The sequence below is a fragment of the Companilactobacillus pabuli genome, assembly GCF_014058425.1.
Lineage (GTDB): Bacteria > Bacillota > Bacilli > Lactobacillales > Lactobacillaceae > Companilactobacillus > Companilactobacillus pabuli.
Genome location: NZ_CP049366.1, coordinates 346,029 through 461,371, shown reverse-complemented (window position 1 = coordinate 461,371; position 115,343 = coordinate 346,029). Strand labels below are relative to the sequence as shown.

At 35.6% G+C, this 115,343-nt stretch carries 109 protein-coding genes and 1 other annotated feature (2 of these 110 cut by a window edge); of the genes, 36 read left to right on the top strand and 73 right to left on the bottom strand.

Features of this window, described 5'->3' with window-relative positions; all coding sequences use genetic code 11:
• The 3 genes in view from G6534_RS02165 to yjbM are tightly spaced (each overlapping or abutting the next) and all read right to left on the bottom strand, a layout consistent with a single transcriptional unit that may run on beyond the window.
• On the bottom strand, nt 1-275 hold the 5' portion of the coding sequence (locus G6534_RS02165) for an RluA family pseudouridine synthase (RefSeq protein WP_059074061.1). It extends 646 nt beyond the left edge of the window; only the first 275 of its 921 coding nucleotides appear in the window; it begins with the start codon at nt 273-275; its stop codon lies off the left edge, out of view.
• The gene (locus G6534_RS02160) at nt 262-1,074 is read right to left on the bottom strand and encodes an NAD kinase (protein WP_059074062.1); all 813 of its coding nucleotides are present in this window, start codon (nt 1,072-1,074) and stop codon (nt 262-264) included. Before G6534_RS02160 ends, G6534_RS02165 begins: the two co-directional genes overlap by 14 nt.
• Entirely contained in the window at nt 1,074-1,727 is a 654-nt protein-coding gene (yjbM, locus tag G6534_RS02155; protein WP_059074063.1) for a GTP diphosphokinase, read from the bottom strand. Before yjbM ends, G6534_RS02160 begins: the two co-directional genes overlap by 1 nt.
• Nucleotides 1,728-1,873: 146 nt before the next feature.
• Between yjbM and G6534_RS02150 the strand changes: the two genes are divergently transcribed.
• Nucleotides 1,874-2,521 carry a DsbA family protein gene (locus G6534_RS02150; RefSeq protein WP_059074064.1) on the top strand — a complete coding sequence of 216 codons (648 nt, stop codon included), beginning with the start codon at nt 1,874-1,876 and terminating at the stop codon, nt 2,519-2,521.
• 206 nt (nt 2,522-2,727) lie between these two features.
• Nucleotides 2,728-4,659: a hypothetical protein gene (locus G6534_RS02145; RefSeq protein ID WP_182083101.1), complete on the top strand. Its 1,932-nt coding sequence runs from the start codon at nt 2,728-2,730 to the stop codon at nt 4,657-4,659.
• 5 nt (nt 4,660-4,664) lie between these two features.
• Here G6534_RS02145 and G6534_RS02140 read toward each other — a convergent pair whose 3' ends face one another.
• From G6534_RS02140 to G6534_RS02120, 5 genes are all read right to left on the bottom strand, one after another.
• Nucleotides 4,665-5,537, bottom strand: a complete 873-nt coding sequence (locus tag G6534_RS02140; RefSeq protein WP_182083100.1) for a competence protein CoiA — start codon at nt 5,535-5,537, stop codon at nt 4,665-4,667.
• Between the two features lie 56 nt (nt 5,538-5,593).
• Nucleotides 5,594-6,262, bottom strand: coding sequence for an adaptor protein MecA (locus G6534_RS02135; protein WP_010020585.1), 669 nt, complete (start codon nt 6,260-6,262; stop codon nt 5,594-5,596).
• Nucleotides 6,263-6,393: 131 nt separating this feature from the next.
• On the bottom strand, nt 6,394-8,994 hold the full coding sequence (locus G6534_RS02130) for a BspA family leucine-rich repeat surface protein (protein WP_182083099.1): 2,601 nt from the start codon (nt 8,992-8,994) through the stop codon (nt 6,394-6,396).
• 275 nt (nt 8,995-9,269) lie between these two features.
• Nucleotides 9,270-9,668: a transcriptional regulator SpxA gene (gene spxA, locus G6534_RS02125; RefSeq protein WP_010020587.1), complete on the bottom strand. Its 399-nt coding sequence runs from the start codon at nt 9,666-9,668 to the stop codon at nt 9,270-9,272.
• A 258-nt stretch (nt 9,669-9,926) separates the two neighbouring features.
• Nucleotides 9,927-10,652, bottom strand: coding sequence for an MBL fold metallo-hydrolase (locus G6534_RS02120; RefSeq protein WP_059074071.1), 726 nt, complete (start codon nt 10,650-10,652; stop codon nt 9,927-9,929).
• 44 nt (nt 10,653-10,696) lie between these two features.
• On the opposite strand from G6534_RS02120, the gene G6534_RS02115 reads away from it, so the two are divergent.
• Nucleotides 10,697-11,161 (top strand): hypothetical protein, encoded by a 465-nt coding sequence (locus G6534_RS02115; protein WP_152999966.1) that lies wholly within the window; start codon nt 10,697-10,699, stop codon nt 11,159-11,161.
• Here G6534_RS02115 and G6534_RS02110 read toward each other — a convergent pair.
• Together G6534_RS02110 and G6534_RS02105 are read right to left on the bottom strand one after the other, a co-directional pair.
• Nucleotides 11,139-13,139, bottom strand: coding sequence for an FtsX-like permease family protein (locus G6534_RS02110; RefSeq protein WP_059074073.1), 2,001 nt, complete (start codon nt 13,137-13,139; stop codon nt 11,139-11,141). The two genes, G6534_RS02115 and G6534_RS02110, sit on opposite strands and share 23 nt — an antisense overlap.
• Nucleotides 13,120-13,890, bottom strand: a complete 771-nt coding sequence (locus G6534_RS02105) for an ABC transporter ATP-binding protein (protein WP_059074074.1) — start codon at nt 13,888-13,890, stop codon at nt 13,120-13,122. Before G6534_RS02105 ends, G6534_RS02110 begins: the two co-directional genes overlap by 20 nt.
• A gap of 78 nt (nt 13,891-13,968) precedes the next feature.
• On the opposite strand from G6534_RS02105, the gene G6534_RS02100 reads away from it, so the two are divergent.
• Nucleotides 13,969-14,643, top strand: coding sequence for a response regulator transcription factor (locus G6534_RS02100; protein ID WP_182083098.1), 675 nt, complete (start codon nt 13,969-13,971; stop codon nt 14,641-14,643).
• A 12-nt stretch (nt 14,644-14,655) separates the two neighbouring features.
• The gene (locus G6534_RS02095) at nt 14,656-15,648 is read left to right on the top strand and encodes a sensor histidine kinase (RefSeq protein ID WP_059074075.1); all 993 of its coding nucleotides are present in this window, start codon (nt 14,656-14,658) and stop codon (nt 15,646-15,648) included.
• A gap of 56 nt (nt 15,649-15,704) precedes the next feature.
• Here G6534_RS02095 and relB read toward each other — a convergent pair whose 3' ends face one another.
• From relB to G6534_RS02050, 9 genes are all read right to left on the bottom strand, one after another.
• Entirely contained in the window at nt 15,705-15,932 is a 228-nt protein-coding gene (relB, locus tag G6534_RS02090; protein WP_059074076.1) for a type II toxin-antitoxin system RelB family antitoxin, read from the bottom strand.
• 267 nt (nt 15,933-16,199) lie between these two features.
• Entirely contained in the window at nt 16,200-18,248 is a 2,049-nt protein-coding gene (locus tag G6534_RS02085) for a heavy metal translocating P-type ATPase (protein WP_059074077.1), read from the bottom strand.
• Nucleotides 18,241-18,666: a CopY/TcrY family copper transport repressor gene (locus tag G6534_RS02080; RefSeq protein WP_059074078.1), complete on the bottom strand. Its 426-nt coding sequence runs from the start codon at nt 18,664-18,666 to the stop codon at nt 18,241-18,243. The genes G6534_RS02085 and G6534_RS02080 overlap by 8 nt, the downstream gene beginning before the upstream one ends.
• A gap of 134 nt (nt 18,667-18,800) precedes the next feature.
• Entirely contained in the window at nt 18,801-21,041 is a 2,241-nt protein-coding gene (gene nrdJ / locus G6534_RS02075) for a ribonucleoside-triphosphate reductase, adenosylcobalamin-dependent (protein ID WP_182083097.1), read from the bottom strand.
• A 494-nt stretch (nt 21,042-21,535) separates the two neighbouring features.
• On the bottom strand, nt 21,536-21,835 hold the full coding sequence (locus G6534_RS02070) for a hypothetical protein (protein WP_059074080.1): 300 nt from the start codon (nt 21,833-21,835) through the stop codon (nt 21,536-21,538).
• A gap of 163 nt (nt 21,836-21,998) precedes the next feature.
• Nucleotides 21,999-23,294: an SLAP domain-containing protein gene (locus G6534_RS02065; protein WP_182083096.1), complete on the bottom strand. Its 1,296-nt coding sequence runs from the start codon at nt 23,292-23,294 to the stop codon at nt 21,999-22,001.
• Between the two features lie 117 nt (nt 23,295-23,411).
• The gene (locus G6534_RS02060; protein WP_059074082.1) at nt 23,412-24,164 is read right to left on the bottom strand and encodes a hypothetical protein; all 753 of its coding nucleotides are present in this window, start codon (nt 24,162-24,164) and stop codon (nt 23,412-23,414) included.
• Entirely contained in the window at nt 24,161-24,502 is a 342-nt protein-coding gene (locus G6534_RS02055; RefSeq protein WP_059074083.1) for a hypothetical protein, read from the bottom strand. The genes G6534_RS02060 and G6534_RS02055 overlap by 4 nt, the downstream gene beginning before the upstream one ends.
• 145 nt (nt 24,503-24,647) lie before the next feature.
• Nucleotides 24,648-27,671 carry an MMPL family transporter gene (locus tag G6534_RS02050; RefSeq protein WP_238788909.1) on the bottom strand — a complete coding sequence of 1,008 codons (3,024 nt, stop codon included), beginning with the start codon at nt 27,669-27,671 and terminating at the stop codon, nt 24,648-24,650.
• 419 nt (nt 27,672-28,090) lie between these two features.
• On the opposite strand from G6534_RS02050, the gene G6534_RS02045 reads away from it, so the two are divergent.
• Nucleotides 28,091-28,663, top strand: coding sequence for a TetR/AcrR family transcriptional regulator (locus G6534_RS02045; protein WP_059074386.1), 573 nt, complete (start codon nt 28,091-28,093; stop codon nt 28,661-28,663).
• Between the two features lie 165 nt (nt 28,664-28,828).
• Entirely contained in the window at nt 28,829-30,082 is a 1,254-nt protein-coding gene (locus G6534_RS02040; RefSeq protein ID WP_182082569.1) for an ISL3 family transposase, read from the top strand.
• 90 nt (nt 30,083-30,172) lie between these two features.
• Here the strand turns inward: G6534_RS02040 and ptsP are convergent, their stop codons facing one another.
• Nucleotides 30,173-31,897, bottom strand: coding sequence for a phosphoenolpyruvate--protein phosphotransferase (gene ptsP, locus G6534_RS02035; RefSeq protein ID WP_182083095.1), 1,725 nt, complete (start codon nt 31,895-31,897; stop codon nt 30,173-30,175).
• The gene (locus tag G6534_RS02030; protein WP_059074389.1) at nt 31,897-32,163 is read right to left on the bottom strand and encodes a phosphocarrier protein HPr; all 267 of its coding nucleotides are present in this window, start codon (nt 32,161-32,163) and stop codon (nt 31,897-31,899) included. The genes ptsP and G6534_RS02030 overlap by 1 nt, the downstream gene beginning before the upstream one ends.
• Nucleotides 32,164-32,489: 326 nt before the next feature.
• Between G6534_RS02030 and G6534_RS02025 the strand changes: the two genes are divergently transcribed.
• On the top strand, nt 32,490-34,688 hold the full coding sequence (locus G6534_RS02025) for an ATP-dependent Clp protease ATP-binding subunit (protein WP_182083094.1): 2,199 nt from the start codon (nt 32,490-32,492) through the stop codon (nt 34,686-34,688).
• Nucleotides 34,689-34,746: 58 nt separating this feature from the next.
• On the opposite strand, the gene G6534_RS02020 is transcribed toward G6534_RS02025, so the two are convergent.
• Nucleotides 34,747-35,301, bottom strand: a complete 555-nt coding sequence (locus tag G6534_RS02020) for a PepSY domain-containing protein (protein WP_182083093.1) — start codon at nt 35,299-35,301, stop codon at nt 34,747-34,749.
• A 98-nt stretch (nt 35,302-35,399) separates the two neighbouring features.
• A complete protein-coding gene (locus tag G6534_RS02015) occupies nt 35,400-37,370 on the bottom strand; it encodes a hypothetical protein (protein ID WP_059074391.1) in 1,971 nt (656 codons plus the stop codon).
• 340 nt (nt 37,371-37,710) lie between these two features.
• On the opposite strand from G6534_RS02015, the gene G6534_RS02010 reads away from it, so the two are divergent.
• A complete protein-coding gene (locus tag G6534_RS02010; protein ID WP_235586353.1) occupies nt 37,711-38,685 on the top strand; it encodes a MucBP domain-containing protein in 975 nt (324 codons plus the stop codon).
• A 53-nt stretch (nt 38,686-38,738) separates the two neighbouring features.
• Here G6534_RS02010 and G6534_RS02005 read toward each other — a convergent pair whose 3' ends face one another.
• The 13 genes from G6534_RS02005 to hisJ form a co-directional block, all read right to left on the bottom strand.
• Complete coding sequence (locus G6534_RS02005) at nt 38,739-39,368, bottom strand: DUF47 domain-containing protein (RefSeq protein WP_059074393.1); 630 nt, start codon at nt 39,366-39,368, stop codon at nt 38,739-38,741.
• A 12-nt stretch (nt 39,369-39,380) separates the two neighbouring features.
• Complete coding sequence (locus tag G6534_RS02000) at nt 39,381-40,394, bottom strand: inorganic phosphate transporter (protein WP_182083092.1); 1,014 nt, start codon at nt 40,392-40,394, stop codon at nt 39,381-39,383.
• A gap of 118 nt (nt 40,395-40,512) precedes the next feature.
• Nucleotides 40,513-41,595 (bottom strand): histidinol-phosphate transaminase, encoded by a 1,083-nt coding sequence (gene hisC, locus G6534_RS01995; RefSeq protein ID WP_182083091.1) that lies wholly within the window; start codon nt 41,593-41,595, stop codon nt 40,513-40,515.
• A 12-nt stretch (nt 41,596-41,607) separates the two neighbouring features.
• Nucleotides 41,608-41,940: a phosphoribosyl-ATP diphosphatase gene (gene hisE, locus G6534_RS01990; RefSeq protein ID WP_059074395.1), complete on the bottom strand. Its 333-nt coding sequence runs from the start codon at nt 41,938-41,940 to the stop codon at nt 41,608-41,610.
• 2 nt (nt 41,941-41,942) lie between these two features.
• On the bottom strand, nt 41,943-42,254 hold the full coding sequence (gene hisI / locus G6534_RS01985; RefSeq protein ID WP_059074428.1) for a phosphoribosyl-AMP cyclohydrolase: 312 nt from the start codon (nt 42,252-42,254) through the stop codon (nt 41,943-41,945).
• Complete coding sequence (gene hisF, locus G6534_RS01980; RefSeq protein WP_059074396.1) at nt 42,254-43,006, bottom strand: imidazole glycerol phosphate synthase subunit HisF; 753 nt, start codon at nt 43,004-43,006, stop codon at nt 42,254-42,256. Before hisF ends, hisI begins: the two co-directional genes overlap by 1 nt.
• Nucleotides 43,000-43,719 carry a 1-(5-phosphoribosyl)-5-[(5-phosphoribosylamino)methylideneamino]imidazole-4-carboxamide isomerase gene (gene hisA, locus G6534_RS01975; protein ID WP_059074397.1) on the bottom strand — a complete coding sequence of 240 codons (720 nt, stop codon included), beginning with the start codon at nt 43,717-43,719 and terminating at the stop codon, nt 43,000-43,002. The genes hisF and hisA overlap by 7 nt, the downstream gene beginning before the upstream one ends.
• On the bottom strand, nt 43,700-44,317 hold the full coding sequence (gene hisH / locus G6534_RS01970) for an imidazole glycerol phosphate synthase subunit HisH (RefSeq protein ID WP_182083090.1): 618 nt from the start codon (nt 44,315-44,317) through the stop codon (nt 43,700-43,702). Before hisH ends, hisA begins: the two co-directional genes overlap by 20 nt.
• Nucleotides 44,317-44,901, bottom strand: a complete 585-nt coding sequence (hisB, locus tag G6534_RS01965; RefSeq protein WP_059074398.1) for an imidazoleglycerol-phosphate dehydratase HisB — start codon at nt 44,899-44,901, stop codon at nt 44,317-44,319. Before hisB ends, hisH begins: the two co-directional genes overlap by 1 nt.
• A gap of 12 nt (nt 44,902-44,913) precedes the next feature.
• On the bottom strand, nt 44,914-46,200 hold the full coding sequence (hisD, locus tag G6534_RS01960) for a histidinol dehydrogenase (RefSeq protein WP_182083089.1): 1,287 nt from the start codon (nt 46,198-46,200) through the stop codon (nt 44,914-44,916).
• Nucleotides 46,172-46,843 (bottom strand): ATP phosphoribosyltransferase, encoded by a 672-nt coding sequence (gene hisG, locus G6534_RS01955; protein WP_182083088.1) that lies wholly within the window; start codon nt 46,841-46,843, stop codon nt 46,172-46,174. Before hisG ends, hisD begins: the two co-directional genes overlap by 29 nt.
• On the bottom strand, nt 46,818-47,984 hold the full coding sequence (locus G6534_RS01950; RefSeq protein WP_059074401.1) for an ATP phosphoribosyltransferase regulatory subunit: 1,167 nt from the start codon (nt 47,982-47,984) through the stop codon (nt 46,818-46,820). Before G6534_RS01950 ends, hisG begins: the two co-directional genes overlap by 26 nt.
• A gap of 62 nt (nt 47,985-48,046) precedes the next feature.
• Nucleotides 48,047-48,271 (bottom strand) — a binding site (T-box leader).
• Between the two features lie 83 nt (nt 48,272-48,354).
• Nucleotides 48,355-49,185, bottom strand: coding sequence for a histidinol-phosphatase HisJ (gene hisJ / locus G6534_RS01945; protein ID WP_059074402.1), 831 nt, complete (start codon nt 49,183-49,185; stop codon nt 48,355-48,357).
• Nucleotides 49,186-49,304: 119 nt separating this feature from the next.
• Between hisJ and G6534_RS01940 the strand changes: the two genes are divergently transcribed.
• Nucleotides 49,305-49,868, top strand: a complete 564-nt coding sequence (locus tag G6534_RS01940; RefSeq protein ID WP_059074403.1) for a cadmium resistance transporter — start codon at nt 49,305-49,307, stop codon at nt 49,866-49,868.
• A 31-nt stretch (nt 49,869-49,899) separates the two neighbouring features.
• Entirely contained in the window at nt 49,900-50,232 is a 333-nt protein-coding gene (locus G6534_RS01935; protein ID WP_182083087.1) for an ArsR/SmtB family transcription factor, read from the top strand.
• A 1-nt stretch (nt 50,233) separates the two neighbouring features.
• Here G6534_RS01935 and G6534_RS01930 read toward each other — a convergent pair whose 3' ends face one another.
• The 3 genes from G6534_RS01930 to G6534_RS01920 form a co-directional block, all read right to left on the bottom strand.
• Nucleotides 50,234-51,160 carry an AEC family transporter gene (locus G6534_RS01930; protein ID WP_182083086.1) on the bottom strand — a complete coding sequence of 309 codons (927 nt, stop codon included), beginning with the start codon at nt 51,158-51,160 and terminating at the stop codon, nt 50,234-50,236.
• 144 nt (nt 51,161-51,304) lie between these two features.
• Nucleotides 51,305-52,585: an RNA polymerase factor sigma-54 gene (gene rpoN / locus G6534_RS01925; RefSeq protein WP_059074404.1), complete on the bottom strand. Its 1,281-nt coding sequence runs from the start codon at nt 52,583-52,585 to the stop codon at nt 51,305-51,307.
• Nucleotides 52,586-52,674: 89 nt separating this feature from the next.
• Nucleotides 52,675-53,265: a TetR/AcrR family transcriptional regulator gene (locus G6534_RS01920; protein WP_182083085.1), complete on the bottom strand. Its 591-nt coding sequence runs from the start codon at nt 53,263-53,265 to the stop codon at nt 52,675-52,677.
• Nucleotides 53,266-53,591: 326 nt separating this feature from the next.
• On the opposite strand from G6534_RS01920, the gene G6534_RS01915 reads away from it, so the two are divergent.
• The 3 genes from G6534_RS01915 (at nt 53,592) to G6534_RS01905 (ending at nt 57,278) form a co-directional block, all read left to right on the top strand.
• On the top strand, nt 53,592-56,219 hold the full coding sequence (locus G6534_RS01915; protein ID WP_059074406.1) for an MSCRAMM family protein: 2,628 nt from the start codon (nt 53,592-53,594) through the stop codon (nt 56,217-56,219).
• 196 nt (nt 56,220-56,415) lie between these two features.
• Complete coding sequence (locus tag G6534_RS01910) at nt 56,416-56,850, top strand: hypothetical protein (RefSeq protein WP_059074407.1); 435 nt, start codon at nt 56,416-56,418, stop codon at nt 56,848-56,850.
• 116 nt (nt 56,851-56,966) lie between these two features.
• Nucleotides 56,967-57,278, top strand: a complete 312-nt coding sequence (locus G6534_RS01905; RefSeq protein WP_059074408.1) for an SLAP domain-containing protein — start codon at nt 56,967-56,969, stop codon at nt 57,276-57,278.
• Nucleotides 57,279-57,329: 51 nt separating this feature from the next.
• Here the strand turns inward: G6534_RS01905 and G6534_RS12265 are convergent, their stop codons facing one another.
• The 6 genes from G6534_RS12265 to G6534_RS01875 form a co-directional block, all read right to left on the bottom strand.
• Entirely contained in the window at nt 57,330-58,676 is a 1,347-nt protein-coding gene (locus tag G6534_RS12265) for a C40 family peptidase (protein WP_182083084.1), read from the bottom strand.
• Between the two features lie 613 nt (nt 58,677-59,289).
• The gene (gene brnQ, locus G6534_RS01895) at nt 59,290-60,624 is read right to left on the bottom strand and encodes a branched-chain amino acid transport system II carrier protein (RefSeq protein ID WP_182083083.1); all 1,335 of its coding nucleotides are present in this window, start codon (nt 60,622-60,624) and stop codon (nt 59,290-59,292) included.
• A 100-nt stretch (nt 60,625-60,724) separates the two neighbouring features.
• Complete coding sequence (locus G6534_RS01890; RefSeq protein WP_059074411.1) at nt 60,725-63,238, bottom strand: hypothetical protein; 2,514 nt, start codon at nt 63,236-63,238, stop codon at nt 60,725-60,727.
• 184 nt (nt 63,239-63,422) lie between these two features.
• Nucleotides 63,423-64,427 (bottom strand): glycoside hydrolase family 73 protein, encoded by a 1,005-nt coding sequence (locus G6534_RS12260; protein WP_059074412.1) that lies wholly within the window; start codon nt 64,425-64,427, stop codon nt 63,423-63,425.
• A 408-nt stretch (nt 64,428-64,835) separates the two neighbouring features.
• The gene (locus G6534_RS01880) at nt 64,836-66,413 is read right to left on the bottom strand and encodes a peptide chain release factor 3 (RefSeq protein ID WP_182083082.1); all 1,578 of its coding nucleotides are present in this window, start codon (nt 66,411-66,413) and stop codon (nt 64,836-64,838) included.
• A 115-nt stretch (nt 66,414-66,528) separates the two neighbouring features.
• On the bottom strand, nt 66,529-67,884 hold the full coding sequence (locus tag G6534_RS01875) for a hemolysin family protein (RefSeq protein ID WP_182083081.1): 1,356 nt from the start codon (nt 67,882-67,884) through the stop codon (nt 66,529-66,531).
• Between the two features lie 129 nt (nt 67,885-68,013).
• On the opposite strand from G6534_RS01875, the gene G6534_RS01870 reads away from it, so the two are divergent.
• The 6 genes from G6534_RS01870 (at nt 68,014) to G6534_RS01845 (ending at nt 72,802) form a co-directional block, all read left to right on the top strand.
• Nucleotides 68,014-68,475: a hypothetical protein gene (locus tag G6534_RS01870; RefSeq protein WP_182083080.1), complete on the top strand. Its 462-nt coding sequence runs from the start codon at nt 68,014-68,016 to the stop codon at nt 68,473-68,475.
• 253 nt (nt 68,476-68,728) lie between these two features.
• The gene (locus G6534_RS01865) at nt 68,729-69,523 is read left to right on the top strand and encodes a homoserine O-acetyltransferase/O-succinyltransferase family protein (protein ID WP_182083079.1); all 795 of its coding nucleotides are present in this window, start codon (nt 68,729-68,731) and stop codon (nt 69,521-69,523) included.
• Between the two features lie 13 nt (nt 69,524-69,536).
• Nucleotides 69,537-70,460, top strand: coding sequence for a cysteine synthase A (gene cysK, locus G6534_RS01860; protein WP_182083078.1), 924 nt, complete (start codon nt 69,537-69,539; stop codon nt 70,458-70,460).
• Between the two features lie 80 nt (nt 70,461-70,540).
• The gene (locus tag G6534_RS01855; protein WP_059074416.1) at nt 70,541-71,323 is read left to right on the top strand and encodes a transporter substrate-binding domain-containing protein; all 783 of its coding nucleotides are present in this window, start codon (nt 70,541-70,543) and stop codon (nt 71,321-71,323) included.
• A 28-nt stretch (nt 71,324-71,351) separates the two neighbouring features.
• Complete coding sequence (locus tag G6534_RS01850) at nt 71,352-72,047, top strand: amino acid ABC transporter permease (RefSeq protein ID WP_057811962.1); 696 nt, start codon at nt 71,352-71,354, stop codon at nt 72,045-72,047.
• A complete protein-coding gene (locus G6534_RS01845) occupies nt 72,047-72,802 on the top strand; it encodes an amino acid ABC transporter ATP-binding protein (RefSeq protein ID WP_059074417.1) in 756 nt (251 codons plus the stop codon). The genes G6534_RS01850 and G6534_RS01845 overlap by 1 nt, the downstream gene beginning before the upstream one ends.
• A gap of 47 nt (nt 72,803-72,849) precedes the next feature.
• Here G6534_RS01845 and G6534_RS01840 read toward each other — a convergent pair whose 3' ends face one another.
• Genes G6534_RS01840 through G6534_RS01830 form a run of 3 tightly spaced genes read right to left on the bottom strand, consistent with a single transcriptional unit; the run spans nt 72,850 to nt 74,710 of the window.
• Entirely contained in the window at nt 72,850-73,437 is a 588-nt protein-coding gene (locus tag G6534_RS01840) for a histidine phosphatase family protein (RefSeq protein ID WP_059074418.1), read from the bottom strand.
• Between the two features lie 2 nt (nt 73,438-73,439).
• The gene (locus G6534_RS01835; RefSeq protein WP_059074419.1) at nt 73,440-74,009 is read right to left on the bottom strand and encodes a histidine phosphatase family protein; all 570 of its coding nucleotides are present in this window, start codon (nt 74,007-74,009) and stop codon (nt 73,440-73,442) included.
• Between the two features lie 11 nt (nt 74,010-74,020).
• Complete coding sequence (locus G6534_RS01830) at nt 74,021-74,710, bottom strand: amidohydrolase family protein (RefSeq protein WP_182083077.1); 690 nt, start codon at nt 74,708-74,710, stop codon at nt 74,021-74,023.
• A gap of 133 nt (nt 74,711-74,843) precedes the next feature.
• On the opposite strand from G6534_RS01830, the gene G6534_RS12355 reads away from it, so the two are divergent.
• Together G6534_RS12355 and G6534_RS12350 are read left to right on the top strand one after the other, a co-directional pair.
• Complete coding sequence (locus G6534_RS12355) at nt 74,844-75,506, top strand: helix-turn-helix domain-containing protein (RefSeq protein WP_420826955.1); 663 nt, start codon at nt 74,844-74,846, stop codon at nt 75,504-75,506.
• Nucleotides 75,490-76,179, top strand: coding sequence for an RNA-guided endonuclease InsQ/TnpB family protein (locus G6534_RS12350; RefSeq protein WP_420826954.1), 690 nt, complete (start codon nt 75,490-75,492; stop codon nt 76,177-76,179). The genes G6534_RS12355 and G6534_RS12350 overlap by 17 nt, the downstream gene beginning before the upstream one ends.
• 178 nt (nt 76,180-76,357) lie before the next feature.
• Here the strand turns inward: G6534_RS12350 and G6534_RS01820 are convergent, their stop codons facing one another.
• From G6534_RS01820 to recX, 8 genes are all read right to left on the bottom strand, one after another.
• On the bottom strand, nt 76,358-76,624 hold the full coding sequence (locus G6534_RS01820) for a hypothetical protein (protein ID WP_059074421.1): 267 nt from the start codon (nt 76,622-76,624) through the stop codon (nt 76,358-76,360).
• Nucleotides 76,615-77,256 carry an SDR family oxidoreductase gene (locus tag G6534_RS01815; RefSeq protein ID WP_059074422.1) on the bottom strand — a complete coding sequence of 214 codons (642 nt, stop codon included), beginning with the start codon at nt 77,254-77,256 and terminating at the stop codon, nt 76,615-76,617. Before G6534_RS01815 ends, G6534_RS01820 begins: the two co-directional genes overlap by 10 nt.
• Nucleotides 77,257-77,265: 9 nt before the next feature.
• Nucleotides 77,266-78,276: an aldo/keto reductase gene (locus G6534_RS01810; protein WP_059074423.1), complete on the bottom strand. Its 1,011-nt coding sequence runs from the start codon at nt 78,274-78,276 to the stop codon at nt 77,266-77,268.
• A 17-nt stretch (nt 78,277-78,293) separates the two neighbouring features.
• Nucleotides 78,294-79,250, bottom strand: a complete 957-nt coding sequence (locus tag G6534_RS01805; protein ID WP_182083076.1) for an aldo/keto reductase — start codon at nt 79,248-79,250, stop codon at nt 78,294-78,296.
• A 3-nt stretch (nt 79,251-79,253) separates the two neighbouring features.
• A complete protein-coding gene (locus G6534_RS01800) occupies nt 79,254-79,607 on the bottom strand; it encodes a MerR family transcriptional regulator (protein WP_059074424.1) in 354 nt (117 codons plus the stop codon).
• An 86-nt stretch (nt 79,608-79,693) separates the two neighbouring features.
• The gene (locus tag G6534_RS01795) at nt 79,694-80,578 is read right to left on the bottom strand and encodes a LysR family transcriptional regulator (RefSeq protein WP_182083075.1); all 885 of its coding nucleotides are present in this window, start codon (nt 80,576-80,578) and stop codon (nt 79,694-79,696) included.
• Nucleotides 80,579-80,639: 61 nt separating this feature from the next.
• The gene (gene ntdP / locus G6534_RS01790; protein WP_059074425.1) at nt 80,640-81,173 is read right to left on the bottom strand and encodes a nucleoside tri-diphosphate phosphatase; all 534 of its coding nucleotides are present in this window, start codon (nt 81,171-81,173) and stop codon (nt 80,640-80,642) included.
• A gap of 624 nt (nt 81,174-81,797) precedes the next feature.
• Nucleotides 81,798-82,574 (bottom strand): recombination regulator RecX, encoded by a 777-nt coding sequence (gene recX / locus G6534_RS01785; RefSeq protein WP_059074426.1) that lies wholly within the window; start codon nt 82,572-82,574, stop codon nt 81,798-81,800.
• 66 nt (nt 82,575-82,640) lie between these two features.
• Between recX and rlmD the strand changes: the two genes are divergently transcribed.
• Nucleotides 82,641-84,023 carry a 23S rRNA (uracil(1939)-C(5))-methyltransferase RlmD gene (gene rlmD, locus G6534_RS01780; RefSeq protein ID WP_059074427.1) on the top strand — a complete coding sequence of 461 codons (1,383 nt, stop codon included), beginning with the start codon at nt 82,641-82,643 and terminating at the stop codon, nt 84,021-84,023.
• Between the two features lie 42 nt (nt 84,024-84,065).
• Here rlmD and G6534_RS01775 read toward each other — a convergent pair whose 3' ends face one another.
• The 4 genes from G6534_RS01775 to G6534_RS01760 form a co-directional block, all read right to left on the bottom strand.
• Entirely contained in the window at nt 84,066-84,932 is an 867-nt protein-coding gene (locus G6534_RS01775; RefSeq protein ID WP_238788920.1) for an IS3 family transposase, read from the bottom strand.
• Complete coding sequence (locus G6534_RS01770) at nt 84,932-85,423, bottom strand: helix-turn-helix domain-containing protein (protein ID WP_182083036.1); 492 nt, start codon at nt 85,421-85,423, stop codon at nt 84,932-84,934. The genes G6534_RS01775 and G6534_RS01770 overlap by 1 nt, the downstream gene beginning before the upstream one ends.
• Before the next feature lie 86 nt (nt 85,424-85,509).
• Nucleotides 85,510-86,493 (bottom strand): substrate-binding domain-containing protein, encoded by a 984-nt coding sequence (locus G6534_RS01765; RefSeq protein ID WP_182083262.1) that lies wholly within the window; start codon nt 86,491-86,493, stop codon nt 85,510-85,512.
• Between the two features lie 8 nt (nt 86,494-86,501).
• Nucleotides 86,502-87,929, bottom strand: coding sequence for a sucrose-6-phosphate hydrolase (locus G6534_RS01760; protein WP_059075206.1), 1,428 nt, complete (start codon nt 87,927-87,929; stop codon nt 86,502-86,504).
• A gap of 218 nt (nt 87,930-88,147) precedes the next feature.
• Here G6534_RS01760 and G6534_RS01755 point away from each other — a divergent pair, with 218 nt between their 5' ends.
• Nucleotides 88,148-90,094, top strand: a complete 1,947-nt coding sequence (locus G6534_RS01755; RefSeq protein ID WP_182083074.1) for a sucrose-specific PTS transporter subunit IIBC — start codon at nt 88,148-88,150, stop codon at nt 90,092-90,094.
• Nucleotides 90,095-90,152: 58 nt separating this feature from the next.
• Here G6534_RS01755 and G6534_RS01750 read toward each other — a convergent pair whose 3' ends face one another.
• The 3 genes from G6534_RS01750 to G6534_RS01740 form a co-directional block, all read right to left on the bottom strand.
• Nucleotides 90,153-90,860, bottom strand: a complete 708-nt coding sequence (locus G6534_RS01750; RefSeq protein ID WP_082667000.1) for a GntR family transcriptional regulator — start codon at nt 90,858-90,860, stop codon at nt 90,153-90,155.
• Nucleotides 90,861-90,982: 122 nt separating this feature from the next.
• Nucleotides 90,983-91,333 (bottom strand): VOC family protein, encoded by a 351-nt coding sequence (locus G6534_RS01745; RefSeq protein ID WP_059075204.1) that lies wholly within the window; start codon nt 91,331-91,333, stop codon nt 90,983-90,985.
• Nucleotides 91,323-92,189 carry a DegV family protein gene (locus G6534_RS01740; RefSeq protein WP_059075203.1) on the bottom strand — a complete coding sequence of 289 codons (867 nt, stop codon included), beginning with the start codon at nt 92,187-92,189 and terminating at the stop codon, nt 91,323-91,325. The genes G6534_RS01745 and G6534_RS01740 overlap by 11 nt, the downstream gene beginning before the upstream one ends.
• Nucleotides 92,190-92,337: 148 nt before the next feature.
• Between G6534_RS01740 and G6534_RS01735 the strand changes: the two genes are divergently transcribed.
• The 5 genes from G6534_RS01735 (at nt 92,338) to G6534_RS01715 (ending at nt 96,893) form a co-directional block, all read left to right on the top strand.
• Complete coding sequence (locus G6534_RS01735) at nt 92,338-93,522, top strand: galactokinase (RefSeq protein WP_059075202.1); 1,185 nt, start codon at nt 92,338-92,340, stop codon at nt 93,520-93,522.
• Nucleotides 93,522-94,967 carry a UDP-glucose--hexose-1-phosphate uridylyltransferase gene (locus G6534_RS01730; RefSeq protein ID WP_182083073.1) on the top strand — a complete coding sequence of 482 codons (1,446 nt, stop codon included), beginning with the start codon at nt 93,522-93,524 and terminating at the stop codon, nt 94,965-94,967. The genes G6534_RS01735 and G6534_RS01730 overlap by 1 nt, the downstream gene beginning before the upstream one ends.
• On the top strand, nt 94,964-95,956 hold the full coding sequence (locus G6534_RS01725; protein ID WP_161936677.1) for a LacI family DNA-binding transcriptional regulator: 993 nt from the start codon (nt 94,964-94,966) through the stop codon (nt 95,954-95,956). Before G6534_RS01730 ends, G6534_RS01725 begins: the two co-directional genes overlap by 4 nt.
• 70 nt (nt 95,957-96,026) lie before the next feature.
• The gene (locus tag G6534_RS01720; protein ID WP_082666999.1) at nt 96,027-96,254 is read left to right on the top strand and encodes an SHOCT domain-containing protein; all 228 of its coding nucleotides are present in this window, start codon (nt 96,027-96,029) and stop codon (nt 96,252-96,254) included.
• A 297-nt stretch (nt 96,255-96,551) separates the two neighbouring features.
• Entirely contained in the window at nt 96,552-96,893 is a 342-nt protein-coding gene (locus G6534_RS01715) for a DUF1516 family protein (protein ID WP_059075175.1), read from the top strand.
• A gap of 58 nt (nt 96,894-96,951) precedes the next feature.
• On the opposite strand, the gene G6534_RS01710 is transcribed toward G6534_RS01715, so the two are convergent.
• Entirely contained in the window at nt 96,952-97,803 is an 852-nt protein-coding gene (locus G6534_RS01710) for an alpha/beta hydrolase (protein ID WP_059075174.1), read from the bottom strand.
• Between the two features lie 188 nt (nt 97,804-97,991).
• Between G6534_RS01710 and G6534_RS01705 the strand changes: the two genes are divergently transcribed.
• The 3 genes from G6534_RS01705 (at nt 97,992) to G6534_RS01695 (ending at nt 101,037) form a co-directional block, all read left to right on the top strand.
• Nucleotides 97,992-99,023 (top strand): branched-chain amino acid aminotransferase, encoded by a 1,032-nt coding sequence (locus tag G6534_RS01705; protein ID WP_059075173.1) that lies wholly within the window; start codon nt 97,992-97,994, stop codon nt 99,021-99,023.
• A 562-nt stretch (nt 99,024-99,585) separates the two neighbouring features.
• The gene (locus tag G6534_RS01700; protein ID WP_082666997.1) at nt 99,586-100,065 is read left to right on the top strand and encodes a nucleoside 2-deoxyribosyltransferase; all 480 of its coding nucleotides are present in this window, start codon (nt 99,586-99,588) and stop codon (nt 100,063-100,065) included.
• Nucleotides 100,066-100,248: 183 nt separating this feature from the next.
• The gene (locus tag G6534_RS01695; RefSeq protein ID WP_059075172.1) at nt 100,249-101,037 is read left to right on the top strand and encodes an SLAP domain-containing protein; all 789 of its coding nucleotides are present in this window, start codon (nt 100,249-100,251) and stop codon (nt 101,035-101,037) included.
• A 1,154-nt stretch (nt 101,038-102,191) separates the two neighbouring features.
• Here G6534_RS01695 and G6534_RS01690 read toward each other — a convergent pair.
• Genes G6534_RS01690 through G6534_RS01680 form a run of 3 tightly spaced genes read right to left on the bottom strand, consistent with a single transcriptional unit; the run spans nt 102,192 to nt 105,737 of the window.
• Nucleotides 102,192-103,346: a hydroxymethylglutaryl-CoA synthase gene (locus G6534_RS01690; RefSeq protein ID WP_182083072.1), complete on the bottom strand. Its 1,155-nt coding sequence runs from the start codon at nt 103,344-103,346 to the stop codon at nt 102,192-102,194.
• Entirely contained in the window at nt 103,346-104,587 is a 1,242-nt protein-coding gene (locus G6534_RS01685) for a hydroxymethylglutaryl-CoA reductase, degradative (protein WP_182083071.1), read from the bottom strand. The genes G6534_RS01690 and G6534_RS01685 overlap by 1 nt, the downstream gene beginning before the upstream one ends.
• Entirely contained in the window at nt 104,574-105,737 is a 1,164-nt protein-coding gene (locus G6534_RS01680) for a thiolase family protein (protein ID WP_059075170.1), read from the bottom strand. Before G6534_RS01680 ends, G6534_RS01685 begins: the two co-directional genes overlap by 14 nt.
• A 94-nt stretch (nt 105,738-105,831) precedes the next feature.
• On the opposite strand from G6534_RS01680, the gene G6534_RS01675 reads away from it, so the two are divergent.
• The gene (locus tag G6534_RS01675) at nt 105,832-106,116 is read left to right on the top strand and encodes a hypothetical protein (protein ID WP_059075169.1); all 285 of its coding nucleotides are present in this window, start codon (nt 105,832-105,834) and stop codon (nt 106,114-106,116) included.
• Here G6534_RS01675 and galU read toward each other — a convergent pair whose 3' ends face one another.
• The 3 genes from galU to map are packed head-to-tail and all read right to left on the bottom strand — an operon-like array spanning nt 106,117 to nt 108,798.
• Nucleotides 106,117-107,031, bottom strand: coding sequence for a UTP--glucose-1-phosphate uridylyltransferase GalU (gene galU / locus G6534_RS01670; protein ID WP_059075168.1), 915 nt, complete (start codon nt 107,029-107,031; stop codon nt 106,117-106,119). It lies immediately after the preceding gene.
• A complete protein-coding gene (locus G6534_RS01665) occupies nt 107,031-107,990 on the bottom strand; it encodes a YihY/virulence factor BrkB family protein (protein WP_238788908.1) in 960 nt (319 codons plus the stop codon). The genes galU and G6534_RS01665 overlap by 1 nt, the downstream gene beginning before the upstream one ends.
• Nucleotides 107,991-108,003: 13 nt before the next feature.
• A complete protein-coding gene (map, locus tag G6534_RS01660; protein ID WP_057812912.1) occupies nt 108,004-108,798 on the bottom strand; it encodes a type I methionyl aminopeptidase in 795 nt (264 codons plus the stop codon).
• A gap of 130 nt (nt 108,799-108,928) precedes the next feature.
• On the opposite strand from map, the gene G6534_RS01655 reads away from it, so the two are divergent.
• Entirely contained in the window at nt 108,929-109,384 is a 456-nt protein-coding gene (locus tag G6534_RS01655; protein WP_119318151.1) for a flavodoxin, read from the top strand.
• Nucleotides 109,385-109,386: 2 nt separating this feature from the next.
• A complete protein-coding gene (locus tag G6534_RS01650; RefSeq protein WP_059075166.1) occupies nt 109,387-109,848 on the top strand; it encodes a GtrA family protein in 462 nt (153 codons plus the stop codon).
• A 400-nt stretch (nt 109,849-110,248) separates the two neighbouring features.
• Here G6534_RS01650 and wecB read toward each other — a convergent pair whose 3' ends face one another.
• Nucleotides 110,249-111,391, bottom strand: a complete 1,143-nt coding sequence (gene wecB, locus G6534_RS01645; protein ID WP_059075251.1) for a non-hydrolyzing UDP-N-acetylglucosamine 2-epimerase — start codon at nt 111,389-111,391, stop codon at nt 110,249-110,251.
• A gap of 391 nt (nt 111,392-111,782) precedes the next feature.
• On the opposite strand from wecB, the gene fba reads away from it, so the two are divergent.
• The gene (gene fba / locus G6534_RS01640; RefSeq protein WP_059075250.1) at nt 111,783-112,652 is read left to right on the top strand and encodes a class II fructose-1,6-bisphosphate aldolase; all 870 of its coding nucleotides are present in this window, start codon (nt 111,783-111,785) and stop codon (nt 112,650-112,652) included.
• A gap of 535 nt (nt 112,653-113,187) precedes the next feature.
• Here the strand turns inward: fba and G6534_RS01635 are convergent.
• Both G6534_RS01635 and G6534_RS01630 read right to left on the bottom strand, forming a co-directional pair.
• Nucleotides 113,188-114,393 carry a GGDEF domain-containing protein gene (locus tag G6534_RS01635; protein ID WP_059075249.1) on the bottom strand — a complete coding sequence of 402 codons (1,206 nt, stop codon included), beginning with the start codon at nt 114,391-114,393 and terminating at the stop codon, nt 113,188-113,190.
• 444 nt (nt 114,394-114,837) lie between these two features.
• A protein-coding gene (locus G6534_RS01630; protein ID WP_182083069.1) for an FAD-dependent oxidoreductase crosses the window boundary here: on the bottom strand, nt 114,838-115,343 show its end. The gene runs 847 nt beyond the window's last position; 506 of the gene's 1,353 nt are visible here — the last part of the coding sequence; the start codon falls outside the window, past its right edge — the gene reads right to left on this strand; the stop codon is at nt 114,838-114,840.

The following is a 115,343-nucleotide window of genomic DNA, read 5'->3' as shown; positions in this document are numbered from 1 at the left end:
AAATAACTATCTTCAAATACGACATCTACTTTACCCGGCATTGGTTCAATCAAATCAGAAGGCTCCTCTGAATTGAGGACTATTAAGATTTGATCACCTTTTTTTAGCGGATAATTAAAATGACGTTGCTTATGATTCACAAAAATTTGTCCACCCTTATTTTTTAAGTTGTGTAATTGACTAGAGGAAAATTTGTGTTGAACTAAAAATTTGCGAACTATTTTTTTATCATCGTCACCAATCGTAAATTTCAAAAAACGGTTATTTTGGTTCATCTTGTCCTAAGAAAGCTGTCTCTACTCTAGTCCAGAAGTGTCGATGTCGATATTGGGCAAATTGGGCTCGTTGATAATTTAGCTTAATCGTAATTCGACGTACATTTTTCAATTTAGTAGTAATTCCATCACAACTGATCACATAATCATCAGCTGTCTGAGGATAAAGATCAACTCTTTGATTATGCGGAATAATGATTGGTGAAGAGATTGTCCGATAAACTCGATTGTTGATTGAGGCAATTTCAATCATTTGAAAAACACTGATTTTGGGATGGATCAAGGCCCCACCGATTGATTTAGAATAAGCCGTTGAGCCTGTTGGTGTTGCAAAACATAAACCATCACCACGGAAATTTTCAAAAAATTCTTTATCCAAATCAACTCGTGTTTTCATTGTCAAGGAAGACAAACGTCTAACCACAATCTCATTGATAGCAATTCCGTGAAACAGTGAACCTTCTTTATTCTCAACCATAACGTCCAAAAGTGGATAACTAGTTGAAGGAATATTATCCTGACATTTAATAATTAAATCGGCTAATTCATCAATTTCTGTATCAGTCCAATCAGAATAAAAGCCTAAATGTCCTGTATGCAAGGCCAAAAATTTTACTCTATCTAAATGTGCAGCATAGGCATGAAAAGTACTCAATAGCGTACCATCGCCACCAACACTAATAACTAGTTGTGGGTCTCTTCGATCCAAAGTTAATCCAGCATCCAGTAATTTACTACGTAATTTGTTAGCCGCTGCAACTGATTGCTCTTTACTATTATTATTAATCCATAATTTCATTATTTATCGTGCTCCGTAGGGTTATTTAAATCTCGTTTTCGATCGGTAAAGTATTGTTGTGCATCTTGAATTTCTTCTCTAATTTTCGACATTTCCTCATCTAGCATAAATGAAGCTTCTGCCGCACGTTTGAGTCGTTCATTGATTTCTTCTGGGAAGTCGCCTTGATATTTGTAATTCAAAGAATGTTCAATCGTAGACCAAAAATTCATTGCCAAAGTTCTAATCTGAATCTCTGCCAAAATATTCTTTTGACCAGAAGCTGTTTGAATAGGATATTCAATCACAACGTGGTATGAACGATAACCACTAGGCTTACTATTAGCAATGTAGTCACGTTCCTCAATAACACGCATATCTTCACGAATATGTAACAACTTAGCCACATCGTAAATATCTTCTACAAATTGACATTGAATTCTAATTCCTGCAATATCTTGCATATCTTGTTCCAAAAGGTCTTCTTTGATAAAACGACGACGCATTTTTTCTTTAATACTATCAACAGTTTTAACACGTCCGGTCACAAACTCAATTGGAGAATGCTCATTTTTTTCTAAAAATTCTTTGCGAAGATTTCTAAATTTAATTTTTAACTCATCGACTGCCTGTGAATAAGGTATCAAAAATTCATTCCATTTGATTTCTGACATAATAACCTCGCTTTACTTACTTTAATATATCGTACATTTAAGAAAGATTCACTCAATTCCGAATATTAGTGCTTGAGTTTATAATTTTACCTTTTGAAAGATTGTTGGTAGAATGACTATGCAATAGAGAGATGGAGGGAATCACAATGTGGGAAGTATTCTTATATATTAATCCCTTATGTTCGTATTGTTTGAAAGTGGAACAAGCAATTATTGATTTCACTAGAAAGCATGACATAGACACACAATATCATTTCGTAACGAACTATAATATGGCAACAATTAATGATTATATGCAATTACAGGGCTGCAAAATTACCGATATTAAAGAACGTAACATTGCTTCACAACAAGTTGTTGAGGCAGCGAAACTTTACAAAGCTGCTTCTTGTCAAGGTAATAAAAAAGCTCGTAACTTTTTAATGAATCTTCAAGAACAAGTAAATATTTTAAACAATCCCTTTGATGATAACACTATCAAACGTGCAATTAATAATAGTGGGCTTGATTACAAAGCAATCATGGCTGACAAGGAAAGTACTTGTGTAACCCAAGGTTTGAAACGTGATCAACAATTATCAATGGAAATGAATGTTGTAAAGGCACCAACGGCAATTGTATTCGACTGTGAAGATGAAGAAAAACCTGGTGTTATGATCGATAATTTCGGGGATTCAACTTCTCAAGAAAGTATCAGTAATAATATCAATGCTATGTTGGAACGCGAACTTCCTCATACTCAAGATTTTGCTCGCAATGATACCGTCATTAGTCTGGATAAATTCAGAAGATAGCTAAACAATATGACAAGGATTAACCCTACACTAACAAAGTGCAGGGCTTTTTTATTTCTAAATTTATAACAAATTATTGATTTTTATATATTTTTATGCAATTTTATAAACAAATAATTTGACAAATTGACTATTTCTCTTTCTAAAAAATAATTTGTCCGTTATACTTGGAATTGGTTTAGACCAAACACTAAGGAGGACATTTTATGAAAACAATATTATTGCTATTGAAATTCATTTTGCCATTAGTCTTAGCATTATGCCTCTTTTTTATTGTACATCCCGAAGCTATCTTAGCGGACAATTCAATTGCCAGCGTTCAATACCACACCCCTACCCCTAATCCAACTGGAGGATTTGGCGTTTGGGCTACTGGTGGTTTCGATAAGCAACCTACGACTAGTTACTACACAACGGTCGGCGATCCTATCAAAATAACTACTCACACTGTACGTTCCACTTTGAGTTTCGGCCTTAATCCTTTTGAAACTGTCTATCACCGATGGTTTATCTCCAATGACGATGGAAAATTCAGTCAAATACCTAATGAAACAAGGAATTCTTTGATTTATACACCACAACAAACGGGAACCTATTATATTCAGCTTTATACTTATTACGAAGGACTATTTACTAAAGATAAATTCTATTCTGACGTTATTACAGTTCACGTTTTAAAAAAATCAATTGATGCCGATTTTTTAAATATCAGTATCGATAAAAATTATCTATATAACGTTAAAGATTCTTCCAATAACGGAATCGTTCCCAAAGATGCATATGCCACAGCAAATCCGGATCCCGAAGATGCTACTGGTGATATTAGCTGGAGTTTAGACAAACCTGATCTTGCCACTATTGATGAAAATGGACATATTGTGGCTAATTCTGACGGCAAATCAGGAATCGTTAAAATCACCGGTTCAATCAAAAATAACGATGGAAGTATCATAACTAGTAAACCTCAAATTATCAAAATTGGCGGAGGATTAGATAATCAAACAGTTCATGCCAATCAGCCCGCTACTTTTCATATTCAAACTGATACTGATAGTCAGCGAGATGATGACAAAGATATAAAAATCACTTGGTACAAACGCTCTACGAATGGTCAAGTAACACAGTTGCAAACGCAAACTGATCCAATGACTTATGTGACATCACCAACTACTAAAACCGAAAATGGTGATGAATTCTACGCTCAAATTTCTGTCAAAAAAAATACCATTAGAACTAACAGTGCCGTGTTAAATGTCTTGCCGCCTACTGATCCAAATATCAACATCAAAAGTTCTATCGAAGACACTACTTTTCATCCAGCAGAAAATACTGACTCAGTCATAAACAAAGTCAGTTCAAACGATAAATTAGTAATTAATTCCAAAATTTACAATTCTGGCTACAAAAATTTCCCTAATTCATCACTCTCAATCCCACTTTTCCCATTGGATGATAAAAATAATTTCAACATTGATGGCATAACGATAAATAAGCAACCATTAGCAACAGACGATTATCAAATCGTAAATAATAACTTTAATAATCAAAAAGAACTTATAATAAATTTAAAAGATTTAAAAATTAGTGATACCAAAAATGTCGAAATCGATTTGACTACACCTACAATCAATGCTGAGCAGACTATAAACTCTACACCTTATTTCTCTGGAACTACTGACGATAGTAGTGATTTTCAAAGTGAGAGTAATAAATTACAAATTAATTTAACGCCTAATCAAATTACACTCAATCCACATAGTATTCAATTCGATCCTATCGCTCAATTTCAAAAGGGTGCTATCAAGTATCGCACAGCAGCTACGAATGCTCCTCACGCAGTGGTTTCCGTTGAAGGAAGTCAAAGAAAAACCGGCAATAAATATCTCTTTGTAAAACAAGCTTATCCATTACAAGATAATAAAAGAGATATCCTCGGTGCTAATTTATTTTATAAAATAAATAATTCTATTCAATCTATTAACAATAAAGTTTTAGTTGAAGAAGCCGATGGTGATATGCCTTTGACTTCAGTAATTTGGAATAAAAAAGATGGTCTTTTATTAAAAGTAAATAGCAACCAAATTGAACCAGGACAATACTCAACCAAATTAAATTGGACTATCGAAAATTCTATCTAAGCTTCCTAATCAGGAGGCTTTTTCTTTGTCTTAAATTCTAATAAAGGCTGTCGTAACAATTTCTTCCTTTGTCCACAGGCCATTTGCCAAGCTGGATAAAAGTAAATTGGGGCAACGGGAACAAAGTAACGATTATTTAAATAATCCTCAACCGTTATTTGGTGGCGTTGAAAAAAATCCATTTTCACTTGTTGGGAATTTCTATCATTTTTTTGTCGCAGACGGTGAATAAAGTGTTGATTCATCAAAACTGGATTTAAGTGATAATCTAGTGGTTCAAATTCCAAAATATCATTCAATTTTGCATCTTGAAAAATTTGGCGTTGGAAAAAGATTTGATTAAAGGGTCCGATGAATTTAATGTGATGAAAAACTGTAAAAGCTTGTTTTATAGAGTCTAGCATAATGATGTAATAGCCTAATTTATCGCTAAAATTGATGAATTTAAGATGCTTTTTATGAACTCGATCATCTAAATAATCACCGCCTAATATCCAAATACTTTTGATTCCTAAACGGCGATAACCTAAAATTCGTTCTTCTAATAAATTAATTTTTAAAAGCGCACATTGATATTCAATCGCTATTTTCTGATCAACTAAAAAAATATCCGGTCGTTGTTGAATTTCCGGTAAGAAAAATTCTTCTTCAACATTAGAATGATTTTTTAACAAATCTAATATTATTTTTTTACCAACAGAATGAATATTTCGCTCATTGATATCATTATTAGTTTTATTCAAATGTCGAAAATATTTTCTAGCTTTCGTGGCAATCAACTTAACTGGTTTTTCACAACGACAACAAAAGTACTTATCCTTTTCTTTTGCGTTTTGCGCGTAAATCAAAATTCCCAATTCGTTCAAAGCAGCATACATTTTAATCACCTCGAACAAAATTACGCAAAAAAAAATCAACCCTAAGGTTGATCTACTTAATTACCAAAATAATATCTCGTCAATTCAAGTGCAGTCTTGGACATGATCTCTTGACCATATTCTGACAAGACTGCTGCTGTAACTTTCGTCTTGAAACTGTACTCACTAAGCAATGCCAAAACATCGCTATAAGTCATTTCGTGCATTTCATCAGTAAAGAGAATCAATTGTAAGTAGTACTTGTCGTTGTACTCGAACAAATTAGAAATTCCACTCTCCAGGTGTAACAAATTAGCCAATTGGACATAATCTTCAAAGTCTTTGAATTCAACAATAACCGTCTTAGTAGGTGTATCAGGATCGTTCAAATATGGCGCTGTATCGCTGTCATATTCTTCCGTTCCAACCTTATCCAAATTATTGTTTTCACTTGCGCCGACTGAATTTTGTAGCCCATTTAATGGCAATGAACCTGAACCTTCAGAATCATCGCTCTTACTAATCAATAATTCCAAACCTTCTTTGTTTGGCATTATTTGGAAAGTAACAGGCTCATTATTCGTGAAGACATGATTCTTATCAACCTCATCCAAAATACTATAAAAGAACGTCTCAATTTGTTTCTTGTTACCCAACAAGTCTAAAACTGTTACGCCTCGTTCTTGCAAATCCTCTGTACTAAGAATGACTCTGATCGTGTTCTCATTAAGTCGATCCATTTCCATCATAGTCACCTCAATTCTGTATCTACATTTTAACAGTCTGAAAAACTATTTCAACTATCATATATCGATATTTAAAGTCATTCGAATAATATACTAAATGTCGTAGATAACGTCAAAGAAAATGCATTTTTTTAGAGGCTATCGGCCAATTCCCAATTCAAAGTTGTGGAATAACTTCCATTAACTATATTTTTATCGTTTAATCTTAACATTATGCCGCGCTTTTTATCCCAAGTTAAATTTTTAGTCTCATTACCAATTGCTCCTGTATAAATTGCCACGCTGTTTTCGAGTGAAGTGTCATTTCCTTTATCATCGCGAAAAATTAGTGTTCCCGGTAAAATATTGTTACCATCTTCAGTCTGTAAAGGTCGAGCCATTGAAACTAACAGCTTGTAATTAACATCAGTAGTTGGATAAGAATACTTTGTTATCGTAACTGGATCATTATTCTTACGTTGATAAACTCCTTCAATACCACCAATAGTTCCAAAATCAATATCAGGTACATTTAATGACATTTGACGATATTCTTGTTGTTGCCAAACAAAAGTTTTCACTGGTTGTCCCTGAACTGAATAATCCTTTAATATTTCCTCGGAGTCATACAAATCACCTAACGGTTCGTGTTCTGTACCTCCAGTATCAGCACTGACTTCTTGCCATTTGGGACTTATTGCCGTGTAACCAGGATAGTCATCATCAATAATTACTGATCCTTGCTGATGGTCAGCAAAAGAATTATTCCCTTTAATAACACTATTAGGGCCCAAAGTTATACTCCAAAGTTGACTAGTTCCATTAAGAAAGTAATTTATACTGCTAGCTTTTCTAGTATCCCATTTAGACAAGTCCAGCTTAGCAACTTCACTATTATTAAAAGTATTACCAAAGTCGGTTACAGCGCTTGTATCCCAATTTTTAACGAAATCTAAATTCTGCATCTTACTGTTTGCAAACAACAAATTCATATTTGTCACTTTAGACGTATTCCAATTAGCAATATTCAAATCACTTAAATCTAAATTATCTGTGTTACTAAACATTGATCCCATATTTCCTACTTTAGAGGTATCAAAATTACCTATAATTTTAATAAGATTATTATTTACGGAAAACATTGAATTCATATTGGTTACCTTTGAAGTATCAAAACTACTTAAATCCAAAGTCTTAAAACCAACGTTATTGGAAAACATATATGACATATTAGTTACATTACTAGTATTAAAATTCTGCAATCCTTTTAAACCATCTTCGTCTAAGGCAAAATCGTAAGCAAACATACTACTCATATTTGTGACCTTAGAAGTATCCCATTTAGACAAATCTAATGTTTTTAATTTTGAACATCCCCAAAATAAACTGGCCATATCAGTTACACTTTTTGTATCCCAGTTACTGATTCCTGGGATAGAATCCATCTGTGTGTAATAAAACGTCGAATTCATATTAGTAACATTGCCTGTATCCCAGTCAGACAAACCATCGATTTGAGTAATAACTCGACAATCTTTAAACATGCTTCCAATATCAGTAATATTGTCCTTTTTCCATTTGGATATATCTAAACGTACTAGAGAACGGCAATTATTGAACATATTAGCAGTTGTCGTTACATTAGAAGTATCCCAATTAACCAATTCGTCTCCATTAACTAACCCAGAGGCATTAAAAACACCATTCAATGAAGTAACTTTACTAATATCCATATTTTTTAGTCCTACTATATTTGTACTACAATTAAAAAACATACTATCCATTTTAAGTAAAGATTCAGTGTCAAAACTAGAAACATCAAGCTGAGTCAATTTACTAATACTGCTGAACATATTCGACATATCAGTCACGTTAGAGGTATCAAAATTAGAAACATCTAATTCTGTAACACCAACTCCATTAAACATACTACTCATGGACGTAACCTTAGAAGTATCAAAATTGAAGACATCTAAGGCCGACACTTTAAGATCATTATTAAACATCTTATTCATTGATAAAACGTTAGAAGTATCAAAGTTTTCCAACCCTTTAATTGTCTGAAGTGAATTAGTTACTCCACTAGACGGTGGCATAGAAAACATCTGCGATAAATTAGTTACATTAGACGTATCAAAACTAGAAACATCAATCGTAGTTAATTTATAAGCATTACCAAACATATTACTCATATCAATTGCGCTGTTTGTATGCCAATTATTCAATCCAATTATTTCAGTAAGATTCGAAGTGTCTGGCATAAGAGCACCTTTATCTTGAAAAGAGAACATGGAATTAAAGCTTTTTACATTGCTGACATCTAAATTATTAATATCAATCGTTTGGACATAAACTAAGTTAGCAAATAAATTATTTGAATCAGTTGCAGCAATAACACCGGGCTCAACATAAATACTTTTAATAAGATCAACCGAATTTATCCAATTACCTTGACCAGTCGCTAAAGTTCCCGCATGTATCGTCAACTGACCATTATCGTCAATATCCCAATCACAAGTTCCAAAATTACCACTAGTAACCTTGATCAACGTTAAAGGAACAATACTTGAAGATTGCTTATTTTTTAATAGTCCAGTATTTTCATTTAACAGTGTTTGAATATTATCATTGGTTTCTGCCTTGACGACTATCGTATGAGCAAACAAAATTCTTAGGAAAATAATGATATTTACTAAGAATAAAAATTTAAATTGTTTTTTTCCTATACATTTCCAATCAATATTTACCATCATATTCGTTTCTCCTAATTAATTAGGGAAATTATATATGATTAAACAGGTAGTTATAATTTGAATTATATAAAAATATTTTACCAAATTTGATATTTTATTCACATGCCGTAATTCTTCGGAATACCAACGCTTCGCATTCCCATAACTCTCTCTAAGCGGCGTACATCGGAATACCAACGCTACGCGTTCCCATAACTCTCTCTAAGCGGCGTAGCCGCAAAGAGAGAGTAAAAAAAAGACCACCTTCCAAAAATGGAAAGTGATCTGGTAATTTTTTATAAGCCAGCCATAAGTTGAGCCTTTTGAAGTTCCATAGTTCTGACACTTCTAGGCAAGAATCTTCTGATTTCATCTTCATTGAAACCAACTTGAAGACGTTTGTCATCCATGATGATAGGACGCTTCAAGAGACCTGGATTTGTTTGAACTAGATCCAACAATTGATCAATTGTTAAATCATCCAAATTTACCTTAAGGTTTTGGAATGCCTTTGAACGAGTAGAAATAATTTCTTCTGTCCCGTTTTCAGTCATTTGAAGTACTTGTTTGATTTCTTGCTTATTTAAAGGTTCTGAGTAAATGTTTCTTTCTTTGTAAGGAATATCATGTTGTTCGAGCCAAGCCTTGGCTTTACGACATGAGGTGCAACTTGGAGATGTATAAATGGTAACCATATATAATCTCTCCTTTCCTGTGTAGTATCAAACTCTTTAAACACATTAATATTGTAACTTAAACGTATAATAAAATCTATAGGTTTTCACGAAAAAGTTGCGAATATTTGTTCTTAAATTATTTGTTTGTGAAAACATGTACCCGACAAATAGCCATCTATATAATCCTTTCACAAATTATATAGATATTAGTTTATTTATTCTATTAGTTATAATTAATACTGCTTTCATTGAAAATCTAAAGCCTATCCCTAAGCCTTATACTTCAACTTCCAATCCTTGGAATGCATGAATAACTGGAACATCTTCAGCATATTTTTGTGATTGCTTTAACATAGTGTCAGCATCGACCGTTTGTGGTAAGTGACTGATCATCAATCGCTTAACATTACTTTCTTTAGCTAACGTTCCTGCCTCTTTTGTATTAAGATGAGCTTTGCGACCAGTAACATCTTCTGGGAAGTTGGTATCTGCAATCAATAAATCAGCATCTTTTGCAAAATCAACTAAACCATCAAAATAAGTCGTATCAGCGGTATAAACAATCACCTTGCCATTTTTATCAGTAATACGCATTGCATATGCTGGAACTGGATGAACGGTTCTCATGAATTCAAACTTCAAATCATCAATTTGAGTTGGTTCATAATCGTTATAAGCAATTCCTTTAGTAGCATTATCGACTGACAATTGCGCAAAGTTGACAAAATCTTGAGTATGACCATAAATAGGTAGTAGATTTTCCTTTTTAGCTGCAAGCCATTCGTACTGCAAAACGCCAACATCTGCTGTATGATCGTGGTGATAATGTGATAAGATGACACCATCTAGATCAGTTGGTTTCATATAACTTGCTAGTGAGTTCAAAACACCACTACCGCAATCGATCAAGTAGCTCTTATCGCCATTTCTTAGTAGGTAACCAGATGTCCCGATTCCCTTGTAAGGATAACCACCATAAAAACCTAAAACTGTAACTAACATAGAAAACCTCCAAAAATTTTATAATTGAAAGGATTTCAATAACTATGAACATAACTTTAAAGCTAGGCACATATCTCTTTTTGAAGAGTCAGATGTCACCATCCGATACTTTATTAAAACCCTTATTTCATGCCAATGCAGACCATCTTTTGATAAAAAATTTATCAACATTTGCACAATATCGTGGTATCAGTGGGGTTTACGAACCTTTGAATAACCTTTATTCCTTGACATATTTAAAATTAAATCCTGATCAAGCTAAGTTATTCGAAGAAAAATTATTCAGTATCCACTCATACTCCTTTAATTCTACATCAACCGCCGTCTTGCAAAAAAGAGAAAGTCCAAGAGAATACTTAATTATTAAAACTTTCGAAACGACTTCTCAAATCAAAGTTTGGCAAATGTTGCTTCAAAAGGAAATTCAAAACCAAATCCAAGGCTCTAACGAAGAAGATTTTGGATTCTTCTCTAAAGCCTATGTAGTTACAGACGGAACTTCTGCTTAATACTACGCCAAGAAACTTGATAACTGATGAAACCGAATAATCCGTACAAGACGATATAACCGCCGAAAATCAAGATAATATTTTTGGAAATGTGTCGTCCACTATCAAACATTGCTATGGCTGTATATGACTGTATCAAAGCAAAAACAATTGGAATCAAGAATGTCCAAGTATTCTCTCGTAAAATAATCCGTTTAATTTCTTTTTCTTCAACACCAATTTTTTGCAACGTCCGCAATTGTCTGGATTGGTAATCATCTCGCAATAAAATTCTCAAAGTCAAAACACTGCCTAAAGCTATCAATAAAGCTACACTGAACAAAGCTACAATATATAGGTAAAAACCGCCGCCTTGTTTAAAGCGCTTTTTGACATTGCCCTCACGCAAATATCCTACCTGTGTATATACAGAGGCATCATATTGCTTGGGGGCTTTTTTGATGACTTCTACTGTAGAATCTTTCAATGATGACTTGAAATCTACTTTCATATAATAAGCATCCCGATAATGCTTCAGACGCTCAATTTGAGATTTCTGCAAACGATCTCCCTTTTTGAAATCCCAACCATAGAAAGTATCGCTGACTTCGGCCGGCATTTTTTGATAATACTTGTCTGGTACGATCATCATTGGACCAAAGTGCATTGACCCACCGTATGGAAAAGCACGACCAGCCTTGGCTTTAGCAATCATTGGTGCCCCTTTAACGTCAATGTTATATTCTGCTTCTTGATCGTGATACATAATTCCTGTGGGAGTATCAATTTTCATAAATTCATTGGCATTAATTTTACTATTACCCTTACGCATTCGTTTAGGTAACGATTTGTACGAAGAATAAGACATAAAGGTCATCGGTTGCTTCGTATAAGTAGAATTATTTTTGCTGTAATAAGAGGTCAAGTTTATTTTGACATTGGTCTTATAACTTCCCTTTACTTTCGCATCAGTCTGTTTAAGTTCCTTCTTGATAAATTGAACCGTATCTTTATTAGCAGCTAATTCAAATGGATAGGAACTATTATAACTTTCATGAACAGCTTGATATCCAAAGTAACAAAAAGTCAATAATGCCAATGCCAAAGCTGACAATTCGGTCACAAACCATAAGATGGAGATATTTTGAAAAAGCCGTTCTTTTAAATACTTAAATGAAAATAGATTCAACCCTGAATAAGAAATTGCATGGATTTTTTGTAATAAATTCAAAACAGTTGGTAAAAAGCCATAATAAACTAAATACGTCCCCAAAATATCAGCCAACATAATAAAAAGTATTTCATTGATTGGCTTAGAAGAATAAGTAATCATCCGAATATCAGTAAACAAAGCCCAAGTACAAACTTGCGCACTAAATAGAAGGATTATTCCAAAAACCCCTGCCGGTATTCGTAACCACCAACGCGTTTTAACACTGACTTTGCGCTGTTTTTTTTGTAAAATCCGAATAGTCTTGATTGCATTAACTGTACTCAAAATCAAAGTAGAGAAGAAAAAACTCTTAAATAACGTCAGTATCGTATAACCATCAAAATTAGTAGTGAAATTAACTCGGAGCTGCATTAAATAAAACAGCAACATCCCCATGAACTTTTGAAAAATTACCATTAACAACAAACCTATCGCCCAAGCGACAATTTGTACGATAGCTGTTTGAAAGAAACTTATCGTCACAATGACCCAACGCTGCATTCCTAATTTTTCAAATGTTAAAAACTCGTTTTTTTGCCGTTGAATAAAAAAGCCACCGACATAAATCATATAAATAAAAGCAAAGAAGGCAAATAACCCACTCATGAAACTCGAAAGTTCATAAATAAACGTATCCCACCAATGCATAGCTTCGTGAACTGAGGGATTGCCTCCCATTGACAACAGTATTCCAAAAACGCCAATAGCAAAACTGCATGCTAAAATATAAATCAAATAGCTGTCACGCATATTTGAAAGACTACGCTTAATAATTTTGCGATACATTGAAATAATTCCCTCCACCAATTGTCCGTTGCATATTAATTATTTGTTCGAAGAATTTATCTCGATCCCCAGGATTGACCACTTCTGAAAAGACCACTCCATCTTTGATAAAGACTACTCGGGTGCAGTAACTGGCTGTAAAAGCATCATGCGTTGCCATCAAAATCGTAGTTTTTTCCTTTTGGTTGATTAATTGCATGTAGTTCAGCAAAATAGTCGCTGATTTGGAATCCAAACTACCAGTTGGCTCATCCGCAAACAGAATTTCTGGTTTATTGATCAAAGCTCTGGCCGCTGCCACCATTTGACGTTGACCAAGTGATAATTCGTCAATTTCACGTTGGGCTAACTTCTCAATATTTAATAAATTCATCATATATTGAAATCTTTCCTCAATGACTTTTTTATTAGCACGGCTCAAAGCTAGCGGTAAAATAACATTTTCCTTGACGTTCAACGAATCGAGCAACTCAAAACTTTGATAAATAAAACCCATTTTATTGCGACGATACTTTGCCAAATCACGATCGTGTAATTGCGTTAAATCCAAACCATCAATGATAATTTGCCCGTGATCAGGACGCTCATTGGTAGAAATCATATTTAACAAAGTCGTTTTTCCAGCTCCGGAAGGTCCCATAATTCCTAACAATTCACCATGATCAACTTCCAAGCTGATATCTTTAATAGCGTGAACAGCATTTTTCTTCTTTCCAAAATCTTTTGAAATATTCTTTACAGCAATTTGCACAGTAAACTCTCCAAAATTAATTATTTATTGTTATCATACTATATAGTGTCTTTATTCTAGCACGGAGGATTTTTTTAAATGGTTAAAATTATGATTATTGAGGATGATTTCTCCATCGCCAAGCTGATCAGTGAAAATCTGGCAAAATGGCAAATGGATTCCTACATTACAAAAGATTTCGACAATATTATCGAACAATTCAAAGAATATCAACCCGATTTAGTGCTACTAGATATCAATTTGCCAGTCTATGACGGTTACTATTGGAATCAAGAGATCCGTAAAATCTCTAAATTACCTATTATTATCATTTCTTCGCGTAATTCTAACATGGACCAAATTATGGCTATGAATATGGGAGCCGATGATTTCGTTGAGAAACCTTTCTCAGTCGATATCCTAGTTGCTAAAATCAATGCTTTATTACGTCGGACTTATGATTTCTCAAAGAATTCCAGCGATACAATTGAACACAATGGTTTAAAACTCAATTTATCAAGCGGAACTGTTGAAATTGGAGACGAAAAAATTGACCTTTCAAAAAACGAATACAAATTATTGCAACGTTTATTAAAAGATCAAGGAAAAATCGTTACCCGTGAGCAATTGCTTAATTTCATGTGGGATGATGAAAGATTTGTTGATGACAACACTTTGACTGTCAACATCAATCGTCTACGTGGAAAAATCGAAAAATTTGGTTTAAAGAATTATATCGTTACTAAAGTGGGACAAGGATACATTATCCCTTAGTGAGGTTGAAGAATGACATTTCTCAAATATTTACGTGATCATATTTATTCAATTCTAATTGTCCTAGTGGGAATGACTTTTGTTGAATTAGTCTTGTTTTTAGATCCTAGAGTCCATTTTCATATGGGAACTCTAATTTATACTTGGATTTTGGCGGTAATTTTTTTAATTGTTAATTTATCACTTTCTTATTTACATAAAAAAAATTGGTACGAACAATTATCAAATTATCAAGATGATCTCTCAAAAGAATTATTTGGAGCTAGAAACAATGAACAACAATTCATCCAGGATAAAATCAATAATATTTCTCTCCAGTATCGTAATGAGTTAACAGAATTATATCAGAACCAAAAAGATCAACGAGAATATACTGAGTCTTGGGTTCACGATATCAAAGTTCCTTTAGCAGCTTTAAAACTATCCCAGGATAATAATTTAGACCGTGATTTAATTGCCGAAGAATTGGATCAAATTGATTATTTAGTCGACCAAGCGTTGTACTTTGCCCGTTTAAATAACTTTTCCAACGATTATTTGATTCAAGAGCAAGACTTAAATGACATCGTCAAAGCTTGTATCAGAACGAATAAACGGCTCTTTATCAGTAAAAGAATCGGCATTCATTTCGACATTACTGATAAAAAAGTCTTAACTGACGAAAAATGGCTGAGCTTTATTATCAATCAGATACTTTCCAACAGTTTAAAATATACTGAATCTGGTGGAAAAATCGAGATCTTCACGACTACTCACGATAACAATATTGAGTTACATCTCCAAGACAACGGAATCGGTATCAAAAATCAAGATATCAGTCGCGTTTTCAATAAAGGTTTTACTGGTACTAATGGTCGTAAAAGTGGCAGTAAATCTACTGGTATGGGATTGTATTTAGTTAAAAAAATGATTGATAAACTAGGTCACACTATTCAAATTAAATCACAAGAAAATCAAGGTACTGAAACCATCATTACTTTTTTAGATTTACCTTATTACAAATAAATGCGCGTAAGCTTATAAACTTACACGCATTTATTCTTTATCATTATTTCTCGGACTCAACAATAGCTGCTCATCTCTTTTTCTAAGTCATCCAAGGAAACATCTTGAGGATTATCCTTAAATTCTCGTTCAGCTTTTTCACAAAGCTCATTATCAATCTCATCTTCGATTTTTTCGACTGCAGCAGAACGAAGAAAGGCCGAAACGCTCATATTCTTAGATTTAGCGTAATTTTTGATCATCCGTTCGTCACGTCCGTCTATGTATACTGAAATAGTTGCCATTTTCGTCACCACCCCTATGTCGCCCTTAGTGTATATTGTTCGACCAAATTTTTCAATAGTTAAGTTATTCACAGCTTAATATTATATAAAAAATATTCTATTATTTGATTATTAAACATTCTTCATAAAAATGCCATGACTATATACAAAATACTGTAACTATGCTTGTAGACTAGCTTTACGAATCAGACCAATTCAAAAATAAAGAGCCAACTCATCAAATTGAGTTGGCTCTTTTCTATTAATTGTAAAGATTTGGACGTTTATTTACATTTTTAATGTCAAAGCATTCAATGCTACGACAACTGTTGACAATGACATTACCACCGCACCAACAGCAGGACTTAAAACAAAACCAACTCCTGCTAAAATACCGGCAGCTAATGGAATAGCTATGATATTGTAACCAGCACCCCACCAGAGGTTCTCAACAGTTTTCTTATAAGTATTGTGTGACAATTTCAAGAATTTAATGATGTCACTAGGATCACTATTATACAAAACTACATCCGCTGAATCGATAGCAACATCCGTTCCAGCTCCAATGGCAACACCAATGGTAGCTGAAGCTAAACTAGGAGCATCATTGATCCCATCACCAACCATCATGACATGATGACCACTAAGTTCCAATTGCTTGATAACTTGATGTTTATCTTCTGGCAATAATTCAGCTCGGAATTCATCGATTCCCATTTGTTTAGCCATAATGGCAGCAGCTTCTTTATTATCACCTGTTAACATGATTGGCGTAATATTTCTAGCTTTTAATTCTTTAATAAATTCAATGGTATTTTTCTTGATTCGATCACCTAAAGCAACGAAACCAAGTACTTTTTTATCAGCTACCAAATAACTGATTGTATTACCCTTATCCAAATAAGTTTGAACTAATTTCTTATCAAGTGAAATTTCATGCTCATTCAAATATTTCATATTAACTAAATAATATTGACGGTTATCAAAACTAGCACTCATTCCGTAACCCTTTAAGGCTTGGATATTGTCGATAGCAGCTGGTTGAACCTCTTTATCCTTCGCATAGCTGACGATGCTGCTTGCGATTGGATGACTAGAACCACCTTCGATACCGGCAATAATGGATAATAAGTTCTTACTATCGATTGATTTATCTAAACTTTGCAAACCGTTAACGGTAAATTTACCCTCAGTCAAAGTACCAGTTTTATCCATTGCTACATAATCGATTTTACGACTGTTTTCCATTGCTTGATTGTCACGAATGATTAAACCATTTGTAGCAGCAATCGAAGTACTACGTGACATAACCAAAGGAATTGCCAGACCTAAAGCATGTGGACAAGCGATAACTAAAACAGCCACTAATCTATTCAAAGCAGTATTCATATCACCAAAAATTAGCCAATAAACAAAAGCGATGATTCCAACCGTTAAAGCAGCATAGAAGAGCCAACTAGATACTCTATCAGCCAACATTTGCGTCTTAGAACGATTATTTTGTGCATCAGAGACTAGTTTACTAATCTGTGACAAGTAGCCTTCACCGGAAGATTTATCAACTTTTACACGAATCGTACCCTCACCGTTGATCGATCCTCCAACTACTTTACTACCAATTTCTTTTTTAATTGCTTTTGATTCACCTGTGATTAAAGACTCATTGATATAACTTGAACCACTAATAATATGTCCATCAAGTGGTACTGATTCACCGGCACGTACCTCAATAATATTGCCAGCTTTGACCATTGAAATATCATGATCCATCGTTTGATCATCATGAACCATATGTACCTTACTTGGTACTAATGATGCAATTTTTTGTAAAGCATTGCCGGCACTCATAGTCGACTTCATTTCGATCCAATGACCTAACAACATGATGACGATCAAGGATGCCAATTCCCAGAAGAAGTCCATGATGTGCGTTGAAGAATGTAATAAATTATTCTCAACAAAAGCATACAGACTATAAATATAGGCAACACTGATACCCATAGTGATCAATGTCATCATTGCTGGTTGTTTGGACATTAATTCTCCTTTAGCACCACTGATAAATGGTTTGCCGCCGTAGAAGAATAGAATTGTTGCTAGTACTAAAACTATCCAGTCAGATCCTGGAAATTGAACTTGAAATGGCAATTTCAATCCCATAAATGGTGAGAGGATAAATACTGGTATTGCTAAAACAAGTGAGATCCAAAATTTCTGTCTCAAGTCCCCCATATTCATCATATGACCACCGTGCATCATCATATGATTTCCCGACATGTCCATAGTTGAATGATCCATATCCATATTTTTCATATCGTGCATTTCTTCGTTATTCATTCAAATCACTCTCCAAACAATCACATTCGACAACTTCTGGAGCTGTCTTCTCCTTCTCAGTGAGAGTTTCAATAATTGTTGCAATATCACTTTTAGATATTTCTGAATTATTGATCAAATCTTTGATAGCATATCCTTTTCTCATACAACAAAGATTATCGAACAAGTCGTTAACGCTATCGTGAATAGCCTCATCCTCTGAAATCAATGGCTGATAAACATAAGGACGTTTAGTTTCATCGGCTTGTAAAAAATTCTTCTTTTGAAGACGACCAATCAAAGTTTTGATTGTGGCAGCTTTCCAGTCAGTTTTCTTCTCCAAAAAATCAATTACTTGCTTACTAGTGGCTTGACCCAAAGTCCAAATGATCCTCATTACCTGCCATTCAGCACGACTCATGGATTCAACTTCTTTCATGTCGATTCCTCCTTTTTGGTTTACAATTGTAATCTTTCTCAACAAAATACAGTTTACAACCGTAAACACTATAAGTAAAGTTAAACGCTCAACAAAAAAACTCACCGATCATTTAATCAGTGAGTTATTAATTATTATCTAATTGGACAAGCACCGCCAGCACAATCTGATTGATCGACTAGTTCGATGTCTTTCTTGTCATGATTATCATTTTGTTCAGCAAAAACTTTAGCGACATTTTCGTCAACTTCTGATTCACGTTCTTGATAAACTTCCTTGTTGATTGGTTCCTTAGGAGCTTGTTTGAAGCCTGAACCAGTGTATGGCAAGAGTGATGTTGATTTCGTTACATTTCTGTATTGATACATCAATGGAGCGATTTGATCGCCTTCCTCTGGTTGGAAAGTAATCGTACAACTTACGGCATTATCTGACCAATAAGTTTGTAAGAATGCTTGTGTAGCGAATTGTTCAGCGATAGAAACTGATCCAGCTGAAGCAAAGTTAGGATCATCAGCATTTTCAGCCTTAACTGGGAATTCAACACACATTGTATGTTTTGTATAGATATCAGGTTCAATCTTATATCCACAAGCTTTCAAAGCTGGTAGAAGTGGATCTGAGTCTTGGAATCTGATTCTTTGAATTAAGTAACCTGCATAGTGGAAATGCATACCTTCAGACACTCCGGCAAGCTTAGCAACTGTACCAGATGGTTTAACAGTTGTGTGCTTGATAGATGCCTTACATCCTAATGCGTTTGAGTACTCCTTGTCAGCTTTAACGACTGTCTTATACAAGTCATCAAACTTGTCAGCAACACGTTGATCATAAATAGGTTTTTGAACTGTTTCACCTGTTTCAGGATCTGTGGTAGGTTCAAAACCAGTTACAACACGATTACCAAACGTTGTCAAAATCCAGTCTTGAATACCAGACATTGAAACACCGATACGACGATTCTTTTGAATAACCTTACGAGAAACTTCCCAGTCATAATTACTGAATGTAACACGTTTTGTATAACGAGCAGCTAAAGAAAAGGCTTCTTCCAAATCCCAGCCTTGTTCGCCAGCAATCAATGGAAATACTTCAAATAAGTTACATGGTTCACCATTACTTAGAGAAATTTCACCACATGGGTTAGTTCCTTCAACGCCATCATCAATTCCAGGTTGATAACCATCGATAGCACGACCGTAATTACGTGATAATTCAAGGTTAACGATTCCTGGTTCACCATTATGAGTGATTGAATCAGCGATAGGTGCATACTTATTGAACTTACTGTCAACAGCGACACTGTTATTTGAAGCCCAACGGTGGTGATAAAGTTTCTTTTGATCTTGCTTCATAGTAATAAAGTCGTCATCAGTAGCGCCACCTAGAGCAAGTTCAGCAGAACGACGAACATTTCCAGCAACGACAGTCTTACCGATCATATTACCCATATCGGTACAGTCAACTGAAGTTAACTTTCTACCAACAGCTTCATTCATAACTTCATTAATATCAAAAAGCATTTCAATCAATGGTACAGGACCAGATGCAGTACCACCAAAGCCCTTGATTTTTTCGCCTTTAGCACGGATGTCAGTAATATCTAGCACTACATCGTCCAAGCCATCATTTGTATCGTTAAAGTGGGCATCGATCATATTGGCATTACCAATAACCCAACCTTCACGTGTATCTGGTAACTCATAGTGACGTTTGTTGTCATATGAATTATTAGCTAACCATTCGTCACGATCCACAGCACCAGCAGCGATTGAATCTTTGTAAGAAGCACTTTCTTTACCGATTAAAACTGTCAAATTGACTTTATTGTCAACAACTGGCATCAACTTCATATTTGATGGGACAACGGAAAAGCCAACACCGCCACCCTTCATCAATTGATCAAACATAAATGAAAATGGCATTGAAACAGCCAATTGATCTTTTTGTAGATATGAAGGAACAATATGACTGTCACCATATTTTTGTGGTCTAACAGCGATAAACCAACAATTATTCAAAGCATCTCCATTACGATGTTGATACTCTGTTCCAGAAATCCAAAGATTTCTACCTGAAGGAGTGGCAGCTAATCCATAGATCAATTTATATAATTCTTGAGCTTCTTTAACTAAGCCATTATATTGTTCATCAGTTAAATCATCATTTTGCAAACGAGGGTCCAAATTGATATTACCTTCAACCACACGTTTAACTGTTTCAGACCAATTTTCAGTCCGACCTAATTCATCAATAAAACGAGCATAGGTACGTTTATATGTAACCCAGCCTAATTCACCCCAGTGGGGTTTAATTGTCTTTTTTACTTCGTCAACGAAGTCATCCGATAAAATAATCTTATTAATAGTGTTCATTAACATTCACTCCACAACTTTTTGATAACACAATATATAGTACCCCGATTTGATTTGAATAACAATATCTTGTGTCTAAATTTATTTGGCGAATAAATTGGCACTAAATCTAGTAGTTGTTATTCCGGCATTTATAATCAAAAAAAGGATCACCATAATTTAACAAATTCCTAAGAATTTTAAGCGCGAAAAACTAAGGTCGCAATTACTATTCTAATATCGATTTGAAAGACTTAGCAATGATTATTTTAATTTAAACTCACGCTCAAAATTCAAGTGGATAACGGCAAATTTTCTTCTTGACACGAACATATGGTTGTCATGTCAGGTGTTCCACAAGAAAAATAATTTTAGACATTAAAAAGTCCAGCTGATTCATAACGTATCAACTGAACTTTTCTAATTCTTCTTTCTTAAATGCCATTTATAACGCTGGTTAGCTATGTATTTCAACACTTTACCTAATTTATAACGACGTCTTTATAACGTGACGTCTAAAAATTTACTTGGTTAATATGAGATGCAACTTGTGAATTATATTGTGAGAATAAACCGATTTTATGATCTTTTCGATAATGATCCCAATCCATCTTACGAACCCAAATTTTGTCACTGTTTGCTTTAGTTTCGGAGACAAGTACCTTCGAGTGACTGATGGGATAAACGACGATTAGCAATAGTGAAATCAAATATCCCTTTGTGAAAAAGAGAAAGCTAATCACCATCACGAACGTTATAACGTCCAAAACGGTTAACCTTCGATAATATAGTTTTGATTGATTCAAAGTTTGCATCTCAAATCCCTCCTATCATTTTTCATGCTCATTATAATATTGCCTACAAAATTTAATTTAAACTAGTTTGAAGCTTAAGAATATCTTATCTATTTTGGATGCTAACTATTTGAATGCAAAAAAAATCCTCACTAGAAATTTTTATTCTAGTGGGGATTTTTGATTAAACTAAACTGCTTGCTTTAACCCATTCGTTAGTAGCTACTTGATAATAAGTTTCACCTTTTAGATCCATCTTATTAGCTGTTTGCCACTTGCTGCTTGGTGCTAAAGCACGACTAGTAATTGCCTGACCGTCTTTAGAATACAATTGGGCAACTGAACTACCGATTGTTACAACGCCTTTAGCAGGTGTTACACCAGTAGTATCATCGTTAACTGTTACGTCATTTGCTTTGACCCATTCGTTAGTTGCTACTTGATAATAAGTTTCGTCATTTAGAACCAACTTATTGGCAGTCTTCCAACTTGAATTAGCACTCAAAGCACGACCTGTAACTTCTTGACCGTCTTTAGTATAAACGTGAGTAATAGCATCTTTAGTTGTTACTACATTTTCAAATGGTGTGACATTACTTGTCGTAGCTTCAGATGTTACATCGCTAGCTTTGACCCATTCGTCAGTAGCAACACGATAGTAAGTTTTGCCATTGATAGTCTTTGATTCATAGTATTTCCATGAACTATTGGCACTCAATGTTCGACCACTGATAGTATTGCCATAAACCGTATAAAGTTGAGCTGTTTGATCTTTAACTGTTACGACACCAGTTGGTTGTTCAGAATCAGCATTCTTTGTTACTGTAACGATTTGCGTATTATTATCACTTTGCAAAGTTACTGACTTAGTAGCTGCTGTGTAACCACTAGGAATTTGACTGTCAGTTAAATCAACGGTATCCCCAACATTTTGACTGTAAATTTCTGCACGGCCAACTTCTGTGTTGTCAGCTGTCTTGAAAATCAATGTGTTGAAGACTTGTTTGTTGACTTTGATATTGTATTCTTTGCCATCTTCCAAGGTAATTGTCTTGTCAGCATCGTTCAACAAAGTACTGCCAGCTGGAATATCAGTCAAAGTATATTTGTTGCCATCGCCCCCATTAACAACCTCAGAATTAACTAAGTTATTATTTTGGTCAACATAATTAACTTTGGCAGAAATCATCTTAGTTACATTGACCTTAACGTTAGCGCCATCTTCTTGGAAGTTAGCAATACTACCAGAATAAGTATATCCATCTGGATAATAACCTAATGGTTGACCTTGAGTTCCTTGTAAACTCTTTTGACCAACTTTTTGATTATTATAATAGTAAGTAACGTTATTAGTTACACTAGCAGCGGCTTGAGTAGTAACTTTATCAGCGGCTTGAACGGTCTGTGTCATTGGAAGTGTACCAAGAACCATACCAGAAACTAGCAATCCACTAAATAGTAATGATGTACTCTTTTTCAATATAAACCCCTCCATATTTTTAATATATATGAATTTATATCATATATACCTTAATTATAAAGGGATGACATAATTTATTCGGATTTCGCAAAATATTTAAAACTTACTTAAAGATTATTAAAAATTTTGATTCAAATATTTCGTAATTTTAAAAATATTTGAATATTTTGCTTTATTTTCAGTTTGATAAAAAGCTGGATTATTCAAACGATATTTATCATTTTCTTTAATCCAAAAAGTAACTTCTGGATTATTTACAATATAAAAATTATCAGTTAATCCCATTTTTTGATATATTTTCTTTTGATAATCATTATCAGGGTGGTATTTATTCAATCCTAAAACTATTGTTTGACCAATCTTCGGTATTGGTTTGGTTAAAGTTTGACCGTATACAATCGTTTGTGGATCTTTAATTCCAAGTTGTTTGCCCATATATTGGCCTTCAATATTCACTAAATAATTTTTAGCACGAATCAAGCCTCCAGAAAATTCAGTTTTAATCGTTGCATGAGCCAATGATTTATCACCTGAAATAACTTTATCAATATAAATCGATGCTTTAGTTTCTGGCGTTAAAACGCGCTTTAATTCCGGCTCTAAATTAACTACTCTCGCTTTGACTACTAATTGGCTGCCATTCTTAAAACGTGCCCATGACATGTCTTCATCTTTATATCCTGAAGGTACCGAAAAAATTTTCTCTCCTGGAAATTCTACCATTTGAACCCTTTTTAGTTTTTTATTCCAGATCTTTTTATTTTTTTGAATCAATTCAGTTGGTACTTTTGAAGCCCGCGGTTGGTTTTGAAAACTACAACCAGCTAAAACAAGACTTAATAACGTTACCAAACCAAGGATTTTCTTCATCGATGGTCTCCTTTTTTAAATTGATTTCCAATAAATAATGTAATGGCTGTAAAAAACAATGCCATAATTGCAAAAATCACTAATGAAGTCCAGTTAACGTATCCAAAATAACTGCTATTTATCATCGTATACAAAAAGAAAAATATGAAGTCTATAATTGAAATCACTTTTTTACTTAGGTTAGTTGTTAATTGAAGTAATGATAATAAGAAAATCAAATAGACTTCCCAAGGAAGATTAATCCAAAAATTTCTCCCTTGAAATAAATTTATTCCAATAACAATAATCGTCCAAAAAAATAAGAACACTACAAAGTTCTTAATAACTCGATTTTTCATAGATACCCCCTGTAAGTATGATTTAAGGTTAACATAATTGTTTGTTTCAAAAAAACATCAAAAAAAGAGAACGTAATCATAAAACGCAACTCAAAATTGCTGTTTTGATTATGTTCTCTATTATTTTTTACGTAAATGAATAATTCTATTCGGTTTTTGCATCCCCAGAATCATCTTTTTTAGCAGATTTCTTCTCGGGTTTCTTACGATGAATCATTCGATCATCATGCCACTTAGTCAAACTGATCAATGACGACAAAGTCAATGGCAAGATAATAACTAAGATAATCAAACCAAAGATTACGCCTAAGGCCACTTGAATCAAGGTTGTAACGCCTGAAGGAATCAAAGCAGCAAAGGTACCACTCAAAATAATTGCCGCCGAGATAACGACAGTTCCAATTGCAGTGGCCGCATTGAGCATCCGGTCCTTCAAATCAGGCATTGGTTCATCCTTAAATCTAACCATCAAGAAGATACTGTAATCAACACCCAAAGCCATTAACATAATGAATGTAAAGAACGGTGTGTTCCAACTCAATAAGTTATCACCAAGAACACTCTTTGAGAAGATTCTTGTGATACCTAGAGCTGCTTCATAAGCTAACAACAAGGTTCCAATAATTGTCATTGGTTGCAAAATTGATTCAGTTACAACAATCAAGGCAATTCCGATACCAATGGTCATGATTAAAGCAGTTCTTCCGAAGTCACCATTAGCTAAAGTTCTCAAATCATTATTTTGAGAAGTTTCACCACCGACAGCAACTTTAGCATTCTTCAATGAACTGTGCTTTAATTGCGCCTTCATATCAGTTTGAATAGTCTTCAATTGTTTAGAAGTTGTCTCACTATTAGGATCACCCTTGAAGACTAATGTAATTGTAGCAATCTTACGATTGTTATCCATATAAGCATCAAGTGCTGGTTTAAAGGTCTTACTCTTAATAGTTGCTTTAGGTAGATAGAAAGTATCACCAACATAAGACTTACGTAGACCATCCAAATAAGTCTTCATGGTTGTATTACCTTTGGCAATTGTCTCTAAGCCACTGTCAGCAGAAACTAGACCCTCTTCCAATTGTGTTACTTGAGAACTCATTTGTTGAAGTTGAGTATTCATTTGTTGAACACCACTATTAACGGTTGCTGAACCAGTAGCTAAGCTTTGTCCGCCACTAGTCAAAGTTGAATTAGATGCTACTAATGTATTCGTTCCACTGGCCAATTGTGACATTCCTGATGTTAAGGTTGGAATTTGTCCTTGTAATTGACTCATGCCGCTAGAAACAGCACTAGAGCCACTACTCAATTGACTAATAGCACTTTGCAATTGACTGATCTCACCAGCTGCGGCACTAGTATCTTGTCCAGAGCTTTGTAGTAAGGTCAATAATTGCGTAGCTTGTCCAGATAAGGCACTAACTTGTGATTGTAGTTGGCTTAATCCAGATGTTAATTGTTGTGAGCTACTTGTTAAAGTAGAAACGCCACTGCTCAATGTAGGCAACTGACTATTAGCGCTTTGTAAGCCGTTATTAACAGTTGAAACACCAGAAGTATACTGATCAATACCACTAGATAACTGTTGTGCTCCTGCTTGCAATTGACTAGTTCCATCTGCTAACTCTTGAACTTGAGAAACACTGCCACTAATATTGGCACTTTGCAATTGTGAACTAGCGGAATTCAAACCGGATTTAATCTTTTCTAGACCCTTAGTTGAAGTATTTAAACCATTAGTAATAGTTACCAATTGATTCTTCAAATACATACTCTTGATCTTAGATCCACCAGGTTGAGTAGCTGAAGTAACTGTTTTAACACCTGGTTCTTGTTTAAGATATTGAGTTAATTTATCAATATCTGCCAAATTTTCTTGCGATGTTAACTTAGATTTACTTTGAATATAAATCGTTGCTGGTGCTGACATTCCCTTGCTAAAGTGGCTTTGAATAACTTTATAACCATATTTAGCTTGATAACTATCAGGAACTTCATCAGCGTTATTAAAGTTTAATGTTGAACTGCTATTAACTAAGAAAGGCACTGCTGCTACAGCAATAATTCCCAAAATAACAACTGGATATGCTAAAGCTGCACGTGATAATCCATACCAAATGTGACTCTTACCACTACCAGCACTAACCTTACTTGGCCAGAACATTTTCTCACCAAGTGTCTGCATAAAGAACATGTTCAAAGTCAACAAGACAGCTAGTAAGACTAGAACACCAATAGCTACTCCGACAGCACTTTGATAGAAGGAGAACTTAGCTAGTGAAAGAACAGAGAATCCAATTAAAACAGAAATCCCACTATAAAGAATCGTTCGGCCACCATGCTTTTGTGCATCATGAGCTGCTTCTTTAGCCGACAGTCCCCTAGCCAACGCTCCTTTAAAGTAATTATAAAGTAAGATATTGTAGTCTGTTCCGATACCAAACAAAACTACGACCAAGAATACTTGAGTAAAGTTTGAAATTGGAAAGTTCACCTTTTCTGCAAGATTCATTACGATGCTTAACGATGTAATAAAGGCCACACCAACGTTTAGCAATGAAATCAATGGCACGATTGGTGAACGGAAAACTAAAATCAAAACGATAAAGATGAAAATTATCGCGATTACTTCAGTTTTCTGAATCCCCTTTTCTGTAACGGTTGAGAATTCATCATTCAATGCATCCGCACCAGTTACATACGTTTTAATACCAGAAATCTTTAATTGATTTTTTAATTTTTTGACTTGCGTCCCAACAGCATTATCATCTTTAACCGTGACTTGAGCTAATTGAGTCGTTTTGTCCTTAGCAATCAATTGTTTCTTTGTTTGAGCATTATCACTTGGACCCATAACTTTTTTGATTTTCAGTGATTTTTCATTGCTCAATTTATTTAATTGATTGTCAATTTTCGTCGATTGATTTGGAGTTAATTTAGCTCCACTGCCATTTTTAAAGACGACAGTATAAGTTATAACGGACTTATTTCCGTTAGCTTTCTTCTCAATCTTAGAAGCTTTTTGACTCTCAGTATAATTAGGCAAAGTAATATTACCCTTATTTCTCACTAATTGAGAAACATTAGGCATCATTACTAACGCCGCTATCACTACAATGATCCAGCCAATTAACGCTACAAGATATTTATTTTTAATCTTTCCCACAAGAATAGCTACTATATTAAACACAACCTATGTAAAATACAGTTTTTCCTTTCTCGAATCTATTAGTCATGATAATGCAAGCATTACTGTAATAAATTGATTGAAATCATTTAATTCAATCCGACATAATTAATCACATCCGTGTTCAGATTCCCCATGCGTATCATGCCATATTAATCATTTTATTACTAGAAATATGCAGTACATATCAAGATTATGAATATCGAATATATACTTTCTGAAAATTCATTTTCAATCATAAAATTGTTGCTTTATTTATACAAGAGACAATAATTTTATATTAGCTCATATTTTGACATTTTTTTAAAAACGCAAAATACTAGACACTAGTAAATCTAGAATCAAGGAATTTCTTATGTTAGGCTTAAATTAAGATTTTTTATTGGGAGAAATAATATATGAAAATAGATGTGACTAAGCACCTGACCTTAGGAGCCAAACGAACTTTAAAGGCCTTTCGTATTGCAATGTTTGAAGAATTAAGTGAAAAAGAATTCGATAAGATCACTGTAAATGATATTTGTCAACGCAGCGAGTATCCCCGTGCTACTTTTTATAATTACTTTGATGATAAATTGGACTTGTTACAATATCTCTGGTCTTATATCGCAAAAGATGTTTTCGAACGATTATCCATTACTTCTGAAAATAATACTTTGGTAGATGCTTTCAATTTATTATTAGGCTTTTTCCACAGTAACGAATCATTACTAAATAGCATTAAAGAAAATAATGGTGTTAATTCACATCTTTGGCACAATATGTCAGGATATCTAAAGCATGAGGTTAATAAAGTGGTTTATCAATATTGTGCTGACAATCATTCCAATCAGGTCCCTGCCAAAATGTTGTCACGTTTTTTCAGTGATCTATTAATTGGTATGTTAGAGTGGTGTTTATTCGATGAACCCGACATCGAAACTAAAACAGCTGATAGATATTTAATCGCCTTACTAAATGGAAAATTTTGACAAAAAAAGAGCTCGCAAAAATTGCGAACTCTTTTGGTTCTAAACTTTCTGGTATTGATGAACAATCAATACCAGTTTTTTTTATACTCTTTGAAATAAAAAAAGAACATCACTGTTCTCGTGTTAAGATTTAAGCGACCAAACCAAATCAAACAGGAGTGAACAATGGTGTCCCAAGACAATTCTATACTATGTGCGCTAGACATAAAAGACAATAATATAAAAAATGTTTCAGTAAAAGATTCCAAAATAAAAAAACATGGTGTTATAAAACACATCAAAGTGGTGAATGCTGAACTATCTTATTCTTTACATAGGTGCCCTCAATGTGGAATGAATACACTAGTTAAAAATGGTAAAAGAACCACTAATGCAAGATTAGCTAGCTTTAATGGTATCGAGTACCACCTAGTACTAAGAAAGCAACGATTCCTGTGTAGGAACTGTGGAAGCACCTGCGGTGCCCACAGTGATCTATTGATAAAAAATCATACTATGACCAAACAGATTAAGAATAGAATCTTTTCCATGGCTAAAGAATCATTTACTCTGTCATCAATAGCTAAAGTCATCGGTATTTCAGCCAATACTGTAAGTAGGATTTTATATAGTAATACCAAAATTCCTAATAGATGTGCGCATTTGCCAGAAAATCTTTGTTTTGATGAGTTTAGATCCGTAAAAAATATTTTTACATTTATCGCCATCGATGCGGATACGCATCGGTTGGTCGAATTGATACATGACAGACTGTCTAAAACAATAACTGAACACTTTATAAATAATTACAGCTTATCGGAACGACAAGCCGTAAAAACCGTATCAATCGACTTAAATGCCAACTATCAATTAGTCGTTCATCGTATATTCCCCAATGCTCGCATTGTCGTAGATAGATTTCATATAGTTCAACTTTGTAGTAGAGCCTTGGATCAAGTACGTATCAATTCTTTAAAAAAATTGCCTGATAAAAAATCTCGTATATATAAAGCGATGAAATCTGATTGGCGTCTATATCATCTTCCAGAGGAAGATGTAGACGATACTCATATAAAATTTATTGTCGGCATAAATGAATTTACGACTATTCAAAATGTCATCGATATAGCTACTGATGAAATACCAATTTTCAAGGAAGCTTATGGTACTTATCAGAGTATTCAAAGATCAATAAGATATCATGACATAAATCTACTTCAAGAAACTACTTCTGGATATAAAAGAAATGGGACTGCAATGGATACAGCCATTACAACGTTACGAAAAAACATAAATTATGTGAAAAATAGTTGCTTATTGCCATATTCCAATGGTCCTCTAGAGGGCACCATTGGAAAGATAAAGAAACTAAAAAGAAATTCTTATGGCTTTAGAAATCTTGAACACTTTATTAAAAGAATAAGACTGATTTGTGCATAGAAAAAGAGCATCCTCGATGAGGATGCTCAATGAGCTCAAAATCATTCATCAATACGATTTGACAAAGAGCCACTCTTTTTTAATACACAATTACTTGTTTAGATATTCTTCAACAAGCTTCTTGTTATCTTCATTAGTGATTGATTCATTAACAGCACGGTCAGCTAATGTAGCTAAGTCCTTTGTGCTCAACTTCTTCATCAAACTTCTTACACGAAGTACTGATGTTGCACTCATTGAGTATTCATCAAGACCCATGCTTAATAGTAGTGGAAGCATTGTGTTATCACCAGCGGCTTCACCACACATACCAGCCCACTTACCTTCTTTATGAGCTGATTCAATAACATGTTTGATCAATCTCAAGATTGAAGGGTTATATGGTTGGTATAGGTATGAAACGTGTTCATTACCACGATCAGCAGCCATAGTATATTGAATCAAATCGTTTGTTCCAATACTGAAGAAGTCAACTTCTTTAGCAAATTGGTCAGCAAGAACAGCAGCTGCAGGAACTTCCATCATCATTCCTAATTGAATGTCATCGGAAACCTTAACGCCGTCTTTAACTAATTTAGCCTTTTCTTCTTCAAAGACCTTCTTAGCATCTCTAAATTCTTGCAATGTACCAATCATAGGGAACATGATACGTAAGTTACCAAAAGCAGATGCACGTAGCAATGCTCTTAGTTGTGTTCTGAAGATTTCTTGTCTATCCAAACTGATACGGATAGCACGGTAACCTAGGAATGGGTTCATTTCTTCAGGAAGTGGTAAGTATGGCAAATGCTTGTCACCACCGATATCCATTGTACGGACAACGACTGGCTTACCTTTCATTCCTTCAAGAACCTTCTTGTAGGCCTCAAATTGATCATCTTCAGTTGGAAGTTTATCTGATTGCATGTACAAGAATTCTGTACGATACAAACCGACACCTTCGGCACCATTATCAATAACACCTTGTAAATCATCAGGAGTACCGATATTAGCAGCAATATCAAAGTGCTTGCCATCAGCTGTAACTGAAGGTTCGTCCTTTAATTTTTCCCATTCTGCTTTTTCTTCGGCAAACTTCTTGGCTAATTCAGCGTAATGTTTGATATCGTCATCAGTTGGTCCAACAATTGCAGCACCGTCTAAACCATCAACGATGACTGTATCGCCTTCTTTAACGTCTTTAGTGATTGTATCTGTACCAACAACAGCAGGTAGTTCCAAAGAACGAGCCATGATAGCTGAGTGGGCTGTACGACCACCAATATCAGTAACGAAACCTTTAACATACTTTTTGTTTAATTGAGCAGTATCACTTGGTGTCAAATCATGAGCAACGATAACAACTTCGTGGTCGATCAATGCTGGATTTGGTAATGCTACACCTAGTAAATGAGCCATAACACGCTTTGTGACATCGCGTACATCGGCTGCTCTTTCTTGCATGTATGGGTTGTCTGTCATTCCTTCAAAAATAGAAATGAAGTTTTCTGATACATCATGTAATGCTTGTTCAGCATTAACACTCTTATCTTTTACTTCTTGTTCAACGGCACCCGTAAATTCTGGATCAGCCAAAATCATCTTATGTGCATCAAAGACTTGAGCTTCTTCTTCACCTAGAGATTCCTTAGCGGTATCTCTGATTTTTGTTAGTTCATCATCTGATGTTGAAATAGCATCTTTAAGACGACTGATTTCTGCATCAGCATCTGAAATACTTTTCTTAGTGAAAGACAAATCTGGTTGAACTAAAAGGTATGCTTCTGCAGTTGCGATACCATCACTAGCTGCAATCCCTTTAATAGTTTTAACCATTATTCTGCCAAACCTTCCTTTGTCATTGTATCTGAAATAGCTACGATTGCGTCAGCAGCATCGTCACCATCGGCTGTAATTGTAACGTCAGCACCTTGGCCAACACCTAGTGACATAACACCCATGATTGACTTCAAGTTTACTGATTTACCTGAAAATTCGATGTTAATGTCTGAGCTAAACTTGCTAGCTGCTTGTACCAACATAGTAGCTGGACGTGCGTGGATTCCTGTTTCTGCAATAATGTGAAATTCTTTCTTTTCCATAATAAATACCTCACCATATAGTTATAAAATTCTGTAGGAATACTACAAATATTCACTAATTAATTTACCATTATCTTTCATTTTTCACAAGGGGCATGCTCAAAAAAAGTGAATATAAGCCAACTGCGATAAGACGTTTAACGCTTACAACGCTACTCCCTGAAAGCGTTTATATTATCAAACTTTTTCAAAGAAATTTGAAAAAATATTTTTATCTACTATTAATATAATAAAATTTTCCAATCTCAAGACTTAGCACTTGCATTCGTCGAGTGCTAATTATATACTACCGTTGTATCCTGTGATAGAGGAAAGGTGGGGTGCGTATGTTATGTCAGAATTGTCACAAGAATGAAGCAACAATTCATCTCTATACAAGTGTTAATGGTCAAAGGACAGAAATCAATCTCTGCCAAAACTGTTATCAAAAATTAAGAAATCAAGCTAACGAAGGTATGAATAATATGGCACAAAATCCGAACGGTGGATTTTCTAGTTTTGAAGACTTGTTCAACGCCTTAAACGGCGCACAACAACCTAATGCTTTCGAGCAACAAGGTCCCCAAACCCAAACTGGTGGCGGCAATGGAAATGGTCGCAGACCTAGAGGTAACGGAGTCTTAGATCAATATGGTGTCGATCTTACTGACCTTGCCAAAAAAGGACAGATCGATCCAGTTATTGGTCGTGACAAGGAAATTAATCGAGTAATTGAAATATTAAATAGAAGAACAAAGAACAATCCTGTTTTAATTGGTGAAGCAGGTGTTGGTAAAACTGCTGTTGTTGAAGGTCTTGCTCAAAAGATCGTTGACGGCGATGTACCAGAAAAACTACAAAACAAACACGTTGTACGTCTAGACGTCGTTTCTCTAGTTCAAGGTACCGGCGTTCGTGGTCAATTTGAACAAAGAATGCAACAACTTATCAACGAACTTCAAAAGAATCAAAATATCATCCTCTTTATCGATGAGATTCATGAAATTGTTGGTGCTGGTAATGCTGAAGGCGGCATGGATGCTGGGAACGTTTTGAAACCTGCCCTAGCCCGTGGCGACATTCAACTAGTCGGTGCAACAACTTTGAATGAATATCGGACAATTGAAAAGGACTCTGCTCTAGAACGTCGTCTCCAACCCGTTCAAGTCAATGAGCCAACTGTTGATGAAACTATTCAAATTCTTAAGGGTCTTCAACCTAAATATGAAGATTATCATCATGTTAAGTACTCTAGTGAAGCTATTACAGCTGCAGCTGAATTATCAGCTCGTTATATCCAAGATAGATTCTTGCCCGATAAGGCTATTGATTTGATCGATGAAGCTGGTTCAAAGAAGAACCTACAAATCAATCACGTCGACATGGCTGACTTAGACAACAAGATCTCCGATGCCGAAGTCCAAAAGCAAGCTGCCCTACGTAATGAAGATTACGAAAAAGCTGCTTATTATCGTGATCAAGTTACAAAATTCCAAGATATGAAGAATAGCAACAAGGATGAACCTGCTGGTCAAAATATCGTTACCGATAAAGAAATCGAAAAAATTATCGAAGAAAAGACCAACATCCCTGTCGGTGAATTACAATCTAATGAACAAGCTCAATTAAAGAACTTGGAACCAGATTTGAAGAAACACTTGATTGGTCAAGATAAGGCCGTCGGTGATGTAGCACGTGCAATCCGTCGTAACAGAGTTGGCTTTAACAAGTCTGGTCGTCCAATTGGTTCCTTCCTATTCGTTGGACCTACTGGTGTTGGTAAGACAGAGCTTGCTAAACAACTTGCTCGTGAACTATTCGGTTCCGAGGATTCAATGATTCGTTTCGACATGTCTGAGTACATGGAAAAGCATTCAATTTCTAAGTTGATCGGTTCACCTCCCGGGTATGTTGGTTACGAAGAAGCTGGTCAATTAACTGAAAAGGTTCGTCGTAATCCATACAGTCTAGTTCTACTAGATGAAATTGAAAAAGCTCACCCTGACGTTATGCACATGTTCTTGCAAATCCTCGATGATGGTCGTTTGACAGATTCTCAAGGTAGAACTGTTAGTTTCAAGGATACTATCATCATCATGACTTCAAATGCCGGACAAGGCATGCAAGAAGCTAACGTTGGATTCAGTGCTGAAGCAAATGGAACAACAAATTCAATCATGAATCGCTTGTCTGAATACTTCAAGCCAGAATTCTTGAATAGATTTGATGGTATCGTTGAATTCAACTCCTTGACTAAAGACAACCTCTTGAAAATTGTTGACTTGATGCTCGACGATACTAACAAGATGATTGCTGATCAAGGTCTAAGCATTCATGTAACTAAAGATGCTAAGGATAAATTAGTTGATTTAGGTTACAACCCTAAGATGGGTGCTCGTCCACTCCGTCGTGTAATCGAAGAACAAATTGAAGATAAAGTTGCCGACTACTTCCTAGATCATCCAAAGGATAAGCAATTAGAAGCACATGTCGACAAAGATGAAATTAAAATTTCTAAGTATAGTGCACCTGATACTGAAGAATAATTAGTGGTGCTAAACAAAAACACGAGGCCAACATGGCTTCGTGTTTTTTTGTCTATGATTAATCTTTTTCAGTTTTAAGAACTTTGCCTTTTTGAGCATCAATCTGAACTTCAGTCTCGGTATGTCCGTTGACTACTTTAACTTCCCAAAAAGTTACACCCAATTTTTGCTCTAATTTAAATTCAGTGGCTTTTCCACCTTTAGCAGCTTTTTTTGCAATCTGAGCCGCTTTATTGAGAGTAATTAAATTATCCAAATTCAATTTTTCCGTCTTAGCTTCAGAACGGTCTTCCTCATCTAAGGGTTCTTCTGATTTTTGTTTTATTTTTTTATTGATGGCATTAATGTTGAGCTGATATTCAGTTGTTTTATCAGCCCCTTCAATTGTATAGACTGGTTTCCCCAAATGTTTTTCCAGTTCAATTGAAATAATATCAGCTTTTGGAAAGTTCTTTTGATACAACTTGATGGCTTCATTGACGCTAACTTTAGTCTCGTCTTTTAACTCACTAGTCGTTGTTGAGTTATTGTCAGAACTATTAGATCCGTTAGAACAACCAACGATTACTCCTGTCATCAACAATAAAACAACTCCCAAAAAATACTTCTTCATTAATATCACCCACTTTTATTTTTACATTACTCTAATTATATTGGAATATAGTGATTTTTACCAAAGAAACGAAGCAGACATTTGCCCACTTCGTTTCTTTAAATACTATCCGTAAATACCCAGTTTAATTTGGTTTCATAATTTCCCGAGGCATTTAATTGCTTGTTGTCTAATTCTAAAAGAATTCCTTTATCCGCTTGCCAACTTAAAGAAGTCATTTCTTGACCCGATTTTGTTTGAGAAACGATAGCTGAACCAGTTAATAAGTCTTGTTCATAATCATCGTCGAAAAATTTCAAATGACCAGCCAAAGTATTCTTGCTATCTTCACTGACAAAATCACTATCTTGAGAAACTGACAATGTGATTGGTGTTTTATCTCTTCTCATATCGTCAACGTCCATAACATTATCCGGCCAATTACTTTCATCATTTTGGCGGAAAATTACTTTATCATTACCAATTGGTCTAATTGAACCATAATCAATATCTTTGATCGTATACTCCAGCCTATTAGTCGTTAAATTCAAGGAACGTGGCGTACCGATTTTTTGGACACTGTTACCGGAATCATCCGTTCCCGTCAAATAAGCAATTGAACGATAATTTTCACGCTTATTAACCGTCCCTACTGTAGTATCAACCACCAAATCAGCTGACTTCTGAATACCTAGATTGATATTCTTAACTATTAGTGTTAATTCGTTGGAATCAGAATCTTTTTTGATTTCATAATCCGTGTCACTTAATTCTTGATCATCCAAAGTAACCTTATTGATTGTCGTTCCAGCACGTAATGGCAAATTGTACGTTGCATCTTTTAACTGTCCGCTACTACTATTGTTAGTAATAGTGGTTTTAAAGACTACATTATCATCACTATTAACGTCATAGAGGTTGGTCGAATTATCGCTACTATTGTTAAAGGTCTTATTTTCCAAAGTATCTTCTAGAGAAATATCCGGTCCTCCATCAGGTAAGACGTGTAAAGTTGCTTCATTGGTCGTATATTCGTAAGTCTTCCCATTAGCTTTTACCGTGATATAAGCAAAGAACAACGTTCCATCATCATTTAAAGTCGTCTTCGGCGTTGTATGTGAAATTGCATTATTACCAACTTCAATTTCTGATTGTTGATGAGTGATTGGATCTTCTTTGAACCAACGAATCGAGTAATTCATATCTTCTTGTTCATCAAACTCACCAATATTACCCATCAATTCAAATTTAGCAGTTTCTCCGGCTTTGACAGTTTGATCTTCCAAACCACCACCAACAGTAACTTCAGCACTGCCGGAAACCTTGGTACCATCGTTATTGATAGCTGTAGCCGTTACTGTAACGACCCCGGATTTAGTTCTTGTATTAGCCGTAATCAATCCCGAATCTTCATCAATCGTTGCTAAATCAGTATTATCAATGCTCCACTTGATATCGCCAGTAAAGTTAGCAGGCATAACTTTAGCATGAGCATAAGTTGAAGTCGTAGTAATTTCGGAATCATAGTTATAAATATAATCATCATCGACCGAAACCTCAACATCAGTTGCTGAAACGTGCTTATCTAAGGCATGAACAGCCGCAACTTTTGAGTAGACTGTTGGTGCAAGTGGTGTTGAAATTGCCATGTACCACTGTACTTCCTGTTGATAATATTTCGTACCTATTTCTTTAGGGGTAACCGTTAAATTTTTCTTTGTTCCACCATTTTTCTTTGAAACTTCGCTCCATTTTGTTCCGTCAGTCGTTTCATACCATTGGTAGTGTGCCCATGATGTTAAAGTAAATATGGTCGTCCAAAAAGATCTACCTTGATCGGTTCTCAAAGTCGTTGAACTATCAACTACAGTATAGTTATTTGATTGTGGTTGGAGATTGTATCCTGACGTCATCCAAATACCTAAAAATTTTCTAACATCGCCAGTTGGTGTTTTATAAGGTGTGATATCTTCTACGGGAATCTCTTCATTAGCTGACACTTCACGTTGAATCTTATCCGAGAAAAGACAAGCAGCCATAAATGTTAACATGGCAATCAATAATGCCCATTTAACGTTTAATTTTTTCATGATGAAACCCCTTTCTTCATATTAGCCAAGAAATTATATCACGATACAATTAGTATATTAATTCACATTACGCAATATTAATTTTACAAAAGTGATATATTTTTTAAGATTATTTCATTGACTTCTGAAAAAAGCGTGTTCCATAGTTTTTAACTAAAATAAAATGTTAAAAAATTCTTTACAGTTTATTATTTTTCCTTTAAATATCCTTAAGATACCTACATAAAAGGAATTCTACTGATTTATTCATGTTAGAATGACAATAATTTAATGTTAGAAGGGAATTATTATGGGAAAGAAAACTCGCCAACACCACTTTTCCCATAACGGGGAAAAGACTATGGAAAATGATGTATTATCACCAAAAGTAAAAAAATTAACCCGCGATGATGTTGAGATCAAGGTCCACTATGTCAATTCTTTAGGTAAAGACATTGCCAAAACGGTCACAATCAAAGGTCACTATTTAGATAAATTAGACATTCCTTGGCAAGAAATACCTGGATATGTTTTGTCTTCAGTAACTAACTTCCAACAAACCTTCATCCCCAACTCTGACGGAATCTATCTAGTTTACGCCAACCAACTTTCCGCACCAGTCATTGTTTATCATCGTAATACTGAAGGTAAACTGATTGCCGACCCACAGTATTTAGTTGGTGATCTTAATCGAGAATTCGACACGGAACCTTTGGAAGAAGCCAATCATTTCTTGGTTCACTCGCCGAAAAAAGCTAATGGTCAATTCACATCTAAGGTTCAAGAACAAGAATACATTTACAACGTTCTTCCTATTAAAGAGTATCGAACTAACAAAGACTTATTTGTGGAAACTTCTGATAATGTCAAGGTCTTCAATCAACCGCTCAATAAAGTGCCTTTAGAAAAGACTTTGCCTTATGGAACATCCTGGAAAGTCTACCGTGCTGTTCAAGAAACTTATAATGGAACGATCTGGTACAACTTAGGTGGTAATACTTGGGTACCTAGTACTGAAAGTATTGCAACTAAAATCATCAAGCAAACATCTCCTCGTCAAGAAATGTTAAATAGTCCGCTTGCTCAATCTGCCGAAAACATTAGTTACACTTATTCAGTAATCGACAGTATGCCAATCAACAAATCCGTTAAAGTAATGTATTATCGTGACCAATACATCACAGCTTGGAAAACTCCTTATGGTGACATGGATAATCAACGTTATCAAGGTGGTCAAAACGTTTTTGTTAAACAATTAGTTCAACTTGATAATTACAGTGTTTGGGCCGAGTTAAAAGACGGTTACTATGTTGAAAGTAAATATTTAAATATTTAAAGAACAAAAAATCGTATCGAAAATGTAAATTATATTCGATACGATTTTTTATTTTAACTATTTTTAATAACCAATCCCGTAATAACATCAGCACAATCTTCACAAGCATCTAAAACTTTTTCGAAACCAGCATAGACTTTTTGCCAACGAATTATATCAATAGGATCAATATTTTCTTCCCTAAACAAACTACTTAATTCTTTCGTATAAAGATTATCGCCTAATGATTCAATATGATTGGCTTGATCAACATTTTTTTGCAAGGTCTTAGAATTCTTATAATGAGAAAATTCCTTAACTGATTGTTGAACAGCTTTAACTGCCTGACAAATTAAATCCATAAATTCTTCAGTATGTGGACGTAATTCTTGAACATTGAGATAGTGAAATTCATACGTCAATCCATTAATACCATCAATGATGTTATCTAATTTATCTACTAATTGAACGATATCCTCACGATCTATTGGTGTGATGAATGCTACATAGAGTTCTTGCATAATCTCCTTAACATCAGCATCGCCATCAGTTTCAATTTCATGAATTTTTTGACTCTGCTTCACTAATTTCTCTGAATCAAAATCATTTATGATTTCATTGAGCAATTCACTGGATTTTAATGCATCACTAGACATGTGCTCCATCGCAACAAAAAAATCAAACTTCTTCTTTTTAAAAACCATTTCGTTTGCCCCCTAGAAAATTGCCATAAATAATTTTGACATAAAGTAAGCTATCAAACCACAGCCGGGAAAAGTTAACACCCAAGCCCAAACCATATCTCTTACAATGCTCCAATCGACAGAAGACAATCTTTTGGCAGCACCCGCTCCCATAATGGCAGTTGTCTTCGTATGCGTAGTCGAGACAGGAATTCCAAATAATGACGAGAAGAATAAAGTTATCGCTGCACCTAAGTCAGCTGAAAATCCTTGAAATTTCTCCAATTTGACCATGTCCATCCCAACGGATTTGATGATACGCATCCCACCAACGGAAGTTCCAACTCCCATCGTAACTGAACACAAAATCATAACCCAAATGGGTATCGTAAAACCGCCAGCTGTTTTGTCGACTAAACCGTTATAGTAAAGTGTCAGCATGAAAACACCCATGAATTTTTGACCATCCTGAGCACCGTGTAGAAAAGCCATTGCCATCGCACTAATTGCCTGTCCAAAAGTAAAAAATTTATTAGCAATCAGACGATTAATTGGTCTAAATATCCAAATAACTATTTTAGTAATGACATACCCTCCGCCAAGACCAAAAACAGTTGAGACAATCAATCCAATAATAACTTTCCACCACTCATTTATATTGACAGCATCAAGACCACCCAGAGCCATTGCTGCTCCAGTTAACCCCGCGATCAAGGCATGCGATTCACTCGTTGGGATTCCAAACCACCAAGCAGCCACTGCCCAAGTAACGATGGCAAATAAAGAAGCCGCAAGAGCAATTTGACTAGTATTGCCTGCACCATCAAAACTGACAATATTACTGATTGTTTCTGCGACTTGAGCATTAAAAATAGTCATTACTAAAGCACCTAAAAAATTCATTACCACTGCAATATAGATTGCAACATTAGGTCGTAATACTCTAGTCGATACTGCCGTAGCAATAGCATTGGGCGCATCAGTCCAACCATTTACAAAAACTACTGCCATAACTAATACGATTGTTACGATCAAAGCAACATTCATAATGACACCCACTTCATTATTTTTATTCTATATATTTATGATAGCGTATTCTAAAAGTGATGTCTTTAACAAATCGAAATTAATTATAATTTCACAAAGAACAGCATCCAGCAGTAATCTAATTTAAAACAGAGTCAAAAAAGTCCGCCATGATTTTTTGTATTTTGAGATTATCCTTTGGAGTACCAATAGACAAGCGTAACCAGTTAGGACGTAAACCGGTCCTAATTAAATATCCATTTTCTAATAAAACTTGGGCTAATTCATGAGCTGCAGCTGTTTCAAAGAAAACAAAGTTTGCCTGACTGTGATAAAATTTCAAATCTAATTTCTGGAAAAAATCTTCATATTTTGTCCGTTCAAGTGCATTTTTAGCAACAACTTGATCAACAAAATTTTGATCCTTAAAGGCTGCAATCGCTGCTGTTTGGGCAATCGAACTAACATTATAAGGCAAACGAACTTTTTGTACTTCACCAGCAATTTGATTTGAAAAGACTGCATAACCTACTCGAAAGTTAGCTAGTCCATACGCCTTAGAAAAAGTACGCATAACAACGATATTAGGATATTTCTTCGTTAGATCCATGGCCGTAGCTGGTTCTTGTTCAGTCACAAAATCGATATAGGCTTCATCAACTAAAACCATCGTTTCTTTAGGTACTTGCTGAACAAATTTTTCGATTGATGCAACAGTTTCCAAAGTACCAGTTGGATTATTCGGATTGCACAACCAGATCAATTTCGTTTTATCGGTAATATTCTCTAACAAGGCCGTAAAATTTATTTGACCATTTTTCTTAGTAGCGACCTCTTTAATAACTGCTTCTTCAATTTCTGCATGTAAGGCATATTCAGAAAAATTTGGTACACTGACGAGTTCTTCATCGCCAGGTTGTAAAAAGACTCGTGACAACATGACGATGACCTCATCTAAACCGACTCCAAAAACAATTTGACTAGGATCTAGAGTAAATTTTTCAGCCACTAAATCACGTAATTCTTGAGCTGAACTATCAGGATAACGATTGCTTAAATCATAGTCCCAATCTAAAATAGCTCGTTTAACTTTAGGTGAAGTCCCATAAGGATTCTCATTAGCTGATAAGCGAACAATTTTTTTCAAACCTAATTCATCTTGTAATTGTTGCAACGGCTTTTCTGGAACATAGGGATTCAATTCTTGAATTATTTTCTTCATATTTATAACCTCTTACAAATCTTTGATTTCAGGACGGTCTTTAAATTGACTCATCAAGCCTTCTCTTTGAGCCAACTCTTTTTTTATTTGATCAAAAGTAATGCCTTGTTGTGCCCACAATACACACAGGTGATACAACAAATCAGCTGACTCATAGACGAGTTCTCCATCACCACGGGGCTTCCCCGGATTTTTGGCCGCAACGATTACTTCGGTTGATTCTTCTCCGACTTTTTTTAAAATTTTATCCAAACCTTCAGAAAATAAATAATCAGTATAAGAACCTTTCTTAGGATTTGTTTGACGTTCCTTTATTAAGTTATATAATTCATCTAAATTTTGCATAATTAGCCTTCTTTCACAGAATTGAAAAAACAAGTTCGATTACCGGTATGACAAGCTGGGCCATGTGGATTCACCGAAACTAATAATGTATCTAAATCACAATCCAACGTTAAACTGACAACATCTTGGGTATTGCCACTAGTTTCACCCTTATGCCATAAACATTTTCTAGAACGTGACCAAAACCACGTCTGACCACTAGTTAGAGTTTTTTGATAACTTTCTTGACTCATCCAAGCAACCATCAAAACATCTTTAGTCGTTGCATCTGTTACGACTGTTGTTAAAAGTCCTTTTGAAAAATCTGGTTGTATCATCTGACGACCACCCCTTTGGATTTAACGAATTGTTTCACGTCCGCAATTGTTAATTCACCAAAATGAAAAACTGAAGCTGCTAAAGCTCCATCGACATTTGCCTCTAAAAATGCCTGACTGAAATCACTGACATTACCTGCACCACCTGAAGCAATGATTGGCACATCGACTACTTGATTGATGCTTTGATACAATTTGATATCAAATCCATCCTTTGTACCATCTTGATCCATACTCGTAATCAACAATTCACCCGCTCCCAGTTCAACAACCTTTTTGGCCCAGGAGATGGCATCTAAATTAGTTTTTTTACGTCCACCGTTCACATAGACGAAATACTGACCGGCATCTTTTTTGACATCGATAGCTACAACAATACATTGATTGCCAAATTTTTGGGCTCCTTGACTGATCAACTCGGGATTAGCGACTGCGGCAGAATTAATAGCAATTTTGTCTGCTCCAGCCTTTAGTAGTCGGTCCATATCTGCTACTGACTTAATTCCTCCACCAATAGTTAAAGGCATGAAAACTTGACGAGAAACTTTTTCTACCATATTAATCGTTGTTTTTCTCCTTTGGTTCGTTGCCGAAATATCTAGAAAGACTAATTCATCTGCACCTTGCTTTTGATATTCAGCTGCAATTGCAACGGGATCACCAACATCAGTTAAATTGACAAAATTAACTCCTTTTTTGACACGACCATTATCGACATCAAGACAGGGAATAATTCTTTTAGCTAACATTCTTCCACCTCCAAAATTTGCGAAAGAGAAATTGTTTTTTCAAATAACGCCTTGCCAATAATGCTCTCTTCTATTCCCATTTTTTGCAAAGCCTTTAAATCTTCAACATTACGAATTCCTCCACTGGCAATTAAATTAACTTGCGGAATTTCTTCTCTCAAATTAGTTAATAAATCTAGATTAGGACCTTGCATGGCACCATCTCGGCTGACGTCAGTGACGATAAAATTTTCAGCGCCAAACTCATTCATTTTAGAAATTAGACTAGTCATCTTCACATCTGATTGCTCTAGCCAACCTTCGGTGGCAACTTGTCCATTTTTACCATCAATTCCGATAGCGATTTTTTGACTACCAAAGTCATCCAATAATTGTTTGACCAATTGTGGATTTTTCAAAGCGGCTGAACCGATTACGATACGATCAATACCTAAATTAAGATATTGTTGGGCAATTTGATAGGTTCTAATGCCACCGCCTAGTTCCAAAAAACCTCTAAAATTTTGGCGAATTTGTTTAATCATTGGCAAATTTTCTGGTTGGCCACTTTTTGCACCATCTAAGTCAACGAGATGTAATTGCTTGATGCCAGCTTTATTAATTTCAAGTGCTTGTTGGATTGGCTCTTCATTGATTGTTGTCACCGCTTGATAATCACCTTGATATAAGCGCACACTTTGACCATTCTTTAAATCAATTGCTGGAAAAATCATCTTCAATCACCATCCTTTGAAAATTTTTCAATAAATTTAGACCAACTCGACCACTCTTTTCAGGATGAAATTGCATCCCAATAACTCTATTATTTTGAACCAAGCTAGGGATCAATTGCCCATAATCCACCCCTGCAACAATATTTTCTAATGGACAGTCGGCGTAATAAGAATGCACAAAATACGTATATTGCTGATCAATCGGAAAACTAGTTTTAATGAAAGTCTGATTTTGATTCCAGCCCATTTGTGGTATTTTCAGTTGTCGCTTGGGAATTGCTTTGACATTTCCTTTGATTAAGCCCAAGCCCTTGGTATAACCGTATTCTTCACTTGATTCAAACAACAATTGCATCCCTAGACAAATTCCTAAAATAGGAATTTTATTTTTTTTAACTTGTTGCAAAACTGCTACTAAATTGCGATTTTCTAAGGCCTGCATAGCCGGTTTAAAGGCTCCAACACCAGGTAAAATAACTGCTTGTGCATCAAGAATGGTTTGTTCATCTGCAGTCAATTGATTTTCAATATTTAAATAATCTAAGGCTTTTTTTAGATTTCGGGTATTGCCAGTATCGTAATCGACAATTGCAAACATCAGATCACACCCTTCGTAGAATTGACGCCAATAATTTCTGGATTAATTGTTACAGCTTGACGTAATGCTCGGCCGAAGGCCTTAAATAAACTTTCAACCTTGTGGTGAGTATTTCGACCGTAAAGAATTCTTGCATGTAAGTTCATTTCGGCACTAAAAGCTACTGCTTGAAAGAAATCTTCCACAGTTTCGGTATCTAATCCACCCAAACGAGGATTTTCAAATAAAGCATCAAAGACTAAATATGAACGGCCACTGAGATCCAAACTGACTTGTCCTAAAGTTTCATCCATTGGTACGAATTGGGTTCCAAATCTTTCGATACCCACTTTTTTACCTAATGCCTGTTTGATACACTCGCCTAAAACAATTCCGGTATCTTCAGTCGTATGATGAGGGTCAACATCTAAATCACCGTTAACTTTCACTACCAATCCAAAACGACCGTGTTTAGCAAAGAGATTCAGCATGTGGTTCAAAAAACCGATTCCAGTATCGATATCGACTTGGCTCTGGTCATCCAAGTTTAAAGTCATCTTAATTTGTGTTTCCTTAGTATTGCGTTCAATTGTTGCTTGTCTCATCCTTATTCCCTCTTATTCGTAGTATTTATCAAATCTTGACTCAATAGCTCGAGCATGTGCTTCCAAACCCTCTACTCGCGCCAATGTCGTGATGGCTTTAGCTTCTTTGGCTAGAGCTGGTTTCGTATATTGAATAAATGAAGTTCGTTTAACAAAATCATAAACACCCAATGGCGATGAAAACCTAGCAGTACCACCTGTCGGTAAGATGTGGTTAGGACCAGCAACGTAATCCCCCAAGGGTTCAGATGCATATTTTCCTAAGAAAACTGATCCAGCATTTTTAATTTGATTTAGGTATTGAGTTGGATTTTCCAATTGGATTTCCAAGTGCTCCGGAGCGATCAAATTCATTAAGGTAAACATGTCATCTGGATTTTTAACGATAGCGATGAAACCTTTATTCAAAACTGAAGCTTGAGCTATTTCTTGACGTGGCAAAGTCTTTAATTGTAAATCTACATTTTGACTGACAGCTTGAGCCAATTTTTCACTGTCAGTAACTAAGATGGGGCGGGCTAACTTATCATGTTCTGCTTGAGATAATAAATCGGCTGCTAATTGTTTAGGGTCAGCCTGGTCGTCGGCGATAATGCCAATTTCTGAAGGTCCAGCTACCATATCAATAGCTACTTGACCAAAAACTTGTTTCTTAGCAGTAGCAACAAAAATATTTCCAGGACCAACAATCTTGTCAACGCGTGGAATCGTCTCTGTTCCAAAAGCCAAGGCAGCAATCGCTTGAGCACCACCAACTTGATAAATCGAATCGATTCCAGCAATCTTGGCAGCAGCCAAAACTGCCCTGGAAATACCATCTTTTTTTGGAGGTGTAACCATGACTATTTCTTTTACACCAGCAATCTTAGCAGGTAGAGCACTCATTAAAATTGTTGAAGGATAAGCAGCCGTACCACCAGGAACGTATAAGCCAACTTTTTCTAAAGGAAGTAATTTTTGTCCTCTCAAAACCCCAATTTGTTCAGCATCAATGAAACCTTTATTGATTTCTTTTTGGTGAAAACTTGTGATATTTTTCTTTGCCAGTAGTAGAGCTTTTTTGACATTTTCATCTAAATTTTCGTAAGCCTTATCAATAACTGCTTGATCCAATTTAAAATCTGTTAATTTCACCTGATCAAATTTTTCTTCATAATTACGCACTGCCGCATCACCATTTTCAGCAACCTGTTCAATAATCTGACTGACAGTTTGCTCAACTCTTGGATCAGTTAATTGACGTGTTTTGTTTTGAACGATTTGTTCTAATTCATTTAAGCTCTTTTGATAAATTTTCATTCTTACCTACCTCTTTTTCTTCAGTAACAACTTTTTTTAGTTGATCTATAAATTCAAAAATTTCTTGGGGACGTTGTTTCAAAGCCATTCGATTGACAACTACTCGTGTAGAAACTTTATTCAGATAATCAAAAACTTTTAAATTATTCTCACGAAGGGTCGTCCCTGTTTCGGTAATATCAACGATGGCATCGGTCAGACCAATCAAAGGTGCTAATTCAACCGATCCTTCAATCTTGATTATTTCAACATCTTGGCCAAGACTATCGAAATAATCTTTGGTGATATTAGGATATTTGGTTCCAATAATCTTTCTTTTAGGTTCATCTGGATCAAAATCCTCAGTTGAAGCTAAAACAAATTGACACTGACCTGTCCTTAAATCTAGTAATTCGTATTGGCTATTACGATGTTCCGTCAAAATATCACTACCGACGATACCAATATCAACGACTCCACGCTCCAAAAATGTTGTGACATCTGGACCTTTAGCCAAAATAAATTCAAATGGTTGAGAAGTAGATTTAAATATCAAACGTCTTTTCTTATTTCGTAGTTGCGTACAATCAATTCCGGCTTTTTCTAATAACGGAATAACTTGTTTTTCAACGCGACCTTTAGTTAAAGCTATCTTCAAATTCATTTTCATCCTCCTCAATATCGATTATTTTGGCTTGAGTTCTTTGAGCTTCTTTTATGGCATCAGCTTTTGTATCACTTAAAGACAAAGTTGCATTCGGCAATTTTTGGACTAATGCTTGTGCTTTTGACCAATTCTCAATCGAACTAAAAACTAAAATTTTTGGCAAACGATTGATTTTCTTTACACATAAATCTGTTAATAAATCGATGTCGATTCCCATACCGACCGCTGGTTCATTTTGAGCTTGAAAATTGGCTAATAAATTATCGTAACGGCCGCCGCTGAAAATATAATCTTCACCACTTTTGGCAAATCCTCGAAAGGTCAACCCGGTGTAATACTGTTGGGGAGCACGACTGCTCAAATCAATAACTAGTTGTTGATGGGGACGAACTTGTCTGACTAGGGAAACGACTTTTTTAATTTTTTCCAATCGTACAGTCACTGAATTAGGCAAATCATATCCATTCAATTCTTGAAAAATATCATCCGGTTCTCCGAAAAGTCGTGGCCATCTTTTTAACAAAGGATATAAATTTTGAGTTTTAAAAGGTATTATCAATCGTTCATATTCAGTTATCTTTTTATCAAAGAGTGCTTGGGCGATTTGTTTTCTCAATTCAGCATCATCAGTGAAAATATCGAGAAAAATTTTGGCAAAATCGGCATATCCTAATTCAATCGTTACTTGCTCATCTAAAATTTCTTGGCTTAAATCATAAATGTTACTCAAGCATTCCAATTCAGCTTTAGTTGACCGATAACCGACCAATTCAATCCCAGCTTGTGTCAGCTGATTGTAGGAACCGGAAAGACTGCGACTAAGACGAAATATATCTCCTACATAACAAAATTTTTGTGGCAAAGGAATACTTGTTGAACTGAGAAATCTCGCTATCGGCAAGGTCAAGTCGGACCTTAAAACAATCGTGTCACCTTCTTGATCCAGCAGACGATACATCTTCGAATCAATTAATTGATAAGGCTGAAAAACAGCTTGTTTCTCAATAATCGGTGTAGAAATTCTTGCAAAACCTAAGCTCTTAAAATGTCGTTGAATTATCCCAATAATGCGTTGCTTTTCTTCAGAACGAACCCCAAATTCATCTCGAGTTCCCAATGGTAATAAATTGTTTTTCATTTTCTTGACCTCCCCTAATATAAAAAAATAGATAAAAAAATCCCCTTAGCAAAATAAATTGCTAAGAGGACGTAATTTGCGCGGTTCCACCTCATTTCGTCTAACCCTTGCGGATTAAACCTCACGTTGGCTGAGTCAACTCGGATAACGAAACCGATCGGCAAAGCCTACTTAGTTCAGCCCTGCAATTCCTAGGTGTGGGTTCATCAATCACCATGTTCTTTTTCCACTATCAAGAACTCTCTGTGAAGGTTGGATCAATTACTTTTCCTAATCATTATTTTTATCATTAAATTAAATTTAAATTAGAATTATTAAATAATATTTAAATTGTTTTTAATGATATAAGCTGATTTTTAATTTGTCAAGCTTAATTTAACATTTTCACTAAATGATAACCCCGACCAACTGACAAAATATCGTGAGCATCGGAACCATAAATTAGCGGTATGTCTAACTTTTGGGCACGAGTTAAAATCGATTGCCCTGGATAAAAATCATTGCAAAAAGGTTTATATAATCCGGCCAAATTTAAATCCAATTGTCGATTTTGTTGTTTAATATCTTGTAAAATTTCGTCAATCAACAATAGATTCTTCTCGTCATATTGATTTGGTAAATGGAAATAGTCTTGATACTTTCTAACTAAGCTCATGTGACCGATTCTGATTGGACGATAAATCCCCAAATCTGCCTGAACAGAATTTCTAACTGTTTGAAAATAACGGGTAAAGACGTCTTGAGACTGCTCCAATAAGCTTTTGAATCCTTGTTGAAAATCATTTACGCCAAAATCAACGCACCACAATTTCTGGTCAGTTCCTCGCATAAAGTGAACTGACAAAATATTTTCTTGAGTTCTAGGGCCATATTCATCCAAAAAATCTTTGGTCCAGTCTTCAAAGCCCGGCAAATAATCCACTTCAAAACCAATCGTAATTTTAATTTCAGATTGGTATTTCTTTTGCAAACGAGTCATTTCTTGAAAATATTTTTCCAAGTCAGAGTTTGCCATTGAAGCTTCGGTCAGTCCCTCTTTAGTTCCTGCGTATTCGTTTTTAAAATCTGGTGGCAAAGGCGCATGCTCGGTAATACAATACTTTTTGAAACCTAATTTAATTGCCCGTTGGATCATCAATTCAGCATCTTGACCGCTACCATGAGGGCAGAATTGGGTGTGCGTATGTCCATCAGTTAACATTTTAATCACCTCATTTTTAATAATTGAATCACTTTTTCTAATTATTTACAATGTATCACGCACAATACATATGTTATTATTAACATATGTTATGAATAACATATGAAAGAAGCTAAATTATGAATTATTGGTTATTATTATTAACTTTTTTAAGTGTGAATCTCGATTTTTTCTTTATGCTAATTTTCTTACTAAAGAAATTTAAATTATCTAAAGTAATTCTCGGTTATCTCTTAGGAAACATAATTTTATTAAGCATCAGTTTCACTGTTGGCAAAACGCTCGCCACCTTTTTACCAGAGTGGATTTTGGGAATACTAGGAATTTTACCAATTTACTTAGCTTTACATGATGACGATGACGACAATGAACATTTAGAACATAAGTCCGACATTATGACAGTTTTGATCACTTATTTATCTGTTTGTGCCGGTTGTAATTTATCGATTTTCTTGCCAGTTTTGACCAGGGAAACTTTGGACAACTTTATGATTACATTGCTGTTTATCGGCTCTTTGACCATTTTAATCGTTTGCATCATCAAATTGATTTCTCAATCAAAATTGGTCGAATTCATCATGAAAAAATATGGCGAAATAGCTATGAAAATTTGTTATCTATCTATTGGTTTATACGTGTTTTGGGACAGTGGTCTAATTACCCATCTCCTAGATTTGCTATAATAACGTTATTATAGATAAAGGACCGAGTTAGATGAGTAAAGAAATTAGAGATCGTATCAATTCTGAACAGTTAGTTGAGTCAGAACGTATTTTCAAATTATTGAGTAATCCCAACCGTTTACAAATGTTGAAACTTTTGGAAAGAAAATCATTAAGCGTCAATGAAATCAGCCAAACATTAAACATTGAACAATCAGTTGTCTCCCATCAACTAGCAATTTTGAAACAACATCAACTCGTTAGTTCAAAAAAAGACGGCAAATATAATTATTACCGTCTTGATGATCCTCATATTCTCGATGTAATCAATGAAATGCTTCAACATGCAGATCACGTGATTCGTGGCAAAAAGCATGGTGAATAATTTACAAAATATTTCCTAAAGCAAAAACTAACGGAATCGTAATTAAACTCAAAATAGTCGATAAACTCATCAAAGAAATTGCTGGAGCGGCATCCCCCTGTGCTTGTAGGGTAAACAGAACTACTAAACCAGCAACTGGACAAGCTGCCATGACAATTGTCGTGTAAAAGGCAATTCCAGTCACTCCCAATATTTGCAAAATAAAAATGGCGATGATTGGGAATAGTAAATTACGTAAAAAAATCGTCAAACCAATTTCCTTGTTCAACATCTTTTTACTAAAAGTGATATTCCCCAAACTGTTACCAATAACAATCATCGACAAAGGAGTATTGACAGAACCAACGTATTTGATGATTTGATTAGGAACGCTAGGAATTTTGATTGAAAAAACAAACAAGATAACACCCAGAACAATTGCAATAATATTAGGATTCAATAAAACTTGTTGCCAATCAGTTTTCTCCTCATTGTCACTAGTTTTAAATAGAGAAACTCCTTGCGTCCAACTGAAAATATTAAATCCTGCTAAGGATACAACCGCAAAAAATACTCCGGGAGCACCGAACAAAGAACTTATTAGCGGTATTCCCATAAAGCCAGCATTTGAATAAATACTGCCATATTGGGCAATACGTCTGAGATTCTCATTTTTTAAACGGCCAAAAATCAGTTTTGCCACGATAATTTCTACAAAATACAAGATGACAACACCTAAAATGGCCAACAAAAATTGCTTGATCCGTGAATCAGAATAAGGTTGTTCAAAAGCATTGATAATTAAACATGGCGAAACAATATACAACAAAACGTTAGTTAAATCGCTTGAAGTTTGTGCATGCATAAATTTTAATTTGTTGATTAAAACCCCAATCAGCATTAGACCAAACATTAGAATAATTTGATTTATTAATTGTCCGATATTCATTAATGTCCCCCTTTGGTTAATACATTATACAAATATTTTATGCCAAAAGGCAGTTTTAAATACAAATAACGCAAAAAAATCCCATTGGAATGTCTAATAATGACATTTTAATGAGATTTTTTACTTCCTCAATTAAACTAGACTTCAAATACGACGACGGCTAGTTGATGGAAAACCTAATTGTTCACGATATTTAGCAACAGTCCGACGAGCAATTTTTAGTCCGTCCTCCTGCAACATATCAGCAATTTTTTGGTCACTTAAAGGTTTCTTTTTATCTTCATCATTAATGATATCTTTAATTTTAACTTTCACTTGATCAACTGACTTGTCTGCACCCATGGTCACCTTACTACGGCGAGAGAAGAAGCGTTTCAATTCGAAAATACCAAAATCAGTTTGAATGTATTTTCCGTTGATTGTCCGACTAACTGTTGATTCACTAATTTGCAACTTTTGAGCGACGTCCCGAATCAATAGTGGCTCTAATGCTTGAGTATTTTGCATGAAGAATTGATATTGAGCTCTGACGATACATCTACCAATGATCGAAATGGTATCGATTCGACGCTGTAAATTATATTCCAAAGTCTTATATTGATTGTACTTATCGTGAATATACTTTTGAACATCATCATCAGTTGATTTTACTAGACGATCATAAGTCTCTTCAGCAAAAACTAATTGTGGTTGACCATACTTAGTAATCGATAAGGTCAATTTATCTTGATTTTTTTTAACCTGTAATTCTGGAACGACGTACTGTTCATTTTGTGACGTATATCTTTGACCAGGATTAGCTGACAAAGACTGGATAAAACTAATGTCCTTTTGCAATTCCACATTTGAAATCTTCAAACTGCGCTTTAATTGTTTCCACTCATGCTTAGTAAATAATTCGAAATTATCACTCAACATGGACATAATTTCTTTATTAGCATTATCAGCTTGAGCTTGTAAATATAAGCACTCTTGCAAATTACGAGCCCCAATCCCTGGAGGATCTAGTTGTTGCAACAATGTCTTGGCATCAAGCAACATAATTGGCGTTATATCTTTTACTTCCTCAAAAATTTCTTTATCTGACAAAGTCAAATAACCATTTGGATCTAATTGTTCAATTAAATAAATGACTAAATCACGCAAAGGTGTTTTTCTCATCGTCAATTGAACTTGATCTAATAAGTACTCAAACAATGATTGTTGTTCATCTTTAATTTGATACGAAGCATTATTACTATTTTCGATAAATGGCATATCCAAATTGACATGAACGTCAAATAATGGATTTTCTAAACTCTGTTCATTCAAATAATCAGCCAAATCGATTGCATCAGATTGCAAAATTAAAATGGACTGACGCATACCTTGAGTCAAAGACAATCCCTGAACTTGCTTTTGATTCAAGTTTTGTTTTAATTCCATCAGATTCACTCCCTTCCTAACAGCGCTTTCATTCAATAACTAATATAATGATAGCGCTTTTTAAGTAATTTGTATTCTTATCCCAAAAATTAATTTTCCAAATTGCGTTTAATATCCAAAAAGCTCTTCAATCCTGATGAATTCAGACGAATCAAGCGATCTCTAAATTCATCTCTATCAAGTTGTACTCGTCCATCGTAATATATCCGAAATAACAGCAAAGTATTACGAATCAAAAAACTAGCACAAATATAAGCATCTAATTTACTAAGACTGAATTCCTTCAATATAGCATCAGCCAAGCCTTTTGAAACTTTTTCTTCAACTTGCTGACCAATAAAACGATAATCCACCGATGTCATCATAAAGGTATAAAATTCTCGTGATTGAGAAAAGAAGTCAAATACTTTATCAAAAATATAACCCGGAACTGATAATCCTTCTCTGAGAGGTTTTTCCAAAATCAATCGTAAAATTTTTTCAGAGATTTCATCTGCTATCATCGTTGAGAATTCATCAATTGAGTCATAATGCAAATAGAAGGTTTTTCGATTTATTTTGGCTGTTTTAGTCAATTGCTTAACTGTAATATCCCGATATTTGGTTGTCTTAGCCAGTTTTTTAAAAGCATCTTGTAAGGACCGATTAGTTTTCTGTACACGCCGATCAACTCTTTCCATTATCCTCACCGTCACTATTTTTGGCATCACTATAACATATTTTCGATGAAGTTTTTTTCCATTTTTTTATAGCTTTCAAGCAAAAACACTTCAAATTTGTAGATAAAGTGTCTACTGATTTGAAGTGTTTTTATTTGCATATTAAAAATTGGTACATATAAGAAATGTTATTTAATGGGTATAATTAATTAATTGGTCTATTTATTTTACTTGTTTTTTTGTAGGCCATATACTCTAGTTGTAACGAGAATATGTATGGGTTCGGCACCAATAATCAAGTTACTATTTTTTAATAACTTATCGTATTTTAAGGGAGATGCTTTTTAATGAACATGAAAAAATCATTGATTGTTACGTCCTTAATTGGATTGTTTTTAGCATTTCTAATCTTCTTCATCCCACAAATTTCAGTTCAAGCAGCTACGACAACTACTACTCCAACTGAAACGACGGCTTCTCCGCCTGGGAATACTACTACTGCGGCCACAACGACTACTCCGACAACTAGTACATCCAAAACTACTAGTTCGACTAATCAAACTACACAGCCAACAACTACCTCTGCAACGCCTAGAGCATTAACAATTACCGGCTTAGGTGCTGAAGATGCCACTTTGACCGACGTCAATGGTAATCCTGTCACTGCAAGTGATAATTTATATACTTGGTTAAATTACAAGGTAAATTATAACTGGAGTATTCCAGATGGCGTTCAAATCAATGCTGGTGACACTACTCAATTTACTTTACCTGAAGGTGTTGTCGCCAATGGCAATTTAAGTTTCCCAATTTACAATAGTAGCAACGTTGAAATTGGTACTGCTACGATTAAAAATGGTGAAACCGTTGGTACTTTAACATTCAATAACGTTTTGTCCAATACCAATGCTAACCGTAAAGGTACTTTGACCTTAGTTTCAAAGGGTACAAATACTGGCAATGGTACTGAAGGTGAAAATTGGATGTTTAATAAATTAGGCTGGGTCGCAGGATTCGATGCCAACAACGTTCCAAACGAATTAACTTGGAATATTGCTTTCAATCCTAACGAACACAACTTAAGCGGCGTTACTATTACTGATACCTTAGGTCCTAACCAAGAGTACATTCCTGGTTCTCTATCCGCTATCGGTGGATCTTATGGACCTGGTGGATTTGTAAGTAACGGTCAACAATTAAATCCAACAGTTACAACCGATGGTAACAAAGTTATCATTACTTTCCCTGGTAATGTTACAACTGCTGTAGATATTTACTACAGAGTTAAAGTAACTAATACTAATGCCAGTGGTTCAACAACTTGGACTAATAACGCAACCATGGCTTCAAGTGAAGGTACCAATGACATCAGTGCCTCAACATCTTGGGGTGGTTCCGGAACTGGTAATGGTGATCAACAAGTCGGTACTGTTTCATTGCAAAAATCCGATGCTACAACCGGTAAAGCTTTGAATGGTGCTGAATATCAATTAGCTGACGGAACTGGCTACGTTATCATTTCCAACGCTGAAACTGATGAAAATGGTCAAATCAACATTAAGAACTTACCTTATGGTTCTTATACTTTGACTGAAGTAAAAGCTCCAGATGGTTATTTGCTTAATCAAAATCCAATTGAATTCACAATTCCAGATAAAGATGGCAATGTCGATCTTAAAGTTAGTCAAACTGATAAAGCCATCCCTGGTTCAGTTATTTTAACTAAATCAAATGCTGCAACAAAGGATCCAATTGCTGGCGCTACTTTTGAATTATTAGATAGCACTGGTAAGGTCATCCAAAGTGGACTCGTAACTGACAGCACCGGTAAATTGGCTATCGACGACTTACCCGTCGGTGATTACTCCTTAGTTGAAACTGCTGCTGCACCCGGTTATGAATTGGATGCTACACCATTGAACTTTACAATTTCTTTGAATCAAACTACTCCATTAGCTCTTGAAAAATTCAACACTGCCCTTGATACAACACCAGATACTGGTAATGCTGTTTTGACAAAAGTTGATGCAAGCGATACTAATACTGTTTTGCCTGGCGCTGTTTATGATCTTGTAGACAGTACTGGCGCAATTCTTCAAACGGGTTTGACAACTGACGCTAATGGTAAAATCACTGTTTCTGATTTACCAACTGGTACTTACTCATTTGTCGAAACTAAAGCTCCTGAAGGCTATCAATCAAGTCTTCAACCAATCAGTTTTACCATTTCTAAAGGTGAAACTACTCAAGTAGAAGCTAAGGATACTTTGATCGAATCAGATATCCCAGTAACACCTGTAGAACCTGAAAATCCTGGCACTACTCCTGGTACTACACCTCCTACAACAAATCCAGAAAATCCTAGTCAACCTGGAAATCCTGGTACTACTGAATCTCCTGTAACTAATCCAGAAAATCCTAGCCAACCTGAATCTCCTGGTACTAACGAACCTTCTGTAACTAACCCAGAAAGTCCTAGTCAACCCGGAAATCCTGGCACTACTGAGCCTCCTGTAACTACTAACCCAGAAAGTCCTAGTCAACCTGAATCTCCTGGTACTAATGAACCTTCTGTAACTAACCCAGAAAGTCCTAGTCAACCTGAATCTCCTGGTACTAACGAACCTTCTGTAACTAGCCCAGAAAGTCCTAGTCAACCTGAATCTCCAAGTGCAACTGAACCTGTCTATCCAGAAATTCCTGGTACAGAAAATGCCGAAGAAGCTCCTAGTTCTTCCACACCTTATCCAGAAACTCCTGGTACACCTTCCAATACTACAAGTCCTAGTTTGAAACCATCTGTTTCAACTAGTGGAACAAGTAATTCAACAATCCCTATTTCTGGTCAATCATCATATGAAAAAGGCACATTCCCACAAACTGGTAATGAAAATGGCTTGTTCATGATGATTAGTGGATTGTTCATCGCTTTGTTCGTACTTCTCAAGTATTGGATCAAGAGATTAAGTTTCTAATTTTTCTGAAAAAGAAGACCTTGCAATCATGATTTTGCAAGGTCTTTTTTTATATACACAATGGCTACACATCAAATAACCTTTTTGAAAGTTAATAAGCTATTATATTTTTTGATAACAGGATATTAATAAAAACCTAGCTATCTTTTTCAGAAAATCAATTTATATAGTATGCGGTTCAAAGGAGATAAAAATCATGAAATTAGTTCAAAAGAGTCTTTTGTTCGCTTCATTATTTGCAGTCGGAATGGGTGCTACAACTATTCCCGTTGTTGCAAGTGGCAATGGTGCCGTTCAAGCTGCCACAGTCGTTAAAGGTACAACTGCCAACGACTACTTCTTCAAAATTGGTAAAGATAAATTTGTCAAAGGCGAAGATGTTAAGATTTTGACTAACGACAATCAAACCGATGAAGATATGGTTTCAACCATTGAAGCTAACGATTTTCGTTTGGAAATAAATGTCCCTAAAGCTCAACTTTACAATGAAAAAGGTGAAAAGACTGGTAAATGTTTAACTCAAGGAACTGTTTGTAAAATTGGTGATCAAAACGCCTTCTATGACAGCACCTATTATAAAGACTTCAAAGGCAATATCTCACAAATGAACAATAGTACTTTAGTTTCATAGACATTTCGACAACGTCTCAAAGTCACTACTGAATCATTTATGAGTTAAGATGTTTTTGATAACAAAATAATCGTTATCATATTATTACTGAAAGTTAATTCAAGGAGATAAAAATCATGAAATTAATTCAAAAAAGTCTTTTGTTTGCTTCATTACTATCTGCTGGTGCTTCAGTAACCACCATTATTCCGGCCGTTTCTAATGTAGCCATTGTTCAAGCCGCTACGAAATGCAGTTCTAGTTCAAAAATCAAAGTTAAAGTAGCTAAAGCTCAACTCTATAACGAAAAAGGTAAGAAATTATCTCGTTGTTTAACTAAAGGTAAAACTTGCACACCTAAAGAGAAGACCTCAATCAAAGGTCAAAAGTACTACAAAGTTGGCAAAGATGAATTTGTCAAAGCTAGCGACGTATCACTAGAAAAATAGGATTTCTCAAAAATAGTCCTGTTGAAAATTTCAACAGGACTATTTTTTTGACTAATAAAAAATTCTTACTCCAAATGATGGTTTGAAACTATTCGTTATTGAATCTATCTTGACGTTAGTACCAGGCTTCAAAGCATTGAGATACTGATTGTTTCCAAGATACAAGCCAACGTGATAAGTAGCTCCGGCGTTACCCCAAAAGACTAAATCACCACGTTCTAGTTGATTAAGAGAAACCTTCGTTCCAGCTGTTTCTTGAGGAACCGTCCAACCACCAATATTTTGACCGGTTACTTGACGAAAGACATATTGCATCAATCCCGAACAATCAAAATTGTTAGGACCTTTGCCATTCCAAACATAAGGCTTACCTAGTTGTTGCTTAGCGACATTGATTACTTCATCGAGCACTTCACTTCTAGTTTTACCATTCAAACTGACCGGACTTCTCTTAACAGATACTTCACTAACTGCGGTAGAAGGCAACCAGCCACCATCGCTCTTTTCATACCAAATCGTATTGCCGGTTAAAACGGTTGAAACTACTTGTTCAATTTGACCAGCATCGATACTATTCTTTGTTGCAGAATTGAAGTTACTATCCGAATAAACAGAGGTCTTCTTGTCTGCTTTCACTGCAGCATAGTTAGGATCCCACACTTGGGCTGAGCTTTGAGTAAATTTGTCATTACTGATCTTAGTGAATGCACCTGATATCCATTGATCACTACCAATTTCATACCAAGCATCTCCATTGAAATCAACTACCTTGTCAAAGAATTTCCAACTAGTTCCATTGGCTAGTTTTCTTCCGGTAGCAACTTTATCATTCCCAAAGCCTTGCCATAAATCAATCCCACTATCAGGAGCATAGGCAATCGTAGCTGTTCCAGTATTTTCAATTTCGATACCATTGTACTTTGCTGCATCATCGCTGTTGATCCACATGTCCGTGGCAATCTGATACCATGTTTTACCATTAATATTATCAACTCGGTTGTACTTCCACATACTACCTTTAGCCAATTTGTTATCGGCCGCATTATATTTACCACTGTCGTAGTTGTAAACTAAAGCTCCATTACTCCCGACTTTGACAGTCCCAGTACTAGCTTGTCCGTGTTGTAATTCAACGTCACTTGCTTTGACGAATTCATTAGTTGCAACACGATAAACCGAACCAACACTATTTAAATCAACTCTTTGATCGGTAACCCAAGGCGTATTAGCTGCTAAAGCACGATTACTGATCAATTTTCCATCATTATTATATAAACGTGCCATATTTTTAGTTGTAACGATACCCTTAATACTGTCAGCTTCAACTGGCTTAATAATTGCCATCGCCCCTAAGATACTGGCACTAATTAAAAATGTCGTGATAATTTTTTTCTTCATAAACGTTTTACCCCTATAAAACAAATTATAAATGTCATCATTAGTTTAGTATTTTCCTGAATCGAGTACAACCAAAAATGAATTATTACCTTTTCACTTGGCTTTTTAATTAAATTAGTATAGTAATATGCCGTCCTCCATAGCAAAGAAAATTTGGCTGGAATGTAGTGGGCACGATTTTGAGCTTTTGCATAAATCAAGTGTGCAAAATCTCAAAACTCGGCCTTATTCTAAGCAACGAGTTGCTTAGAATAACTTCACTACTGAGCCAATTTTCTTTGCTATTCCGGACTAAACAGTGATTTTTAATTTTTATAGAATCAAACAAATAAGCATCTATTCAGATATAGTCGATTGACTATAACTAAATAGATGCTATTTTTTTAGTTTGAATTACTTGAAATAAATAATAAATGTCGTTATTCAGTCGGTAGTGGCAGCTTTGTGGATGCTCAGTACTGAAATTTCACTTAGCAATTTATTGCTTAGTGAAAGGCCAAGCTTTAAGACTGTTCCCGGTTCTGGAATTGGCTTAAAGTTGCGCCCAGTACGTTCCAGCATCCACAAAGCAGAACGGATGACGACAGCCAGCAGTACCATAATACTCTATATATTATTTTTCTCTTTTAATACGACTGATTACAAAGCCAAGTAACAAACCACATAACGCCGGTACTACCCAGCCCAAACTTAATTGCGACAATGGCAAATAATCATTCCAGACTAAAATCCGTTGAACCAAACCACTTTGCATAGCCTTAGGTAAAGCCGCAATTCCGGCAAAAAAGGCTGGTATCAAGGTAAACAATGTCGTAATACCAAACAACCATTTTGATTCCCCAATAATCGGATTTAATACCGAAATAATAATCAACACAATGGCCAGTGGATATAAAAACATCAATACTGGCGTCGAATAATTGATCAACTTCGTTAAACCAATATTAGCAACTAAAAATGACAAACCAATTGCAAAGGCTAAAACAGCCTGATAATTAAATTTAGGAAACATTTCCGTAGCCGTTTCACCAAAGGCTGAAGTTAAACCAATAGAAGTTTTTAAACAAGCAATGATGGCAATCAAAGCTAATAACAAACTTCCAAAGGAACCAAAATAGTAGTTGAACACTTGCGCCAAAGTTACTCCACCATTGGTTGCCAATGGAAATTTATTAACACTCATCGTTCCTATCAAAGCCAAAAAGGCATAAATGATACCCATCAAAACAACACTGATCAATCCAGATTTAATTGTATCTTTAGCAATTTGTTGGGGATGTTTTACTCCTAACGACTTGATCGTATCGATCACTACTACTCCAAATGCCAATGAAGCTAAAGCATCCATCGTATTATAACCTTCGGTAAAACCACTCAACACAGCATGATCAACATATTGACCTTGAGGAGCGACATTCAAACTTCCCATTGGTTTGATAAAAGCCGTTACCACTAAAATTCCCAATAAAATTAAGAAAATTGGCGTCAACCATTTTCCAACATAAGTCATCAATTTACTAGGTTTTCGTGCTAACCAAAAAGTTATACCAAAGAATAAAGCTGAAAAAATTAATAAAACGAAATTTTGATGATTTTTACCAATAAATGGTGCCAAACCTAATTGGAAAGAAATTGTTGCTAAGCGAGGAATAGCAAACAGTGGTCCCATCGTCAAATACAACAAAATCGTAAAAATATAAGCAAATGGCCGATTGACTTTTTCCGCCAAATCAAAAACACTATTGCTACCAGTCATTCCCATACTGGCAACTCCTAAAAGTGGCAACCCCACTCCGGTTATCAACAATCCAATAACAGCGCCAAAAACATTACTACCTGCTTGTTGTCCTAAAAATACTGGGAAAATTAAATTTCCGGCTCCAAAAAACAATCCAAATAACATTGAACCGATAAAAAATAAATTTCTCCAAGTTAACTTTTCATTCATATAGATTACTCTCTCAATTTAAAAATACATTTATTTATAATAAACGAATCCTGGCCTTAGGACAAGAAAAAGCCGAGATATTAGTCATCCCGACTTTTAATTAAACGCTATCAATTAAACTCCAATGAATCTTACCTTGATATTTACCAGCCATATTATCTTGATCATCATGCAATAAAATACCTTTGTCATTAGCCCAACTTCCACTAACGTCAGTTGTTTTAGAGTCAGACGACAAATCTTGGGCAATCAAAATATCTTGATTCAACATTGAAAAATCATTGCCATTCTTATCACGATAAAACATTGGTCCTATAACTTGAGAGGCATCATTCTCCAAAGTTAATTCAGTTCCATTGGCTGTCAAAGTCCACGGCGTATCAGAGCTAATTACTGAAACTTTCCAATGCCCTTTTCTCTTAACGTATCCATCCGGTGCCACTTTATTAATGTTCTTAAATGAATAATTTGGATCAACATCTAATTTTAATTGCTTACCTTCAACTTTAACCTGATAAGTAATTGATTGGCTGACACGATTCATACTGTCAATCGCATAAACTGTAATTTTATGAGTCCCCGTACCCAAATAGTCAGCACTAAATTGCGTAGAATTGGCTATATCATTAGCAATATCATAAGAAGTTTTCCCGTCCGCTGTTGAAATAGTTGTTTTGGTGGCTGTTTTATCATCTACTTTCGTATATAACGTAACACCCTTTGTATCAAAACTAGAACTGTTGAGATAGTTCATCGCTAAATTCAAATTAACCTGGTTATTTGATTCATTTCCCGTCTGAATCGTTCCTAAATCTAAATTATCATTCGTCGTTAATTGCAGACGATCATTAATAATAAACGATGGACTCATAATATCATCTAAGAAATGCAAACTTTGATACGATGCATGCTGACCTTTGACCGTTGTTGGCGTCGTCTGTGCGTCAGCAGTACCGAAGAGTTCAATTTTAATATTTTCATTCTCACTGTTTAAAGCATCTAAAGTTAATGCCACCTTATTATCGCTTGTCAAACTGGTTGCCGAAATTGGAACAGTTCTATTTTTTGATTCATCGGAAAAGCCAGAATAAATTATTTGTCCGATGTTGTTATCCTCATCCGGACTAAAATCGACGTTTGATGGCAAAGTAATATTCGTTGTGATATCACTTCCCGTTCCTTCAAAACCTGAAATGTAATTCAAATTATAATCTAAACGTAATTTATCTCCATTGGCCACGTTATAATCTGGATCCTTGGTGGCTGCTGTAATAGAAACTGGACGTTTATCCAAATCTTTAATTTCACGTCCTAAATTATCATCAGCATCATACTGCGATAAATCATAAAGTTTAGTAGTAGTTTCGATATTGGCAACATTAGGCATTTGTTGCATGATAACTGCAAACGTTGAAGGTGAAGAACTTTGTGAACCTGTAGAAGCTGTAAATCCCCAGCGAACTTTGGTATTTCCATCCCGCATAAATTTGCTAATATCAACTGTCACATTAGTCTTTTTATCATAATCAAGGTAACTTTTTAAAGTTCCATCGTAAGTTTTATCGTTAAAAATATACGACATTTTGGCTAAAGTCGATCCAGCTGCAGGTGGCGTATAGCTGAGTTTGAAGTGATGCCATGAGTTATACACATTCGTTGCTGAATCACTCGTATAACCAGTTAAGTACATACTATGAATTACGTCACGATGATTTAAACCATAATAGTAGTGATTCTTATATCCTGTAAAAATATTCCCCCAGTTATTATTTTTACCATAGTAAGTATTGCCGCTATCATTTGGATTAACGCCCATATTTGCACTAGTATTATTTTGATTTATTCCGACATTAGCCGGATAATCCCAAGCCATATGCTGGCCTTTTGCAATCTTTACGCCACTATAAGTCAAACCATCAAAATAATCATCATAGTTACTGCCAGAAGCTGCCGGACTGGAATTTTGCAAAGTATCAAATTCTAAGGCCCAGCTATTTTGAATCGCGCCAAGACTTGGATCAACAAAATTGCTTAACGTATTATCACTGGAACTGGCAACGCCCCAAACTCCTAAACCTTCACCAAAGGCTGTCTTGCCCTCGTTAGCTGAGGTCGCAATTGCCTGAGTTCCTCTAGTGTCATCCTGCAAGACAAATGCTAAACCATCGGGGAGACCCTTAGCTGTATCGTCACTAGATCCTGAATAAGCACTTTTATCACCCATATACAGCCAGGCAGAAATAACTTGAGGCTTACTGAGATCAAAATAATTATTAACACTAGAACTACCACCATCATCACTAGATACTTTACCCCAGAAAGAACTAGTCTGTTCTTGACCACCATCACTGCTTAATAATTGATAAATATCAGTCGAATTATCATAAGTAGTATTACCGGCTTCAAAGAGTTTAGCGCTATTAACCGTTCCATCCTTGTAAGTATCAGCCTTTGATACAAAATCCTTCATTGCAATTCCTGGGGGCGTAGTTTGATATACCTCTGATGTGGTGGGCGGTGTGGCAGCCGCTTTAGCCGTATTTATTGGCAATAAGCTTAAACAAATTGTAAAAGTAATAAATATATTAATAATTTTTAACAACTTATTTTGCATACGCAATTCCCCCTTCTCCTATTTAAGAATCACGTTTTTATTTAAAATAATCCCAATATTATTTATATTTATTATACATGTAAGCCTTGCCAATTAACATCCATAATTTATTATAAAATATATTAATAATTTGATATAAAAAAAGACATCCCTAATTGAAGGAATGTCTTAAGTAAAAATCAAATTAAGCTAAGTATGAATCTTCGACCCATTCGTTAGTAGCAACACGGTAGTATGTGTGACCATTGTATGACTTAGTTTGGTCAGTGTACCAAGGTGTGTTATTTGCCAAAGCACGGTTAGTGATCTTCTTAGCAGAACCATCGCTATTGAAAGCTACCAATGGAACGTAGCTACCATTAGTGTTATTTACACTAATAGTATTGCTGTTAGTTTGTGAACCACCATTTGTTTCAGCATTACCATCATATTGAGTCAAATTGTAAGTTTGAATCAAGTTATTCAATGATGAAGCATAGTTTGGAGCTGTTGCATATCTACCTTGTAGCCAAGCAGTAGCATCCTTATATGAACTAGTGTTTTCTTTCCAAGTACCACTGTAATAACTTGAATTCCATGAAACACCGTTACGAAGCTTGTTACCATTGTCAGCAAATGATTCGTAGTAACTTGGATACTTTCTGAAGTTAGCATTGATTGTATACCAACCTTGAGAAGCACTCCATTCTGATGTTGGCATTGTTACATAAGCACCATTGTAATCACCCTTAATACCAAAAAGGTTGTGACCTTGTGTAGCTAAAGTTGAAGTACCCCATGCACTTTCAAGAATAGCTTGAGCCAACATAACTGAAGTATAAACCCCATATTGTGAAGCTGCTTTTTGAGCCATTGGCACAGCAGTGTTTAAGAAAGCTTGTTGTTGTGCTTGTGTGATTCCTGAAGCGGCTTGAATAATTGCTGTAGTTTTTGAAGCATTTGTTGCGGATTCACTGGCTGCTTGAACAGTTGCAGAGTTAGCAACTGTTGTATCAGCTTTCTTTTCGTCTGATCCGGCAATGATATTAGTTTTATTATCTTCTGATTTATTATTAACTTGTTCAGTACCTGCTTGTGATGCGGCTTGGCTAGCATCCTCAGTTGTTGCAGCTGACACTACGGAAGGTGTAGCGGTTGCAGCTAATGTACCAAGTACTAAAGCACTTGTAAGTAGATTTTTTTTAGACATAGATTGGTTACCCCTTAATAAATAATCTAGTTATAGACTACTATTTAAAAAAAGCACTTTCAATAAAACTCGAGATTTGTAACAAGAATTAAACATTCGAAAATAAATTGTAATTTTTTGTTACTTGACTTTAAGAATTTCTTAAGAATCTAAAGATTTTCTATATTAAATTAAGGAACACCTGTGAAATACCATTAAAAATCCCCGAATAATTACAAAAATATTACGAATAATCGTTGATAAAATAATCGGTAGTTAGAATTATATTATTTTAAATTTTGAAGTAATAAATCTCAAAACACTACAGTCTCAAGCTTTATAAAGTACTTTTCTTCAACCTCCTTTATTGTGAATTTTTGTACTACCATTAAAATTTTACAATAAAAAAAACCGCCATTCAGCGATTTCCTATAATTTTGAACTTAACTTAACATCTGGATATTTGTTAGCAAACCAATTTTCCGCAAATTTATTTTCAAATAAGAACAATGGTTTATCATCTAAGTCTTTGACAAGCATATTTCTAGTTGATGACATAGCAGGATCTAATTGTTCTGGATCAATCCAACGAGCAATTCTTGAACCAATTGGTTTCATGACTACATCACAGTTATATTCGTTCTTCATTCTGAATTGGAAAACTTCAAATTGTAGTTGACCAACAGCACCCAAGATATAGTCGTTAGTTGTATATTTCTTATACAATTGAACGGCACCTTCTTGAACTAGCTGTTGCATACCCTTATGGAATGATTTTTGTTTCATAACGTTTTTAGCTTGAACTTCCATGAACATTTCAGGGGTAAATTGTGGCAAGTCCTCAAATTGAACTGATTTCTTACCTGTATAAATCGTATCGCCAATTTGGAAATTACCAGTATCGTAAAGTCCTACGATATCACCGGCAACAGCTGTCTTAACTGTTTCTCTTTGATCAGACATGAATTCGGTCGCATTGTTCAAACGCATGACTTTGCCCGTTCTTTGTAACTTAACATCCATTCCTCTAACGAACTCACCAGAACAAATTCTGACAAAAGCAATTCTATCACGGTGATTAGGGTTCATATTCGCTTGAATCTTGAAGACAAAACCAGAAAATTCTGGGTCATCAGGCTTAACTACTTCTTCACTGTCTTGTTCTTTGTGTTCGGCAGGAGCTGGAGCCAAATCCAAGAATGTATTCAAGAATGTCTCAACACCAAAGTTTGTCAAAGCAGAACCAAAGAAGACTGGGGTTTGATTACCAGCTTGAATCTTTTCAAGGTCAAATTGGTTTCCGGCTTCTTTGATCAAGTCAACTTCACCTTGAGCTTGTTCGTAAACGCCCTCTTCTTCAATTGGATTGTGTTCGACTAATTGCCCTTCATCATTCATTGGCAAGAAACGATCATCGCCATCTTTTCGATAAAGTTCCAAGCGGTTATTACGAATATCGATCAAACCTTTTAATTCCTTACCCATACCGATTGGCCAGTTCATTGCACAACCTTCGATATTTAGCAATTCTTCAAGTTCAGCAATCAAGTCTAGTGGGTCACGTCCATCACGATCAAGCTTATTCATGAAAGTAAAAATAGGAATACCACGTTTTTTAACAACCTTGAATAACTTCTTAGTTTGAGGCTCGATACCTTTAGCAGAATCGATAACCATGACAGCCGCATCGACCGCCATCAAAGTACGATAAGTATCTTCAGAGAAATCTTCGTGTCCTGGAGTATCCAAAATGTTGATATCCTTGTCACGATAGTGGAACTGCATAACAGAACTTGTAACAGAAATTCCACGTTTCTTTTCAATTTCCATCCAGTCACTAGTAGCAAATTGTCCAGATTTCTTAGCTTTAACTGTACCGGCAGAACGAATAACTCCACCAAAGTACAACATTTGTTCAGTAATAGTAGTCTTACCAGCATCCGGGTGAGAGATGATGGCAAAAGTTCTACGTTTATTTACTTCTTGTTCTAATTGTTTTTGATCCATTTTTTAAGAGCGTAAAAACAAATTTCTACGCATTTCCTTCCTATATATAAATTCATAATTGGATAAATCAGTAATTTATTTACAACATAATTTTCCTCGAAAAAAAAGAAATACACTAGTATTTCTCTTTATACATATTAGTAGTTACATTCTTTATTTTATCATCTGGAACCGTCACGATAACATTTTCAATTCGTGAACCATTTAATTCTCCAGATGTAATAGTTACTCCATCGTCCAAAGTATATGACTTAGGATGTTTGGCATCAGGAATTTCTCCAATTTGCATAATCAAATATCCAGCAATCGTATCGACATCATCAACTTGAATTTCTTCTTCAAAAAGTTCATCAAAGTCTTCCACTGTCATTAAACCAACGACAGAAAACTTGTTAGCACCCAATCTTTGGAAATTCTTAGTTACTGGATCGTATTCATCATCGATTTCCCCGACGATTTCTTCTAAGATATCTTCAATTGTTGCAAGCCCAACAATACCACCGTATTCATCAACAACCATTGAAATTTGCGTTTGCGTACTACGCATCTTTAATAATAAGGTATCAATATTAGTTGCTTCAGGAACAAACAATGGCTCTGTCATAATCGATTTCAAATTGATTTTCTCAAAACCAACTTCTCGTGACTTCTTCAATAAGTCCTTGATATGGATAATCCCAATGACATTATCCTTATCTCCGCCGTAAAGAGGAATTCGAGAATAAGGTTGATTCAAAATTGCATCGATATTTTCACTAACAGGATCATTGATATCAATCATAAAGGTATCGGTTCTTGGTACCATGATTTCTCGAGCTGTCTTATCTCCAAAGCGAATGATTCCTTGTAACATTTGATACTCATCCGAGTTGATTGTTCCACTATTACGAGATTTCCTCAAAGTTGCAATCATTTCATTTCTCGTAATAGGTTCATCCGCTTGGTCAAAGTCAATCGGTGTAATCTTAAGCAGTAGATTAATTGTTGCTTCCAATAACCAAACAAAAGGCTTCAAAATCAAACCGAAGAAACTAATCATTGGTTGGGTAAAACTAGCTACTTGATAAGGTCGTTGTAGCGCTATACGTTTAGGATATAATTCACCTAAAACTAAAGTAATAAAGGATAAAATCACCGTTATAACGATAACAGAAACCTCTTTACTCCCAGGAAAATCTCCAATCAAGACTTCCATTCTGGCACTCAAAGTCGTCGCTGCACTAGCTGATGATAAGAACCCAGCTAAAGTGATTGCCACTTGAATTGTCGACAAAAATTTATTCGGTTCATTGATCATATGTAAAATTTTCTTGGCCTTTTTACTGCCATCTTTTACTTTTCCCTCAACGGACGTTTTATTCACGGATACAATCGCCATCTCTCCTGCTGCAAAAAAAGCATTTAATAACGTCAAAACAATTATTAAAATCAGCTGCCCAGAAAGCGACGCTCCAGAAGAGTCACCACTCATTTAATTCGCACTCTCTTTCATATGTAAACTTAAATATAAACAAAACAATTATAACAGGTGTTATTGTATTCAACAATAATCCTTTTTAATGATAAAATAGGACTATCAGTATATAGGGAGTTTTCTAAAATGTCTAATAAAAAAATTGCGGTAATCTACTTATTCTTCTTTATAATCCCTTACATCCTTTGTTTGTCGATTATTGGCGTTTCTTATAATTCATTAGTTTTACACGCTTTAACTTGGAGAATCATCGTTGGTGGAATTGTTGGTGCCTTTGGTATGTTTGCGGTCAAAGTTATCGCCCAACGTCCCGTTTTGATCATGTATCGCAGTTCAACTCGCAAAATATTAAAAGAATTACTTTTCTTCTTCATTTTGGAAAGAAGTAAATTAGTTATCGGTGCTAATTTAGCCGTTGATTTTTGTTTATCGGTCATCAGTATTTATTTGGTAGCAACATTTTTACCATTAACTTTAATTCTTGGTCGAACCCTTGGTTGGTTAGTCTTAATCCTAGTCGTATCACTCACTTTGGCATCTTACCTTGAATTCGAATCACTTTCAATTTACTCAGAGAAAAAGAAATAATCCTTGACTTATCAATTTTTTAATTGTAAATTTGAGTCATCTTAATTGCAGGAGGAACTAGACATGTTGAATTTTAATCAAAAACAGGTTGAATCATGTTGTTGTGTAGTAATGAACGAACATTACTATACTTTTTCAGCATGTCTAATACCACTCAATTGATAATCAAGTAGTGCAAACTAAAACTATCAAGCGAAGTTGACATTAGTCGGCTTCGCTTTTTTTTGTTTTTCTACTTAGGAAGGAGTTACTTGTGGAACCTATTAAAATTGGAATTCTTAATTTAATGCAAAACAAACTTGAAACCATGCGTAATTTTCAAATAGCTCTAGGTGATAAAGTCGAAACAAAATTTTATTACTCAGCTACTCGTTACGTTGATCGTCAACTTGATTCAAGAATCATTGACAATATGCAGCCATTAGATTTAGGAGATATCAAAGACCTAGATGGTTTTATCATTACCGGCAGTCCAGTTGAGAAATTAGATTTTCCTCAAGTTTCGTACTTTGATGAAATCAATGATTTAATCGATTTGCTTGATCAATTAAATATTCCCCAGCTCTACGTCTGTTGGGGCGCCATGGCCGCCTTGAATAGATTGTATGATATCGATAAAAAAGTTTTACCGCACAAAACCTTTGGAGTTTTCCAAAATCAGATTTTAATTGACACTCCACTGCTTGATAACATCGGCGATAATTTTCCAGCACCGCATGCTCGCAATGCTGAAATGGATCACCAACAACTGATGGAAAATCCAGATTTAATGATTGATGCTGTCAGTGAAAATGGTTTGTTGACTTTGGTTGAATCAATTAAAAAACATCAAACGTTTATTTTCTCACATTTGGAATACCAAAAAGATGGACTAGATGATGAATTAAAACGTGAACAAAAAAGTCCTAAGATCAAACATCCAATGCCGGCTACGGGTTATTATTCACCACTAGACCAAAAGCCAGTATTCTCTTGGAAACAAACTCAACAGAACTTTTATAACAATTGGCTACAAACAGTCAAAGAACATAAATTAACTACTTGCTAAGGAGAAATTTATTATGACAAAAATTGCACAAAATATTACTGAACTTATTGGAAACACACCTATCGTAAAACTCAACAAAGTCGTCCCAGAAAATGCCGCCGACGTTTATGTTAAGTTGGAATTCTTCAATCCCGGTAGTTCAATCAAGGATAGAATTGCTTTATCAATGATCGAAGCTGCTGAAAAAGCTGGCAAGATCAAACCTGGTGATACTTTAGTTGAACCTACTTCTGGTAATACCGGAATCGGCTTGTCACTAGTTGCTGCTGCTAAAGGCTATCACTTGATTATTACCATGCCAGAAACTATGAGTATTGAGCGTCGTAAATTGATGCAAAGCTATGGTACTGAATTGATCTTGACACCTGGTTCAAAAGGTATGGGCGGTGCCATCAAGAAAGCTACTGATTTAGCCAACGAAAATGGCTACTTCATGCCAATGCAATTCCAAAACCCTGCTAATCCGGCCATCCATGAAGCTACAACGGGAAAAGAAATCGTTGAAGCTTTTGGTGACACTCCAGTTGATGGCTTCGTAGCCGGTGTTGGTACTGGTGGTACCCTCTCAGGTGTTAGTCACGCTTTAACTAAGGCATACCCTGATGTGAAAGTTTACGCCCTAGAAGCTGCCGAATCCCCTCTATTAAAAGAAGGAAAAACTGGTGCTCACAAAATTCAAGGTATTAGTGCCGGATTCATTCCTGACACTTTGGACAAGAACTCATATTCAGATATCGTCGAAGTAACTAGTGATCAGGCCATTAAGATGGCTCAAGAAGTAAGTCATAAAGAAGGATTCTTACCAGGTATCTCCGCTGGTGCTAATATCTTTGGCGCTATTGAGATTGCTAAGAAACTCGGCAAAGGTAAAACAGTCGTAACAGTTGCCCCAGATAATGGTGAAAGATACCTTTCAACCGATTTATTTAAGTTTTAGAGACATAATCTTTTTAACAAGCTTTATTTTATGCGAGAATAGTAAATGATGATTTTCTATATATAGGGGGATTTTTTAAAATGAAAAAGCGTATCGCTTTAATATTAACTACACTTGTGGCCTTGATTTTGGTCTTAACAGGTTGCTCAAGTAACAAAAATGCTAGTGACACTAAGACTAAAGGTACACTAACAATTGGTTTGGAAGGAACTTATGCTCCTTACTCATACCGTGAAAATGGTAAGCTTAAAGGATTTGAAGTTGACTATGGTAAAGCTGTTGCTAAGAAACTTGGTCTCAAAGCTAAGTTTGTTCCAACAAAATGGGATTCATTGATTGCTGGTTTGAATTCTAATACTTTCGATGTTGTTATCAACAATGTGGCTGAAAATGCTTCACGTAAGAAACAATATCTCTTCTCAACACCTTATGTCTACTCAAAATCCGTTGTTATTACTAAAGACGGCTCAGGTATCAACTCAGTTGATGACATCAAGGGTCAAAAGATTGCTGCCGGTACCGGTACAGATAACTACAACAACGCCAAGAAATTCGGTGCTGATATAGTTCCTTCAAGTGATTTCCAAACTTCAATGTCAATGATTGATCAAGGACGTGTAAAGGGTGCCTTTAACTCTAAGGAGGCCTTCTTAACATGGAAGAAAGATCACAAGAACACTGACCTTAAGTACATCACTATTCCAGAAAGCAAACTTAAATCTTCAAAAATTGCTCCAATCTTCAATAAGAAATCAACTAAATTAAGTAAAGATGTATCTAAAGCTACAAAAGAACTTTACAAAGATGGAACTATGAAGAAGCTTTCTATTAAGTACTTTGGTGAAGATATCACTAAAAAATAACCATTAAACCCAGGAGGATTTTTATTTCATGTGGCACATTATCATTACGTCATTACCGGAAATGCTTACCGCAATGTTGCAGTACACCATTCCGTTAGCTCTAGTTTCATTTTTCTTCGGATTGATTTTAGCCGTTTTAACAGCTTTGATTAAATTCATCCAACCTAGTGAAAACAAATTGATCAAATACCCTTGGCTAGTTCTAAGAGCTATCGCCAACTTCTACGTTTGGGTCTTTCGTTCAACTCCATTACTAGTTCAATTGTTCATTATTTTCTTCGGTCTACCTAGTGCCGGAATTCAATTATCACCCTTTATTGCAGCGGTAATTGGTTTCTCAATGAACACTGGTGCTTATGCTTCAGAAACAATTCGTTCAGCCTTGTTATCAGTTCCTCAAGATCAATGGGATGCTGCTTTTACACTGAACTTCACAACTAAGCAAACTTTGATGAAAATCGTTTTGCCTCAAGCTGTCAGAATTGCTTTACCACCACTTTCTAATTCATTCATTAGTTTGGTGAAGGATACGTCTTTGGCCAGTTCAATCACGATTTTGGAAATGTTCCAAGTCAGTCAACAAATTACTGCTAAAAACTACCAACCATTATTGATGTACACCTTGGCTGCTGCTCTTTATGCTGTGATCTGTACTTTGCTTACTTTCTTACAACACTATCTAGAACGCAGAACTTCAAAATATGTTAAAGGGAGTGAAGCTTAATGATTTCTGTTAAAAATATCGTTAAAAAATATGATGGCAAAGAAGTTTTAAAAGACTTGAGTGTCGACTTTCCATCTGGTAAAACTACAGTTATTTTAGGACCTTCTGGTTCAGGTAAATCTACTCTACTTCGTTCACTTGATTTACTCGTTCGTCCAGAAAGTGGAATTATAGATTTTGGTGATATCAAACTAGACTATTCCCAACCTGTTTCTAAGAAACTCAGTTTTGATATTCGTAAGAAAACTAGTATGGTTTTCCAAAACTGGAATCTCTTCCCTAATTTGACGGTTCTACAAAATATCACTACAGCACCAATTACCGTTTTGAAACAACCAAAGCAAGAAACTGAAGAAAAGGCTCGTAAATTACTAGAACAAGTTGGTTTAGGTGAATACGCTGATCGTTTCCCTAGTCAATTGTCTGGTGGTCAACAACAACGTATTTCTATCTGTCGTGCTTTAGCAATGAATCCGGAATACGTCTTGTTGGATGAGCCAACAAGTGCTTTGGATCCAGAGCTAGAGACACAGGTCCTTTTGATTCTAGAAGAATTAAGTAAAATGGGACAATCAATGATTATCGTGACCCACAATATGGAATTTGCTCGTTCAGTTGCGGACAAGATTGTCTTTGTTGAAAATGGTGACATCCTCTTCGATGACACTCCTGATAAGTTCTTTAATCATCCCACAACTAGGATTAAGGATTTCCTATCCGGTATTACTTTTAATGACGAAAAAACCACAAAATAAAACCTCAAAAAAATCCGTATCAACTATTTTTAGTTGGTACGGATTTTTTAGTTTACATTGATTGTTTCTAAATAAGTAAATTTCTTCGTCTCATCATCAAACGAAAACTTCAAAATTGCACAATTGCGCAGCTCAATATGATTTAACAACTCATCTAACGGTATCCAATTTTTCAAAAATAAGTAAATTGAAGCTCCATGGCCTACTACCAAAACACGCTGATGACCTTTTTGAATCATAATATTTGTTAATGTCTTTACCATTCGCTTTTGAACTGCATCAGCTGAATCGCCACCGTATTGAACATAACCATTACCGACAGAACCAAGTTTACTATCAAAAGGTGGATTCAAACGTTGACTTTCACCCTCTAAAAGTCCAAAATTCCATTCTTTTAATCCCTTTAAGCGTTGATAAGGTTGGTCAGTCACTAACTCCAAAGTATCACTTGCCCGTTCTTGAGTTGAAGTATAAGCATGATCAAAAATAATATTATTTTGCTGCAAATATTCATGAACTCTTTTGGCATCAGCGATGCCCTGTTGTGTCAGTGGTGAATCGCAAATTCCTTGATTCTTATGCAAAATATTAAAAAGCGTTTGACCATGTCTCATCAAATAAAGTATCTTAGTCATTCTTAATCGGCTTCTATCGTTTCTTCATATTTGAAAACACCATTGTCATAAGAAAACTTCATCGCTGAACAATTGGGGATATGAATCGTATGGTCTCTGGCCCATTTCAAGACGAATGAATGAATTGCACCACCATGACTAACGGCCAAAACATTATTGGCGTCAGGTTGTTCCATAATTTCAGTCAAAGTTTGATTTACGCGTTGTTGAACGTCATCAACCGATTCACCACCATATTGGACGAAGAAATCTCCATATGAACCAATTTTGGGATCCGGCTTAGGATTCAACCTTTCACTCTCACCCTCAAAAACGCCAAAATTCCACTCTTTAAGACCCTTTAAGCGTTGATATGGTTGGTTAGTAATCAATTCCAAAGTATCACTAGCACGTTCTTGAGTTGAAGAATATGCATGATCAAAAATAATGCCTTTGTCTTTAAACATTCGTCCAACTTTTTTGGCGTCGTCAATTCCTTGTTGTGTCAAAGGAGAATCACAGGCTCCTTGAATCTTATGCAATTGATTAAATAAGGTTTGTCCATGGCGCATTAAATAAAGTGTTTTAATCATTATCTTCCTCACTATCTAATTATTTTAAGAAAATTATTGGAAAAAATATCATCCCGAGTGGTTGTTGAAACTCTCATTTCATTAATAGCGTCAACAATTTGTTCAGTCGCTCCATTAGGCATCACTGCAAAAGGTGCATCTGTTCCAAATATCATATGTTCACTACCGAAAAAGTCAATTGCTAACTCTAAAGCTTTAGGATTACCCAAGATGGCTGTATCAACATAAAATTTCTTGAAATCACGATACTCTTGATCAGACATCGTATATTTGATTCTACCTGCAAAGAATGGCACCATTGCTCCGGCATGATGAATGATAATTTTTAATTTAGGATATTTTTCAAAATAACCGGCCTGAACGATTTGCATCATTGCTTGGGTCAATTCGTATTCCCAACTAAAAGTGATGTTATTATCTCTTTTATTATTATCAAAGACTGGATGTAAGAATATTGGTAAGTTGACTTTACTCATTTCAAGAAAAATTGGTTCATACTCTACACTAGCAATCGACTTATCTAATGCTTGCGTAAACAATTGAATTCCGACAAATTTATCATTAGATACCACTTGTTGCTCAATTATTTCAATTGCTTTAGGAATGTTATTCATCGGTACCATAGCAACTGCTCCAGCAAAAATATCTTCGTTTCCGTTTACCAAATTCAATAAAGTTGGGCGTGAATCCCATGAATTCATTCGTAGGAGGTAAGTCCCCTTTTTATCATTAATTATTTAGTTTTTGATATTGAACTTTTTATATCACAACCTTATCACAAGCTTTTTGAACACACGTTCGTATACAATGTATCTATAAAGATAAGGAGGTGAAATGATGAAGAACGAAATGGAATACATGATGAGTTTAAAAGTGAGAATCTATCCTAACAGACGGCAAGAAAAGATCTTCTTGAAAAACATCAATGCTTCTCGCTTTGTTTACAACAAATTAGTCGCCAACAGTTGGACCGACTCACCAATTTATAGTAATAAATTAGATAAGTTATATCCCATTCCAGAAAAATACTGGAAACACAATAAAAACGGTAAGTTACTTAAATCTAGTGCGGTCCGTCCAACAGGATTAGCTCGGATTACTAAAGATAAGTACCCATGGTTAGGTGACAAGGACATTGACAGCGACATGATCAATAATGCTTTAGTTAGTTATAAATCGGCATGGAATCTATTTCGCAAAGTACATAATTCTGGAACACCAAACTTTAAACGCAAGTCCAGTCCTAATCAAGGGTATAGAACGTCTAATCATTATAGTTCTGCCACTGTTAAGAAAAACGGTGGTTTTCCATCTTTATACAATGGATCAATAAAATTTTTAGATAACAAACACATTAGACTACCTAAAGTTGGTCGTATCAAAGTTAAACTGTCAAGACAGTTACCGACTAATCAATTAGTTAGAATAGCTACTGTTTCTATCAAGCATTTGCCAACTGGAGAATGGTTCGTTTCTTTTTTTGTTAAAAAGCGATGAACCATTTAAAGAAAAGTTACCTAAAACATATTCACAAGTTGGCTATGATCTAAACACTGAAAATTTTTTAACTGATAGTAACGGTAATATCATCGACAATCCTAGATTTTACCGTTCTGTTAAAGGTAGGCTAGCCAAAGAACAGCGTAAACTATCTCGAAGAGCTAGACGAGCTAAATCTGAAGGTAGAAAATTTTGGAAATCTAAGAACTATCAGAAACAACGAAGACTAGTAGCTAAACTTTACGCTAAGGTAAGAAATCAACGTAAAGATTTCCTTCATAAACTATCAACTACACTTATCAAAAACCACGATTTGATAGTTGGAGAGAATTTGAAGAGTAAAAATATGTTGAAAAATCATGCTTTAGCTATGTCCATCTCAGATGTTGGTTGGAGAACATTCATAGGTATGTTGGAATATAAAGCTCCGATGTATGGTCGTACCTTTGTTGAAGTCGATCCAGCTTATACTACACAACAATGCAATGAATGCAAGTTCAGAATGGGTACAAACAACACTCGTAAACTAACTCTCAAGGATAGAGAATGGACTTGTCCTAACTGCAATGCTCATCACATTAGAGACTGGAACGCTTCTAAAAATATCTTAGCTAAAGGTTTGATTGAATTAACTAAACCATTAACCGAAGATAGTCCAATATATAAATAAAAATAAGGGCGTTTGGCAACTCGCGTCCTAAGTTCTGGTAATTAGCGCATAAGACGTTATGATTCCGATTGCTTAACGGCATGAGATATTGTAATGCAATGCTTTATCTGAATAAGTTGTGACTAGTAATTAAGTAGTGATGAGCTATCTAGTGAAGTTCACAAGCCACTGACTTTAGTCAGTGGTAGTTGACCAATTCTTCATTAGCATCCCAACACAATTGGGCAGCCTTCTTACCATCAAAATAATCCTCAGGGTTCAAATTCACGTTTGAAATAATTTGTTTGACGTCTTTAGGGAAATCTTTACGACGAATGTTTAAATCGGTCAATGCCGGAATCTTCAAAAATTGATTTTTCTCAATAACATCTGGAAAATCACTTTTTATATTGTTCAATAAATCTGTTGGTAATACATGAGCAAAAGCATCAATTTTTATATCCATGCGGGTTTATCTCCATCAGTATTAGGTTTGTTCAAGCCAACACTTTCTCCAATATGAATTTGAGGATTATTGATCAATTTAATTACAAAATCTGCGATACTCTTACGAGAAACTTCCGTTCCTTTGAATGGTTCATTTTTTTGTGTTGTTTCATAATCAATTTCATCTTTGTTATCCATCCAAGCAGGACGAATCATGGTGTAATCCAAATCAGAATCTTCGATTAACTTGGCCGACTCTCTAAATCCAGGTAAAAAGCTAGCAATAGCAGTTTCATTCCATTCACCGAATTTACCAGGAACTTCATGATAAGCTCCTAATGAACTAATAAAGATCAAACGTTTTTGTTTAGCTTGATCCATAGCTTCAATAATGCTCTTAGTTTGGTCAGCTAAATCGACTCCACCGACATTTGAATAAACTAAGTCGACATCTTGCATTGCTTGAGCCAATTGTTCTGTATTTAAAACATCGCCTTCAATTAGTTCCACTCGTGGATTGTTTTGATATTGATTAAGACGAGTACTCTTTCTCAAAAATAATTTCAATTCAATATCAGAATTTTGTAATAATTCATCAGTAACGATCCGAGCTGTTTGTCCGTGAGCTCCTAAAATAATAATTTTAGTCATAGATTTCTCCTAACGTGTTAAATTATTTTCATTTTTAGTAAAAGCACCTACTAACTTATGTGGTAAATAAGGTGCTTCCATATAATCAATGTCATCTTGTGACAGCTTCAAATCAACGGCAGCAACTGAACTAGCCAAATGTTTAGTGTTAGTAGCACCGATAATTGGAGCAACGACCTGCTTCTTTTGCAACAACCAAGCTAAGGCAACTTGTGCCATAGTAGCATTTTCTCTATCAGCAACTTCTTTGACCCGCTTGATAATTTCTAAATCATTCTGTTCTGAAGCATCGTACTTACTTCTAGCAGCTGAATCCGTTTGTGAACGCTTAGTATCAGCATCCCAAGTTGGACGTGTTAAATGACCTGAAGCTAGTGGACTATAAGGCGTCACGGCAATATTTTCATCCTCACAAAGTGGCATCATTTCTCGCTCTTCTTCACGATACAAGAGGTTTAAATGATTTTGCATCGAAACAAACTCTGTCCAATTGTGTTCGCGAGCGATGGCTTGAGCTTTTTCAAATTGCCAAGAATACATAGCTGAAGCACCGATATATCTAGCTTTACCAGCTTTGACAACATCGTGAAGAGCTTCCATAGTTTCTTCGATTGGCGTGTTGTAATCCCAGCGATGAATGATATAAAGATCAACGTAATCCATATCTAATCGTTTTAAACTCGTGTCGATATTACTCAAAATACTCTTTCTTGAAAGTCCAACTTGATTAGGTTTGTCAGAATGCGAAAAGAAAACTTTTGTAGCAACAACTACTTCATCACGATTAGCATTTTTCTTCAAAGCTTTACCTAAGAATTCCTCACTATCGCCATATGAATAAATATTGGCCGTATCAAAGAAATTGATACCTAGGTCTAGAGCTTTTTGAACGACTTTTTCACTCTTATCGGCACCGACTGCCCAGGGAAACATTCCGGAATCGGGACGACCAAAACCCATTGTTCCCAAACAAATTCTTGAAACATCCAATCCTGTATTACCTAATTTTGTATACTTCAAAATATTTACTTCCTTTATTACATATTTTGTTCCCACACACGAGTTGTATTGACAGCTGTTTTATTACCCAACTCGTCTAATTTGGCAACTTCACTGATAGTCAATTTCACTTCACTAGCTTCTGCAGCATCTTCAATGTGTTTGACCTTCGTTGCGCCAATGATTGGAATAGTATTTTTAGCAACTGCCCAAGCAGTAGGAATTTGTGCCACATCAACGTTATGCTTTTGAGCAATTTCTCTCATACCATTGATTAAATTTTCTAGTTTATCTAATTTGTCGTTATAAACTTGAGCTCGTTCACTGCCTTCTGGGAATGGATGCTTGGTATCATATTTTCCTGATAGTGCACCTTGTTCCAAAACCATGTACGAGAAGAAACTAATGTCATTTTCCTTACAATAATCAATGATTCCTGATGTTTCTGAAGTTCTGTCCAAAATACTGAAGTGATTTTGAACGGCAGAAATTTTAAAACCAGCTTCATGCAAAATTTCATCAGCACGTTTGATTTCTTCTAAATTATGATTAGAAACACCGATATATTTAATTTTGCCTTCTTTGGCTAAAGGAATAATTTCTCTAGTCCACTTGTCGACATCGGCATCGTTGTGAATCCAATAAATATCAACAAAATTAGTATTCAAACGATTGGCACTGCCATCAAACATGTTTTCAACGGCTTTATCACTATCATCAGCGATCTGTGGAGTAAACTTCGTTGACAAAATCACCTTATCGCGATCAATTCCCTTAACGAATTTTCCTAAAATTGCTTCTGAATCACCATCGTTATATACAGCGGCAGTGTCCCAAAGGTTCAAGCCTAATTCCATTCCTTTATTAAAAATTGGTTCTAAGTCATTGGCAGTTAAACTATTACCAAAAACTTTGTTGGCAGATTTACTTTCACCCCAGGCCCAAGTTCCTAAGGCAATTTTGGGCATCTTTAAATCTTCTTGCATTAAATTCATTTATTATTTCTCCTGTGATTTTTTAATTTTATATCGTAAATAATCAATTCGTTCCAATTGCTTCTCTTGAAAATGAATCTGGTCGAGTTTGTTTTGACGCTTCTTAGTTAAAAGCTGAATTATCTCTTCGGAAGAATTCTTTGTTTCTAACAATAAACGCATGTACTTCTCAATCTCGTCATTTTTGAAACCCATATCGTGCAAAGCCATGATCGTACTTAAGCGTTCAATATCTTGATTATCATATTGCCACTCACCCATAACGAATTTCACAACATTACACAAACCCCAAGATTCATATTCATCAAGGATGCTAACTGGGATTCGATATTTTTGGCTAACTTCTTTTTTATTCATATTTGCTCTCTCAATAAAAAATGGCTGCTCCTTAACGGAACAACCATATTATGACGCCTATTCTTTGATATGTATAATGCTTATTTTTAATCATTAGAAATGTCTTGAAGGTATTTCTTAGTAAAATCAATGAATGTTGTAACTGTCCTAGAAGTAACTTCTTCTGACTTCCAAGCTAGAACTGAGTTGTACGACAATTCTGGTTTTAACGGTACAAAAGTTACATCATCATATTTTGCTTCAAGATTCAAACAAAGCGCAATTCCTAGGCCACGTTTAACCAAAATTGCTGAATTGTAAAGTAGATTATAAGTTGATAAATAACTAGTCGTCTGCTTATATTCTCCTAACCAATGATTGATTTCACTTTGCATTGCCTGACTTCTCGACATTATCAATTCTTGATTCTTTAAGTCCTTTGGTTCGACATAGTCATATCTGGCAAGTGATGAATCATTTCTAACTAAAATACCCCAATTTTCCTTTTGAATTAAACGAACAAAATCATATTTTCTGGTATCAACTGGTTCAATAAAAATTGCCATATCTAACAAGCCTTGTTCAATACCTAAAGTAATATCTTCTGCATTGCCACTTTGAATATTGAAGGTCACTAATGGATATTTCTTGTGAAAAGCGACGATAATATCGCCTAACTCATTCATACCTTGCAATTCTCCACTACCAATCGAAATTTCACCGCTCAATTCCGTTTGATCAGATGACAACTCACTTTTAATTTTGTCACTGAGTTGGCGCATTTCTTGAGCACGTCTTCTTAGCAATAGTCCATCTTCGGTCAAAGTGATTTGGTGACTGTGGCGAGTAAACAATTTGGTACCTAATTCCTCTTCTAGGTTAGCGATTTGTCGTGATAAAGTTGGTTGACTGATGTGTAAAAGATTGGCCGCTCTAGTAATATTTTCTTCACGAGCAACCATTAAAAAGTAATTCAAAACTCTTAACTCCATAATTATCTCCTTATACAAAAAAAGACTACCATTACGGCAGCCTAATCAGGATATAGCAATCCTAATGGTGTGACAGTTCCTTGTATCTTTGCATCCAAAGATCAACATAAGCCTGTGAAAATGGTCCTTTGCCTTTATCGATCCAATCAATTAAAACGTCGACATTATAATGTAAAATCGTATCTATTTCAGGTGGATAATTCCACATCTTACTGTGTGCGGCATATTCATCTACATCGAGTAATCTTTTCTCCCCATCTGGGAAAACCTTAACATCTAAATCGTAATCAATATATTTGATGGCCTCTTTGTCTAAAGCAAATGGGGTCGCTAGATTGCAGTAATAAGATACCCCACTATCTCTTATCATAGCGATAATATTGAACCAATATTTCCTATGAAAATAGACCAGTGCGGGCTCTCTTGTTACCCAACGACGTCCATCTGCTTCTGTGACAAGAGTGTTCTCATTACAACCAATAATTTCGTTTTCACTTGTCTTTAGCACCATTGTTTCACGCCAAGTACGATGTAAATGACCATCATGCTTATAACTCTGGATTGCTACGTAATCCCCTTCTCTAGGAATCTGCATAACTTACCAGCTTTCTCAAATCTAATTCTTATCCAAAAAAATTATAACAGAGCTGTGAAACGATTAAAAGATATCGTTATTAAATATAGTTTATTCTTAAGTTTGATTAGGGTTAAGATGCCGTCGTCCGTTCGGCACTGGAAAACGCTGGAACGCTGCCGACGCAACTTGAAGCCAATTCCAAGACCAAGAATTGTCTCCAAGATTGGTCTTGTCCTAAGCGATAAATCGCTAAGGACAATTTGGCGGCTGAGCATTTTCCAGTACCTCGCTCCCGACTAGATAGTTATTTCTATCTTTATATAAGCTACTTCAGAGAATTAATAGAAGTTATCATTGGAATCGCATTATATTGCTGTGTTTCTAGTAATATTTTCTTTTTTGTTAGTGTAAAAGAATAGAATTCAAAAAGCACGTGTCTGATCCTATCTAAATAAAAATTGAAATCTAGTCGGGAGCAAAAGCCCTGTGATGGCTCAGCCGCCAAATTCTACTTTAGCAACTTGTTGCTTAGTAGAAGACCCAGCTTTGAAACAATACGCCTTTGGTTCATGTATTGGTTCAAAGTGGTGTCGACATTCTCCAGCCAATCACAGGGCTTTTGCGGACGACGGCATATTTAACCTAGTCATCAGAATCTTCAGACAAAACTTTCTTTATCTCATCAAAGTGGAAACCTTTGGTCATTAAATACTTGATCAATTTTTCTGGTTTATCATATCTATGTTCAACTTTTTGGACCAACTTGCGTAATTTTTCTAACTCATCATCTTCATCTGGTTCTAACTCTAAATCTTTAAGAGCTTCTTCGATAATCTCGTTATTATAGCCTTTTTGATAGAGTCCTTGTTTAATCTTCGTCAGCATCTGTGAAAATGAAGCCCGCTTTTGTTTGCGAGCTTGTTTCTTAGCAAAATCAGTCGCATTCTCAATCAAAGTGTCTTCATCGATTTCAAACAATTTATCTTGAATTATGTTATCAGGTACACCTTTGTGGTGAAGTTTTTGTTCGATGATTTTAGGACCATTTGCAGTCGTCCGTAATTGTGTATTGATAAAACTTTTAGCGTAATTCCCATCATCTAAGTAATGCAGTTTTTCTAGTCTAGCTATGACATCATCAACGGCATCACGATGATATTCTTTTTTGTAGAGGTAATCTTTGATTTCTTTTTCTGTTCGCAACTGGTAGCTCAAATAATTGACCGCATCACCATAAGCTTTATTGACGTTTTCACGATCTTTGATTTCTTTGATTTGACCGTCAGTCAATTCGACCCCATTCATCAGGCGAAATTCAATCAAAGTCGTCTCTGCTACTGGAAACGCATACTGTCCATCAAGAAAGACATTATAGCGTCCTTTTCGTTTTTGTGCTTGAATCTTCGTTACTTTTGCCAATGTTTTTCTACCTCACCATGTTATACTCATTAGTAGTTTATCTCAAAATCATTCAAAGGAAAAATAATGCATACAAATAATATTACGCAAGAATTAAAAGTCGGTGATAGATTTCCATTAACTATCAAACGTATCGGAATCAATGGTGAAGGGATTGGTTTCTTCAAACACGTTATCGTCTTCGTTCCAAAAGCGGTGCCGGAAGATGTCATCGTCTGCGAAGTTACTGATGTTCACGAACGTTTCTTAAATGGTCGTATTCACAAAATTAGAAAAGCTTCTCACTTCAGAAATCCTGATACACCTAAATTGGCTGATGAAGTTGGTGGACTAGAATTTGCCCACATCAAATACAAAGAACAACTTCACTTCAAAGCCAACATTTTACGCGAATCACTCGACAAGTATAAGCCTTACGCTTATCAAAAATACATGATCAAACCAACTGCGGCCTCAGTTCAACAAGAAAAATACCGTAACAAAGCCCAATTTCCTATCCAAGAGATCGATGGTGAAATTCGTTGTGGTTTGTACAAAACTGGTACCCAAGAATTGGTTGATCTAGAAGAAATGCCAACTCAAATGGACTTAACTATGTCAGCGATGAGAAAAATCGTTCAAATGGTCAAAGACTTAGAAATTCCTGTTTTCAATCCGGAAACTAAATCTGGTATCTTGAGCATGATCGTTATTCGTGAATCAGTTGAATTTAACCAATTACAAGTTACTTTCATCACTCGCTCACCTAAGTTCATCAAAGAGCACCAATTGATTGAACGTATTCAAGAAGAAATTCCGGAAGTTAGTTCAATTTCTCAAAATATCAACAAAGAAGACAAAGCTGGCGTTTGGGGCGATGAAACTAAACTTTTATGGGGTGACAAATACTTACAAGAAGACATCAATGGTTACCTATTTAACTTCTCACCTAGAGCTTTCTTGCAGCTAAACTCACTTCAAACTGACCGACTTTACGATTTAGTCAACGAAGCCTTAGAACCTAATCAACGTGATGTCTTGTTAGATGCTTACTGTGGCGTTGGGACAATTGGTATCACAATGGCTAACAAGGTAAAACACGTCTACGGTATCGAAATCATCCCTGAAGCGATTGAAGATGCCAAAGAAAATGCTAAGTTAAATAAAGTCGACAACACTGACTATTACGTTGGTTCAGCTGATGAAATTTATCCAAAGCTTTTAAAAGAAGGCAAAGAAGTTAACGCTATTGTCGTCGATCCACCAAGAACTGGACTTGATAACAAACTATTAACAACTTTGACACGCAATCCCGTTAACAAACTAGTTTACGTATCATGTAACCCTTCAACTTTGGCAAAAGATCTAGTTCGTTTGTCCGATTCATATCGTGTAGTTTACTTACAACCAGTTGATATGTTCCCACAAACTCCTCATGTTGAAACAGTTGTTAAGCTAATTAGACGCTAACAAAAAAGCCCTTGAAGTGAACCCCATTAATTGGAGTTTATTTTAAGCAATAAGTCGGTCGGAAAGATTTCGGTATTCTACCGGGGTCTTTCCGGCCAATTTTGCTTTTATTCGTTTATTGTTGTAGTAGTAGATATATTTGGATATTTCCTCTTTCAAATGTTCATATGAACTGTACTCGTTGTTATGTACAGTTCCTACTTTTAAAATGTGAAAGAAACTTTCCATTATCGCATTATCCAAGCATGTTGCTTTGCGACTCATGCTTTGGATGATGCGATTTTTCTTTAGTCTAGATACATACTCATAGTTTTGATACTGAAATCCTTGATCAGAATGTATCGTCATTCGGTAAGGCAGTTCTGGTAATCTCTCAATCAACGCATCCAATGTATCTGTAACGAATTCGACGTTAGGATGAAGACTTATATTCCAACTGATGACCTCATCACTGTACATATCCATGAATGCCGTAAAATATGCTCTTTCTGATGTGGTCCCATTACCCCAGCGAAGTTCAGTAACATCGGTAGTGATCTTCTGAAAGGGTCTATCGGTAATAAACCTTCTGTTTAGTTTGTTCTTGGCTCTTTTGCCAACATTTCCTTTATAAGAATTATATTTTCTAGTTTTTCTATCAAAGGCATGACAAAGGAGTCCGTGTTTGTTCATTATTTTAAGAACTAATTTATGATTGGCCTTGATCCCACGGTTATGAAGTTCCATTGTTACACTGCGATATCCATAGTCTTTATACTCTGTACGAATTGATTTGATTTCAGACACTAGCTCTTCTGGATATGACTTGTAAGAATGGCTCTGTGAATAATGGTAACTACTACTGGACATGTTTACGACTTCTAATATGATTGCCAAGGGTTCGTTGAATTCTTGCCTTAACTCATTTATTATTTGTGCTTTTTCTTGATTTGAGAGTTTTTCTTCTTCTGAGTTAAGGCATGCAATTTTTCCAAGTAAGCTACCCGTATCTTAAGCCGACGATTCTCTTCTTCTAAATGTTTAAGTTCTTCTGCCGTACGTGGTTTTTTATCAGTCATTTTCCCAGACCGCCTATCATTTGGTTTTAGGCGACCCGATTCAAGATCTCGTTCCCATTGCCAGATTGTCGTAGGATTACGGATCTTATATCTTTTAGCAGTTACTGGATATGATGCTCTATGATCGACTCGCCAAGTTATTACTTTGATTTTAAACGAATAATCATAGAAAGTCTTTGAGTAATTGTTGGTGAGCCCTTCAACTCCAAATTCTTTGAACAAACGTACCCAATGATAAATAGTTGCGGAGCCTTTGATACCGTACTTTCTAGTGATAGACGTGTAGCTTTTACCTGAAAGATAATCAAGAACTACCTTAATTTTAATTTCTTTTGAAAACATAAAAAGAACCTCATAAGTTTGGATTACTCCAACTTATGGGGTTCAGTTCACCTGTGGAATTCAGTCCACAAGGCTTTTTTGCTGTGTTAAATAGTTGTCGCACCAGTAATCAACTTAACAGGCAAAACGTAATTTTTTTCCAACTGACAATCTGGATCATCAATGCGTTTCAACAATAAATCGATCATCATCGTTACGATATCAGTAATCGGCTGCATGATAGTTGTCAATTCGGGATGGTAGTTTTGGATGAAATTAGTCCCGTCATAACCAACTAAACGAATATCGGTTGGGATTTGTAAATTCAGCGCTTGAGCTTGTTGTTTAACTAACAAAGCTGTTAAGTCGTCGGTACAAAAAATACCGTCGATTTTTTTATTGGTCAATAATTCTTTGATTTTGAGACTTTTAATATTTGGCGATGAACTGAATGGCAATTCAATCAAATTGTAGGATAAATCATGCTTTTCCAAGACGTCTTTGAATCCAGTCAAACGAGAATTTGTTGGACTATTAGGACGATTAGAACCAGTGATGATTTGCGGATTTTTACTGCCACTACTGATCAACGATTGAGCAGCTAGTTGTCCACCCTGATAATTATCCGAACTGACAATAGGAACGTTGTCTGACAAGTAGCGGTCAAAGGAAATAATTGGTAGCCCGACCTTTTGGTATTCCTCAATTCCCAAATTGTGCGAACCGGCAATTATTCCGTCAACTCGATTTGCCATCAACATTCGCAAGTAATCTCTTTCCTTTCGAGCATCGTTTCCGGCGTTACAAAGAATCATTTTGAAACCTTTTTTGAACAGTTGGTCTTCAATCTCTTGCACCATTTGTCCAAAGAACGGATTGCTGACACCAGGTAAAATTACGCCAATCAATTGAGTTTTCTTACCTTTCAGTGAGCGAGCTAAACTATTGGGTTGATAATTGAGTTCTTGCATCGCTGAAAAAACTTTTGTCTTCGTTTTCTCTGATAAAGAACCATAATTGTTGATTACTCGTGAAACGGTCGTTGCTGATACCCCAGCTAGTCTTGCAATGTCATCTAGTGTCGCCATAATCTATCCTCTCAATAAATCTTCTTTAACCGCTGTTTTGTGATTGGTAAGTCAGATTCCACGAAGAATTTTTTTCCTTCTGGGAAAATTCTACCTGTGAAAACCAATTCGCCATTATTGACGTACAATTCAAAAACAGTATTATCCAAATACAAATCTACTTGTTTAATATCATTCATTACTTTAGCGCTTCTAGTTGTGCCAAAGTCAGTTGCAAAAGGAATTCCTGCTTTGGTGCGATTAACTAATATTTTACCATTAGGAGCATCGATAATTATTTTTATTTCCTCGTCCTTTTCAGTTGTGATAGCAATGATTCCCTCTAAACCACTGACTGTAGCTGAAATTTTTGTCTGAGGTGAAATTTCTTTTGAGTCGATAGTTGCTTCGACTAATTGATTGTTTTCCACTACTGGTTGTTGGTAAAGTCGTCCCCCCACAAGTTTTAGTTCTTTAACTAAGCTGTAACAATGTGCCCAGCCTTCGACATCGCTTGGATAAGTCGTATCAGGCAATCCAATCCAACTGATCGATAAAACCCGGCCGTCAGGAGCATTGAATGCTTGAGTTGCATAAATATCGAATCCTTCGTCTAAATTTTTGACAGTTGAAGGATTGATGAATTCAAATTTGTCCCAATCAAAACTTTCTCCGACCACATAGGCATTTGGATAAATGTTTTGATGCTTCAAAATGCCTTGGGAAATTCCTTGGGGACAAAAAATCAAAATTGGTTTATCATCGATGAAGACTAAATTCGGACATTCAATCATGTAACCCATTGGTTTATCAGTAAATTTCAATTCCGCCTTGTATGACCAAGGTCCCGTGACTTTTGGTGCTTGATAAACTAAGACGTGTCCAGTGTCATCTTTTTTTCTAGCACCTATCAAGCAATAATACTGGCCGTCGTGTTCAATAATTTGGGGGTCACGAAAATGATCAGTAAAACCTGATTTAACTTGATCAATTAATGGTGTAGCAATTTTTTGTAGCTGATTATTCCTATCTAACCAGGCACCATCTTGTTTAGGATGTCTGACCCAGTCTTTATCTCTGACATTTCCGGTATACATTAAGAATAATTTGTCATCAACAACGATACCTGAACCAGAATAAGCGCCGTGACTATCTTGAGCATCCCCAGGCAATAATATTGGCCCGTGATCTTGCCAATTTACCAAATCGTTAGAAGTTAAGTGGGTCCAATTTTTCAAACCATGCACTGGTCCGTAAGGAAATGATTGATAAAACAAATGCCATTGATTGTTAAAATAAGAAAAACCATTGGGGTCATTCATCAATCCGGTACTAGGTTGAATGTGATAACCCAAGCGCCAGTGAGAATTAGCAATATTATTTTTGATTTCAGCGATTTGTTTTGTAGACCAATCCTTATATGGTAAGTATCTTAATTTTGTCGTCCATTCTGTAATCATTGTTCTAACTCGACTTTCCTTGATTAGTTATCATTGTAACCGTTTTTATATAAAATTGTCAATCGTTTGACATTTAATGTAATGTTATTCCATTAAGCACTTTAAAAATCACTATTTATTGCATCAAAGTATTTTTGTTAAACGTTTGACATTTATGAAAAAGCATGTATTATTAAATTACAAAAAGCGCTTACATGAATTTTTAGGAGGAACGCATCATGAATCATGAACAAGTTGCTGATCGAGTAATCAAATACGTTGGCAAAGATAACTTAATTGCTGCCGCCCATTGTGCTACTCGATTGAGATTAGTAGTTAAAGATGTTAAAAAAATCGATCAAAAAGGTTTGGACAATGATGATGACGTAAAAGGTACTTTCAGTATCAATGGTCAATATCAAATCATTATCGGACCTGGGGATGTTGATAAGGTTTACGATTTCTTCATCAAAAAAACCGGCTTAAAAGAAGTCACACCTGACGACTTAAAGAATCTTGCCACTGACGGCAAAAAAGCTAACCCCGTAATGGCTTTAGTTAAACTTCTTTCTGATATTTTTGTACCATTGATTCCTGCTTTAGTCGCTGGTGGTCTATTGATGGCCTTGAACAATGTTTTGACCTCTCAAGACCTCTTTGGAGCTCAATCAGTTGTTCAAATGTACCCCGGCTTAAAAGGTGTTTCTGAACTGATCAACTTACTAGCTTCTGCACCATTTACTTTCATGCCAATTTTAATTGGATTCTCCGCTACGAAACGTTTTGGTGGTAATCCTTATCTTGGTGCCGCTATTGGTATGGCTATGGTTATGCCTAGTTTGGTTAGTGGTTATGACGTTGCCAACGTGATGGCTGCTGGCAAAATGACTTACTGGAATATCTTCGGTATGAACGTCGCTCAAGCTGGATATCAAGGACAAGTTTTACCTGTTCTAGCTGTTTCTTGGATCCTCGCTACCATTGAAAAATGGCTTCACAAACACATGCCCGCTACACCCGATTTTATTTTTACACCGTTAATTGCCGTTATCATCACTGGCTTGTTGACTTTCATCGGTGTCGGACCAATTATGAGAACATTATCCGATGCTTTAACTAATGGTATCGTTTGGATGTACAACACAACTGGCTTTATCGGTACGGCTATCTTTGGTACTTTTTACTCACCTATCGTAGTTACTGGATTGCACCAAAGTTTCCCTGCTATCGAAACTCAATTATTAACTAATATTGCCAAAACCGGTGGAGATTTCATCTTCCCAATCGCTTCAATGGCCAACGCCGCTCAAGGTGCCGCCTGTCTGGCTGTCTTCTTCATTTCTAAAAACGAAAAGCAAAAAGGACTTGCTTCTTCAGCTGGTGTTTCAGCTTTACTAGGAATTACTGAACCTGCAATCTTTGGTGTGAACTTGAGACTTCGTTACCCATTCTTCTGTGCCATGATTGCTTCAGGTATTTCTTCAATTATTATCGGTATTTTCCACGTTCTATCCAGTGCTTTAGGTGCTGCTGGAATCATCGGTTTCATCTCCCTACCACCTAAATCTTATCTACCATTCTTCATCAGTATCATTATCAGTATCGCCTTAGGATTCACTTTGACATATGTCTATGGTAAGAAATTCGACAAAGTAACGACTGCCGCCCCTATTTCTGAAGGTAAAGATATCGAAGTTGCTGACGAAATGATTGCTGCTCCCGTCAGTGGCGAATTGATCAACTTATCCGAAGTTAACGACCAAGTTTTTTCAGCTGAAATTATGGGTAAGGGTGCTGCTATCAAACCTAGTGATGGTAACGTTTATGCTGTAGCTGACGGAACTTTGACCGTTGCTTATGAAACTAAACACGCCTATGGAATTCAAACTGATGACGGTGCCGAAATTTTGATTCACTTAGGAATCGATACGGTTGATCTCAAAGGACAATACTTCAATTCCAATGTCACACAAGGACAACACGTCAACAAAGGTGATCTATTAGGAACTTTTGATCTACAAAAGATTCAAGCTGCCGGTTATGACACAACCGTTATGGTTGTTGTAACTAACAGTGCCACATATTCAGACGTTGACCGCTTGAACAAATCTGATGTCACTTCAGGTGATGACATCGTCGTTTTAACTAAACCAACACTTGAAGCAACTCCGGTTGCTACTGCTTAACCCTTCACAAATCAAATAAGCGCAAAAAAAGATGCCGATCTAATTTTCAGCATCTTTTTTAATTTTCCAAATTATGTCTAACATGATAAGCAAACTCATCACTGCGAGCAGTACTCAAAGTAAACTCAATAATGTGCTTTTGTTCGTCATAGGTTTTTCTTTCCAAATGCAAACACGGAGTTCCCGGTTTTAACTGCATAGACTCACAGTCACAATTACTGATAACATCGGCTGAGAAATACTCATCGGCGTAATCAATTTTTTCGTCAAATTCTTGTTCAAAGACGTCATACATCGAATCATTTTCTAGCATCTCTTTAGTCAAAGTTGGAAATAACTTTACTGGCAAGAAACTTCTCTCTAGCATCATCGGTTCATTATCAGCTAAACGCAAGCGCCTAACTTTAAACATTTTCTCGCCAATTTCCAAATTGAGATTTTTAGCAAAATAGGCATTAACATCTTTTTCTTCAAAACTAATAATTTTTGTACTAGGAGTTTTCCCTAACAAGCGCATTTGTTGTCCAAATTTATAACTACTACCGAGGTCACTTTGAAGATTGATTCGATTGACAAAAGTCCCCTCACCTTGAACGCGGCGGACTAAGCCAGTCGACTCCAAATCTAGCAACGCTAAGCGAACGGTATTACGTGAAACTTGATATTTATTTGCTAATTGTCTTTCAGAAAGTAATTTAGCATTAGCTGGTAATGTTTGAACATAACTAACCAATTGATCCAACAATTGTTCATGCAAAGTATTCATAAGCATTTTTCCTTTCTGACGCTAATTAAAGTGTATGGTCATACGAATACTTGTGCAAACAAAAGATACAATCAGTAACTGGACAAAACGTACAAAAAAAGATGAATCCACAATGGACTCACCTATGCTTTTGCCATGACAAACATATTTCCTTCGGGATCTTGGAAGTTAAAGGTCAAAACACCATTTACTTCACTGATTTCACTGGCACTCAAAATCTCCTCATGTAAGCGATAAAAATCTTCTGAGAAAAACATCAATGATGGCACAGTTTCAGGGATTTCTGGGGCATAAATGTGAATATAGTCTTTAGGAAAAATCGACAATTCCATTTCTGCAGAAACTTTAATGATGACATTTTGATAGCCACCATTCAAAGTTTGACGATCAGAGACTTCGCCACCAAACTCCATCGTCCAAAAATCAACACTCATATCAACATCATTGACATACAATACAACTCTAGTTTTCATTTATAAAATCCTTATCCCAGACAACGCCCATAGTCTTTTCACCTGTATGAACACTGATAGCTGGTCCTAAATGACTCTTGGAAACTCTAGCTTTAGGAAAATCTTCTTGAAAATCATTTGACCACTTATCTAGCATTTCACGATTGTTTGAATCGACAATCGTGATGTGTAAATTCCTATCTGGGTGTTCTTCTGTATATTTCTTAATTTCTGAAGCAATCATTCTATAAGCACGATGCATAGTTCTTTCTTTAGCAATCGCATAAATTTTACCATCTTTAAAGGTCAACAATGGTTTCACATTCAACAGACTACCGATGATAGCAGAGTGATTGCTCAATCGTCCAGTTCTACTCAAATGCTTCAAGTCATCAACTGCAAACAAGATATGCGTAGAAGCTCTCAAATCTTCTAATTTTTTGATGATTTCATCTGGTTCAACGCCTTGTTGTGCCAATAATCCTGCCATCATGACTAAATCAGCTTCTGCACCACTAGCTGCCATTGAATCGAACGGATAAACTTTAGCCTTGTCATAGCTCTTAACGAACATTCTCAAATTGTCCATAAAGGAAGTAATTCCTAATGACAAATGAATCGAAATAATCGTATCGTAGCCTTCATCAACTAGACGGTCATAGGCTTCTTGAATTTGTCCCATTGATACTTGAGAAGTTGTTGGCAATTCTTTTTCGTTACGTAAATAATCAAAGAATTCTTGATCGGTTAATTCTTCGGTTTCTTTGTACTGCTTGTTCCCCAAAATAACTGTAATTGGTAAAACAGTAATGTTATATTTTTTAATTTGTTCCGGTGTCAAATAAGACGCTGTATCAGTTACCACTGCCGTTTTCATTGGTTTCTTCCTCTTTTTTCCAGTATGGGCACTCATGCATATAATAATAACATTTTATAGGAATAATTAAATCTATACTACTTGTTTTAGTTGCTGGAAAGCGCTATCATTTTGTTAAGTAAATATTTAGTAAAAATGGAGAATGATTATGGATACGAAAGAAATTTTACAAGGCTATCAAGATATTTTTAACGAAACTGCTGAAAAACTCTTTTTCTCACCTGGTAGAATCAATCTAATCGGTGAACATACCGACTACAATGGGGGTAACGTTTTCCCTTGTGCTATCAGTTTGGGAACTTACGCTGCTTTTGGTAATCGAGATGATGAAACAATCCAAATGTATTCTGCTAACTTGCCAGACACTGGGATTATTTCCGTCACACTAGACGACTTAACTTATAAAAAAGAAGACAACTGGTCAAATTATCTTAAAGGGATGATTTACTTAATTCAACAAGCTGGTTATAAGATTGACCACGGCTTTAACATTTACGTTCATGGCAACTTACCCGATGGTGCTGGATTGTCATCTTCTGCTTCAATCGAATTACTAATGGGTAATATTTTAAATGACGTCTTCCAGCTTGGAATCGACCAAATTGATCTCGTAAAAATGGGCCAACAAAACGAAAATAAATACATCGGCGTCAACTCCGGAATCATGGACGAATTTGCCGTTGGTATGGGTAAAAAAGACCAAGCTATCTTACTCGATACTAATACAATGGAATATCACTATGCCCCAGTCGAACTCGGCGACCACGTGATTGTAATCATGAATACAAACAAGCAACGTGCTTTAGCTGATTCCAAGTACAACGAACGTCGTAGTCAATGTGAACAAGCTCTAGCTCTCCTTCAAACTAAATTAAATATCAAATCTCTGGGCGAATTATCAATCGACGAATTCGACCGCAATTCTTATTTAATCAACGATGATATTTTAATTCGTCGTGCTCGTCATGCAGTATTTGAAAATCAAAGAACTCTTAAAGCTATCAAATATCTAAAGGAAAACAACTTAACTGAATTTGGCAAACTCGTCAACGCTTCTCACATTTCACTCCACTATGATTATGAAGTAACTGGCGTTGAACTTGATACTTTAGTTGAAGCTGCTTGGCAACAAGATGGCGTTCTCGGTGCTCGAATGGTCGGAGCTGGATTCGGTGGTTGTGCGATTGCCTTCGTTCAGAAAGACCAAGTCGAATCATTTAAGAAAAATGTCGGCCAAATTTATCAAGAAAAGATTGGCTACAAAGCTGACTTTTACATTGCTGAAATTGCTGACGGACCAAGTGAAATCAAAATCTCTGAGGTGGAAAAATAATGTCCTGTGTTGACCAATTTGTCGATTTAATCGTTAATTCTGACAACGACTATCAAGAACTCGACAAAACTTATTTATATAATCGTATCTGTGCATTAGTTGGTGACGACAATCATCAAACCGATGATGATATAAAAACTGCTTTAATTAAAACAGCTATCAAAAATGGCAAAATTGAAGATAATCAAACTGCTAAGGAAATTCTCAATGATCAACTGATGGATTTCGTAACACCATTGCCTTCTAAAGTTAACGCTAAGTTTTGGAATCTTTATCAAAAAAGTCCCGAAACGGCTACTAATTATTTCTACAAATTAAGTCAAGACAATGACTACATCAAAGTCAAAGCGATTGCCAAAAATATTTCTTATCAAGTCAAAACTGATTATGGAAATCTGGAAATTACTATTAACTTATCTAAACCAGAAAAAGACCCCAAAGCTATCGCTCTAGCTGGCAAACAGAAACAAACTGGTTATCCTAAATGTCAACTATGTATGGAAAATGAAGGCTATTTAGGACGACTCGGATATCCAGCCAGAAGCAACCACCGTATCATTCGCTTTATCCTTGGTGGACAAACTTGGGGCTTCCAATATTCGCCTTACGCTTATTTCAACGAGCATGCTATCTTCTTAAATAAAGTTCATCAACCAATGATCATCAATCAACATACATTCAATAATTTGCTAGAAATCATTCGTATCTTCCCACAATACTTTGTCGGTAGTAACGCTGATTTACCAATCGTTGGTGGCTCAATGCTCAGTCATGACCACTATCAAGGCGGACGTCACCAATTTCCAATGATGAAAGCTAAAATTGATCGTGCTATTTCACTTCCAATAAAAGATGTTAAAGCTGGTATCGTCAAATGGCCTCTTTCAACAATTCGTTTAACTAGTGCTGACCCTGAACAATTGATTGCCGCTGCCACTTTGATTCACGAAAACTGGAAAAATTATTCTGATGAAACTGTTGACGTTAGAGCCTTTACTAAAGGAGTTCGTCATCACACTGTCACACCGATTGCTTACAAAAACGGCGAAAATTATGTTTTAGACATCGTCTTACGTGACAATCAAACTTCAAAAGAATTCCCTGACGGTATCTTTCATCCCCATCAAGATGTTCAACACATCAAAAAAGAAAATATCGGTTTAATTGAAGTTATGGGTCGGGCAATTTTACCAGCTCGCTTGAAAGATGAACTAAAAGAAGTTGAACGTTATTTACTCAAACAACCTAATCAAATGGCAGACTATCACAAGACTTGGGCTGATCAACTTCAGAAGAAATACGACTTCAATGAAGATAATGTATCAGAAATCGTCGACAAAGAAACTGGTTTAGTCTTTGGTCGTGTACTTGAAGATGCTGGAGTTTTCAAGTGGAACACTCAAGGTCAAAAGGCCTTCGATAAATTCATAGGAAGTCTTTCATAATGGCTACTTTACGAGATATTGCCAAAAAAGCTCACGTTTCTGCCGCTACAGTTTCACGAGTTTTAAACAACGATTTGACTTTATCAGTCACTGATCAAACACGGACTAATATTCTAAAAATTGCGACTGACTTAAACTATCAAAAAGCCAATCACAAGAATTCTCGTTTTCAAAAGCACATCGCCTTAGTTCAGTGGTATTCCGAATCAAAAGAACAAGATGACCTCTACTATATGACGATTCGTGAAGGTATCGAACAACAAGCTCCTAAATACGGCTTTGAAATATTAAGAATCTTTCACAATGACTTGGAACAAATTCCAAATGACATCGACGGAATCATTGCTATCGGAAAATTCAGTTCAGACCAAGTAATGACTATGAAACGAATCAGTTCCAATTTAGTCTTCATTGACGATGACCAATTTGCTAAGGGTTTTGATACAGTTTTACCTGATTTCAATTACGGTATTGAACAAGTTATTGACTACTTTGCTAGTCAAAATATTTCTGATATTGGTTTAATCTATGGCGAAGAAACTTCCACTGATGACAAACGAATCATCCCCGACTTTCGCTTCAATAGTTTTCAACAGGCTATGAACAAGCACAGTATTTTTAAAGCTGAACTTTGTTTCAAGGGTGATTTCACGAAGGAATCCGGTTATCAACAAATGAAACAAGCTATTAAAATGTTGCCCAATTTGCCAAAAGCCTTCTTCATTTCTAACGACCCAATGGCTAGTGGTGCCCTGAAGGCTCTGCAGGAAGAACAAATTTCTGTGCCTGACCAAGTTCAAATCTTTAGTTTCAATGACACTTCCATAGCTAGTCTCGTAAATCCTGAACTCAGCTCAGTCGCTGTGGCCACAATTCAAATGGGAGAGACAGCTGTCGATTCAATCCAAGATGTCTTAACTAACCCTCGACACGTTGCCAAAAAAGTCATTCTAGCTACAAAATTAGTCTTCCGCCAAAGTACCAACTAAGCAGTTTGATTGCTCCTAAAATACTTCTTCCTTACAATTAAAATAGAAATACTTTAAGGAAGTGATAACTATGATGGGATTTGCTAATTGTCGTGGTTTCGGTGGTGGTTTCATGGGTTCTGGATTTTGGTTCTATGGAATCATCATTCTATTAGTTGCTTTAGTTGTCTTGTACTTACTCAACAATAACCGCAATCATTCAAAAACTAGTGCCTTAGAAATTCTTGATCAAGAATACGCCAAAGGTAATGTTTCTGATGATGACTATCGCAAGAGAAAAGAAAATTTATTGAAATAATATAAAAGCAAAAAATAGCATCCATTCAAATATTGTCGTTTTGACTATTTTTGAATGGATGCTTATTTGTTTAGCCATAAAAATATAAAACTACTATCTAGTCCGGAATAGCAAAGAAAATTGGCTCAGTAGTGAAATTATTCTTAGCAACTTGTTGCTTAGAATAAGGCCGAGTTTTGAGATTTTGCGCACTTGGTTTATGCAAAAGCTCAAAATCGTGCCCACTACGTTCAAGCCAAATTTTCTTTGCTATGGAGGACGGAATGCTAAGATTAAAGTGTATCAAGGAGGCAAAATATGGGTTGGTTATGGACGCATTTAATTACTTGGATAGTCATGGCAATCATGATTCTTTTGGCATTATTTACTAATTCACACACAAAGATTTACGAAATGATCACGCGTGTTGGTTATATCGTTATCATCATTACCGGTATCAAATTAGCAATCAGAGCTTGGTCAGTTGAACCAATGCTATTGATTGTAAAAATAATTGTGGCATTAATATTTATTGCATTGGTTGAAATTGCTTTTGCTCAAAAAACTATCAATAAATCACTGATTTGGGCAGTCATTATATTTTGTATCGTCACTGCTTTAATCGGCTTTGCGCTTGCCGGATGGTATCCATTTGCTTAAAAAAGAACTATTAAATATATTCTCTCTAGGAGTTTAATATTTAATAGTTCTTTTTTAATTATTTTTTAAATAGGAAGTTGATCAATATTTTGTCGACTTGTTTATTCTCATGCAACTTGCTATGTGCTGCCATCTTACCGACGATTTTCTTTTCTTGATAAGACTTAGCACGTCCTGAAATTAAATACTTCAAAGACTTAGAAGAAGCATTGGTTACCGCCCCATCAGAATGAGTCCCGTCATCTTTATCACCATAAATATTTAATACTTTAATATTTTTAGGATAAGTCTTTCTCAAAGTTAATAATTCTTTATAGAAAGAATTCATTCGATCCGGCTTACCATTTTTATCAAGTGTTGTTTCATTAGGCTCATCATCCTCATCGATTATGCCATCAAAATGACCGGCAATATCGACGACTTTATTAATTTTAGGTAAGCCTTTCAAACCGGGATTGTCCAAAATATAGTAATTGATTGCCATATTTCCCATTGAATGTCCGACTAGATTAACTTTCTTACACTTGTAATCTTCCTGAACAACTTTGATAACATTTTTAGCCCACTGGCCTTGAGTGTGGTAATCGCCATTGCGACTGTTGTCAAAATTTACCTCAACGATAGGATTTTTAGCTTTTTTAGGAATTGAACCAATCATCTTAGCATAACCGTTAGGACTGACGTTAACACGCACAATAGTCTTCGTTACACCGGCTTTTTTAATAGCCCCAGTCATTTGTTCTTCAGCATGGTAACTGCTGGCATAGCCGTGAAAAAAGATGGTAGGAATCGATTCTTGGACGTACTTCTTTTTAGTAGCCGCTTGAGTCGAATTACTGAAGGTGAATATTCCACCAATCAGCAACAAAAAAACCATAATTATAGCAATATTTATTTTCTTTTTGCTCAAATTAAATCACTCCTAATCTATATCATCCCTATTGTACCCAGTTTTCATAATTTTGCTTAATCAAAAGAATCATTAAAAAAATTCCAATTTATCATTGACACTTTTTGGCATGTTAACTATTATGAATCTAATAAATTTAATAATGTTATTAATTTATTAGATAAAATTTAACAAAGGAGATATAAAATATGGCAAAAGCAGATGCAACAAAAATTGATTGGAACAATCTAGGTTTCAATTATATGGACTTACCTTACCGTTTTACTGCACATTGGAAAGACGGCGCATGGCAAGATGCTGGACTAACAGAAGATAGTACACTTCACATTAGTGAGGCTTCCCCAGTCTTGCACTACGGTCAAGCAGCTTTTGAAGGTATGAAAGCTTATCGTACTCCAGATGGCAAAATTCAATTGTTCAGACCCGACCGCAATGCTAAACGTTTAAAGGACTCATGTGAACGACTCTTGATGCCTGTTTTCCCAGAAGACAAATTCGTAGAAGCAGTAAAATCAGTTGTAAAAGCTAATGCTGACTTCGTACCACCTTATGGCAATGGTGCCACACTTTATATTCGTCCTTTGATTATCGGTACTGGTGAACAAATCGGTGTCCACGCTGCCCCAGAATACATCTTTACCATCTTCGCAATGCCAGTTGGTAATTACTTCAAGGGTGGACTTACACCAGTTAACTTCACTACTTCACAATACGACCGTGCTGCTCATAAAGGTACTGGTCAAAGTAAAGTTGGTGGTAACTATGCCGCTAGTCTTTATCCTGGTGCTAAAGCTCACGATAATGGCTTTGCCGATTGTGTTTACTTGGATCCAATCGAACATAAGAAGATTGAAGAAGTTGGATCAGCTAACTTCTTTGGTATTACTAAGGACAATGTCTTTGTAACACCTAAATCACCTTCTATTCTTCCAAGCATCACTAAATACTCACTACTTTGGTTAGCTAAGAACCGTTTGGGACTTGGCGCTGAAGAAGGCGACGTATATATTGATCAACTAGACAGATTTGCTGAAGCCGGTGCTTGTGGTACTGCCGCTGTTATCTCACCTATTGGTGGTTTGGAACACAACGGCAACCTTCACGTCTTCTACAGTGAAACTGAAGTTGGTCCTGTAACTAAGAAATTGTATGATACATTAACTGGAATTCAATTCGGTACTGTTGAAGCACCTGAAGGTTGGGTTCAAGTAGTAGAATAATAACTAATCAAAAAGGCCGCAGATTAATGTCTGCGACCTTTTTTCATATATTGTTAAGAAAAGTGAGGTAGTAGGATTCAAAACCACAGCCCTCAAATCCGAGCCCGTCCCCCTGGTGGAAACTAAAACAAATCGGATTCTTGTGCTTTTGAATCTCACAGGTAAATTGTATATACAAATTAACTATTTAAAACTTCTATTTTAATAAAACTTTCTATTAAATATTGGAATATTTTATTTTATAAAAAATGGTATATTGCGTATGTTTCGCTATTAAACAATGTATTTCAAATAGCAGATGAAATTTAGTCGGTAACAAAAGTCTTGTGATGGCTCAGCCGGCAAATTATTCTTAGCGATTTATCGCTTAGAATAAGACCCAGCTTGAAGACTTCGCCCGGTCTTGGGCTTAGCAAAGGCTCCAAGTGGCGTCGCCAGCGTTCCAGCCAATCACAAGACTTTTGTGGACGACGGCATATTTTTACCAAACTAAATATCTTTTATCCATTTATACATGCTAAAATATTACAGAACAAATAAAAGAAAGAAGGATTTAATAATAATGAAAATCTATTTTGCCAACGGATTGTTTGCTTTAGCTGACCGTATGTTTAACGAATATGTGGTTGAGAAAATCAGAAAGATGGACGGTAACATTGAGGTCTATCTTCCTCAAGAAAATGGCGACATTAATGACAAAATGAATTACGCTGATTCAATTAAAATTGCTCAAGAAGACAATAAAGAACTTCTTTCTTCTGATTTAGTAGTAGCTATCCTAGATGGTGACACAATGGACGATGGTGTAGCTTCTGAAATTGGTCTGGCCTTCGGTAAAGAAATACCTGTTATTGGCGTTTATACTGACCTACGTCAACACGGTTTCGAAAACCCTGAAAAGCTTGAGGCTGTTAAGACTATCGGAGAAAATCCTTTTGCTTATATCAACAATTACACAATCGGTTTGATCAAAATGAATGGTATGATGGTCAACAACATTGACGACATGCTTGAAGGAATTAAAAAATATTCAGAAAAATAATTAGTGTTTTTTGACTATTTTGTATTTCAATACGATTACGTACCTTTTACAGTTCAGTTATAACTAATTTACAGTTGGGTTATATTCAACATTTCTTGGTCTAGACGTTATATGATTATTTCCGTTGAGAAAAATTAATAAAAACAAATACAAGTTTTTATAATTCGGGGGAATCATTTTATAATGAAGATCAAAAAAATTGCAGCATCCATACTAACAGTTACAACACTTGCATTAATGGGAATCAGTACACAAACACAAACTGTTAATGCTGCAGTTGCATCAATCGATACTAGTAGTGTTATATATATTACAAATAACAATGGGGCACAACTTTACTCATTGTCAAATGATACAATGTCCACAACAAGTCGTAGCCTAGCTAACAAGTCAGCTTGGATTACAAACAAAATTACTAACGTTAATGGCGTAACATATTACCAAGTAGCCACAAACACATGGGTTGCAGCTACTGACCTATCTACTGAAGCTCCAGCAGTTTCTTTAGACAAAGATATGTACGTTAAGAATAATGGTGGTGTAAACCTCTATGATGCACCAAATGGTAACTATGTTGGCTCAGTAAATGGTGGCTCTACAGTCCACGTTTACGAAAGCAAAACTGATGCCAACGGTACTACTTGGTATGATGTTGGTAAAAGTCGTTGGATCAATGGTGAATACCTTTCAAACGACAACGTTAAACAAACTTTGACAATGTCTGCCACAGCTTACGATCCTGTTGTTTTAGGTTCAAACATGGGTTACAGCGGTGTTGCTGCCAACCTTTCAAAATTCCCTAAGGGTACACACTTAAGAATTACTGACGGTAGTGGTAATACTTATGACCGTGTTGTTAATGATACAGGACTATTCGCTTACAGCAATCCTAACCAATTAGACATCGCAATGCCTAATTCACAAGCATTACAATTTGGTCGTCAAAACGTTACTGTTCAAGTAATTGGCTAAAATTAAATAGACAAATAAAAAAGATTGAATCTGTGAGGGGTTCAATCTTTTTTTGTATGTTCAGTTTTTTCTTCAAAATCAAAAATATAGTGGAATAGAAATAACATCCCTATAACAAAAGCAATTATTGCAATAACTAACGGTGCAGTAATCATTATGCAAAGATCAATGATAACCAGGATCAATTGTAATAGCTTTTTCATGGCTACTCGCCTCTTTTAATATTTACCACATTTTACGGCGAGTTCTAGCTTTGACCAATGATTATTGCTTGAGATTGCTGATTTGTATATTTAAGCATAAAAAAAGAACTCCCACACTCTGGGAGTCCTCAGTTAGATATAAGTGGCAAGATGAAATTTACTGTAGTTTCATCAACTTTAAAACTTAAACATTGAATCTAAATTCTAAATCTTACTACTTGCAACATATCTTACTTTATTAACACATGTATATTGTTCAACTAATGGATCCTAATGCAACATGTATTGAGTTTGCGCGACTACTTTTTAGGTCGATCTTATGTTAACTTTTGGCACTAGTCCCAAAAATGTCGTTGAACTGTACTGACTCTAACTTTCATTTGCTTTGTACTAATCTTACCAAACTTCAGAGATAAAACTTTCTTAATCAAAATCATTCAGGGCTACAGTTCCTGACACTTCATCTTTACCACATCTATAATATAGCACCTTCCGTAACCGTTTACAACTTTGACGCTGTAGACAGTACGGATTTTTTTTGACAATAAAAAAGGACTTCCGTGAGTTGGAAGTCCCTAGTTAGATATAAGTGGTAAGATGAAATTTACTGCAGTTTCATCAACGTTAAATGAATCTTACTACCTGAAACATATCTTACTATATATGAATATGTACTACTTATGTTAGTTCAACTATAGGATCCTAGCAAACTATGTATTGAGCTTGCGCGACTACTACTAATTAGGTCGATCTTATGTTAACTTTTTTCGCTAGTTCCTAAAATGCCGTTGAACTGTACTACCTTAATTTTTATTTGTTCTAGACTAATCCTACCATCTCCTGGAAAACGATAACATTTTCTGAATCAAAATCTTTTTAGGGCTACAGTTCTTGACACTTCATCTTTACCACGTCTTTAATATAACATCTTAAGAAAGCGTTTACAATATTTTATTTTAACTTTTTATAAATACGTTCATTTTCTTTGATCTCACTCAAATAGAATTTGTCACTAATAGTTGTTGGATCAACGATTGTGTCATTTTTATATTCAATTTGATAAATTTTTTCGTACTCATCGATGCTGATTTTTTGACGATTATTTAGCATATCTACTAGAGCTTGCTTGTTGATAACTTGTTCAAAATCTGGTTGAATTTTGGCACTGAACAATTCACCAACGGCCCCTGAACCGTAGCTAAACATCAAGACGTTTTCATCAGCTTGAGCACCATTAACTAAATATGACAATAAGCCTAGATAAAGTGAACCTGTATAAAGATTACCAACATCTCGACTGAATTTAATACTATTTTGATAGTGGTCTGTCAATTCAGCATATTTCTCATCGGAAACCTTCCCTTCTAGAGTTCGCAAAGCTTTAGTTCCCATCTTTGTATAAGGGATGTGGAAAAGCATCGTAGAAAAGTCATCTGCTGTCACAGAATATTTATTTTGGAATTTAGTCCATAAAGTTTCAAAGAAATTAACGTAAATTTCATTAGAGAATTTTCCTCTAGCAAAAGCTGTCTTTGAGAATGTTGGACGCCAGAAATCACCGACATTCTTCGTCATGTAAACTGATTCGTGATTTAATTTCAAAACTCGTGGGTTTTGGCTGATCAACATAGCAACTGATCCAGCACCTTGAGTGACTTCTCCAGGTGTCTTGATACCGTAGCGGGCAATATCAGTTGCGATGACTAAAACCTTTTTATCAGGATTTAAACTGACAAAATCATAAGCAGTTTGTAATCCAGCGGTAGCTCCATAACAAGCTTGCTTGATTTCATATGCACGAATATCTTCTGGCAAATCTAACAAATCCATCAAAAAGGCGGCAGTTGACTTAGATTCATCGACACTGCTTTCAGTTCCGACAATCATCATCCCTAAATTCTTCTTATCGTCATCTGTCAAAATACTGTCAGCTGAACTAGCAGCCATTGTTACAGCGTCTTGATGAGGCAATGGAACAGCTTGTTTATCTTGACCGATTCCAATCGTAAATTTATTAGGATCAACGTCTCTTCTCTTAGCTAATTCAACAATATCAATATAATCCTTTGGTACATAAAAGCCTATTTTATCAATACCTATATCCATTATTTTTCTCTCAACTCTTTCAAAATATTTTCAGCATTCTTGATTGTATAATCTTTAGTTTGATTCAATTTTTCAGCAACTAAGTGAATTTCAGAACCGATTGCTCCAGCAGAAACTGCTAAGGACTTACTCTGTAACCCCATGTGACCAGCTTGAATACCAGTTGTAACTAAAGCTCTGATAGCTGATAAATTATTAGCCAAGCCAACCGCACCAACAACTGATTGCAATTCCTGACTATTTTCAATTTTCATAATTGCTAAACTTAATTGAGCCATTGGCAACGCTCTAATAGCACCACCAACGCTACCTAGTTCAATTGGCATCTTCAAAGTTCCAACCAATTGATTATCTTCAATGTGCCACTCGCTGAATGGCTGATACTGTCCTGATTCAAAAGCAAAACTATGAGCAGCTGCCTCTTGAGCTCGGAAATCATTTCCTGTAGCTAATAAGACTGCATCGATTCCATTCATGATACCTTTATTGTGCGTAATTGCACGTTTAATCGACTTTTGAGCAAAGTTGGATAATTGGACGATTCTATTGGCAACTTGCTCACCAGCCATGTTTTTCGTCCCTAATTGAGCAAAATCAACTCTTGCTTCAACGGTAATGACCTGACCTTGACCACTGTTGGACAAAATACTACACAAAACGTCATCATTAGTTAATTCAACAATTTTGTGAGCCGTTTTTTCTAAAATTGTGTTGACCATATTGGCACCCATTGCATCAACAGTATCAATCCCTAATTCAATTTCAGTAAACTCGTCATAGCGATTGAATTTCAACGACACAACGCCACCACCACGTTTAAGTAAACTTGGATGGGCATTTTGAGCGAAACTAAAAATTTCTGAATTGTTTTGTTCTAATTGTTCAAAATCAACATCAGTAATTTTTTCCAAAACAATCTGGCCATAAACGATACGTTTAGATGGGAAAGCTTTGAAACCACCGCTATTCTTGATTCTTTTAGCACCATTTGAAGCCGCGGCCACAACTGATGGTTCTTCAATCGTCATCGGTACTATATAGTCTTTGCCATTAACTAAGAAGTCAGTGGCAAAACCATAAGGCAAACTAAAACTGCCGATTTGGTTTTCACTCAAACTATCAGCTAAATCTTTTGAAATAGTTTGACGTTTCAGCAATGAATCAGCCTGTCGTTGATTAATATACTCATTTTCAAGCAAGTATTTAATTCTTTGTTCAAGAGTTAACTCATAGATTTTCATTAAGTTCGACACCCATAGCCATGCCCATGCCACCACCAATGCAAAGTGATGCTAAACCGGTTGTCTTATTTTCTTGTTGTAATGAGTTGATCAAAGTAGCAATCATTCTCGTTCCGGTTGCTCCAAGTGGATGACCTAAGGCAATTGCCCCTCCGTAAATATTTAATTTATCATTTGGAATCTCTAAGTCGCGACCGACAGCAACTGCTTGAGCTGCAAAAGCTTCATTAACTTCAAATAAGTCGTAATCAGCTAAGTCAGTTTGATAACGCTTGAAATACTTTTTGATTGCATAATAAGGTGCATAGCCCATATAGTTAGGGTCAATTCCAACTTCTGTGTAACCAGTGATTTGAGCTACATAGTCTAGACCTAATTCTTTAGCACGACTAGCTCTCATCAAAATCAAAGCAGCTGCACCATCATTGATTGGTGAAGAATTGCCAGCTGTAACAGTTCCCTTCTTATCGAAAACTGTTCTCAAATTGCCCATTTGTTCCAAAGTCGTAGTTGGACGAATTGATTGATCCGTAGTGATTTCTTCGCCGTTGACTTCGATTGGAATAATTTCTCGTGCTAATTTATCTTCTGCTTTATGAGCCTTTTGGTGTGATTGGAAAGCAAATTCATCTTGTTGCTCTCTAGTAATGTGGAATTTTTTAGCGACATTTTCAGCCGTCAAACCCATTGGCAAGTGACTGAAAGCATCATTCAAACCATCGTTGAACAAAGCATCTGACAATTTAGGGGAAACTTCCATCTTGCCAGTTCTTGGTGCGTAGAATGGAGCATTTGACATGCTTTCAACTCCACCACTGACGACAATATCAGCGTTACCCATTGTAATAGCTGAAATTCCTTCATAAATGGCTTTCATCCCTGAGCCACAAACTTGATTGATTGTCATGGCTGTAGCATCAACACGTCCGCCAGCATTTAATTCAATTTGTCTGGCTGTATTTTGTCCCATACCAGTCTGATAAACATTTCCAAAAATAAATTGATCAACTAATTTGGGGTCGAGATGATTCTTTTTTAACAACTTAGAAACTAGTTGTGTTCCTAATTGAACTGCTGTCAAATCAGCAAATTGACCTCTGAATTTACCGATGGCAGTTCTCTTTGCGTCTATAATTACTATTGGATCCATATTTCATGTCCCTTCAAACTTGGTAAAATATCCTTAAGCCTTAATAATAATTTAATTAAGCGAGAAAAACAAATAAAAGTGGTGGAAATTTCTTATGCGTACTATTGATTTAATCTTATTGTTAAATGATTTCAAAAAAAATAATCGAATCTTCGTGGAAACTGCGGATAAAAATTTACCCGTTGTTGACATTGAAATCATCGATGATGAAGTGATTTTAAAGACGGCTACTAATTTGCACGGCCTTAAAAATTGGGAATTCTTAGTTCTCCTCAATAAAAAGGAATACTATGAAATGCCTGTTTTCTTCAACAATAAAAACAGCCATCAACAACTCTTTGGTTTCAGAGTTGCTAATGACTGTTTATTACTCGGTTAATTATTTTGAAGATTTCTTAGTTGCAGTTTTTTCTTCGGCTTGAAGTTTCTTAGCAAGGTTAAGAATGTATGGCTTCAATTCACCTTCAACTTCGGGATGAGTGAGTCCATATTCGATATTAGTCTTAACGTAACCAAACTTGTTACCGACATCGAATCTTTCACCCTTAAATTCATGGGCGAAGACACGTTGAGTTTTATTCATACGGTCAATAGCATCTGTTAATTGAATTTCGTTACCAGCACCTGGTTTTTGAGTTGCTAGTAGATCGAAAATTTCTGGAGTTAACAAATAACGACCAATAATAGCTAAATTACTTGGAGCATCTTCAATTTTTGGCTTTTCAACGAACTTCTTAACGTTGAACAAACCGGGTTCATTTTCACCTTCAGGATCAATAACACCGTATTTTGAAACATCCTTTTCTGGGACTCTCATAACGGCAATCGTTGAAGCATGAGTCTTTTCATAGTCTTCAATTAATTGTTTTGTCAAAGGAACCTTATCCTTCATCAAATCGTCACCTAACATAACCACGAAAGGTTCATCGGCGATAAATGATCTAGCTTGAGCAACAGCATCACCTAAACCATTTGGATGAGCTTGACGACTGTAATACAAGTTAACACCAAGGTTAGTTGTATCTTGAACTACCTTCAATAATTCTGTTTTATTCTTAGATTCAAGGTTTTGTTCCAATTCTGGTACAGAATCAAAGTGATCTTCAATAGAACGCTTGTTTTTACCAGTAATAATTAAAATATCCTCAATCCCTGAAGCCTTAGCCTCTTCAACGATAAATTGAATTGTTGGCTTATCAACGATTGGTAACATTTCCTTAGCCAAAGCCTTAGTTGCTGGTAGGAATCTTGTTCCTAATCCTGCGGCTGGGATAATTGCTTTTCTGACTTTCATTAATTATTCTCCTTTTCATGCGACTGCAAATAACTAGTTAATCGACCAGTACTTTTCCTTAAATATGGACCACCGAGTGACTCGGCGAAAGCAACGTTAATTGCATTTCCAAATAAAAAGATTGTCACTGACATATTCACCCACAACAAAAACACAATAATAGCACCAATTGCACCATAGTTGTCCCAGGCTGACCCAAAGTATTTCAAATAATATGAGAACAATTGAGACAAACCTAAAAGGCCAATACTAGTAATGATGGTACCAGTTATTATGTAATAAAATTTGAGGCGAATATTAGGTAAAAAATAAAATAAAGCAAAAACGATCAAAATCATTATAACAATAGCGAACGGCCATTTCCATCGTGTAAATTCATCTAACCAACGCGAATTCACGTGTAACAACGGAATTAGCCAGTTCAAAAAAACTTGTCCAAATGTAAACGTTACGATTGCTGCCACACCAACAATTAACAACATCAAGGTCGTAAAGAAAGCTAACCCACGACGAATGATGTAATTTAGGAAGGTTTTTTCAACAAATAAACTATTTACATCCAAACCATAAGCTTCATTCATGGTCATCTGTACAATATTCAAGCCTCGGGAAATAGCCCAAAGAGCCACAACAATACCAACTGACAAGATACCTCTATTAGAATTAGACAAAACCTTTACGATTGTCGGCAATAAATAGTGATGAAGATCGTCTGGCAAAATGAATTCAATGTAGCTGATCACGGTTGGTTTATCTAATCGTAATAGTGGAATCAAATTTCCAACAATAATAACTGCTGGAAATAACGACAACAGGATATAATATGTGATTGCCTTTGAAGCCATGGGTACATTCGAGTCGCTCATTGCCTGGGTAACATATTTAACGAAACCGATAAATTTCTCTCTTTTTTTTACCGATTGTTTAAATAATGGCACCTGCTGTTTATTATCATCCATTATTTCACCAACATTATAGTAAATATTTAGCATCGTATTCTGGATCTTGTGATGTCAAAATCTTAGGACCATCTTTGGTAATAGCAATAGTATGTTCATATTGAGCAGAATCAGTACCATCGGCAGAAACAAAATATTCCCAACCATCGGCTTTGACAAATTTATCTTTGATTTCCCAAGTACCTAAATTAACCATTGGTTCGATTGTAATCGTCATACCTTCACGTAACCTTAAACCTTGACCTGGTTCTCCGTAGTGAGGAACATTAGGAGCTTCGTGCATTGTAGGTTGGATTCCATGTCCAATCAAATCTCGAACGTCTCCCATGTGGTTTTCATCTTCAACATAATGTTGAATAGCATAACCGATATCGCCTAAACGGTTACCAACGACCGCTTGGTCAATTCCTAAGTACAAAGCTTTGTGAGTTACGTCCATCAACTTTTGGTCTTCTGCTGAAATATCCCCTACAGCATAAGTCCAACATGAATCACTTTCATAGCCATTTAAATTGACAGTCATATCGACTTTTAAAACATCCCCACTTTTTAGAATCAAATTCTTGCGAGGAATTCCATGAGCAACTTCATCGTTGACACAGACGCAAGTGGCATATTTATAACCTTCAAATCCCTTTTCAGATGGACGACCACCGTGAGATTCGATATAGTCATTTGCAAAATTTTCAATTTCCATTGAGGAAATTCCTGGTTTGATAATATCGCGCAAACCAATGTGTGTGTTAGCAAGCAATTCTCCAGATTTTTGCATTCCTTCGATTTCTCTTGCAGATTTTAATGTAATCACGTTTTAACATGTCCCTTCAAAAATGTTATTTTCATTATAACATTGTCGTAGTTTTTTTAATTGGATAGCTGTCAAATTCAATATTTGCTATAATATCCCAAGATATAAATAAATGAGGCGACAATTAATTATGACAAAAGTAAAAATCGTATTTGCCAGTATCACTGGTAATGATGAAGATATCGCATATGTTTTAACAGAAAAATTTGAAGAATTAGGTTGCGAGGTCGACATGAGTGAAGTTTCTCAAACCGACGCAGCTGATTTCGAAGATAGTGATATTTGTGTGGTAGCGAGTTATACCTATGATCAAGGTATCGTCCCTGATGAAGCCTTAGACTTCTATGATGATATGCAAGATCTTGATCTATCAGGTAAAGTTTATGGTGTCTGTGGTTCTGGTGATACTTTTTACGAAGATTTCTGTCGTGCCGTTGATGAATTTGGCAAAATCTTCGAACAAGTCGGAGCCACTAGAGGTGCTCAATCAGTCAAAGTCGAATTAGACCCTGAACAAGATGACATTGATAATTTAGATCATTTTGCAGAGTCAATTTACAAAAAGGCTCAAGAAATGGACCTTTAGTCATGGAATTAATTAAAAAATATCGTAATTTTTGGGTGTATTGCTTCTTTGGCTTTCTAGCATCACTGATCAATATCGGTATCTTTGACCTATCACACAACTATTTCCACATTACCCTGTGGATAGCTAATACTATTGCTTGGTTTATTTCCAACTTCTTTTCATTTTTCGTAACTAAGTTGTATGTTTTTAAATCAGAAATCGAAAATCCTAAGAAGCTAATCAAAGAAGGCTTTTACTTCTTAGTTTCAAGAATTTTCTCGTTGATTTTTGATGATGTCTTCATGATCGTAGCAGTTTGGATTTTCCCTTGGAACAATTTGATTGTCAAAGCCGTTGACCAATTGATCGTAGGGTTATTCAATTACTTCTCTTCAAAGTTGATTTTCAATTATCAAAATCGTCATTTGATTGAACGCTTGAAAAATCTTAAAGAGAAACGAAAAAGCCGCAATGAGGCTTAAATAGTGCAATATTCCGTCCTCCATAGCAAAGAAAATTTGGCTGGAACGTAGTGGGCACGATTTTGAGCTTTTGCATAAACCAAGTGCGCAAAATCTCAAAACTCGACCTTATTCTAAGCAACAAGTTGCTAAGAATAACTTCACTACTGAGCCAATTTTCTTTGCCATTCCGGACTAGACAGTGATTCTATATCTTTATGACCAAACAAATAAGCATCAATTCAGATAAATAGTTAATCGACTATATCTGAATTGATGCTTTTTAATTTACCTGAAGTAAACAATAAATGTCGTTATTCAATCAGTAGTGGCAGCCTTGTGGATGCTCAGTACGTTCCAGCGTCCACAAAGCAGAACGGACGACGACATCTAATGGTAACTCTACTAAAGTTATTTTTTACTATTTAAATTCGTCTGGTCTTTGATCAGTTTGTTTGAAGTAATAACTAATTGAATCGAGAATTCTTTCAGATGCTTTACCATCACCATAAGGATTCTTTGCATTAGCCATACGATCATACTCGTCTTTATTAGTAATCAAGTTAGTCATTTCTTTTTCAACTACATCGGCATCAGTTCCGACCAACTTCAATGTACCGGCTTCTACACCTTCAGGACGTTCTGTCGTATCACGCAATACCAAAACAGGTTTTCCTAATGAAGGTGCCTCTTCTTGAACACCACCGGAATCAGTCATGATAAAGTAACTTCTAGATGCTAAGTTATGGAAATCGACAACGTCTAGTGGTTCGATCAAATGAATTCGATCAACGCCACCTAAAATATCTTTGGCAGTTTGTTGAACAACTGGATTCAAGTGCACTGGATAAACTAATTCAATGTCATCGTGTTTAGCAACAACTTTCTTCATTGCTTTGAAGACTTGCTTCATTGGCTCACCTTGATTTTCACGACGGTGCATAGTAATCAAAATCATCTTCTTATCAGGATCGATGACATCCAAAATATCGTGATGATAATCTTTATGAACAGTGCTTCTCAAAGCATCGATAGCTGTATTACCAGTTACAAAGATATTTTCACCATGATGATTTTCTTTCAACAAGTTAGCTTTACTTTCATTTGTTGGAGCAAAGTAAAGGTCAGTCAAATCATCAGTCATTTGACGGTTCATTTCTTCTGGCCATGGTGAGTACTTATTCCAAGTTCTCAATCCTGCTTCTACGTGTCCAATAGCTGTTTGGTGGTAAAATGCTGAAAGAGCTGCACTGAAGGTCGTCGTTGTATCACCATGAACTAAAATAATATCAGGAGTTTCTTTTTCGATAATGCTATCTAATTCCTTCAAAACTAGTCCTGTGATTCCACTTAGAGTTTGGCGTTCTTTCATAATGTTCAAGTCGTAGTCTGGTTTGATTTTAAAAATTTCCAAAACTGAGTCGAGCATTTCACGGTGTTGTGCCGTAACAACTGTTACAGTTTCAAAACGATCACTATTTTGCTTTAATTTCAAAACTAGTGGTGCCATTTTAATTGCTTCTGGTCTTGTACCAAAAACAGTCATAACTTTAATTTTCTTCAAAATTATCACCTCAATAAATTAGTTCCAGTATATCAAAGATATCTGTATTAATATAGGTAGTTAGGTTTTCTCTTATTTTCTGAAAAAAGGTCGGTTATCCCAACATGTTAAATTTACCAGTTTTAATAATTTTAAGCATTCTCACCACCCTAGTCGCATTTTTTGCTGTCATCGCAATTTACAATACACTTATTAAATCTGCAGGGAAAAAATATTGGTGGTATATTTTAATCTTTCTAATTATTCTTTACCTGATAGCCTTTTACTGTTATTTTCATTTTCGGTAAGCGTTTACTGAAATAGTTTGTTAAAAATTGTAGGAATTTTATCTCTTTTGAGTTAGAATTATTAATGTATTCAAATAATGAATGGAATTTTTGGAGGATTATCGATGGTTTTAACAAACGGTAACGAAATTTTCAACAATGCCCGTAAAGGCAAATATGCTGTTGGTGCTTTTAACATCAACGACTTGGAATGGACACGTGGTATTTTAGCTGCTGCCCAAGAAACACAAACACCTATCTTGGTTCAAACATCAATGGGTGCTGCTAAGTACATGGGTGGTTACGAATTATGTCTACACCTTGTACAAGACACAATCAAATCAATGGGTATTACAGTTCCAGTTGTAATGCACTTGGATCATGGTAACTACGAAGCTGCCAAAGAATGTATCGAAGTTGGTTACAACTCAGTTATGTTCGATGGTCATGACTTACCATTCGACGAAAACCTTGAAAAGACAAAGGAAATCGTTAAATTAGCTCACGCTAAGGGTATGTCTGTTGAAGCTGAAGTTGGTTCAATCGGTGGTACTGAAGATGGTATTACTGGTCTTGGTGAATTAGCTGATGTTGAAGAAGCTAAGACACTTGCTGCTACTGGCGTTGACTACCTAGCTGTTGGTATTGGTAACATCCATGGTGTTTACCCTGACAACTGGAAGGGTCTAAGCTTTGACCGTCTACAAGAATTAGCTGCTGAAATCTCAACACCACTTGTATTGCATGGTGGTTCAGGTATCCCTAAGGAACAAATCGTTAAGGCTATCTCAATGGGTATTTCAAAGGTTAACGTTAATACTGAATTACAATTGGCCTTTGCTAAAGCTACACGTGAATACATCGAAGACAAGAAAGACTTGGATGTTGCTGCTAAGGGTTATGACCCACGTAAGTTGCTTGCACCTGGTACAAAAGCTATTACTGATACAACTATCGAACGTATCAAATGGTTCGGTACACCATCAATCAAGTAATAAATTTTTATTAAGACGAAGATTTCGATCTTCGTCTTTTTTTATGCTTTGAAACTTTGTGAAATATCCAACAATATTTTAAAAAAGTTCTTACTATGCTTAAAACCTCTAAACTACCTATTACTTAAGTATTTTCTTCAATCAATCCATCTACATGTCATGAGCTTTTGAATTGTGAAATAAAAAGAAACTTGCTATAATGACTTTGTACCAATGAGAGAAAGCGCTAACATAGAGGAAGGAGGGGCTAAAATATATACTTTGCCAAGTCTAGAATAAGCTTTTCAAAGTTTATTTTTGCCTCCCATATAGAATAAATTGTCTATGCATAGATGCTTATTCTAGATATTCAGTTGATAAGTTGTAACTCCCAATTACAACGCCGATAGGAGAAAAAAACTCATTTCTTAAATTTGCCCAAAAATACAACGGATCATAATAATCTCCCCGATTCATTGAATACCCCATCATTCAATGACGTAAATTAATTTCTTGCTCCTATCGATCAACCTAAAAAACCAGTCAGGTACCCCACCTACTGGTTTTTTTGTTTGTCTTCATTCGACTGTGTCTGTCCTTCAACAGTAAAAGAATTCCGCCCACTATTCTTAGATTGATACAAATAACGATCAGCTCGTCTGAAAACGTCGCTGAAGGATTTATCTGTAGACCTTAAAGTGGTCACACCAAAGGATAAAGTAATGCTCAAACTCATATCCTGTGTAAAAAGTGGAACATTTTTCAAAGTCTTATTGATAGATTTAACTAACTTAACACTTTCAGCACCATTGATTCCTTCAATGATAATGAGAAATTCTTCTCCACCATAGCGAAATATTTTACCCCCATTATTATCTAGATGAAGTTCTCTCTCAACCAAATGCGATACGTACCGAAGCACTTGATCCCCTATATCGTGCCCGTAGCGATCGTTGAAACTTTTAAAGCCATCAATATCAAAAATAATGACAGTCAAAGGTTTCCATAGATCTTTACGATGCTCATCATAAACTACTTTTGAAAATTTATTTAAATTACCACGATTTCTGACACCCGTTAAGGCATCGTAATTGACTTTCTTTTTCAACCGATTAAAAGCATAAAAATAATTCTGCATTTTTATTTCAATAATCCGAGCTATAAACATATAGACTTCGAATAATATCAACATTCCAATAATGTTAGCTAAAGGCCAATGGTAGTTCAGCCATAACAAGCACCACCAACAAGTTCCAAATAAAACTTGTCCAAGGATATACTTATAATCAAAAATGTATAATTCATCCTTGTGACTATAAAGATATTCGGTAATGATTGCTAATAATACATAAGCGCCAATAAATAAAGGCCATACTATTTCCTGATGCTGTTGAGAATCAGAAACTAAGTAATACAACAAAGGCAAGGCAATATTTAACACGACTATCAATCGATTATTAAAAATAAACATAAAATAAAAAAACAACGTCAATTCTGCATTAATGAACAAGCTGCCCAATTCGATTTGACTACCTACTGTTAGACTTTCAAAAGCTTTAATAATGACAAAACTCGCTGTAAAAAGCAAAATGACTTCTGATAATCCAGAAACTAATTTATTTGCCCAATCTGAAGATAATTCAATATCTTTTTCAAAAGTAAGTGCAATATAGGTGATGATGGTTATTAGCCCGACCGTCACGATTCCGGTAACTAAGGCATTAGTGCTCAAGCAAATCCGAATGATTTCACCTAAACCCATATGATCACCCTCAAAGTATTCTATTAACTACAAAAATTCTAGCATTCGAAACGCCTTTTTTAATATACATTTCGACAAGAAAAAAAGCTATTCAAAAAAGTGAATTTATATTTTAATTTTTTTCTATAAAAATTACTAATTGTATTTTTAAATAGTGTAATATTCCGTCTTCCATAGCAAAGAAAATTTGGCTGGAACGTAGTGGGCACGATTTTGAGCTTTTGCATAAACCAAGTGCGCAAAATCTCAAAACTCGGCCTTATTCTAAGCAACAAGTTGCTAAGAATAATTTCACTACTGAGCCAATTTTCTTTGCTATTCCGGACTAGATAGTAGTTTTATTTTTTTATGACTAAACAAATAGCATCAAATCCCTAGTCCGGAAATACGCCTAACAAAAAAAAGAACCTCAAGCTAATCGAAATTAGTGAGGTTCTTTTACAGTTACTTTTTATCAATTTTATCTTCTTTATCAATTGCCATTTGTGCAACCAGATTCAAATAATTAAATGGATTATCATAATTTGGTTGGAATAACATATCGACATAAGCTAGATCATCAATTGTATTATCATTTTGAATACAAATTGAAACAGCATTAGCAGATTGGGCTACTTCGTGCTTGCTGAATAGTTGTGCACCTAAAACTTTACGCGTATCTTTGTCGTAAACTAAGTAGATTGTTAACATATCAGTCGTTGGCATATAGTTTGGACGATAGTAATCTTTATAGACTACATAATCCGCATTGATACCATTGGCGATGGCTTTTTTATAAGTTAAACCAGTTTCAGCCAAAGTATAGCCAAAGATTTCCATTGCAGTTGTAGCTTGGGTTCCCATATATTTACGAATGTTACCGAAAATATTGATTCCCGCTAAAGTACCTTGACGAACGGCACTAGATGCTAGTGGGATGTAACGGTATTCCCCAGTTGGATTGAATTTAA

What these genes read in the sequence shown, in the direction of transcription:
- hisJ (WP_059074402.1), bottom strand. Translation starts at nt 49,185, where the DNA reads ATGTTAACTGATGGACATACGCACACCCAATTCTGCCCTCATGGTAGC.
- G6534_RS02100 (WP_182083098.1), top strand. Translation starts at nt 13,969, where the DNA reads ATGGTTAAAATTATGATTATTGAGGATGATTTCTCCATCGCCAAGCTG.
- G6534_RS01705 (WP_059075173.1), top strand. Translation starts at nt 97,992, where the DNA reads ATGGCAAAAGCAGATGCAACAAAAATTGATTGGAACAATCTAGGTTTC.
- G6534_RS01685 (WP_182083071.1), bottom strand. Translation starts at nt 104,587, where the DNA reads ATGAAAATCTATGAGTTAACTCTTGAACAAAGAATTAAATACTTGCTT.
- rlmD (WP_059074427.1), top strand. Translation starts at nt 82,641, where the DNA reads ATGCATACAAATAATATTACGCAAGAATTAAAAGTCGGTGATAGATTT.
- G6534_RS01910 (WP_059074407.1), top strand. Translation starts at nt 56,416, where the DNA reads ATGAAATTAGTTCAAAAGAGTCTTTTGTTCGCTTCATTATTTGCAGTC.
- G6534_RS02110 (WP_059074073.1), bottom strand. Translation starts at nt 13,139, where the DNA reads ATGTATCGCAAAATTATTAAGCGTAGTCTTTCAAATATGCGTGACAGC.
- G6534_RS01665 (WP_238788908.1), bottom strand. Translation starts at nt 107,990, where the DNA reads ATGGATGATAATAAACAGCAGGTGCCATTATTTAAACAATCGGTAAAA.
- hisH (WP_182083090.1), bottom strand. Translation starts at nt 44,317, where the DNA reads ATGTTTGCAATTGTCGATTACGATACTGGCAATACCCGAAATCTAAAA.
- G6534_RS02145 (WP_182083101.1), top strand. Translation starts at nt 2,728, where the DNA reads ATGAAAACAATATTATTGCTATTGAAATTCATTTTGCCATTAGTCTTA.
- G6534_RS02085 (WP_059074077.1), bottom strand. Translation starts at nt 18,248, where the DNA reads ATGAATAACGAAGAAATGCACGATATGAAAAATATGGATATGGATCAT.
- G6534_RS02015 (WP_059074391.1), bottom strand. Translation starts at nt 37,370, where the DNA reads ATGAAAAAATTAAACGTTAAATGGGCATTATTGATTGCCATGTTAACA.
- nrdJ (WP_182083097.1), bottom strand. Translation starts at nt 21,041, where the DNA reads ATGAACACTATTAATAAGATTATTTTATCGGATGACTTCGTTGACGAA.
- G6534_RS01800 (WP_059074424.1), bottom strand. Translation starts at nt 79,607, where the DNA reads ATGAATAAAAAAGAAGTTAGCCAAAAATATCGAATCCCAGTTAGCATC.
- G6534_RS01675 (WP_059075169.1), top strand. Translation starts at nt 105,832, where the DNA reads ATGCGTACTATTGATTTAATCTTATTGTTAAATGATTTCAAAAAAAAT.
- G6534_RS01950 (WP_059074401.1), bottom strand. Translation starts at nt 47,984, where the DNA reads ATGAAAAACAATTTATTACCATTGGGAACTCGAGATGAATTTGGGGTT.
- brnQ (WP_182083083.1), bottom strand. Translation starts at nt 60,624, where the DNA reads ATGAATGAAAAGTTAACTTGGAGAAATTTATTTTTTATCGGTTCAATG.
- G6534_RS01850 (WP_057811962.1), top strand. Translation starts at nt 71,352, where the DNA reads ATGTGGCACATTATCATTACGTCATTACCGGAAATGCTTACCGCAATG.
- G6534_RS01655 (WP_119318151.1), top strand. Translation starts at nt 108,929, where the DNA reads ATGACAAAAGTAAAAATCGTATTTGCCAGTATCACTGGTAATGATGAA.
- G6534_RS01650 (WP_059075166.1), top strand. Translation starts at nt 109,387, where the DNA reads ATGGAATTAATTAAAAAATATCGTAATTTTTGGGTGTATTGCTTCTTT.
- G6534_RS01740 (WP_059075203.1), bottom strand. Translation starts at nt 92,189, where the DNA reads ATGAAAACGGCAGTGGTAACTGATACAGCGTCTTATTTGACACCGGAA.
- G6534_RS02150 (WP_059074064.1), top strand. Translation starts at nt 1,874, where the DNA reads ATGTGGGAAGTATTCTTATATATTAATCCCTTATGTTCGTATTGTTTG.
- hisG (WP_182083088.1), bottom strand. Translation starts at nt 46,843, where the DNA reads ATGAATTTGAAGATAGCTTTAACTAAAGGTCGCGTTGAAAAACAAGTT.
- G6534_RS01695 (WP_059075172.1), top strand. Translation starts at nt 100,249, where the DNA reads ATGAAGATCAAAAAAATTGCAGCATCCATACTAACAGTTACAACACTT.
- G6534_RS02120 (WP_059074071.1), bottom strand. Translation starts at nt 10,652, where the DNA reads ATGTTAGTTACAGTTTTAGGTTTTTATGGTGGTTATCCTTACAAGGGA.
- G6534_RS02020 (WP_182083093.1), bottom strand. Translation starts at nt 35,301, where the DNA reads ATGAAGAAGTATTTTTTGGGAGTTGTTTTATTGTTGATGACAGGAGTA.
- G6534_RS02030 (WP_059074389.1), bottom strand. Translation starts at nt 32,163, where the DNA reads ATGGAAAAGAAAGAATTTCACATTATTGCAGAAACAGGAATCCACGCA.
- G6534_RS01690 (WP_182083072.1), bottom strand. Translation starts at nt 103,346, where the DNA reads ATGGATATAGGTATTGATAAAATAGGCTTTTATGTACCAAAGGATTAT.
- G6534_RS02140 (WP_182083100.1), bottom strand. Translation starts at nt 5,537, where the DNA reads ATGTATGCTGCTTTGAACGAATTGGGAATTTTGATTTACGCGCAAAAC.
- G6534_RS01715 (WP_059075175.1), top strand. Translation starts at nt 96,552, where the DNA reads ATGGGTTGGTTATGGACGCATTTAATTACTTGGATAGTCATGGCAATC.
- spxA (WP_010020587.1), bottom strand. Translation starts at nt 9,668, where the DNA reads ATGGTTACCATTTATACATCTCCAAGTTGCACCTCATGTCGTAAAGCC.
- G6534_RS01840 (WP_059074418.1), bottom strand. Translation starts at nt 73,437, where the DNA reads ATGACTAAGATACTTTATTTGATGAGACATGGTCAAACGCTTTTTAAT.
- G6534_RS02130 (WP_182083099.1), bottom strand. Translation starts at nt 8,994, where the DNA reads ATGATGGTAAATATTGATTGGAAATGTATAGGAAAAAAACAATTTAAA.
- G6534_RS02005 (WP_059074393.1), bottom strand. Translation starts at nt 39,368, where the DNA reads ATGGTTTTTAAAAAGAAGAAGTTTGATTTTTTTGTTGCGATGGAGCAC.
- G6534_RS12265 (WP_182083084.1), bottom strand. Translation starts at nt 58,676, where the DNA reads ATGAAGAAAAAAATTATCACGACATTTTTAATTAGTGCCAGTATCTTA.
- G6534_RS01735 (WP_059075202.1), top strand. Translation starts at nt 92,338, where the DNA reads ATGGATACGAAAGAAATTTTACAAGGCTATCAAGATATTTTTAACGAA.
- G6534_RS01915 (WP_059074406.1), top strand. Translation starts at nt 53,592, where the DNA reads ATGAACATGAAAAAATCATTGATTGTTACGTCCTTAATTGGATTGTTT.
- G6534_RS01920 (WP_182083085.1), bottom strand. Translation starts at nt 53,265, where the DNA reads ATGGAAAGAGTTGATCGGCGTGTACAGAAAACTAATCGGTCCTTACAA.
- G6534_RS01905 (WP_059074408.1), top strand. Translation starts at nt 56,967, where the DNA reads ATGAAATTAATTCAAAAAAGTCTTTTGTTTGCTTCATTACTATCTGCT.
- G6534_RS02060 (WP_059074082.1), bottom strand. Translation starts at nt 24,164, where the DNA reads ATGAAGAAAATCCTTGGTTTGGTAACGTTATTAAGTCTTGTTTTAGCT.
- G6534_RS01635 (WP_059075249.1), bottom strand. Translation starts at nt 114,393, where the DNA reads ATGGGTTTAGGTGAAATCATTCGGATTTGCTTGAGCACTAATGCCTTA.
- fba (WP_059075250.1), top strand. Translation starts at nt 111,783, where the DNA reads ATGGTTTTAACAAACGGTAACGAAATTTTCAACAATGCCCGTAAAGGC.
- hisB (WP_059074398.1), bottom strand. Translation starts at nt 44,901, where the DNA reads ATGAGACAAGCAACAATTGAACGCAATACTAAGGAAACACAAATTAAG.
- galU (WP_059075168.1), bottom strand. Translation starts at nt 107,031, where the DNA reads ATGAAAGTCAGAAAAGCAATTATCCCAGCCGCAGGATTAGGAACAAGA.
- G6534_RS12355 (WP_420826955.1), top strand. Translation starts at nt 74,844, where the DNA reads ATGATGAAGAACGAAATGGAATACATGATGAGTTTAAAAGTGAGAATC.
- relB (WP_059074076.1), bottom strand. Translation starts at nt 15,932, where the DNA reads ATGGCAACTATTTCAGTATACATAGACGGACGTGACGAACGGATGATC.
- hisA (WP_059074397.1), bottom strand. Translation starts at nt 43,719, where the DNA reads ATGATTTTTCCAGCAATTGATTTAAAGAATGGTCAAAGTGTGCGCTTA.
- G6534_RS01700 (WP_082666997.1), top strand. Translation starts at nt 99,586, where the DNA reads ATGAAAATCTATTTTGCCAACGGATTGTTTGCTTTAGCTGACCGTATG.
- hisF (WP_059074396.1), bottom strand. Translation starts at nt 43,006, where the DNA reads ATGTTAGCTAAAAGAATTATTCCCTGTCTTGATGTCGATAATGGTCGT.
- G6534_RS02045 (WP_059074386.1), top strand. Translation starts at nt 28,091, where the DNA reads ATGAAAATAGATGTGACTAAGCACCTGACCTTAGGAGCCAAACGAACT.
- hisC (WP_182083091.1), bottom strand. Translation starts at nt 41,595, where the DNA reads ATGAAGAAAATAATTCAAGAATTGAATCCCTATGTTCCAGAAAAGCCG.
- G6534_RS01875 (WP_182083081.1), bottom strand. Translation starts at nt 67,884, where the DNA reads ATGAGTGGTGACTCTTCTGGAGCGTCGCTTTCTGGGCAGCTGATTTTA.
- G6534_RS02095 (WP_059074075.1), top strand. Translation starts at nt 14,656, where the DNA reads ATGACATTTCTCAAATATTTACGTGATCATATTTATTCAATTCTAATT.
- cysK (WP_182083078.1), top strand. Translation starts at nt 69,537, where the DNA reads ATGACAAAAATTGCACAAAATATTACTGAACTTATTGGAAACACACCT.
- hisD (WP_182083089.1), bottom strand. Translation starts at nt 46,200, where the DNA reads ATGAAAATTTATCAAAAGAGCTTAAATGAATTAGAACAAATCGTTCAA.
- G6534_RS02010 (WP_235586353.1), top strand. Translation starts at nt 37,711, where the DNA reads ATGGAAAATGATGTATTATCACCAAAAGTAAAAAAATTAACCCGCGAT.
- G6534_RS01855 (WP_059074416.1), top strand. Translation starts at nt 70,541, where the DNA reads ATGAAAAAGCGTATCGCTTTAATATTAACTACACTTGTGGCCTTGATT.
- G6534_RS01755 (WP_182083074.1), top strand. Translation starts at nt 88,148, where the DNA reads ATGAATCATGAACAAGTTGCTGATCGAGTAATCAAATACGTTGGCAAA.
- G6534_RS01745 (WP_059075204.1), bottom strand. Translation starts at nt 91,333, where the DNA reads ATGAAAACTAGAGTTGTATTGTATGTCAATGATGTTGATATGAGTGTT.
- hisE (WP_059074395.1), bottom strand. Translation starts at nt 41,940, where the DNA reads ATGCAAAATTTAGATGAATTATATAACTTAATAAAGGAACGTCAAACA.
- G6534_RS01820 (WP_059074421.1), bottom strand. Translation starts at nt 76,624, where the DNA reads ATGGATATAAAAATTGATGCTTTTGCTCATGTATTACCAACAGATTTA.
- G6534_RS01835 (WP_059074419.1), bottom strand. Translation starts at nt 74,009, where the DNA reads ATGATTAAAACACTTTATTTAATGCGCCATGGACAAACCTTATTTAAT.
- G6534_RS02135 (WP_010020585.1), bottom strand. Translation starts at nt 6,262, where the DNA reads ATGGAAATGGATCGACTTAATGAGAACACGATCAGAGTCATTCTTAGT.
- G6534_RS01890 (WP_059074411.1), bottom strand. Translation starts at nt 63,238, where the DNA reads ATGCAAAATAAGTTGTTAAAAATTATTAATATATTTATTACTTTTACA.
- G6534_RS01805 (WP_182083076.1), bottom strand. Translation starts at nt 79,250, where the DNA reads ATGAATTTAATGCAAGAAGATTTAAAGATGCCCAAAATTGCCTTAGGA.
- ptsP (WP_182083095.1), bottom strand. Translation starts at nt 31,897, where the DNA reads ATGGTTAAAACTATTAAAGGGATTGCAGCTAGTGATGGTATCGCAACT.
- G6534_RS01770 (WP_182083036.1), bottom strand. Translation starts at nt 85,423, where the DNA reads ATGTTTTCAAAAGAAATTAAAATTAAGGTAGTTCTTGATTATCTTTCA.
- G6534_RS01935 (WP_182083087.1), top strand. Translation starts at nt 49,900, where the DNA reads ATGAGTAAAGAAATTAGAGATCGTATCAATTCTGAACAGTTAGTTGAG.
- G6534_RS02025 (WP_182083094.1), top strand. Translation starts at nt 32,490, where the DNA reads ATGTTATGTCAGAATTGTCACAAGAATGAAGCAACAATTCATCTCTAT.
- G6534_RS01830 (WP_182083077.1), bottom strand. Translation starts at nt 74,710, where the DNA reads ATGAATTCATGGGATTCACGCCCAACTTTATTGAATTTGGTAAACGGA.
- G6534_RS12260 (WP_059074412.1), bottom strand. Translation starts at nt 64,427, where the DNA reads ATGTCTAAAAAAAATCTACTTACAAGTGCTTTAGTACTTGGTACATTA.
- G6534_RS02160 (WP_059074062.1), bottom strand. Translation starts at nt 1,074, where the DNA reads ATGAAATTATGGATTAATAATAATAGTAAAGAGCAATCAGTTGCAGCG.
- yjbM (WP_059074063.1), bottom strand. Translation starts at nt 1,727, where the DNA reads ATGTCAGAAATCAAATGGAATGAATTTTTGATACCTTATTCACAGGCA.
- G6534_RS02000 (WP_182083092.1), bottom strand. Translation starts at nt 40,394, where the DNA reads ATGAATGTTGCTTTGATCGTAACAATCGTATTAGTTATGGCAGTAGTT.
- G6534_RS02115 (WP_152999966.1), top strand. Translation starts at nt 10,697, where the DNA reads ATGAACATAACTTTAAAGCTAGGCACATATCTCTTTTTGAAGAGTCAG.
- G6534_RS02080 (WP_059074078.1), bottom strand. Translation starts at nt 18,666, where the DNA reads ATGAAAGAAGTTGAATCCATGAGTCGTGCTGAATGGCAGGTAATGAGG.
- G6534_RS01720 (WP_082666999.1), top strand. Translation starts at nt 96,027, where the DNA reads ATGATGGGATTTGCTAATTGTCGTGGTTTCGGTGGTGGTTTCATGGGT.
- G6534_RS01845 (WP_059074417.1), top strand. Translation starts at nt 72,047, where the DNA reads ATGATTTCTGTTAAAAATATCGTTAAAAAATATGATGGCAAAGAAGTT.
- G6534_RS01815 (WP_059074422.1), bottom strand. Translation starts at nt 77,256, where the DNA reads ATGACTAAAATTATTATTTTAGGAGCTCACGGACAAACAGCTCGGATC.
- ntdP (WP_059074425.1), bottom strand. Translation starts at nt 81,173, where the DNA reads ATGCAGATTCCTAGAGAAGGGGATTACGTAGCAATCCAGAGTTATAAG.
- G6534_RS01730 (WP_182083073.1), top strand. Translation starts at nt 93,522, where the DNA reads ATGTCCTGTGTTGACCAATTTGTCGATTTAATCGTTAATTCTGACAAC.
- G6534_RS02070 (WP_059074080.1), bottom strand. Translation starts at nt 21,835, where the DNA reads ATGCAAACTTTGAATCAATCAAAACTATATTATCGAAGGTTAACCGTT.
- G6534_RS01760 (WP_059075206.1), bottom strand. Translation starts at nt 87,929, where the DNA reads ATGATTACAGAATGGACGACAAAATTAAGATACTTACCATATAAGGAT.
- G6534_RS02055 (WP_059074083.1), bottom strand. Translation starts at nt 24,502, where the DNA reads ATGAAAAATCGAGTTATTAAGAACTTTGTAGTGTTCTTATTTTTTTGG.
- G6534_RS01940 (WP_059074403.1), top strand. Translation starts at nt 49,305, where the DNA reads ATGAATTATTGGTTATTATTATTAACTTTTTTAAGTGTGAATCTCGAT.
- G6534_RS01930 (WP_182083086.1), bottom strand. Translation starts at nt 51,160, where the DNA reads ATGAATATCGGACAATTAATAAATCAAATTATTCTAATGTTTGGTCTA.
- G6534_RS01880 (WP_182083082.1), bottom strand. Translation starts at nt 66,413, where the DNA reads ATGGATCAAAAACAATTAGAACAAGAAGTAAATAAACGTAGAACTTTT.
- G6534_RS01795 (WP_182083075.1), bottom strand. Translation starts at nt 80,578, where the DNA reads ATGGAGTTAAGAGTTTTGAATTACTTTTTAATGGTTGCTCGTGAAGAA.
- rpoN (WP_059074404.1), bottom strand. Translation starts at nt 52,585, where the DNA reads ATGGAATTAAAACAAAACTTGAATCAAAAGCAAGTTCAGGGATTGTCT.
- G6534_RS01750 (WP_082667000.1), bottom strand. Translation starts at nt 90,860, where the DNA reads ATGAATACTTTGCATGAACAATTGTTGGATCAATTGGTTAGTTATGTT.
- G6534_RS02040 (WP_182082569.1), top strand. Translation starts at nt 28,829, where the DNA reads ATGGTGTCCCAAGACAATTCTATACTATGTGCGCTAGACATAAAAGAC.
- G6534_RS01870 (WP_182083080.1), top strand. Translation starts at nt 68,014, where the DNA reads ATGTCTAATAAAAAAATTGCGGTAATCTACTTATTCTTCTTTATAATC.
- G6534_RS01680 (WP_059075170.1), bottom strand. Translation starts at nt 105,737, where the DNA reads ATGGATCCAATAGTAATTATAGACGCAAAGAGAACTGCCATCGGTAAA.